Here is a 115,343-nt window from a genome sequence, read left to right on the forward strand (position 1 = left end):
TATCTTGTTGGTAAAAAGGAATAAAATATCCTGCCTCGCCTAGTTTTTGCTGTGCGACTGCTAACATTTCTTCCGAAAGATCGACACCGATTACATCGTAACCCTTTTGTACAAGCGGAAGCGTTACATTACCAGTACCGCATGCTACATCAAGAATCTTCGCCTCTTTCATATCCGCTTGCTGCAAGCTTTCCTCTGTGAATTCCACCCATTTATCATAAGGGACATCATTCATTAGTTCATCGTACAGCAACGCAAATTGCTCGTAGTTCATTGGCCTAACTCTTCTGTAATATCTTCACGTGGCACATCGCCCCATAGACGCTCTAAATTATAGTGATTACGCTCATCTTTATGGAATACATGAGCAACTACATCTCCAAGGTCAACTAATACCCAGCGAGCTTCGTCAAAACCTTCCATACGTTGTACGTCGATTTGGAACTCGTGTGCTTTCGCTTTAATTTCACGTGCAATTGCTTGCACTTGCTTATCTGAGTTACCGTGACAAATAATGAAATAATCTGCAATTGGTGAAATACCTTGCATATTTAGGACAACCATATCTTCTGCTCTCTTATCATCAGCTGCTTTTGCTGCTAATACTAATAAATCTTTATCTTTCATTTACTCATTTCCTCCTTGATAACTGCATTGTATGTTTGGAATGTTAATGGATAAATCGTTTGATCTTTTTCCATTAAAAATTGAATTGTTCTCTTTAGCGCAAATAATAAAGCTTGATCTATATCCGTATATGCGAGTTTACGAGCTTCCTCCACCCCTGGAAACTTTCGCCCAGGCTCAATATAATCAGCTACATAAATTACTTTATCTAACATCGTCATTTTCTCATGACCACTTGTATGATATGTAATAGCTTGCAGGATTTCAGGATCTGTAATACCTACTTCTTTTTCTACTAAGTATGCCCCAACAGGTGCATGCCATAACTCTTTGTTATAACAAAGTAAATCTTTCGGCAAACCTTCACTTTTAATGATCTCTTCCATCTCTGAAATCGCTCTACACTTCGCATAATCATGGAATATAGCTGCAACTTCAGCCTTTTTTTCATCCACACCGTATAATTTAGCGAGTTCAATTGCCGTCTCCATTACACCAATTGTGTGTATATAACGTTTTTCATGCATTTGTTGTTTCACAATATGAAGTGCTTCCTCACGATTCATACAACCCATTCCTCTCGATATATACCTGTACTTTTTCAGGAAGTAAATATTTGCATGTTTTCTTCTCTTTATATCTCTCACGTAATAAAGATGAAGAAACTGCAAACTCCGGAATTTCCACAGTGGTGATAGGATAAGGTGTATGCAATGTATAACCCGGTCTTGCAACCCCAACAAACGTTACAAGATCAAGTAACGCTTCAATGTTATACCACTTCGGTAAATACTCAACCATATCTCCACCAATAATAAAGTGAAACTGCACATCCGGATGCTTCTTCGTTAATTGTAGCATAGTGTCATACGTATAAGATGGGCCCTTCCTGCTTAGCTCTTCTAAACAAATAGAAAAATGTTCCTCTTCCTCAGTCGCAAGTTCTAACATTTGTAAGCGACTTTCTACACTTGTAATATTCCGCCCTTGTTTATGCGGCGGAATTTGGTTCGGTAAGAACCATACTTCTTCTAAATTCAAAGCATGATATACTTCATTTGCAATGAGCAAATGTCCATAATGTGGCGGATCAAATGTACCGCCAATGATGCCAATTTTCCTCAAAAGAAACGCCCCTTCCTTTTACGTACAGCAACTCTCTTCATTCCTAACAGAAGAGAGTTGCTATTAATAAAAGTTCAATTGGTTTCGTTCTCTACATCATTACGCATCAACGATAAAAATAGCGCATGCTAATCTTTTTATCGAGGAAGCTTAATTTGTTTATTTTCTCTTGACTCTTTGTATAAAACGATTGTGCTTCCAATTACTTGAACGATTTCCGCACGTGCACCTTTTGCAAGTTCTTCCGCAACTTCACGGCGATCGAATTCACAGTTTTGTAGCACACTTACTTTAAATAGCTCACGAGCTTCTAAAGTATCTGCGATTTGTTTAATCATATTTTCATTTACTCCGCCTTTTCCTACTTGAAAAATTGGTGTTAAATGGTGTGCCTGTGCACGTAAAAATCTTTTTTGTTTTCCTGTTAACATATATGTTAGCCTCCAAGCTTTCTTATAACTAATTGTTTCATTCGTTCGATATTTGGCGTGCGCCCTGTCCACATTTCAAATGCAAGCGCTCCTTGATAAACAAACATATCAATACCATTTTGAATCATTGCACCTTGCTCTTTCGCCTCACATAAAATTTTCGTTTCAAATGGATTATAAATTATATCTGATACAATCGTTCCCTTTTTCAACGAAGAAATTTGTAACGGCGTATGTTCGACACGTGGATGCATACCTATTGTTGTCGTCTGAATGATAATATCATAATTCTCTTGTTCTTCTGTTGCTTTCTCTAACGATAAAGCAACAGAATGAACAGTAGCCGTACATGCAGTAATAAGTTCTTTCGCCTTATCTACTGTACGATTCGCTACATCAATCTCTTTCACACCTACATCAGCAAGTGAAAAATAAATAGCTCGACTAGCACCACCTGCGCCAAGCAATAAAATACGTTTCTCTTGAAGTGGTTCACTACTAATGGACTGCAATGCTCGGACAAAACCAATTCCATCTGTATTGTAGCCAATCAATTTCCCATCCTTATGAACCACCGTATTTACTGCACCAATTTGTTTTGCTAGCGGGTCAATCTCATCCAAATAATCCATAATCGCAACTTTGTGCGGAGTTGTTACATTAAATCCTGAAATACCTAACGCTTTTAAACCTCTTACTGCTTCCCCTAGCACTTCCTCTTTAACAAGAAAGGCATGATAATGGGCATCCATATTCAAGTGTTCAAATGCATCGTTATGCATAACGGGTGATAATGAATGTCCAATTGGATTTCCGATTACACCATATAATTGTTTCATAAATCCCTCTCCATATTAAATTAAAGATTTACGCAATGAAACACTTACTCCTTTTGGTACGTGTGCAACAATTTTTGCTCCCGGTTCGTTCACAGTAACCCATCCTAATCCAGAGAATACAACATCCGTTTTTGGTTCACGAATATTAAACTCGTATTTCACTAGCTCTGGCATATTTTCTAATTCTTCTGGTGTTGGCGGGCTTAGTAAATCCCCTGCATGATTTTTATACAATTCATCTGCTTTCTCAAGCTTTGTACGATGGATTGTTAAACGATTTGAGAAGTGACAAGTAAATGCGCGACGACCGCCACTTACGTAATCAAAACGTGCCAATCCGCTAAAGAACAATGTTTGTTCTTCATTTAATTGGAATACCATTGGCTTAATTTCTTTTGTTGGTGTAATAAGCTTTAAGCTTTGTTTTCCAACATAATGAGCCATTTGATGGTGGTTAATAATACCTGGCGTATCACATAAAGAAGATTCTTCGTCTAACGGGATATCAATTAAATCAAGCGTTGTTCCTGGGAAATGAGATGTTGTAATTACATTTTCAGTCTCATCACTAAATTCTTTAATCATACGATTAATGAATGTTGATTTCCCTACATTTGTACATCCAACAACGTAAACATCTTTTCCGCCGCGGTAATACTCAATCGCATCTGCCAGCTCAGCAATCCCTTGTCCCTTCGCTGCACTAATTAAAAAGACATCTTCTGGCTTTAATCCTAGCTGCTTTGCACTATAGCGCATCCAATGCTTTACTTTATCATGTTTTACTGACTTAGGAATTAAATCAGCTTTATTCCCAACAAGTAATACTTTATTATTTCCCACGAAACGATGTAAGCCAGGTAACCAGCTACCATTAAAGTCGAAAATATCTACAATTTTAACTACTAACGCATCCGATTTTCCAATACCGTTTAGAATACGTAGGAAATCATCATCTGTTAATGAGACATCTTGAATTTCGTTATAATGTTTCAATCGGAAACAGCGTTGACAAATTACTTGTTCTTTTTCTAAAGATGAGGCAGGAGCATATCCCACTTCATTTTTATCTTCTGTTTGAATTTCTACACCGCAACCAATACATTTAATTGTTTCAGTCAAACTTTATTCCTCCCAGTTAATTAAACCTTTTTTCTTCATGTTTCTCATAATTCTTCGTTCAATTTTTCGATTAAAGCGCGTTACTAATCCGTCTGTTTGTGCTACTGGTACAACTAAAATTGTATGCAGTCCAACTCGGTTTCCACCTAGCACATCTGTCAGTAACTGATCCCCAATTACTACAACTTCATCTGGTTGCAACTGCATCTCTCGTATCGCACGCTTAAACGCACGAACAAATGGCTTACGCGCACTATGAATAAATGGAATGCCTAATGGATCAGCAAAATCTTTCACTCGTTGCTCATTATTATTTGAAACGACCGTTACTTGAATGCCTTGCTCTTTCATTTTCAAAAACCATTCTTCAAGTTGTGGCGTTGCATTTGGACGATCCCATTCAATTAAAGTGTTATCTAAATCAGTAATAACACCTTTAATTCCACGTTTCTTCAAATCTTCTGGTTGAACATGATATACATTTTTCACATATTCATTTGGTAAAAATAGTTTCAATTTCTTTCACCTCTTTGAGGAGTTTTCATAAAAATTTTTCGACAACATATTTCGATATATGGCCTGTGGATAAAATTGTACACATTTTCCACATTAATATTTCAGTTAATTTGGAATTTACTAACAATCTATACACATTTTATCCACCTAGGTATGTGGATAACCACTCGTTTGTGACTGTCATATTTTTTTGGTACATTAAATGCAACAACGAATCAATCCTTATATTATTAGGAGGTGACTCACCTTGAAAACAAAACATATGGAACAGTTATCTACTGAGTTACTCACTGAGTCTTATTATAAAGCAAAAGAACTAAAATTAAATCCCGACTTCATTTTACTTATAAAACAAGAAATTATTAGACGCTCATTAGAGGACAAGCTTGTTAAATCGTCTTGATTACATATAAAGTGGAATTTTAATTAACTAACTTGTAAAAAGAGCCATCCTGCGATGGCTCTCGAATAAACAAGTACTCCCATCTAGGGAATTTCATCATTACGCATCTTTGTCCATAAATCTTGCTTACAGTTATAAAATCTTTTTTACTTATGAGCCAATCGAGTAGCAATTTTTTCACCAAGGCGAAGCTCTTGCCCACTCTTCAATTCTTGCACTACTTCTATCATATCTTTTTCAAACAATAACACAACTGTTGAACCGAATGTAAAGTATGCCATTTCTTCACCTTTTTGAACAGTGTCTCTTTCATGCAGCAGCTCAATACTATTTACAAACATAGCTCCTACTTTTACAAGCGCCATATGTTCACCGTCACTATTCACTTCTGTAACGGAGCGATAGTTTTTTGACAATGGTTCTTTCCCGTATTCCATACCAGCTGCATTTACCGGATATGATTTTCTACCGAGTACAAATCTTTCAGTCACAGAACCAGAAAGCGGACTATGAATACGATGATAATGACTTGGGCTTAAATAAATAACCATATATGTACCACCTGCATATCGCTGTGCACGTTCTTCATTACCTAGCATATCCACAATCGAATAACGCTTGCCTTTAATATCAAATGTTTTTGTGTCCTCAATAGGACCGTGATCAGCAAAAACACCATCAACAGGACTAACGATACTCGATGCATCTGTATCAATACTACGCTTTCCTTCTTTTAGCTTACGTGTAAATAATTCATGCAATGTTCTATATTCCTTCAAACCCTTTTCCATCTCATCTTGATTAATTTGAAATACTTTCGCATACGATGGAATAATGATAGAGCTCAAACGAGATTGTGCAAATTTACGTAATATATAAGAAGTAAAACGACCATTTGTAAGTTCGATCATAAGTCGATATAATGTACGTCGCAAATTGCGGAACCTCCTAATCAGTCTATAACTTTAGCTTCCCCTTCTTTTCCTTCTATATCATATGTAAAATTAGTTCTTATTCCCACATATCATATAGAACCGCCATATTATACATGCAGAAAACTAAGTACGGTATCATTCTTAAATTGTTTAGCACCTTCTAATATTACAGATAGAATCCGTCATTTTCAACAGTGAACATGGATTTCTTCTGAACACAACTCTTTTTCTTTCCTTATTTCCAAAAAGAAAAGCAGCCCATTTTAAAATACGGCTGCTTGTAATGTACATTATTCTTTTGCTTTTTTCTCTTTCTCTGCTCTTACAAATTCATGGAACATTTTCATTAAAGCGCGCTTTTCAATTCTTGATACGTAGCTTCTGGAAATACCAAGTGCCTTCGCAATCTCTCGTTGCGTTTTCTCCTTATCAAGCCCCAGTCCAAAACGCTTCACGATTACTTCTTTCTCTCGTTCGTCTAAAATATCGATATACTCTTTAATCTTTTCTAACTCCATACTAAGCTGGATCATATCAATTACATCTTCAGACTCTGATTTTAATATATCAATAAGCGATATTTCATTCCCCTCTTTATCTTGCCCAATTGGATCATGAAGTGAAACGTCCTTTTTCGTTTTCTTTAATACACGTAAATGCATCAAAATTTCATTTTCAATACAGCGTGCTGCGTACGTCGCAAGTTTTGTACCTTTTCCTGCCGAATAGCTCTCGATTGCTTTAATGAGCCCGATTGTACCAATTGAAATTAAATCTTCTGCATCTTCCCCTGTATTTTCAAATTTTTTAACGATATGAGCTACAAGCCGTAAATTATGTTCAATTAACAGATTCCTCGCTTGAGCATCACCTTGCTCCATTAACTCTAAGTACTTTCTCTCATCGTCTGATGATAATGGCTGCGGAAACGCATTGTTCTTCACATAAGAAACAAAAACAAACACTTCTCGAACCATATATCCAATTGCGGCGAATAGACTCAAACCTTTCACCTCCGCCAAAATAGTGGTCTTTACTAAGTGTATGTGGGCATGAGGTTGTTTGTGTCTGTACAGTTTATTTATAAAACTCACCACTTCCAACATTTAAAATATTTTATTGTTATATTATAATTATATAAAATTGTTATTTATATATGAATATGCTATTAAAGGGGACACTATTCATGCTCACATTAGATCGATTATTAAATGTAACAATTTATTTAGGGGTATTTTTACTTTTCATTTCATTCATTACTTTTGTTATTAAGAGAGGGCCTGATTTATTATTTTTTCAATTTGGAATTTCCTTGTTTTTTGGAGCTCAAATTATAATTGGAATGAAATTTTTTCATAACTATGGTTTCTCCTTTCACTCAAAATTAGAACTACTTATCTTTATTTTCTATGTAATTGGATTTATTACATGTATACTATTGTTCTTTCACTTTCAAAATCCCTATCGAATTTTTTTATTAATTTGTAGTTTTTTATTTTTAACTGGATCCAATTATTACTTTAAAGAAACATTAAAGTTTAGTAAAAAAATTCCAAAACAATATAAAACTTTTTTAAATACACAAGAAGAAGACTCTTTCCCAAAAGAAGTCCGTAAATTTTCGGAGGATTACAACAACATAATAAGGAATGATTTTTATGAAATACCGATGATTCCTACTGAATTACAGATTACAAGCAAAAAAGATTCTTCCCATAGTACATCTTTCTTAGTTGAACTTCATAATATGGAGGATGAAATTACTGATGACTCTGTACAATTAACTCCATCAGACCGTTTTTATATACTGTTAAATACACAAAAAACAAAAATATCAAAAATAGTATATGAAGGGCGAGATTTTTTCACATTAACAGTCACACTAAAGGCTCTTAATTTACAGCAGGAACCAGAAATTCATAATATGTTTTTAGAAATAGATAAACGTAGAGCAATGAATCTTCTTGATTTCGAAATTAAAGCCCACTCTAAAGAATGGAAAGTAACATTTAAAAGTGATAGTTCTCCTTCCAACCTTCCTATCACATTTACATTTGAAAAACGAACAGGCAAATTATAAAAATAAAAAGAGTTATTTTCTTTGAAAAATAACTCTTTTTATTTTACTTGCTCCAAATTTTCTCACCAGTATGCGCATCAATATAACGAATTTCTCGACTACAGTCGAAGGATTCTTTATGATTTTCATCCGTTGTTTGTTTATACAATAGTTCGTAATTTGTTTCCTCTACCTCATTTTCTAAAAACCATTCTAAATGAACTCGCATAGCCCTTCTGTATATTTCTAACGCTTTTTCCTTTGTTACTTTTGGTGTTGTTTCGTATGTGAGCAATTCTTTTATAAAATTGCTAGACTCTCCAGAGTAGTGCATCACAGCACCGTTTTCCGCATTGATGTTAATCATAAATTGGTTATACTCTGCCGGAATATCATTTATATATATAGAAAAAATAAATCTTTCAATCCCATCTTCAGCTTCTTCACGTTCCTCCCAAAGACGCAGATATTGTGTGATATCTGGAATAACTTGTTCCAAAAATTGAAGTGCTTTTTGTAAACATTCCTCTCTAGATAGTATTTGCTTTACTTCTTTATCATCTGTCAATTTTATAAAACCAGTTAATTCATTGGTTAATTTATCAATTGTAACGCTAACTAAATTATTATATTTCAGCATCGGTAAATGCTTTTTAAAGAATTCATTCATTAAATATGGATTCTTTTCTTCTTTCTGTTTTTGTAATTCCTCCTTCAAAACAAATTTCATCCTTATTTCATTATCATTTTCCGTCTCATCTACTTTTGCAAAATTTTCTTTATCCCAGTCAAATAATTCGAATATGTCATCTTGCCGGCTACCTTTTTCTAATTTTTCAACAACTACTGTTGGCGGTAATTTATAATGTTCTGGCCCATATAAATCTTTACCTGTACTTGCATCAATACATGCATGACTAGGCTCTGGTTCATATACAAGATGGTACCCTTTTACTTCCTCCCCGTTTTCATACTCACATGAAGAGTATGTTAAATCTACAAATACAAGTCTCATATCTTGTCTAGCTTTCAAACTTTCTAAAACGACGTTCTCCTCAACAATGTCACTTGGCCATAATGGTTTTTTCTCTATCGCTTTTTGTCCATTGTAATGGAAATTCACAACATTTCCTGAAGGATGAACTCGCACAACACACCCTGTATTTGGCAATGGATAGCCATTCACTTCTTGCATATAATTTACTTCTTTCCAACCGCGCCTGTCACCCTTAACAATTACATATGTATAAAATTCAGAGCCTTCTTTTGTATATTTTTTTAAGAATGTATTTGCAATCTCTCTTGCTTGATTGTCCTCTATCGCTTCCTCACCGCTCGAAAAAGCTTTTTCATCCTCTATCCTAAAGTCAATTAAACTACCAGTATGTCTATTCAACGTAATCCGTATTGTTCTCTCCTCATCCGCTTTATGCTCCCACCATAATAGATGATATGGGTCATCCACACCTTCTTGATCATCTACAACAAGCCTATAATCATCTGGAATGCTAATAATATGAACCACCTGCTCTTTTCTTTCTTTATCTTTTTGATTCATCATACCGCTCCCTTTTATTACAATTTTAAGGTAATTATAACAAAAAAAGACTAGAGATATCTCTAGTCTTCTACTTCGTTTCACGATGTAACGTTACTCGCTTTAATCGTGGACAATATTTTTTTAGTTCGATGCGCTCTGGATTGTTTCGTTTATTTTTTTTAGAAATATAATTACGATCACCGCACTCTGTACAAGCTAGTGTAATATTTACACGCATATGTAATTCTCCTTTCTTTTAAAGATCGCAAACTAAATCGTAATGATTACGATTTATATATTATATAACTTCATTCTATTTGTCAATTGCAAAAAAAGACAAAAAGCTGAAACAATTAGTTCATACGAAATTCACACGAATCTATTACTATAGAAACTGTACATAGTGAACTTATTAACAATCACGTTTATTTATATAAAATTTTATTTGAAAGGAGTTGAAAATATGAAAACTAAATATCGTTTTATGATCTCATCATTTGCTGCTTGCGCCTACATGATTTGGTGTTTAGTATAATAACAACCTCACTTGTAAATAGGAAAAGGTGTGTATATAAATGGAATATAATCAATCAACAGTTAACTACTGGAAAGCTTTTGTACTACCATATACATTTGCTTTAGAAGAGTTAAAAACTAAATTTGAAATTATGAACCGGGAAGCCCAATTTTTAGAGGATTACAACCCGTTTGAACATATAAAAACAAGATTAAAACAACCTGAAAGTATTATTAAAAAACTTGAGCGTAAAAATTTATTACCGACAGTTGAAAATGCGCAAACGCATTTACAAGACATCATCGGCATTCGTATTACATGTTGCTTCGTAGAAGATATCTATCATTTAAAAAATGTCATTCAAAAGCGTGAAGATATGGAAATCATAGAAGTAAAAGATTATATCGCTAACCCAAAACAAAATGGCTATAAAAGTTTACACATGATTATCAAATACCCTTTATCACTAAATTCTGGTACAAAAGAAGTCTTTGCAGAAATTCAATTACGTACGCTTGCAATGGACTTTTGGGCAAGTTTAGAACATAAACTTTATTATAAATATGAGGGGAAAATACCTGAGTATTTAAAAGATGAACTACATGATGCAGCAATGAAAGCTGAAGATCTCGATAATAAAATGGCAACCATTCGCCAAGATATTGATGATATCGAAGCATGCTCAGATCAAATTATGTTACCACTATAAAAAAAGGTTCTCGCCAATGAGAACCTTTTTTGCGCTATTTACGGAAAGTTTCACTTTATTTCTTCTCTATCGTGCGAACCTCTTCAATTTTCCAGCCATCCTCTTCTTTTCCAAGTGCATACTGTACTTTCTTCTGAATAGTGACCTCTCCTTCTATTTCCTTTTCTTTTGTTTCAACAACAACATATCCTGCTTTACTAGCTTTTATGTCTATATGTTCCAATTCAATTTTTTTATTTCCCTTTTGAAAAGCTGCTTCTTTTTGCGTTTTTAAGTCTTCAGCACTAGGCATGTTCTTTGAAAATAACTCCATATGTTCAGTAAGATTTTTTTCATTTGTCGTCCGTACAAATTTCTCTATCACACCTTGAATCGTTTTCTCTTCTTCTTTCGTTATTTGTACCTTTCCTTCAGCTTTTGTAGTAGTAGCTTTTTGTTCTATCTGATTCTCTTTGGATTGACATCCAACTAGCAATAATACACCTATTAGAAAGGATAATATCCCTATGAAAAAAGCTCTCATCTTCCCATCTCCTAAAAAGAAAAGTGAGGCATTTCGCCTCACTTTCGTTTCTAATTAGCGTCTTCCTTTATTCGGGTCGCCACCGCCAACAATATCAAAGACACGTTTAGCGATATTTGTATTCTCTTGAACGCCAGAGAACAAGTATTTACCAGGGCCAAATGCATATACGTTTACATCTTCTCCTGTATGTCCACCTGTTGTCCATCCTGTAACCGAACGCTTATTGAAAATATCTTCAATCGCATTATCAATCTTTGTTACATCTTTTGAAGGAGCAATATCATTTACCGCTTTAATTTCTTCAGGTGTTAATTGTAAATCAATATATTTTTTCAATGTTTCTTCTACATTCGCACCGTTTGCAATCTCATTTGCCATAAAGTCTGGTGTGCGTTTTGCAGCTTTAATTGGATCTACTTTAAAGTTATACTCACCATTTGCACCTAAAGATAATCCACCAGTAGCGTGGTCTGCCGTTGCAACGACTAACGTATTTTTATCTTTTTTCGCAAACTCAATCGCTGCTTTAAATGCTTTTTCAAAGTCTTCCATTTCACTCATTGCGCCAACGATATCATTATCATGTCCTGCCCAGTCAATTTGACTTCCTTCAACCATTAAGAAGAAACCTTTTTTATTTTTGTTCAAACGCTCAATTGCTGCATTTGTCATTTCTTCTAATGAAGGTGTTTTATCAGTGCGATCAATCATTTTATCTAAACCGCCTGGTGCAAATAAACCAAGGATTTGATCATTTTTATCATTTAACAATTGATCTCGATCTGTTACGTAGCTATAACCAGATTTCTTAAACTCTTCTGTAAGATTGCGATCTTTTCTAACAAAGTTTTTTACGCCGCCGCCAAGCATAACATCTACTTTATGCTTCCCTTTAATTTTCTCATCAAAATAATCATTTGCAATTGCGTCCATATTTTTACGACTAATGTCATGCGCACCGAAAGCAGCTGGTGTTGCATGTGTAATTTCAGAAGTAGCAACTAATCCTGTCGATTTCCCTTTTTCCTTCGCTTGTTCAAGAACAGTTTTTACTTCTGCTTTATCGTTATCAACTGCAATTGCCGCATTATATGTTTTAATTCCTGCTGACATAGCTGTTGCTGCAGATGCAGAGTCTGTGATATTTTCATGTTCATCTTCCGGATATGTTTTTTGTGTTCCTACAAGATGTTTATCAAACTCTGTAGATTCCATCTCAAAAGTTTTTGGATTATCTTTCATATAACGGTGAGCCGTCATATATGAAGGGCCCATACCATCCCCAATTAATACAATGACATTTTTAATCTTTGCATTGCTTCCGCTCTCATCTGCACTCACTTCACTAGAACGTGTAAAATTCCATGTTGCTACCGAAGTAACTGCTAACGACGCCACAACTGCAAATGGCCATGCTTTTTTCACAAACTTTTTCACTGTCTTGTCCCCCTAATTAGGTTATTCATTTCCCACTATCAAATTTAATAGAAGACTGTTAAGAGAAAATTAGTTATATGTAAATTTTTTGTTAACTTATGTAAATATCAGTTATAATTTGTATAACTTTGTCTTTTCATATCAACCATCTTCTCCTTTACAATCAAAATATAAACAAGTTGGATTTCATTTAACGTAAATCTCTTATTTAACATTTTCAATCTACTTTTATGAAAATTAATAGAAACGTGGTGAACATGTATGAAAATAATAAAGCTAGATGAAACTTTTATTTTTGATTTACTCGACCTTTGCAAATCTATTGGATGGTTACAAAATAAAGCATTTATGAAAAAACAATTCGAAATGTACCTTTCTCTCGGTACACTTGTCGGTTATATGCATGAAAATAAACTGATTGCAGCTGGAGGCGCATTTCCTTTTAAAGATAGGTTTTCTACTATTGGTATGTTAATCGTCCATCCTCATTTTCAAGGCCGAGGCATCGGGCGTATTTTGCTTAATCACTGCTTAGAACACACTCTTACAAAACAACCAATTGCACTTATTGCAACAAAAGCTGGCGAGCCTCTTTATACATCATGCGGATTTCAAACAATAACGACGATTCATCGTTTTGAAAAACAAACTACTAAGACACATATCACTCATACAAAACAAATAGAAGAAAAAGATCTTATATCGCTTATTTCCCTCGATCAAATTACAACTGGTGCCGATCGTTCTTTACTTTATTCATTACTATTACCAAGAACGAGCCACTCTTTTAAAATTGAGAGACATAACTGTATAGAAGCTTTTTCCTTATGCATACAAAAAGATAGTATATTATGTATCAATCCACTTATCGCCAAAAGAGAAGAAGATGCTATTCAATTACTACAAAAGATATGTGAATGTTGGAATGGCACAGTAAGAATTGATGTCCCACATTCACAATTTTCATTTCGCAAATTTCTTCAAATAGAAGATTTCCAAGAAACGCTCCTTTCACCTCTTATGATAAAAAATGGTAGCGAACTTCCTGGAAATCGTAATATGCTATTTGCTATGATAGATACAGCGTTATGTTAGAAAGGGGACACCTAATTGAAGCGATTTAGCTATTTTATGGTAGGTTGTCTTACTCTTACACTATTAGTAGGATGTAGTGCAGCAGAAAAGCCAGTAGAACAAGTAAAACAAGTTAAAAATACACTTACAGCAAAACTAGCTACCGAGGAAAAAATGGTAGAAATAGATGGTCAAACCATTTACTTCAAAAAGATTGGTAATGAAAAACCACCTTTACTTATGATCCATGGATTTGGAGGATCGTCAGATGGTTTTCAAAAGATTTACTCAGACTTAGCAAAAGATCATACAATTATTTCTGTAGATGCTTTAGGATTCGGGCGCTCATCTAAGCCGATGGATTTTTATTATTCTTTCCCGACTCATGCAAATTTGTATTATAAATTAATGAAAAAACTAGGTTACGATTCGTTTGCAATATTGGGCCACTCAATGGGCGGAGAAATTTCTCTTAATTTAACATATTTATATCCAGAATCCGTTACACACCTTATTTTAACTGATGCTACGGGCGGTCCTCATACACTCGTTAATAAACAAGGATCACCAAGACCACAGTTGTCGACTGATTTAAATACCGTTTCTGCCATTGCAGATTATGATGAGAGCAAAGTGAGATTTAAACGTAATGATGAAGAGCATTACAATAAAATGAAATTATGGCCTAGACGTCTTCAAATTAATGCAAATGAAATAAAACAACCAACCTTAATTATATGGGGAAGAAATGATAGTAGCGTTTCTTGGAAAGAGGGCGAAACGTACCATCAATTTTTAAAAAATAGTACTTTCCATATTATCGAAAAAGGTTATCACGCACCATTTCGTCAGGAACCACAGGAGTTTGTAGGGTATGTAAAAGAATTCTTTGACAAAAACCCTATAATAAATGAAAAATAAGCGGGTATCTCATTTTGAGATACCCGCTTTCATATATTAAGCAGCTTGCTTTTGGCGTTTTTGAGTTTTTGAACCTAATACTTTCGGAATAACGAAACCATCTATTCCAAATTTACCAGCATTCATACCAGAAACTAGAACGAACATTGATAGAATAACCATTTCAGGATTCACACCAATTGACCCACTAAACATATAGGAAAAGTTCATTACAAGACCGAAAAAGACCGCTGTTTTTGTTAAACATCCTACAATTAAACCAATTCCGACTAAAATTTCTCCCCACGTTACAAGTGTATTAAATAGATCAACGTTTGGAATTGCGAAATCTTGTAAAAATGATGCCCACCAAGATTGAACAGCCGGTTGTGCTCCTTTAGATTTTTCAATTGCACCTTGTAAATAACCAGTTGCATCGAATCCTTTTCCTTGTAGTTTACCGATTCCAGCCATTAACCATGTGTAACCAAGATACACTCGAATTACCGCTAACACAAAAGAAACTGCTTTGTTTTCTCTTAAAAATTGAATAACCATATCTTCCTCCTAAAGTTGTAATTAAGTTAGTTACAGATAATATAATAACATTAGTTACTTATTTTTCAAACGTTAATTATGAATAATTCGTGACATGTGTATGAAACATTAAAAACTAACGTTTATATAGTAACTTTTATTACCTGTAAAAACTTGAACATATCATACCATAAGTGATAATGGTTTTCATTGAAGAAAATGTAAAAAAAATGTGAGTTAAATGTGAAACACATTTATTCGAATATAGAATAAACGTGTTTCACACTACTTATATAATTGAAATGTATGTGTCTCTTTATCAATTAACCGTGCTTCTTCAAAAGCCTCTCCTAACGTTTTTTCATGGTTAATAAGCCCGTAAAATAAGCGTATTGTAAACATAAGTGCTGCATTCCCATCTACATAATCTATTGATCCAATATAAGATTTTGCGCCACTACGTAAGAAAGATTCTGCTAACTTTCGCTCCCCTAACGTACAACCACTATTTACAATATTTACATTATGCAATTTTGCATATTTATAAATTTCTGCTGAACCAAAGTATCCCCGCGGTTCATCTTGTTCATATATATCTTCACCTAACTCTTCCATGACAAATTTTCCTTCCTCACCATGAAAGCAAAAGACAACATAATCGATATCATTATATAAACCCTTTCCAGAAAGAATATCGATGAACTCTTTCGGCCTACCAATCCAGTACGTTATAACTTTCGCCCCAAAATACTCAAGTGATGCTCGGATTGATTGCGCCTCTAAATCCGAATTAAAACCAACTACTAGTGCAACATTCAACATACACCCTCCATCCTATAATTAGATTTCACCAATTAGACTTTTAAAGGATACATCCATTTCATATATACCCGTTTCTTGCAAAAAATCAGCTCTAGTTAAAACGACCTTCTGTAAATATTGCCTATATGCTGTAATTGTCCCGTCGTGAGATACAATACAAACTCTTTCCGCACCTAGCTCATAACAAAAAAGAAGAAATTCATCTACTATTTGCTGAAAGCTATGTTCTGAAATAGTATTTATACCTTCCTTCCATAACTGCTGATTTGTGTTTTTCTCTATCGAAAAATGTGGAAATGAATTTGTTATTATTCCCTGATCTACTATGTGATCACATGGTAATGTTTTCGCTCCTTCTCGATAAGGAAAAATACGCGGGGATACATATGGATGGACAATTTTTTGACAAGCTACCTTCTCACTCCATATCGCCGCCGTTTGCAAAGTTCTAAGTGTAGGGCTAGCGATTAATATATCCGTTTCTTGCAAGGGTACATTGCATTGAAGTAATTTAGCTTGATTCCTTCCCTCATCTGTTAATGATGGATTCAACCTTTGTAAACTTGCTGGCAAATCTTTTGTATGTTCTCCTTCACCGTGCCGAACAAAGACGAGTTTCATGCCCATCCTCCTCTCACTATGAAATTCTCTCACATATTTCTTCCCTATTTGATCCTTTATTCCTGCTATAAGAAAAAGCAATATGTAAAAAAGATTTGACATAATAAATTAGGAAATATTACAATTGTATATGTAAAATACTTTTTACAAGAGAAAGGGGAATCATACATATGAAATGGATAACCATCTTAATTGGCATGATTATATGGGGATATATAAACGGATTTTTTAGCAGCGATAAAACTGCTAATCCTTGGATTACAGATGATGAACGGGAAACAAAAATTAAACAGAAAGCAATTATTGCAAGCTGGTCCGGTGTTTTTATGTTTTGTACCATTAACCTCTTAAACAAATGGTTAGGTGTAGAAACAAACAATACATCACCTTACTTACCATCTTCTATCGCAACTATTTTAAAAGAAAATGTAGAGTTACAAATTTTATTTATGCTATTTATTACGTATGGCATATTTTACATATACTACCGAAGAAAACTAAGCGCTTAACTTTTTATCTCATGATTGTCCTCCTAAATGGTTATAGTAATTAGGACGAAATGAAAGGAGCGATAGAAAAATGAGTAACTCGAATGATTTTTTAGATACGCTGCATGAAAAACAAGCAAAAGATGAACAAAATAGAAAACGTCAGGGAAACGGAAACCCAGCGAAAAAAAAGCCAAATAAAACGCATAAATAACCAATAAAAAAATGTGCCTAAAATTATCTTTTAGGCACATTTTTTATTCTTCTTTTACCGAGATGACATTTCCCCAATTCCATTTCTCATAATACCACTCTGGTACATCTATATTTTCAATCCACTTCACTTCATGCTTTCCATCTCTATGAGCAAGCCATACATCTGCTTTCTTACGGTCTGAACGTATCCATATTAATTGATTGCTCTTCTTCATAAAGATTGGATGATAATCACCCTGCTTATGAGGTGGCTTTGTGATTCGATGCTGTACATTGCTTGTACTATCAACCTCATATAAAGATGGTAGTGGCCTTTTTTCTGGCAATGTTTCAAATCCTCCCTCTTTTGCTCGAGAGACGATAATTATGTTATCGTTCTTCCATGTAAAATCCCAATCAACATATCCTTGCGGCGTAAATGTGTTCTGCTGAAGTGCTGGCAGTTCTTTTACTTTTAAATGTTTATTCTCTAACGCAACTCTCCCACTTCCTTCAATATAGGCCAATATATTGTTGGCTGGCGCCCATTTGAACCATTGTGTGTTTAATAACATTTGATCTACCTTTTCAAAACGACTACCATCTGCACGAACTAAACAAAGCGTATTGCTATCAGCTGACCATGAAGCTGTCGGTACTGCTAAAAATGAAATCCACTTTTGATCTGGTGACCACTTAAAGCCACTTGCAACTAGCGCTAGGAAATCATCATGTTCATTTGGCAATGCATACAAATGCTTCATTTTATGAGGGTTCATATGGGCATCTTTTTGCACTTCATATAGCTGTGCTCCTGTCCATCCAGTTGGAAGTAAGTGTGCTTCAGAAGATACAAGAAACTTCTTTCCATTCGGGTACCATGCATAATCACCTACACCAGCCGATACATTTTCAAAATCTGCATTCTTTTTTTCTACCTCGAAGGTATGTAATGTACCTGTAAATATAAATGCAATTATATTTTCTGTTGGTGACCATTGATAATTTGATACTTCTGAGTGAAACGGCGTAACTTTCTTTCCATCTTTTAGCCGATATAACTCAAGATTACTTTGTTTGTTTCTTTCCTTTTACATATGCCAGCCACTCTCCATCATGAGACCACTTTGGCCCTGTTATATACTCTCCTTTTGTAAGTTGTTTTTCTTTTCCATCAACTTTAATCCAGAGGTCATGATGACGAATAAAAGCAATTTTAAATTCATTATTTTCTGCGCTACTATTAATGGTTGAACATAAAAATACGACTAACATTGTACCAACGCTTACTATGAACCGTTTCATAACACCCCTCCATTTCCCTCATAGCATTCCTCAATCTCCACCTACAATATGTAAAAGATACCTATTCGACATAATCAGAAAAAATTCCCCAAGAAATTTCAAATTCATAGAGGATTGGTATGAATTATGTCGAAAATATAGTTTAGCTAACATCCGATTATGTAATTCGAGATCAATTTGTAAGATGTTTTTTCGGAATATTAGCACTTTTTATTAGGGGGGAGTTTCAATGAAAAAAACTACATCTACACTATTAAGTATGGCGCTCGTATTTTCCAGTTTTGGAGCTTTAAGCGCACATGCTGAATCGCTGCAAAAGGAGAAACAATTTAGTCCACAGTTAAAAGCGAACATTGAACAATGGGGAGAAAACAAAATTGCGCAAAATGTTGAAACAAAAACATCAAAAGAAATTTCTGTCATTGTAGAATTGCAACATGCTCCACTCGCTTCACAAAGTAACATTCAGCATGCTCCAGATTTACAAAATAATCTTGCACAGTCTTATCATACCGAGCTTAAAAAAGCACAAGAAGATACGACTAAGAAAATAAAAGAAAAAGCACCTGGTGCAAAAATTAAAGAAGTGTATAATACGTTATTTTCTGGATTCTCTATTTCAGTTCCTGGAGATCAAATTACCGCTCTTGCTTCTTTACCCGAAGTAAAAGCAGTCTACCCGAACTTAACATATAAATTACATGAAACATCAAAAAGCACTACTAATGAAGAGGCACCAAATATCGGCGGACCGACAATTGGTGCAACTGAAGCATGGAATTTAAAAGACCCATCTGGCAAACCGCTTGATGGAAAAGGTATGAAAGTAGCGATTATCGATTCTGGCGTAGACTATACACATCCTGACTTACAAGCAAATTATATTGGCGGCTACGATACAGTTGATGAAGATGATGATCCGATGGATGGAAATGTTCACGGTACCCATGTTGCAGGGATTATTGCTGGTAACGGAAAGATAAAAGGGATTGCTCCGAACGCTTCTATACTCGCTTACCGTGTTATGAATGATGGCGGAACTGGTACGACCGATGATATTATTCAAGGTATTGAGCGCGCTATTCAAGATGGTGCAGATGTTTTAAATCTATCTCTCGGTCAAGATTTGAATGTCCCTGATCAACCTGTAACAATGACGTTAGAACGTGCAGCAAAACTTGGTGTTACTACAGTCGTTTCAAATGGAAATGATGGACCAAAACCTTGGTCTGTTGATGCTCCTGGTAACGCAAGTAGCGTCATCTCTGTTGGTGCATCTACTGTTTCTATTCCATTCCCAACATTCCAAGTAGCTGGTTCTAATAAATCTTACCAAGGCTTACCATTATCAAAAGCAGATTTCCAAGTAGGAAACGATGCCCAACTTGTCTATGTTGGCTACGGTAATTCAAGCGATTACGCGAAACAAGATGTGAAAGGAAAGTTTGCCCTTGTTTTACAAGGAACTTCAAGCACATTAGTAAAAGCAGAACAAGCGAAACAAGCTGGCGCTATCGGCGTTCTACTAATTTCTAATGAAAAAGAAATTGATCTTATGCCAGAATATTTCGAACGTGCAGATATAGCTCTTCCAGTTATGCAACTATCAAATACAAATGGCGAAGAGTTGAAAAATGTAATTACAAAACGAAAGAAAAATATAAAAATTGGACAACCGAACCAAACCGAACTGATTGGTAACTTCAGCTCAAGAGGACCATCACAAGGAAGTTGGCTTATAAAGCCTGATGTTATTGCACCTGGAGTAAAGATTACAAGCACAGTACCACGAGGTGGCTATGAATCTCACAACGGAACAAGTATGGCTGCGCCACAAGTAGCAGGAGCCGTTGCCTTACTGCGCCAGATGCATCCTGATTGGACGACAGAACAATTGAAATCTGCTCTTGCCAACACTGCAAAAACATTAAAGGACGTCAATGAAAATACATATCCTGTCATGGCACAAGGATCTGGTTTAATTAACATTCCAAAAGCAGCTCAAACGGACGCGTTAGTGAAACCGAACAACGTAAGTTTCGGTCTTGTTAAACCAAATAGCGGCAAAGTGAAACTAACACAAAATATTACGTTACAAAATCTTTCTAACAAAAAGAAAAACTTTTCAACTCGTATTGAATTACTAGATACAAAAACAAAAATCCAGACTTCTTTCCCTTCTTCAATTAGTTTAAAAGCAAATAGTAACATCGAAAAACCTTTTACGATCACTGTAGATAGCTCCTTACCACAAGGCGTATATACAGGAAATCTGTATGTAAAAGACCAAGGAACAAAAGAAGAAATGCGTATTCCATTTACATTTAGCATCGATCCGAAAGAATACAAGCGTATTGATGGTCTTGAAATCGTTAATTCTACTTTCAGCCCAAATAATGACAAAATATTAGATGACAACTTAATCAATTACTATTTAGTTACACCAGTTGAAGACATAGCCTTTCATGCTAATTTAATTACGAAAGACCGCGTGACATATCAAGGCACGGTATATCAAGGTAAAAACGAAACACCTGGTTATAAATCTTTCAAATGGAATGGTACAAAAACTGATGGATCCCCGTTACCTGATGGCTTGTACCAAATCGAAGCTGTTGCTTCTAACTCTGGCGGAGAAACAAAGCAAACAGGAGCGGTGTTTATTGACCGAACAGCACCTAAGTTAACACACGAAATTGATCAAGAAAATCTTGTTATTAGAGGAAACGTTGATGATATTCTGCTAGATTGGATGAGTGAATCTGGCTGGATTGCACCTGGTATTCCAGTGAAAATGCAATATGAAATTAACGGAAATGGCGTATGGGAAAGTGCCTTCCTAAACACTTGGGAGAAAAACTATGAAATTTATTTCGATCGTAATCAATTACAACAAGGAAAAAACACAATTCATATTGTAGCAACAGATGCAGCTGGAAATACAACTAATTTAAATGTTGATTTAGAAGTAAAATAAGGTCATACGAAGATTCTTTCGCCCCTATCCAATGTTCCGATAGGGGCTTTTTCTATTTCTCACATAAACATTTGTTAAACAATTCCGAATGTTGTGATAGAATTTTTATAAGCGCTTTCAATTTAAAGAGAGGTGATACAAGCTATACAGAATCGATATACAGTTTTATAGAAAAAAGGAGGATGTCTAAATGACAAAGAAAACAGAAATTCCATCGCATTTAAAACCATTCGTATCCACACAGCATTATGATCAATACACACCGGTGAATCACGCTGTGTGGCGTTACATTATGAGACAAAATCATAGTTTCTTAAAAGACGTTGCTCATCCAGCCTATGTGAACGGATTACAATCATCTGGTATTAATATAGATGCAATTCCAAAGGTAGAAGAAATGAATGAGTGTTTAGCACCAAGCGGCTGGGGTGCTGTAACGATTGACGGGCTTATTCCTGGCGTAGCCTTCTTCGATTTTCAAGGACACGGATTATTACCAATCGCAACAGATATTCGCAAGGTAGAGAATATCGAGTATACACCAGCTCCAGATATTGTACACGAAGCAGCAGGACACGCACCTATTTTACTTGATCCTACATATGCAAAATATGTGAAACGATTTGGACAAATTGGTGCAAAAGCTTTCTCAACAAAAGAAGAACATGATGCATTCGAAGCTGTTCGTACATTAACAATTGTAAAAGAAAGCCCTACTTCTACTCCTGATGAAGTTACAGCTGCTGAGAATAATGTACTTGAAAAACAAAAGTTAGTTTCTGGCTTATCAGAAGCGGAACAAATTTCACGTCTTTTCTGGTGGACAGTAGAATATGGATTAATTGGAAATATAGATGCTCCAAAAATATATGGTGCTGGTCTCCTTTCTTCTGTTGGCGAAAGCAAATATTGCTTAACAGACGCTGTAGAAAAGGTTCCATTCTCTATAGAGGCATGTACAAGTACAACTTATGACGTAACAAAAATGCAACCACAACTATTTGTTTGTGAATCATTTGAAGAATTAACAGAAGCACTTGAGAAATTCTCTGAAACGATGGCCTTTAAAACAGGTGGTAAAGAAGGATTAGAAAAAGCAATTCGCTCTGAAAATCATGCAACTGCTGAATTAAATAGCGGCTTACAAATTACAGGTACATTTACCGAGACAATTGAAAACGATGCAGGTGAATTGATTTATATGCGAACGAGCTCGCCAACAGCATTAGCAATTCACAATAAACAGCTAGCGAATCATTCTACGTCTGTACACAGTGACGGGTTTGGAACACCAATTGGATTACTCACTGAAAATATTGCATTAGAAAATTGTACAGATGAACAATTACAATCATTAGGAATTACAATTGGAAATGTTGCTGAGTTTACTTTTGCAAGTGGTATTCATGTAAAAGGAACAGTAACAGATATTGTAAAAAACGATAAAAAAATTGCGCTTATTTCCTTTATCAATTGCACAGTTACTTATAACGACCGCGTTTTATTTGATGCTTCATGGGGCTCATTTGATATGGCTGTTGGTTCAACAATTACTTCGGTATTCCCAGGTGCCGCAGATGCTGCAGCATTTTTCCCAATGGATGAAGAAATCCAAGAAATACCTGCTCCACTTGTACTGAATGAACTTGAACATATGTATCAAACCGTTCGTGACATTCGAAATGAAGGTATTTTACACGACGCGCATATCGAGCAATTAATAGCAATTCAAGAAGTATTAAATAAATTGTATCCGAAAGAATGGTTACTTCTCCTTGAAATATTAGAATTGCTTTTAGAGCATAACAAAGGGCATGAAACATCAGCAGCATTATTACAACAACTTTCTACTTTCACAACGGATGAAGCTGTAACACGTCTTATTAACAATGGTCTTACGCTACTTCCAGTAAAGGATGTGAAAAATGATGCTACGATTAACTGAAAAAGAAGTTCAAGAGGAATTATTGAAGTTAGATAAATGGGTAGTAAAAGATGAAAAATGGATTGAAAGAAAATATATGTTTTCCGACTACTTAAAAGGAGTCGAATTTGTCTCTGAAGCCGCCAAACTATCAGAAGAACATAATCACCACCCATTTATCCTTATCCAGTATAAAGCAGTCATTATTACTTTGTCATCTTGGAATGCAAAAGGTTTAACGAAACTCGATTTTGAGCTTGCGAAGCAATTTGATGAACTATTTGTCCAAAATGAAAAAGCCATTATAAGAAAGTAAAAAGGAGAAGCCTTTATTAGGCTTCTCCTTTTATTTTGAAATGGATACAATGTCCAAATGGATCCTCTACTTGTAATATTCCATCTTTGTACGTAGCAATCTTGCCAATATTTTTTAAGCTTTCACATACTTGCTCTTTTTGTTTTTCATTTGCTAATACAATTGTGAAATATTTCAAGCCAACGGAATTTGGCATTTGCGGTAGTATTCCTTCACCTTGCCACGTATTTAAACCGATATGGTGATGGTAGCCACCTGCCGATACAAAGAGCGCCCCATTACGAGCTGGGATCGTTACTTCAAAACCAAGACCATCCACATAGAAACGTTTCGCTTCTTCCAAATCAGCTACATGGAAATGAATATGTCCCATCACAGTACCAACTGGAAACCCACTCCATGTACTTCCTTGTTGCAATAATTCTTCACCAGCTAACGGGTTACTAACAAATGGTAGCTCTCCATTCTCATCACGCCAAACTTCTTTTTGACGATCATGATAAATTTCAATCCCGTTTCCATCTGGATCAGCTAAATAAAGGGCCTCACTAAAGTAATGGTCAGCTCCGCCGTGCAGTGGATAAACCATTTCTACAAGATGACGAAGGATATTCGCTAAATCCTGTCTGCTCGGTAATAAAATTGCGTAATGATATAAACCCGTTCTCCCTCTTTGCTTTGGTAAGGCTTCCTTCTTTTCTTCAATGATCAGGAGTGGTTCGTTATTTTCATTCCCAAATGTAACGACCATTTCATCTTCTTTTAGTACTTTCATACTTAGTACTTCTGTATAAAACTCTAGTGATTTCTTTATATTTGATACATATAAATGAACAACATCAAGTGTTGTATCGGGATGAAGTTGAAAACTCATCTTGTTAGCCTCCCATGTAAATTAGTTCTTCTTTGACATTTTCTCTTTTAAGAAATTATCTACAAAACCATCCGCTTTCGCAACAAATAAGTACGCACCCATTGCTAACAATGCAAGCTCTAATTCGAAGCCAGGATTTTTTCCATCTCCTAATAAACCAGCTGACCATTTTACTTTTACAATTGCTCCAACCATAACTAGTGCAAATAATAATCCAATATATCTTACACCTAAACCTAGAATTAATAATAGACCGCCAACTAATTCAACTGTTGCTACACCGTATGCAAGTCCTCCTGGTAAACCAATGCTTGTGAACCATCCTGCAATATTGTCAATCCCCGATTGGAATTTTGTTAAACCGTGCATAAAGAATGTTACCCCTAACACGATACGAATAATTAAGTTACCAATATGTTGATTCATTTCTTTCTCTCCTTTATAGTTTTCTTATACAAAACTTTTATTTACATTACAAAACATACACTAATTTTTTTTATTCGTCAATTCATTTTCACTGGGAAAATATATATTTTTTTTGCTATGATACAAATAGTTGTTTATAAAAAGGAGCTTGATTTTATGAATATTGGTTCTGCAATACGTGAAATTCGTCAGCGTAGAGGCATAACAATCGCGCAAATTTGTGAGGGAACAGGTCTTTCTAAAGGGTTTATGAGTCAGGTTGAAAATAATAAAACATCACCATCTATCTCAACTTTAGAAACGATCTCCAATTTTTTAAACGTTCCTCTTCCCTATTTATTGTTAGAACAAAAAGATCGATTGAAAGTTGTCAAAAAGGTAGAGCGTAAATATAGTGTATACGGAAAAGATGAACAAAGAATCGAACATGTTGCAGAGCAAGGTGGCCTTCGCCTAAATCTCGTAGAAATTCCTGCTGGGTTTCCGAAAGAAAACACACCAAATGCCCATGAAGGAGAAGAATGTCACCTTGTATTACGCGGAAAACTAGAAGTTCAACATGGAGAAGATGTTGCAATTGTAGAAGAAGGAGATTCTTTCTCCTGGAATGCATGTGTTCCTCATATCGTTCGTAATATAGGAGAAGAAACTGCATTATTACTCATCTCTAGTCATGCAGAAAATCGAAAACGTGTTTATTAAAAAAAGAAGCCTGTAAATCAGGCTTCTTTTTATCCTCTTATAACTCCATAGCTTGTCCCAACTAGTACAGTCTTTTCATGTTGATTGCGATAAACTGACTCGATTGAAACCTTTTTGTATCCTTCCATCTGCTCAATATTTGTTAAAGTTAATTCACAAGTGATCGTATCTCCCGTAAAAACTGGTCTAATAAACTCACTCACTAATTCTCTTGCTATGTAATGTAATTCTTCTCCTACTTTCGTTCCAATACTAGCAGTCAATAAACCATGAACCATTAAACGTCCATTTTCATCATATTCCATATGATGCCTACCTTTATCCCCTGTAATATTTGCAAATTCAAAAACCTCTTCCTCAGTAAATCTTCTTTCATATTTAAATACATCCCCAACTTTTATACTCATTTTTATCCCCCTAATAATAAACAGAATTTTCTTTCATTTTATCATAAAATGAATCTTAGTTCAGTTTATATTATTAAAATAGTAAGCCTTTTTCTGTTCTACTTTTTCTCCTTATCGGTGCCCCTCTTTTTTGGCTATTTGATATCCATAGTACGCACATGTTCCATTTCTCGATAACTCTCTCACCTCAAAACCACAACTTCTATAAAAATCAAAATTACTCGCAGAAGTATGCGCAAACCAGTCACCATGTGGCAATTTTTGCAAACAAAGAGCAACAAGTTTCTTACCTAATCCCTTCCCTCTATATTCACATTTCACAACTAAATTTACTATGTTGGCGACCATGATTCCATCAGAAATGACTCTAACCATCGCAATCATCTCTTCCTCATCCCAAATTGTGAATGCCCATGTTGAATTTTCAAATGCTATCGTGAATTTTTCAATTTGCCAAGAAGGGATATTATCATTGCTCCAACCGGCATCTTCGAATAAAGTTTTAATTGCATATGCAGGTACACCATTCGTTCCCTCACGAATAATAAGTCCATTATGATAAATGTACATGTAATCCCCCCTTTATTTTTATATACCATTCTTCAAAAGATGCAATTAACCTTTTTTCATCCAATGCGTCTAATGGAATAAACGAGAACATCCATCCCATGAAATGAAGTTGTTTTCTCATAACTAAGCCCCGTTTTTCTAGCAACAAAGATTGAGGCGGGGTGATCCGGATTAATAAGAGAGATTAATTTATTCATTCGTAACGCTTGGAAGCCATAATCTCGAAATGCTGCCGCTGCTTCTTTCGCATACCCTTTTCCCCAATACTGAGGTAATAACCAATAACCAATTTCAATTTCCTCTTTTCCATCTATTTGCTGCTTTACTAATCCTGCATGACCAATTCGTATTCCCGTTCCCTTTTCAATCAATACAAATAAACCGAGACCGTTTTTATAGCTAGGAATCACCCACTCCTCCAAACTTTTTTTACACTGCATATATGTTTTTAACGTCCCATTTCCAATATAGCGCATTACCTTCTCATTTCCCCATAGTGAAGCGTAGAACTGTAAATCATCCATTGTATATTTGCGAATTTGTAAACGATCTGTATGAAACATTTCTGCACTCCTTCCCACGAATTTGTACTTAATTACACGCTCACGTCTTGTATCCATACTAAATGTTACTATCTATTATAAATGAACTAACATTAAAATACAGAATATTCATTCTCAAAAGAATTTAAAAAAGGCAGTAGACAAATATTGTCTACTGCATCCATATCATAACTAGCATAAAGAAAACTACAATTGAGGGGGGTGTAGGATTTTCAAATACACTAGATACTTATCCCGTTCTAACGGGCGGTAAACTTTCCAATTATATAAAAGTGAAAAGTTTACCGCACATAAGAACTTTGGCGGTCAGTAAGAAAGCACCGTTAAGTAGTCAAATACACGCTGTGCTTTTTCTCCACCCATTCGTGCATGTTGAAGAAGAGAAATACCATGTGGACCATATGCACGTAATGCTTCTGGTTGTGCTACTAAAATAGCTTGTACAACTTCTAATTCCCCCAGCATAGCGGCCGCGAAAATATCCATTCGAGCACCCTTTTCTAATAAGTAAAGAGCAATATCTTTACGCCCTACATGTGCCGCTGCTCCTAACGCACTTTCCCAATCTGATCCACCCCAATTGTAAGAGGCATGAAGTAAACTTGGCGATTCAGCCAACAGTTCTTGTACTTTTTCTAAATCTCCGTGAGCTGCCATAACAAATTCCCTTACTAACTCAGTGGTAACACATTCTTCTGTTCGCATCTTGCTCCTCCTTTTTTAGAAATTCGTTTCGGTGTAAAAAATGGCTTATCGCTTCCTTGAAAAATATCTACATCTATGCCAAATACATGTTGAAACATTTCATGACATAACACTTCTTCTGGTATACCGTCATACTGAAGCTTCCCTCGCTTTAATACGAGTAAACGATCACTATATTGAGCCGCTTGGTTAATATCATGTAAAACCATTATAATTGTCATGCCAAATTCCTCGTTTAATCGTTTCACAAGTTCCATTACTTCCAACTGATGAACGATATCTAAAAAAGTTGTTGGCTCATCCAATAATAAGACATTCGTACGTTGTGCTAGCGTCATTGCAATCCAAGCACGTTGTCTTTCTCCTCCTGATAAAGATTGTAAAAGACGATATTCATACCCTTCAAGATTTGTAACAGACAATGCCCAATCAACAATTTCTTCATCTTCTTTATTTAAACGACCTCTCCATAACTTATGAGGGCCTCTTCCAAATTCGATTAATTCTTTCACTGTTAAATCTAATTGATGATCATGCATTTGTGGTAACATCGCTAATTGCTTCGCTACATCGGCACTTTTCATCGTATGAATACTTTTTCCATCTAAAACGATATCCCCTTCGCTTTGTTTAAGTAGTCTTGCTATTAAACGAAGCAAAGTAGATTTCCCCGATCCATTCGGTCCAATCAAACTAACGACTTCTCCAGCTTTAATATGTACATTCATATTTTGCATTTGAAATCTTTCAGAATGTGCATAAAACACTTTATTAACGGAAATCACGCTGTTTTCCCCCTCTATGAATTAAATATAAGAAGAACGGACCGCCTAAGAAGGATAATAAAATACCGACAGGCAATTCAATTGGATCAAACCAACTTCGAGCTATCGCATCCGCGAAAACAAGTAATATCCCTCCGCCAAGGCATGATAATGGCAGTAAATATTTATAGTCATTTCCAACCAATAAACGTAACATATGTGGTACGACAAGGCCGACAAATCCAATAAGACCAGAAACACTAACTGCTATTCCAGCTAATAATGTGCTTACTACTATTAAATAAAAACGACTTCTCTCCACGTTATGACCTAATAATTTCGCCATTTCATCTCCAAGCATTAATACTCGAATATGCTTGATACCGAAGAAGGCCAATATAATAGCGAATATTGCATAATAAATAATCATATGTAAATGTGCCCAACTTACACCGCCAATACCACCCGCTAACCACGGTAACACGGATTGTACTTTGTCACTATGTAATAACATTAATGCTGACGTCGCTGCACCTATTAATGCATTAATTGACACACCTACTAAGACAATTCTTGAAGGTGGTGCCCCTTTTTGCCATGATAAAGCATAAATGATCATCGCCGTTATGAAAGCTCCTAAAAACGCACCGAGTGGTAAAAACGCCATATGCTGAGGGAATAAAATCATAATTACAATTGCGACAAGGCCTGCTCCAGATGACACCCCGATAATACCAGGGTCTGCAAGAGGATTTCTCATCACCCCTTGCAGCATTGCGCCAGATGCAGCTAAACATGTTCCTACTATAAATCCAACGAGCACTCTTGGTATACGAAGGTCCCATACAATTCGATGAACTGTCGAACCTTCATCTTGTATCCCTGTTACAATATCTCGTAAAGAAAAGGATAGGCTTCCTGCGAAAAGACCGTAAAAAAGACATAAAACCGTTAATATAACTAAACTAACTGCTATGATCCATCTTTTTTTCGCAAAAGGATGTTCCTTTTCCCTTACTACTTCACTACTTTCCATACTTATCATTTCCTTACATCTTGTATACTTTTATACATAAAATCCATCGCTTCTGTAACTTTTGTTCCAGGATTTGATCCAAATAAGTCTGGTGGCAAAATAACTACGCGATTTTGTTTTACTGCATCTAAATTTTTCCACGCTTCATTTTTCATCATTTCGCCTTCAAATGCTTTTTTAACGCTATTTGGATCTCCATGTGTAATTAAATAAATCACATCAGGATTCGCCTCAATAATGCGTTCTACACTTAGCTGTGCATATTGCGGATATTCCTTCATTTCTGGAAAATCAGCTGCAATATTTTTCCCACCTGTTTTTTCTAAAATATCACCTGATAAAGAGGTTGGTAATGCTGCTAAATAAGTACCAGGTGCTCCATACACTAGCAATGCTTTCACATCACTCTTTTTCTCATATGTCTTCATTTGATTCGTAATTTTTTGGTTAAGTTCTTTCGCTTTATCTTCTTTCTTCATTATCGTTCCGTATAGTTCAATATTCTTTTGAATATCTTGTACAGAATTCGCAGAAGAAATCATTACTTTCGTTCCTTGCCCTTCAACCGTTGGAACATTCTTTTGGAACCCATTATTAGCAATAAGTACATCGGGCTTTAAGCTAGCAATTTGCTCAAAATTCGGCTGATGTGCATTCCCGATTACTTGTACTTTCTTTATATCCTCTGGAAGAGTTATTTTTGCATCCGGACGACCCACTATTTTTCCGCCTAAAGCATGAATAATATTCATGTCTCCCATACTTAATGTTGCAAAACTCTCTGGCACTTTATCGAATGTTACCTTTCTTCCTGACAGGTCGGTAACTTCTATTTTCTCTTTTCCTTTTTCTGTTTTTGTTGCTGCTGTTTTTTCGTCTCCTTTTGCACTGCAACCTATTAATAAGAAAAAAACAGATAAAATCGCTGTAAATAGCGTAATAGATTTTTTCATTCTTCCACCTCTAATTGATAATGATAATCATTAACTACTATTCTACTTTAATTGATAAGGATTATCATTGTCAATATGAAACGCATACATTTTCTAGAAAAAAAACAAAAAGCGTTACAAAAAAGATTCCCTCTTTTTGTAACGCACTATTTACCAATATTATTCACATTCGTTTCCCTCTAACTCGTCTCGCATCACTTTCACACGCTGAAAGAAAAAGAAAGATAAACTTAAAAATATAACGATGCTTCCCATCATAACAAAAAATTGTATCGTTTCTTTTGCTCCAGTCGGGATCAATAAGCCAACCATTAACAATGTACTTACAGCGAGAAGAATTTGTCCGAACCGAGTATAATCTTCTATCTTTTCTTGTAATTCCTTCATTATATTCTCACTCCTCCATTTCACTGTATCATATTCTATTAAACTGAAAGGCAAGTAAATACAGCCATTCGGGGAGATGTTTTCCAAAAGAAAAAGAGCCGCTTTATTGCGACTCTTTTATAACCATTACTCACCTTTATATGCTTTCATATAAATTTCTTTCAGCTCTGAAATGAGAGGTAATTTGGGATTAGCTGTTGTACATTGATCTTCAAAAGCTCTTTCTGCTAATAATCCAACAACCTCTTCAAATTGGTCTTTAGCAACTCCTTGTCCTGCAATACTCATATTTATATTTAAACTTTTTCCGAGCTCAATAATTGCTTTGACAAGTGATTCCACACCTTCTGCAGTCGAACTTGCTGGAAGCCCGAGCATTCTCGCAATATGTGCATAGCGTTCATCGGCTACAAAGTGCTCATATTTTGGGAACAATGCGTGTTTTCTTGGCTTAATAGCATTATAGCGAACTACGTGCGGCATAAGAATTGCATTCGCACGCCCATGTGGAATATGAAATTCTGGTCCAATTTTATGTGCTAAGCTGTGATTAATACCTAGAAAAGCATTTGCAAATGCCATTCCTGCGATTGCAGAAGCATTGTGCATTTTTTCTCGTGCTTCTTCATCATTTCCATCTTTAAATGCTCTTGGTAGATATTTAAATACGAGATCAATGGCCTTTAATGCTAATCCATCTGTATAGTCATTTGCTAAAACAGACACATACGCCTCGATTGCATGCGTTAATACGTCCATGCCAGTGTCTGCTGTTACATGTGGTGGTACTGTCATTACAAATTGTGGATCAACAATTGCTACATCTGGCGTTAATTCATAATCCGCGAGTGGATACTTTATATTATTTTTCTTATCTGTAATAACCGCAAATGGTGTCACTTCTGATCCTGTTCCAGATGTTGTTGGAATGGCAACAAACTGCGCCTTACTTCCTAATTCCGGATATTTACATGTACGTTTTCTTATATCTAAAAACTTCTGTTTAATTCCATAGAATGTTGTTTCTGGGTGCTCATAGAAAAGCCACATCCCTTTTGCTGCATCCATCGCTGAACCACCACCAAGTGCGATAATTACATCCGGCTGAAAACTTCTCATCATTTCCGCACCTTTAAACACAGTTTCATCTGATGGATCTGGCTCAACCTCAAAGAAAACTTCAACTTTCACATCATTTGCATGTTTACGTAAATAATGCGAGACCGTATCTACATATCCGTGCTCAACCATTCCTGGATCTGTTACAATAAATGCACGTGAAATGTTAGGCATATTTGCTAAATATGCTGTCGCATGTTTTTCAAAATAAATTTTTGGTGGTAATTTGAACCACTGCATATTCTTTTTTCTATTTGCCAACCTTTTTATATTTAATAAATGCGTCGCTGTTACGTTTTGAGAAACCGAGTTTTTCCCGTAGGAACCGCAACCAAGCGTAAGTGATGGAATAAATCCATTATATATGTCACCGATTCCACCTTGTGATGAAGGGGCATTTACAATAAGGCGGCAAGCTTTCATACGTAATCCAAATTGCTTTTGCACTTCTTTATTTACAGAATGGATAACTGCTGAATGTCCTAAACCACCGAGGTTTAACATTTCTTCACAATATGTAAATCCTTCTTCTAATGAATTTGCTTTTACACAAGCTAATACTGGACTTAACTTCTCACGAGATAGTGGATATGCAGCTCCGATGCCTTGTATTTCAGCTACAAGCATTTTTGTATTTTTAGGTACAGTAATTCCAACTAATTCGGCAATATACTGTGCGGATTTCCCTACAATATCACTATTTACTGCACATGTATTTTCATTAATAACAAGCTTTTCTAATTTACTTCCCTCTTCCTCGGTTACAAAATAACAATCATTTGCAATCATTTCTGTTTTCACATCATCATAAATTTCCTTGTCTACAATAATTGCTTGTTCTGATGCACAAATCATACCATTATCAAATGTTTTAGATAAAATCAAATCATTAACCGCTCGTTTTATATGCGCTGATTTCTCTATATAACATGGTACATTACCAGGACCTACACCTAGCGCTGGTTTTCCAGTAGAATAAGCTGATTTCACCATACCTGCTCCTCCAGTTGCCAAAACAAGCGCAACACCTTCATGGTTCATTAATTGTTTCGTTGCTTCGACAGAAGGTCTTTCAATCCACTGAATACAATGTTTTGGTGCCCCCGCCTTCACCGCTGCATCGTATACTGCTTTCGCGGCTGCAATAGAACAGTTTTGTGCTGAAGGATGAAATGCGAAAATAATTGGATTTCTCGTTTTTATCGCGATTAATGCTTTAAACATTGTTGTCGATGTTGGATTCGTTACTGGCGTTACCCCAGCTACTACACCGACGGGCTCCGCAATTTCTATTATTTCTTCATGAGGGTCTTCGTGAATAATTCCTACTGTTTTATCTTTCTTTATGCTATGCCAAATATATTCAGTAGCAAAAATATTTTTAATACATTTATCTTCGTATACACCACGACCTGTTTCTTCAACAGCCAACTTCGCAAGTGGCATATGTTGATCAACACCTGCTAATGCCATTTCATGAACAATGTTGTCAATTTGCTCTTGTGTAAAACTTTCTAATGCTTGTAAAGCCTTCCGACCGTTATTCACTAACGTATCAATCATTTCTTTTACTTCCTGCATTTCATTTACAACTTTCTCTTTGACTACCATGTAAATTCCTCCTATTCTGCTATCTTGGACTAAATAAGACCCTACAGGTCATAATCAGTCCCGATTAGCGCAAAAAAATAGAATTGCTTTCCTACATGAACCTCATTGTTTGTGAAATATTTCACAAGTTTGTTCGTGAGTAACACTTCATGAACTTAATATACATGAATTTATTTTATTTGTGTTTGTCTAATTTGTGAAATATTTCACAAATTAATATAGTAAAAATGCACTGCCTATACTAGCAGTGCATTTTTACTATGCTAACGCTTGTGCTAAATCTTCAATTAAATCTTCTCCGTCTTCAATACCGACAGAAATTCGAATTAATGTATCTGTAATTCCTAATTCTTTACGACGATCTGCTGGAATTGATGCATGCGTCATTTGAGAGGGGATAGAAATTAAACTTTCTACTGCTCCTAAACTTTCAGCCAGCGTAAAGTATTGTAATCTCTCAAGTACTTTATTTAATGTTTCTTCGCTATCTACATCAAATGAGATAATAGCACCAAATCCATTTGCCTGTTCTGTTGCCAGTTCATGGTTTTGATGTGACTCAAGGCCTGGGTAATATACTTTATTTACTTTTGGGTGGTTATTTAAAAACTCAGCAATTGCGCGTGAATTCGTTTCATGCTCTTCCATTCGAATTCCTAATGTTTTTAAACCACGAAGTAGTAAGAAACTATCTTGCGGGCCAAGAATGCCACCTGTTGAGTTTTGTACAAAGTGAAGGTCTTCTGCTAATTGCGGGCTATTTACAACTACTAAACCTGCAACTACGTCACTATGACCTCCTAAATATTTCGTTGCACTATGAAGTACAATGTCTGCTCCTAAAGAAATTGGCGACTGCCAATATGGCGTCATGAATGTGTTATCAATAATTGTTAATAAATCTTTCTCTTTAGCAAGAGTAGATATTTTTTTAATATCAGTAATTTTTAGTAACGGATTCGTTGGTGTTTCTACATAAATCGCTTTCGTATTTGGACGAATCGCTTTTTCAACTTCCTCTAAGTTTGTTGTATCTACAAATGTATGCTCAATACCGAAGCGGTTTAACACTTTCGTAATCACGCGGTACGTTCCGCCATACACATCATCTGTTAAAATAACGTGGTCACCTTTTGAGAACAACATAATTGTAGCTGTAATAGCCGCCATTCCTGAACCAAATGCGAAACCAGCATAGCCGTTTTCTAATACCGCAATCATTTCTTCTAAAGCTGCACGTGTTGGGTTTCCTGTACGTGAATATTCATATCCTTGATGCTTACCAACTGCTTCTTGTTTGTACGTACTCGTTTGATAAATCGGTACATTTACAGATCCAGTTGAAGGTTCTCCTATGCGAATACCATGAATTAACTTTGTCTTTGCTCTCATTTTTTATTCCCATCCTTTGTATATGTCTTTACTTAAATAGCGCTCACTACTATCAGGAAAAATCGTTACAATATTTGTACCTGGCGCCGCTTTCTCTGCTTCAAGTAAACTTGCATGAAATGCTGCTCCTGAAGAGCTCCCAACAAGAAGTCCTTCTTTTTGCGCTAATTCTTTCACTCGTAAAAATGCATTTCGATCAGAAATCGTATGAATTTCATCAAAATAAGATGTCTTCAAAAATGGCGGGATAAATTCCAGTCCAATTCCTTCGGTCTCATGTGAACCAGCCTTACCACCATTTAAAATAGATCCTTCTGGTTCCACAATAACCGTTTTTATATCTACATTTTTTTCTTTCAAGTAAGATGCAGTCCCCATAAACGTACCGCCAGTTCCTGCTCCAGCAACAAATATGTTAATCTCTCCATTCAATGCGTCCCACAGTTCAGGTCCTAATGTTTTAAAATATGCACGAGGATTTGCCTCATTTGCGAACTGACTTGGAGAGTATGAATTCGGTATCTCATTTACTAACTCTTTTGCTTTTGCAATTGCACCGGTCATTCCTTGCTCAGTCGGCGTATGCACGACCGTTGCGCCTAGTGCTTTCATTAATTCTTGTTTTTCAATGCTAAATTTCTCTGGTACACAAACGATAACGTGTAAATCATATTGTAACGCTGCGAGTGCCAGTCCAATACCAGTATTTCCAGCTGTCGGTTCAATAATTGTTCCGCCCTCTGTAACAAGCCCTTTTTCTAGCGCATCTTCGATTAATTCTCTTCCTAATCGGTCCTTAACGCTTCCGCCTGGGTTATAAAATTCAAGCTTTGCAAATAAACGGACCCCTTCTGGAAGTGAAAAACGAGTAATTTCCACAATTGGTGTATGACCAATTAACTCATGAACTCCACGATATACATTCATCGTGTTCTCCCCCTTATTTGCCAATAAAGAAAAGGCAACTGTATGTATTTTCTTTATATGAGACAGTTGCCTTTTTGTTACATTACTTTAACTCTTCTAGTACTTTTACGATAAAGTTTGTAGAATGAAGAGCTGCTTGATCTAAAAATTGATCAAATGAAACATTTGATTCTTTACCAGCAATATCAGAAAGTGCACGAATGATAACAAACGGAACTTCATATTGGTGGCATACTTGTGCAACAGCTGCTGCTTCCATTTCTACTGCATAAAGGTTTTCAAATTTATCACGAATTGCTGCAACTCGGTTCGGATCACTCATAAATGAATCACCTGTTGCAATCATACCTTTTACAACTTGAATATTTTCTTCTGCCTGCATACATTTTTCAGCTAATGCAACTAATGCTTCATCAGCTTTAAATCCAGGCGGCATCCCTGGTACTTGCCCATACTCATAGTTAAATGCTGTTACATCTACGTCATGGTGACGAACTTCTGTTGAAATAACGACATCCCCAACATTTAGAGAATGATGGAAGCCACCAGCTGAACCAGTATTAATGACTTTTTCAGGCTTATATCTTTCTAATAAAATTGTCGTTGACATCGCTGCGTTTACTTTACCAATACCAGACTTTAACAAGATTACTTCATGTCCTGCTAATTGCCCTTTCGTAAATTCACAACCCGCAACCGTTTCTGTTTCTGCTTGTTCTAATTTATCACGTAAAATACGTACTTCTTCTTCCATTGCTCCAATTACAGCAATTCTCAATCTAATCCCTCTTTCTATTGCTTAGTTGCCTCCATTACCCACACGAAATGATTTAATCTCGTAAACGTTACATGGAAGCCATTGTTTTCAAAAATAGTCTGCATAACTGGAATACGTGTATAGTATTCCGTTTGCAAATCGTTTGCTAACTGATGAAAACCTCTTTGTTTTGCTGCTTCAACAGTTTTATCATATGCATCTTGATCTGCAAATATCGTATCAGCAAACACTATTTTACCACCTTTGTTTAGCAATTGACTATACTTCGCAATCGCTACATTTTTTTCATCATCTGTTAAATGATGAAATGCATAGGTGCTTACTATGGTATCAATGGAATTCGGGACTTCAAACGAAAGAAAATCACCTTCTGTAATGGAAAACTCTTTTGGCAATTTCTCTTTTGCAATCATGCGCATTTCACGTGACGGTTCTATACCGTAAACTGTGCGGCCAGCAAGTAATAATTTATTTGTTAAATTACCTGTACCGACACCAAATTCTAATACGTTACCAAATGACTTGTTAACTACATCCTCTAGAATGTCCTCATAATGGGCGAAAACTTCTTTATATTGTATATCTTCGCCTTGTACAAATGAGTCGTACGTATGAGCCCACTCATCAAATAAACCATTAAATTCTGTACCCATAAAAATTCCCCTTTTTCTTATCGGTTTTATCAGTATGATATTCCCTCTTTCTAAAAATGTCAATTGAAATGTACATGGTATTTCCTTCTTTTCTTTGTTACACTATAGTTGATTACATAGGAGAGGGGCCGTCTTCATGTCATTTACCTTTGAAATGTTAGAAGATAAAGTAGAATTTTTTGAAGCGGGAGACTTAGCTTCTTTAGAACGTAAAATCAGTGAACAAATCGATAATAATAAAGCACTTATGCTTGAAGTTCATCACATCTCGCATCAAATGGTTATGGATCCTGAAAGTAAAAGACCATATTATAGCGCGGTTGTTCATTTTAAATTAAAGAAATTACGCTAACTAAAAAAGAGAAGCTCCTTAGGAGCTTCTCTTTTTTAGTTTAGAGTTTGAACAAGTACTGGTTTCCAGCCTTCATTGTCTACCCAATCAATATTTACATAATATCTTTTACCTGTTTGTTTATCTTGTACGTTACCGTAAGCTTTATTCTTACCGTTATTTCCGATTCGATGAATAATTAATTGCTCTACTGGAACGTCAATTGCAGCTGAAATCGCTTGATTCATCTCATTCCAATCTGCTGTACCTTTTTTAAACGTCATCGCAGGTGTTGCACCTTGCTCTGTGCCTACTGGCTTCCAAGAAGGTTTCGTATAAGCGTCAGTTGCCTTTGGCTGTGTTTTTTCAGCTGGTACTTTCTCGTTAGCTTTCGCTTCTTCTTCAGCTTTTTTCTGTTCTTCTTCAGCCTTTAGCTTCTCTTCTTCTTCTTTCTTCTTAGCCTCTGTTTTCTCTTGTTCATTCTTCTTCGTCTCTTCTTTGCCTTTAGCTTTCTCAGACTTATTCTCTTTCGTTGTTTGCTGAGCTACCTTTTTATCGCTAGAAGACGCTTGCTCTTTCGTGTCAGGAACAAACAATTGATATGCTACAATAGCTACTGCTACTAGTACAATAGCGATTGCAATATTTAAAACACCGTTTTGACGACGTTTTTGTTGTTTCTGTTGGAATCTAGATCCTCCTGCCATTCTTCAAACCTCCATGCAGTTTTTCATACTTGCTATTGTAACATTAAATCTAGAAAGGTTGAACATTTACAATAATATTTTCATGAAATGAAAACATTTTACTATGAATTGCAAGATTACTTTTCATTCTCTAATCGATAGATTGATTCTACAATAGATTTGAAAATAGGTGTAACTTTATTTACATCGCTATTCGTTTCTATATCCACGACAACTAAAGCATACCTTGGATTTTCATATGGAAAATAACCTGCAAACCATCGATTCTCTTTCGTTCCTTTTCCTGTTTGTGCTGTCCCAGATTTTCCAGCGATACTTAGTGGTAACGACTTGAATGCTGATCCTGTGCCTTTTTCCGTTGTTACAACGCTCCTTAATAACTTTTGTAATGTTTTCACTGTTTCATATGAAAGCTGTTTTCCACCTAATGTATGGTCTTCAAATGTATAAAAATCCGTTCCATTTTTATACATTATTTTTTCAACAGCTTTCACTTCCATCTTTTCTCCCCCTCTAGCAATCGTCGCCATCATATTTGCAATCGCTAGAGGTGACATACGTACATCTTTCTGTCCAATTGCTGTTTGCGCTACCGCTTTTTTACTATTCTTATTTCCTTCACTCCCCCAAATCGTAACACTTTTCTCCTCTGGCATTTGCTCAAAATGAGTTGTGTGAAATACAGAACCTCTCCATCCAACCTTCTCAGCGCCTCCTAAAGCCTCTACATAAGTTTCTAACACCATCTTATCCTTTTGTATTAGCTCATTTCCTAACTCTGAAAATGTCCTGTTACAGCTTCTAGCAAAGCTCTCTTTAAAACTAAGTGTCCCCATCCTAACTTGTGGGTGATCTTCACCATATAAATCTTTATTACAATTAAATACGCGATTAAAAACATTTTCATTCTGATCAATCGCTGCCGCCGCAATTATTGTTTTAAAAACAGAACCGGGAAAGTGTGGTGTTAACATTTGATTTTCAAGTGTAGTTTTATATAAACTCTCATCTTTCACCTGTACAGCTGGTTTGCTAACCATTGCTAAAATTTCATTTTTCTTTACATCAAGTAGCACTACTCCTCCCTTCTTAATTTCACTTGCTTCAACTACTTCTTCTGCTTTTTTCTGTAACTCGTTATGTAAAGTAGTTTGAATCGTCACTGGATAAAACGGATTTCCAGGCGATGTATATTTCGCTTGTTTTCCAAAAATCGGTTCTCCTTGCCGATCCACTTGATACAATACTTTTGCCTCTCCATCGGTCAAAAGAAATTCATCAAATGATTGCTGCAATCCTGAAATGCCAATCGGTGTTTGTTTTGAAATTTTTCTAACTTCTCCGTATCGTTTTTGAAATTCTCGCTCATTCTCACCCACATCACCAATTAAATGATTCATCATGCTAGTTTGTCGCAAACGAACTTCAGCTGCTACAATGCCTAATACATTTAATTGATTCACCTTCTCCATCTGCTCTCGTTCCAAGCGAAGTGGTTCATTTCCTCTTTGCAGGATAAATGCACTTTTCTTATGTTTCATTTGACTTTCAATCTCTTGTCTCGACATACCAATGATATGCGCAATTTTCTCCAACATGTTATTTTTTAATTGTAGAAATGGAAAAACAATTAAAACAGGATACTTTTTCTCACCTATCTCCTTACCATTACGATCTATAAAATGGCCGCGTCCATCATCTACCGTAATGGATTGCGTCCGTTGTGTAACACTTTTTTCAATTAAGTTAATCTTACGATCCGTAAATGATTCCGTATCGATAATTTGTATTTGAATTAAACGACAAAGTAATATAAACATGACACATATAAAACAAATTAAAACAATTGTAATTCTCCGTTTTATTTTCATAAAAAACACCTCGTCTATTGTAGTTTAGACGAGGTACTATTTTATTTATACAAGCTCCGAAATAAAAATAGATATTATATAAGGCTATTATTGTTTCTTTGGTTTTTCTAAAAATTTCATAAGAAGCGATCTAAATTCAGTTTCATTCACTCCAGTGTTTTTAGCAACTTCAATTACAGTAGTTGTTACATTAGCAGCTACTTTTAAATATTCCTTACTGAAATTATCCATTTCATTTCTTTTTTCTTTTGCATTCTCAACTGTTACAGAATCAATACAAGTAATCATCTTATCTACAATATGTAAATAATTATTTTGTGCATCTATTATTTTTTGAATATCATCTTTATTACTTACTTTTGATTGTTTTAAATACGTATACGCTTGATTCACTTCATCTTTTAAAATCTTATCATTATTCTTCGCCTGTTCTTGTAACATATTCTTCATATCATCTATTGTTTTTTGATCCATAGAATCTCGCAATAAATAATCTGGATTCCCAATCGCATAATCGTACTTAATCGTTACATCTTGAAATATTTTCATCACAATAGCTAATTGATACGCTACATCAAAATCATTAAATTCCTTTTTACCTTGCGGAGTTTCTAAGGTTTTTGAACCCTCAGTTGCTTTAATATCCTTTTTTTCTTCTTGCTTGACCTTTTCTCCCTTTGATGATGTAGTTTCCTCATTCGTTCCGCATGCAGCAAGTCCTAATATGGATATACTACAAACTAATCCCGTAAAGATTTTATGTTTCATAATTAGCCCCTTTTCCCTTTTAAAACCTATAGTCTCTAATTATAATATCAAAGCTTAAAGTATTTTTTTGACTTTTTTTGTCGAATCACTCTAAAGGTTACATAAAATTCTACAGAAAAAAAAGATTCTCCCGATAGGAGAATCTTTTTTTATTTTACAGAGATAATCTCTACTTGCATTTCTCCACCTGGAGTTTGGATTGCTACCTTTTCGCCAATTTGCTTACCTAATAAGCTTTTTGCGATTGGAGAATCGTTAGAAATTCTTCCTTCAAATGGATCTGCTTCTGCGCTACCTACGATTGTGTAAGCTTCTTCATCTCCATCTGGTAGTTCTTTAAATGTTACTGTTTTACCTAATGTAACAACTGTAGATTCTTCACCGTTATCTGTGATGATAACTGCGTTACGAATCATGTTTTCTAATTGTGTAATACGTCCTTCTACGAACGCTTGCTCATCTTTCGCTGCATCATACTCAGAGTTCTCAGAAAGATCTCCGAAGCTACGTGCAATCTTAATGCGCTCTACAACTTCTTTACGTTTTACCGTTTTTAAATCCTCAAGTTCGTTCTCTAGCTTTTGCTTACCCTCTTGCGTCATAGGGTATGTTTTTTCTGTTGCCATATTTTCCACTCCTTTTATATACCAATCCCCCGAAAAAAAGAGGAGTTCCATATGAAAACTCCCCCGCTTATATGTAAAGCGGAGGTTTCTAGCACGCCTGTACTAGCGGAGTTGTCACATACAACCCCGTATTCCCAATTCTTCTTTATATAAAGAAGATATGTATGGAAAGTTGATATAAATATGCCCTCACCTATATATAGATGAGGTTGCATGTTTCATTGTATTCGATAGGAAGGGAAAAAATCCCTTCCTACCGTATATCTTTTACTATGCTATTACAAATTTACTTTTTGTTCAAGAATTGTTGCAATTTTTGTAACCATAATATCAATTGCAACGTGGTTTTGTCCACCTTCAGGGATAATAATATCCGCAAATTTCTTAGAAGGCTCAATAAATTGATTGTGCATTGGACGTACAACATTTACATATTGATCAATAACTGAATCCATCGTACGACCACGTTCTTTAATATCACGCTGCATGCGGCGTAAAATACGAAGGTCAGCATCTGTATCAACGAATAACTTAATGTCCATTAACTCACAAAGACGTGGGTCTTCTAAAATAAGAATTCCTTCTAAAATGATTACATCTTTCGGCTCAACTGGAATAATTTCATCTGAACGCGTATGCAATGTATAGTCATATACAGGTTTCTCTACTTGTTTATATGCAAGCAACTGCTGCAAATGTTCAATTAACAAATCATTATCAAACGCTAATGGATGATCATAATTTGTTTTTAAACGCTCTTCCATTGGTAAATGGCTTTGATCTTTGTAATAATAATCTTGCTCTAAGATTAAAATGGAATGACCTTTAAAATGGTCAAAAATCGCTTTCGTTACACTTGTCTTACCTGACCCTGAACCACCAGCAATTCCAATTACAACAGGCTTATTCGTCCCCATTCGACTATCACTCTTTCTTATTGAAGTATGCTTTTGCGCATCATATTATTCACATACACTGGTTGATCCACTTTGAATTTCACGATTTGCAACGGATGTCTCGCTGCATCTAATTCGTTTCCATCCTCATCCCAAATTTTCTCCACCGTTTGCGTAAAGTTTTCTATTTCTGGCCCAAAGAACTCCACTTCATGTCCTGGTTTGAAATGATTACGTTGCTCAATCGTTACGATGCCCGTTTCTTCATTATAATCTAACACTAAACCAGCGAAATCATACGTTGTTTTCTTACTATGATTTCCAAACATTTGCTCTTGATGTCCTGGAACCCCTTCAAAGAATGCAGGAGCTGTATCACGATTTGCACATTTATCAAGCTCATCTAACCATTCTTGTTTAAACTCAAAGTTATCAGGATCCGCACAATATGCATCAATTACTTTACGGTATACTGTCGCTACAGTAGCTACGTAATGGATTGATTTCATACGTCCTTCAACTTTTAAGCTATCAATTCCAATTTCAATCATTTTCGGAATTGATAAAATTAAATTTAAGTCTTTTGGACTCATTGCAAAGTGAGCATCTTCTTCTTGGAATAGAGGAAGCTCTTTTGCATCTTTATGTTGTGATACTGTTTGAACTAAATCATAATCCCAGCGACAAGATTGACAACAACCACCACGGTTAGAGTCACGCGCTGTCATATGGTTACTTAGCGTACATCTTCCTGAATATGCGATACACATTGCACCATGGACGAATGCTTCAATTTCAATATCCACTTTTTCTTTAATCTCTTTCATTTCTTCATAGCTTGCTTCACGAGCTAATACAAGACGATGTAAACCTTCTTCTTTCCAATACTGTGCTGCTTTCCAGTTGGATAGTGATTGCTGTGTGCTTAAATGCACCTCAACAGAAGGCGCTACACGTTTACAAGTCTCAATGATAAGCGGATCAGCAACGATAATTCCCGTTACGCCAGCTTTTTCAATCCCTTTTAAATATTCCTCTAGCCCGTCCATATTTTCATTATGTGCAAAGATATTTGTTGTTACATATATTTTTGCTCCATATTTCTTTGCAAATTCCACACCTTCTGCCATTTCTTCCAGTGTAAAGTTACCTGCATTCGAACGAAGACCAAATTCTTGTCCACCTAAATATACAGCATCTGCCCCGTAATGGATAGCTACTTTTAATTTTTCTAAGTTACCCGCAGGGATTAACAGTTCAGGTTTCTTCACAATAACGCGTTTGCCATCGATCACTCGTGAAATTTCTTGTACAGTCATTTCCTACACCCTCCTCGTTTAGTAAACCGTCTCTTTAAAGAAGAATCCTGTATCTAACGGACGATTCACCGGTTGCATTTCTTCGATCTCTTTATATAAGTCGTCTTTCACGTCGTAATACGCATCACGATCTTCTACACATAAATCAATTGCTTTACGATATTTCTTCGTTACCTCAATAATGTATGCAGAACTTTTTAGTACACCATCAACTTTTAAGCTATCAATTTCAGCATCAATTAGCTCTTCTAACTCATCGATGAAACAAATATCATTTGGACTCATAATGTGAGTACCATTTTCATCTTCATAAATTGGATATTTATTGTTACGCTCTGGGTCATATAAGAACATATTCTCTTCATATTTTTTCTTTTCGATGTCAAGATGACGTCCTTGATACTCAAAGTAGTTTCCTACTAACGAACGCTTCGACTGGAACATACAAGTCATACCGTGAATTTGCACTTCAAGTTCCACTTCAGCATTTTCTTTTAATTCAACAATTTCATCTAAGCTAAGCTCGCGAGCTAATACAGCACGTTTTGCTCCTCTTTGTCCCCAGTAGTTACAAGTAAACCAGTTTGTTGCTGTTGTTTCTGTATTCCAGTGCAATTGCATATTTGGCGCTACTTCGCGAACCGCCATTAATACTGCTGGATCTCCGAAAACAATTGCATCTACATGTACTTCGTTTAAAAATGCAACATAGTCTGTTAATTCTTCTACTTTATCGTTGTGGAACATAGCGTTCATTGCTACGTATACTTTTACACCATTTTCATGTGCAATCTTCACAGCTTGTTTCACATCTTCACGTGAAAATTCCCCTGCTAAACGTAAACCAAACTTTTGCTCACCGATCATTACCGCATCTGCTCCTGCTTTCGCAAGAGGTTCGATATCCGCCACTGCTTTTGGTGTTACTAACAATTCTGGTTTCTTCATACCTTGGTCACCCTTTCTTTTTACTAACAGCTACTCCATCACCAATTGGGAAAATCGTTGTATCATATCCTTCATGGTTCATAAGCCATTCATTGTACGTCTTAATACGACGGATTAAACCACGTGTACGTCTGTTTTCAATTTTCTCTTTCGTTGTTACAAGACCATGGTACATAACATTATCTGAAATAATTACGCCACCAGGATTTAATAACGGTTCATATAAGTCAAAAAAGCGACGATATTGTCCTTTTGCTGCGTCAATAAAAATAACGTCAAATGTTCCATGTTCTTCTACTTGCTCGCCTGTTTCTAACGCATCACCGTAAATAACGGAAATACGTTCTTTAACTGGTGAACGTTCTATATATTCAAGTGCTTTTTCATATCGATCGCGATTGCGCTCAACTGTCACAATGCGAGAATTTGGAATAGCTTGCATCATACGAATACTAGAATAGCCAATTGCTGTACCTAGCTCTAAAATGCTCTTCGGTCCAATTAAACGTAAAAATTGCAACATAAATTCCATTCCAAGTCGATCCATAATTGGCACATGATTTTCTTTCGCATAGTCTTCCATTTCAAGAATTAATTTATCTTTCGGATCAATAAATGATAATAGGTACTCGTTAACTGCATCCTCCATAATGGTCCTCCTTATTTACATGGAGAAGTGCCTCTATGACGTCTTTTCACACATAGAATGCAATAAAAATACAAGCCAGCTTTATCCTTAGCTTGTACGTCCCGTTTTGATATTAAAAACGATTCTTCTGCCAGTTTTTAACCCGATATATTTTACCACAAAAAAGAGGGATATGCGACCTTTTTCACTATCCCTCCCCATTTCACTGCTTTTTCGTAATATATTTTTGCTTTAATGCATTATGCTCTTCCAATGTTTTCGCATAATACACTTCACCAGTTGGTGCAGCTAAGAAATAATAATAATCTGTTTGCGCAGGTTCTAACGCCGCTTCCACTGAATGTTTGCCAGAGTTTGCAATCGGACCGACAGGTAATCCTTTCACAACATACGTATTGTACGGTGAGTTAACCTTTAAATCTTCGTATAACACACGTTGTTTATGCTTTCCAAGTGCATATAATACCGTTGGATCCGTTTGAAGCGGCATACCTTTTGCTAAACGATTATAAAAGACACTAGAGATCTTTTGACGATCTGTAAAGCCTGTTGCCTCTTCTTCAATAAGTGAAGACAATGTTAAAAGCTGATGAACATCCCAGTTTTTCGCTTTCATTTTTGCTTCGTTTTGAACAATGATTGCATTCGTTTTCTCAAGCATCGGAATGACAATTTCCTCCAAAGTTGTATCTTTTTTATAGAAAGAGTACGTCGCAGGATATAAATAACCTTCTAATGGATATTTAATATTGCTATCAAAGATTTTATCCGTTAACAGCTTGGGATACTTTTGCTGCATTTTTTGAATAAATACTTTATCGTTTAATTGACGTACAACATCATCTTTATTCCACTTTAATTCGTTTGCAACCGTTTCTGCAATTTCAGTTACTTGTGCCCCTTCTTTTACCGTCACTTTATAAAGAGCTGGACGATGTACATTACCAGATGACATTTGCTCAATAACATCTTTTGCACTCATTGAAGGATTTAATAAATATGTACCCGCTTGTAAATTTTTAGATTTAGCCTTTGTATAAAAACTAAAAACTGTACCGTTTTTCACAGCACCTTTTTCTTCTAAAATCTCACCAATTTTACTAGTAGATGATCCCTTTGGAATTTCTACTTCAATCTCTTTTTTATTCCCGCTATCAACCGGTCCTAATGCGGATGAAATATACGCATAGACTGAGCCACAAACTAAAAGCAGTGCAATTATCGAGAATAAAAAAATGCGTCTACGCTTCTTTTTCACTTGATTCTCTACCAAAACTCTTCCTCCTTATTCAATTGTAGGCCATATGTACATCTTTCTATACAACATGATAAAAAATCACAATACATTTACCTATCATTTTTGACAGATACTTTATTTTCTACAATCCGTCTCATTATACTACAAAGGATTACGCAGTTTCGACAAAAAATCTTTCATTTTACATATAAAAAAGGCGGACGATATACCGTCCACCTTTTCAGTACTTATTATTCAGCTTCTTGCTCATCAGCTAGAGTGTTGAACATTTCTTGTACCATTTCCCACTCTTCTTCAGATTCGATTGGAAGTAAAGTTCCGCCCTCTTCTTCATTTTGCTCATAAGCCATTGCATCATAAATTTGGTCTCCATCTTCGTCTACTTCACCGATTGGAGAGAAGACTACGTATGATTTTTTGCCAAATTTTTCAGCGTCAAAAGTGAAAATAATTTCACATAAATGTTCGTTACCTTTTTCGTCTACAATTGTAATTTGATTTTCTTCCATTTTGGTCACCTCTTATTTACTATCTAAAAATCCTTGTAAGATTACGACTGCAGCCATCTTATCAATTACTTGCTTTCGCTTCTTACGGCTTACATCGGCCGAAATGAGTAGACGTTCCGCTGCCATCGTTGACAAACGCTCGTCCCACATTACAACGTCTAATTGTAACAGCTCTCGTAGGTTTTCTGCAAATTGTTGGCATGCTTCACCACGCGGGCCAATTGTACCATTCATATTTTTAGGTAAACCTACTACTATCTTGTCCACATCATACTGTTTTACTAACTCAGAAATGCGGTCAAAACCAAATTGACCTCGTTCTTCGTTAATCTTGATTGTTTCAAGCCCTTGCGCTGTCCAGCCCATTTCGTCACTAATTGCAACCCCGACTGTTTTTGTACCTACATCTAAACCTAATATCCGCATAAATTACTCCTCACGATGATGTTTCAAGTAAGACTTCACAAGCTCTTCAATTAATTCATCACGTTCAAGCTTGCGAATGATGCTTCGCGCATCTTTATGGCGAGGTATGTATGCTGGGTCTCCACTTAATAAATAACCGACGATTTGGTTAATCGGATTATAGCCTTTTTCTTGAAGTGCATCATACACAGTTAAAAGTACATCATTTACATGGACACTCTGTTTTTCATCTTGAATGCTAAACTTCATTGTTTTATCAAAACCGTCCATTTCAAGCACCTCACTTATATAGTAAGTATAGGGAGAAGAACTTCTCCTCTCCCTACCATTGTACACTACTATCTCTTTATTTTGAAACAGATTTAACGTACTCTTGTACAAATGCTAAAGCTTCCTCAACTTGCGCTGGGTTTTTACCGCCCGCTTGTGCCATATCAGGACGGCCACCACCGCCACCACCACAACGAGAAGCTACTTCTTTCACAAGTTTACCAGCATGGTATCCTTGGCTAATTAAATCTTTCGTTACGCCAGCTAAGATGTTTACTTTATCATCATTTACAGACGCTAATACGACAACTGCAGATTGTAATTTATTTTTTAGGTCATCCATCATCGTACGTAAGTTGTTCATATCTGCAACATTTACTTTTGCCGCTAATACGTTCACGCCATCAACTGTCATTACTGAATCAGTTAAGTTTCCAGCTTCAATATTGCTTAATTTTGCTGCAAGAGATTCGTTTTCTTTTTGAAGTTGTTTTACTTCAGCAAATAAACCATCTACTCTTGTTAAAATGTCTTTTGGATTTGTTTTCATTTTTCCAGCTGCTTCTTTTAATAAACCTACTTGATCGTTCATTAATTCATAAGCAGACTTACCAGTTACTGCTTCAATACGACGAGTTCCTGCACCGATACCAGACTCAGCAACGATTTTGAAAATACCGATAGAAGCTGTGTTATCAACGTGACAACCACCGCAAAGCTCTAAGCTATAGTCGCCAACTTGTACAACGCGTACAACATCACCGTATTTTTCACCGAATAATGCCATTGCGCCCATTTCTTTCGCTTCTTCAATTGCTTTTTGAGAAATCTCAACATCAATACTTTCCCAAATTTTCTCGTTTACGATACGCTCAATTTTTTCTAATTCGTCAGCTTGTACTTGACCAAAGTGAGAGAAGTCAAAGCGTAAACGTTCAGAAGTTACAAGAGAACCTGCTTGGTTAACGTGTGTTCCAAGTACGTCTTTTAATGCTTGGTGTAGTAAGTGAGTTGCTGTATGGTTCTTCACAACGCTACTACGGTTTTTCGTATCGATAATAGCTTTTACAGCCGCATCTTTCGTTAATGTACCTTCTTCAACTACAACTTTGTGCAAGTTTTGGCCGTTTGGTGCTTTTTGTACGTCTTTTACAAGAACTTTCACGCCGTCAGCAAGAAGGTAACCACGGTCTGCAATTTGCCCGCCGCTCTCAGCATAGAATGGTGTTACATCAAGCATTAATTGTCCTTCTTCACCTGCTTGTAAGCTGTCTGCGTATTCACCGTTTTTCACAAGTGCAACAACGTTACTTTCTGTTGCAACCGTACCGTAACCAACGAACTCGCTCGCTACTTTCACTTCTCCAAGGACACCGCCTTGAACTTGCATAGAATCAACGTCTTGACGAGCAGCACGTGCGCGCTCACGTTGTTTTTCCATTTCATTTTCAAAGCCTTCATGATCAACTGTCATACCAGCTTCTTCTGCATATTCTTCTGTTAATTCAATTGGGAAACCGTATGTGTCATATAGACGGAACGCATCTACTCCAGAAATAACAGTTGTTTTTTCTTCTTTCGCTTTTGCAATAACTTCAGCTAAAATTGCTTCACCATCATGAAGTGTTTCGTGGAAACGCTCTTCTTCATTTTTCACAACTTTTGCGATGAAATCTTTCTTTTCCAGTACTTCTGGATAGAAGTCTTTCATTACTTCTCCAACAACCGGTACTAATTCAAACATGAACGGACGATTAATGTTTAATTTCTTAGAGTAACGAACAGCACGGCGTAATAAACGACGTAACACATAACCACGGCCTTCGTTAGATGGAAGAGCACCGTCACCAACAGCGAATGTTACTGTACGGATATGGTCAGCGATTACTTTAAACGCCATATCTTTTTCTAAGTCACCATTACGATACTTCTCACCAGAGATTGTTTCTGTTGCACCAATCATCGGCATGAATAAGTCCGTGTCAAAGTTCGTAGGTACATCTTGAACGATAGATGTCATACGCTCTAGACCCATTCCTGTATCGATGTTTTTCTTAGGAAGTGGTGTATATGAACCATCTGGATTATGGTTAAATTGAGAGAATACAAGGTTCCATACTTCTAAGTAACGCTCGTTTTCTCCTCCTGGATATAATTCTGGGTCACTAAAGTCATTACCGTAAGCTTCTCCGCGGTCATAGAAAATCTCTGTATTCGGTCCACTTGGTCCTTCACCGATGTCCCAGAAGTTTTCTTCTAAGCGGATGATACGCTCTTTTGGAACACCCATTTTCTCATTCCAAATTGTGAATGCTTCTTCATCTTCTGGATGGATTGTAACGGATAGTAATTCTTTATCGAATCCGATCCATTTGTCGCTCGTTAAGAATTCCCAAGCCCAAGTAATTGCCTCTTCTTTGAAGTAATCGCCGATTGAGAAGTTCCCTAACATTTCAAAGAATGTATGGTGACGAGCTGTTTTCCCTACGTTTTCAATATCGTTTGTACGAATTGATTTTTGAGCATTTGTAATACGTGGATTTTGCGGGATTACACGTCCATCAAAATATTTTTTTAATGTTGCTACACCACTGTTAATCCATAGAAGAGATGGATCTTCATGTGGAACTAGTGATGCACTAGGTTCTACTGCATGTCCTTTTTCTTGGAAAAAGTCTAAAAACATTTGACGAATTTGTGCGCCTGTTAGTTGTTTCATTGTATTTTCCTCCTTAAATATAAAAAACTCCCGCCCCTATAAAAGGGACGAGAGTTAACTCGCGATACCACCCTAATTATGAATTGATTACTATAACAATCAATTCATCACCTCATGGTGCCGTAACGTGGCAAGACGGCAGTGATTAGCTGCTCTCAGGATTAGCTTTCTGTTACCCTTCATTTAAAGCTTCTTTCAGCCATATGGAAGCTTCTCTCTATAAATGGACTGTAACGTACTTGTTCCGTCATTGATTTAATGTATTATATGACTAAATATAATAGAATTCTCTTAAGTTTGTCAATGTAGATAATCATTTATATTATATCAATTACTTATTAATCATAGCTATTCTACTATTCATTCTTAACAGCCTTTTCATATATTATGCATGTATTAACAAATTGTACTACTCCCACGCGCTTTTCTGAATATTTAATTTTTGTTATAATTAAATTATTAATAATAAAGGAGCGATTATAATGACAACCTTATTGAACAAAGCTAAAAATATGTTAACGACTGATGAAACAATATTGTTTTACGTAGCCTGTTCACTAGACATATTTATTTATCGTTCCGTCGCAAGGCCAGGATTGCTAATTTTAACAGACAAACGGCTCTTCTTTTATGGACCAGATGTAAGTAAAAACCCTTTATTTGAAGAGTACGCTTTCGCGAAAATTTCAAATTTAAAAGAGCAAAAGCGGCTTTTCAGCAATCAAATTGTATTTATGTACGATAATGAATGGAAAAAAATAAAACATATTCAAACAAATGATGTAAGCTCTCTCATTCAAAAAATAAACGAGCAACTCTCTAAATAATGATAGCCCTCTACTTTTATAAGTAGAGGGCCTTCCTATTACACATCTTCTTTTTTCCAAAGGGGCCTTACATGAACGATCACTGTACGAATGACCGCTAAAATAGGAACTGATATTAATAACCCTACAATTCCTGCCACTTCTCCCCCAACTAATAATGCAAGCATAATAATAACAGGATGCATGCGAAGCGACTTACCAACGATATAAGGGGATAAAATGTTACTTTCTACGAATTGCAAAATAGCGATCGTAATCCCCGCTTTAATGAGTAAACTTGTTGATACCGTTGCTGCAATCATCAATGCTGGAATCGCTCCTAAAATAGGGCCAAAGTATGGGATTATATCTGTTATCCCGATGATGATGCCAAGTAATAATGGATATTTCATACCGATAAACCAAAAAGAAAGAACCGATACTCCTCCTAATACTAAACAAACGAATAACTGTCCGCGAATATAACTTCCAAGTGACTTATCAATTTCTTTCGCCAACATTTGCCCCGTACTACGCCACTTATTCGGGACTAGTTTCCAAAAGATATGATAAAACTCGCCGTAATCTTTTAATATGTAAAATACAATGAACGGAATTAAGAAAATAATGAGTAACGAATCTAGTACACCACGAGCTGTGCTCATCACTTTATTTAAAAGTGCTTGTATCTTCGTCTCTACTCCGACAAAAATTTGTTTCACCTTTTCATGAATAAATGACGGAAAATTCGCTGTTTGTTCTGTAACACCATCCATCCACGAATCATACATCTTTGTAAACTGCGGGAATTGTTCATTGATTTCTTGTAATTGCTTAATCACAACCGGCGTTCCTTTATAAATTCCATAACCAATCCCGCCAAAGAAAAGGATGTAAATAAGCAAAATAGCGAGTGTACGCGGCATCCCTTCCTTATGAATTTTTTCAATTAAAGGATGCAATAAATACGCAATGAAACATGCAATAAGAAACGGTGTAATGGCCACTTTACATACAAAAATAATCGGTGCCCATAGCGGCTTAATTTTTAAAAAAACGAGCAAACAAAGAAAAACAAGTAACAATAACCCTAAACGATATATCCAAATGATTTTAAGATTCTTCACACGAAAAACCTCCTCCACCTTTATTTTGAAAATAAATAGGGTAGGTTATGTGCAAAAGTTTTAAAATCTTTTCGTGCAGACCATACTGTTTTGTAAAGATGTACATATACATAACATAACAAGGACAACCACCCCTAAGAATGCAGCATGAAACATTATAATCAGGAGGGCTCATAATGGTTTTATTTATGCTCATATTATCTGCACTTTTTATGATTCTTGAATGGATTTGTATCGGGTTTGGTATTTGGAAAGGCTTCTTTATTCGTTCCTCACGAAAAGAAAAAGCGAAGCAATTATTTCATTACGGAATGCTTGGCGTTGGATGTTACGGCCTATCTTATCTCTTCTCTGAAATTGGACTTTTATATTTGCATACAAGTGCATAAAAAAACTCCCTTATCATGAAGGGAGTTTTTTACGCTTATAAATAAGATTTAATCATCTTACGTGCTTTTTTCATATTACGTTTTGAAAATACATCTTGTTTGCGAGCATATTGATATGCTGCCGCTCCAACACCTAATGCGATTAATGAATTGCGTAGATTCAAAGTAAATCCCCCTTTTCGTTATCCGATCGTTCTTTCATTCTCATCAAATAAATCATCAAGAGAGCTTAGTGAACCATCTTCTTCTACTTGATGCGTATGGATTTTCCCCTTTGAAACCGATAATTCGATATAACAATTCCAGCAATAAAATTGGTTGACACCTATTTTTCCAATGTCTTTCCCTTTGCAATTTGGACAAATAAACATATGGCGTTCATCTCCTTACAGTCTCCCGGATTCTATTCGCCATTATGTCCAAACTGCATTCATTTATACATTGCTGGAGCCTTTCAACGTTATACGTTTGAAAGTTTCACTATATAATTTCACCTTGTTACATGAAATCATACGGTGAAATGTTTTCCACGTCCATTTCTTCGCCGTTAACCGTTACCATCTGTACTTCTCCTTGTGATTCTTGCAATCGACTAGCTAAAGTCGTTTGACGCATTGCATCATCAAGGCGATTTACACCAGACTGGAAAGCAGCTTCCTCCCCGCAAATAATAAGGAACTTCTTACTTCTTGTAATACCAGTATAAATTAAATTACGACGTAACATACGATTATAACTTTTTACTATCGGCATAATCACAATCGGAAATTCACTACCTTGTGATTTATGAATCGAACAGCAATAGGCATGTGTAATTTGATTTAAATCTGGTTTTGTATATGTTACCTCAATTCCATCAAATGAAACGATAATCATATCTTGTTGCTCAACGTTCTCTTTCGCATAAAACACCGAAACAATTTCGCCGATATCACCATTAAATACTTGGCTCTCCGGCTGATTAACGAGTTGCAAAACTTTATCGCCTCTTCGGTATACAACATCACCGTAAGCAATTTCTTTACTCTTTTCTCTTTTCGGATTAAACACTTCTTGCAACGCTTCGTTTAGTACATTAATACCAGCCGGTCCACGATACATCGGGGCCAATACTTGTACATCTCTTGCGCTAAACCCTTTTGTCTTAGCGTTTTCGCAAACCTTCTTAACAACTTCAACAATTTGAGCTCCTGTGCAGCCGATAAATGAACGATCTTTTTGGTTTTGCGCTAAATCTGGTGGGAGCATTCCATTTTTTATCGCATGGGCAAGTTGAATCACTGATGAACCTTCTGCTTGACGATAAATTTCAGTAAGCTTTACAGTTGGAACTGCACCTGCATTCAATAAATCTTTCAATACTTGTCCAGGCCCTACAGATGGTAATTGATCTTCATCACCTACAACGATAACTTGAATGTTCGTCGGCAATGACTTAAACAGCTGATTTGCAAGCCAAATATCAACCATTGAAAATTCATCAATAATAAGCAACTTCCCTTGTACCGGATCTGTTTCATTACGCTGGAAAGACCCTTCTGGCGTCCATCCAAGTAAACGGTGAATTGTACAAGCTGGAAGCCCTGTTGATTCACTCATTCGCTTCGCTGCTCTTCCTGTTGGAGCCGTTAATAATATCGGAAATGGATTATCATCACTATATTCATTCGGATTTAACGATAGCCCGTGAAGTGACGCATACATTTCAACAATTCCTTTAATAACTGTTGTTTTTCCCGTTCCTGGTCCACCTGTCAATAACATCATCGGTTTATGAAGTGCCGTTTGAATTGCTTCTTGCTGAAGTGGTGCATACTGTACGCTCAGTTGTTCTTCAATTTCACCTAACGTCTTTAACACTTCTGCTTCAGGAAATGAAGGTGTTTCTTCTTGATTCATAAGCCTGCGAATGGACTTTACAACACCTTTTTCAGAGTAGAATAACGTTGCTAAATACACTCGCTCTTCTTCTATGATGACTTTCCCTTCACTTTGCATCGTTTCAATACAGCCTACAATATCTTCCTCAGTCACTCTTCCTTCTTGATTGTTTAAAAGTGACATCGTTTCTCTTACAAGTTGGTCTTTCCTCATATAAACGTGACCAAGTTGTAATGAGACATTCTCTAACGTGTAAAAACATCCTGCGCGTACACGGTCGTCGTGATTACCCGATATCCCTAACGCACGCCCTATATCATCCGCTCTTCCAAAACCAATCCCGTCCACTTCTTCGATAAGTTGGTACGGGTTATTACGAATCACTTCTAATGTCATCTCTTTATATTGTTGGTAAATCTTAATAGAAAGCTTCGTTCCAAAACCGTAGCCATTTAAAAAGCTCATTACTTTCTCTAATCCTTGATGTTCAACAATTGTCTCATAAATTTCTTGTGCTTTTTGCTTGTTGACAACACCATTTAAAGCCTCAGGATCATCCATAATTTTAGAAATAGCATGTTCCCCCAGATGGTCCACAATTTTTTCAGCTGTACGCTTTCCTATCCCTTTAAATAAATCACTCGCTAAATATTGCACCATACCAGCTTTCGTTTGCGGCAATTCTTTCTTAAACGTTTCGACCATATATTGTTTTCCATACTTCGGATGGTCTTTAAAATGACCTGTCAACGTAAACACTTCATCTTCATGCATGCGAGGAAAATGACCGTTTATCATTACTTTCTTTTCGTCGTACGTTTCATTCGTTTCAATGACTTTCATACTGACAACGGAATAGAGGTTTTCTTCGTTGTGGAAAATGGTATGAAGAACTTGCGCTTTTATAAACTTTTTTTCTTCCTCAAACAAATCCATTGCATGTTGATTTCCCATCTTTCCTCTCCTTTCCGGTTTCATTTCACTTTAATGAGCAGTACATCCCCCACCTATTTAGATGAGGGATAACTACTCATTAACTATATTTTCATCTTATTCAGCTTCTTGCTCTAATAAACGAACACCATTACCAGCTAAAAAGTGATCTGGCTGAATTTCAGTTGCTTTCTTAAATAAAGCGAGAGCTTTCTCGTTATTATCTTCAAATACGTATGCAACACCTAAATTATAATACGCATCTGCATGCTCTTCATCCATTTCTAATACTTTTTCAAAGTAAGGCTTCGCCTCTTGAATATGTTCCAGTCGCGCAAAGCAAAGTCCACACTGGAACACAGCTTCTACATCGTTTTCATCTAATTCTGTTGCTCTTTGTAAAAACGGCAGTGCAAGACGGTCATTTCCAAGTTGCACATGTGTAATACCTAGCATAAATGTTACATCAGCTGATTGTAATCCAGCTTGCATCGCTTGTTCAAATACAGCTTTAGCCTCTGCAAATTGCTCTTGACCGTAATATACATTTCCTAATCCATAATACGCAGCCGCTGATTTATCATCTAACTCCAATGCACGTTTATAAAATAAAATTGCTCTCTCACTGTCACCTAGTACATCTAATAAGTTCGCAAAATTAATATATCCAAGCGCATCTTTCGGATTTTCTTCGATTGCTTCTGTGAAATTTTTAGCAGCTTCTTCCCAGTTTCCTTCTTGCATATATTGAATACCTGTTTCAAGTTTGTTTGACATGTCCTTCACCTCTACAACAAATTATAACAAAGAATGTATTTTCCAAGCGAACGAAAATTCGCCTTATATAAAAGAAACCTCTAACCGCGAATCGGCAGAGGCTTCTCTTTTATCCTAAATAATCCAATTTCTTACCGCTACGGTACACTTCATCAATTGTAGCACCGCCTAAACACTCATCTCCATCATAGAAAACAACTGCTTGTCCTGGTGTAATTGCACGAATTGGCTCGTCACAAAGAATACGAACTGTATTTTCATCAACGATTTGAACCGTTACTTTATTGTCTTCTTGACGATAACGGAATTTCGCTGTGCACTTAAATTCTTTTTCTTTCGCTTCATTACTTACCCAGCCAACATTCGTAGCAATAACTTCATCGCCATATAGAAGTTCGTTATGGAATCCTTGATCAACATATAAAATGTTTTCTTTCAAGTTTTTCCCAACAGCAAACCACGGATCACCGTTACCACCAATACCAAGGCCATGACGTTGTCCAATTGTATAGTACATTAAACCGTCATGCTTCCCTTTCACTTCGCCAGATAACGTTTGCATCACACCTGGTTGTGCTGGTAAATAGTTACTTAAGAAATCTTTAAAGTTACGCTCACCAATGAAGCAAATACCAGTACTATCTTTCTTCGCCGCTGTCGCTAAACCAGCTTCTTTCGCCATTTCACGAATTTGTGGTTTCTTCAGTTCACCAAGCGGGAACATTGTTTTTGATAATTGCTCTTGGCTTAATTGATTTAAGAAATACGTTTGGTCTTTATTGTCATCAACGCCGCGAAGCATTTTATATTCGCCGTCCATATAAGCAACGCGTGCATAATGACCTGTTGCTACATAATCAGCACCGAGCGCAATGGCATGCTCTAAAAATGCTTTAAATTTAATTTCTTTATTACACATTACATCTGGGTTTGGTGTACGACCAGCTCGGTATTCATCTAAGAAGTACGTAAATACTTTATCCCAGTATTGTTTTTCAAAGTTTACTGCATAATACGGAATACCAATTTGGTTACACACTTCGATTACATCATTGTAATCTTCTGTTGCTGTGCAGACACCATTCTCATCTGTATCATCCCAGTTTTTCATAAAAATTCCGATTACATCATAACCTTGCTCTTTTAATAAAAGAGCCGCTACAGATGAATCGACGCCACCGGACATCCCGATGACAACGCGTGTTTCGTGAGGTAGTTTGTTCATCATGTCACCTCCCATGCTAATTTTGTGTTAATCGCTTCACGATTTTCACTGTTTCGTACGCCGCTTTCTCAACTTGCTCTTTCGTATTTCCAAGTCCGAAACTAAAGCGTACGGATGAACGTATTTGATCGGAGTCTTTTCCGAACATCGCCACTAATACATGTGATGGATCAATTGAACCAGCTGTACAAGCCGAGCCACTTGATACTGCAATGCCAGCTAAGTCTAAGTTCACAAGAAACGGTTCAATGTTCATTCCTCTAAAACTAATATTAAGCACATGTGGTAAGCGATATTCTAAGTTTCCGTTTACCTCGAAAGTAATGTCTTCATTTTTGAAGACAGATACCATTATATCTTTAAACTCTTCATATTGGGCATTTTTTTGCTCACGAGTTTTTTCAGCTAGCAAAATTGCATGTTGCAACCCAACGATGCTCGGCACATTTTCAGTACCAGCACGGCGTTTTCTTTCTTGCTCCCCGCCTATTAATAACGGTTCAAATTTCACATTTGCACCAGCGTATAAGAACCCGACACCTTTTGGCCCGTTAATTTTATGAGCCGAAATTGATAATAAATCAATACCAAACTCTTTCACATCAATTTCTACTAAACCGTAAGCTTGTACCGCATCTGTATGGAAATAAGCTTGATGCTCTTTTAGCAGCTTACCTATTTCCGCAATTGGTTGCATCGTCCCAACTTCATTATTCCCAAACATAATAGATACAAGAATTGTCTCTTCTGTTAATACCTTTTGTATGTCAGAAACTTGAACGCGTCCTGTTTCATCAACAGGTAAATATGTCACTTCAAATCCTTCACACTCTAACAATTCACACGTATGCAAAATTGCATGATGTTCAATTTGTGTCGTTATAATATGGTTACCTTTATGACGGTTCGCACGCGCTACACCGATAAGCGCTAAATTATCAGCTTCCGTACCACCGCTCGTAAATATAATTTCATTCGGATTCGCATGAATGCTACGTGCACATGCGCGTCTCGCCTCATCTACTGCATGGCGCGTTTGACGTCCATAAAAGTGAATACTAGACGGATTTCCGAATGTTTCTGTCATATATGGAATCATCTTTTCGACCACTTCCGGGTGAGTGGGAGATGTCGCAGCATGATCTAAATAAATGCGTTCCATTAAATCTCCTTCTTTCCAAATCGTTTCACAAGGAATTAAATGTAAAACATATAGCCCCCGTGATTCTCTTCCTCATAACGTACTAAATCTTCTAACGTTGTACTATCTAACACTTCTTGCACCGCATCACGAACACGCATCCATAATTGGCGTTGTGCTGGTTCTTCTTCTTCTATCATTTCTACAACACTAATCGGCCCCTCTAATACACGGATTACATCCCCAGCTGTAATATTAGCTGGCTGATCTGATAATACATACCCGCCATATGCTCCGCGTGTACTCTTTACTAGACGCGCGTTACGAAGTGGTGAAATTAATTGCTCTAAGTAATGTTCCGATAAATCATGTGCCTGCGCAATTGATTTTAAGGAAATTGGACCTTCACCAAACTTTTTTGCAAGATCGATCATAATTGTTAAGCCGTAACGGCCTTTCGTTGAAATCTTCATCTATTTTGCACCTCTTTTCAAATTTTCACTTCTATTGGTTATATCTTATTTATAAAAGAACACAATTTAAAATCCTATGAAATTATAGCATAATATAGTATTATAAGAAATTTCAACTTGTGTATCAAAATGATAACATAAAATCACATTGAAAAACTCGGAAATTATTACAATTGAAAGAAAAATGAAAATATTCATATTCATTTTTCCCACAAAACAGCATCCTATTTCAAATTCCACTAAAAAAAATGATACGATAGAAAGAGATTATACATTAAGGGAGACGGTAAAAATGAAACAACCACTCGCACATCGAATGCGCCCTACAAATATTCAAGAAATTATCGGACAACAACATTTAGTTGGTGAAGGAAAAATTTTATGGCGAATGGTCCAAGCAAATCATTTTCAATCTATGATTTTATATGGCCCTCCAGGCACTGGAAAAACATCCATCGCGAGCGCAATTGCAGGAAGTACCGGAACCCCTTTTCGCCTATTAAACGCTGTTACTCATAATAAAAAAGATATGGAAGTTGTCGTACAAGAGGCAAAAATGCATCGACACCTCGTTTTAATTTTAGATGAAGTACACCGTCTAGATAAAGCAAAACAGGATTTTCTATTACCTCATTTAGAAAGTGGACTCCTTACCTTAATTGGTGCGACGACGAGTAATCCGTTCCATGCTATTAATTCTGCTATTCGAAGTCGGTGTCAAATCTTCGAATTACACGCATTAACAGAAGATGATCTTTTAATTGGCTTAAAACGAGCACTTGAAGATAAAGAAAAAGGTCTTGGGGAATATGATGTAACTGTTACGCCTGAAGCATTACATCACTTCGCAAATGCATCAGGCGGAGATATGCGTTCCGCTTATAATGCACTGGAACTAGCTGTTTTATCTAGCTTTACAACTGATGACAAAGCTGCGGAAATTACGCTGGAAATCGCCGAAGAATGCTTACAAAAAAAGAGCTTCGTTCATGACAAAGGCGGAGATGCTCATTATGACGTATTATCGGCATTTCAAAAATCGGTGCGCGGAAGTGATGTAAATGCAGCACTTCACTATTTAGCACGTCTTATTGAAGCTGGTGACCTGCAAAGCATCGGTAGACGTCTTCTTATTATGGCATATGAAGATATTGGACTTGCTAGCCCGCAAGCTGGACCGCGTACACTAGCCGCGATAGAATCAGCTGAACGCGTTGGATTCCCAGAGGCACGCATACCACTTGCAAATGCCGTTATTGAGCTTTGCCTATCACCAAAATCAAACTCAGCTTATAAAGCACTTGACGCTGCCTTACACGATTTACGGAACGGGCAAACAGGCGACATCCCAAGTCATTTAAAAGATAGTCATTACAAAGGCGCAGAGGCACTTGGAAGAGGCATTGGATACTTATATCCACACGACCATCCAAATGGTTGGGTACAGCAACAATACTTACCTGATAAAATAAAAAACAAACAATATTATAAACCGAAAACGACAGGGAAATTTGAACAAGCACTTTCTACTGTATATGAAAGATTACAAAGTTCGAATAAAACGAAAAATAAAGGGTAACATAAGCGAAAACGTCACCATTATGGAGGCTTCGCTTATGAAAACACGTCAAGATGCATGGACAAAAGAAGACGATCTCCTTTTAGCAGAAACTGTTTTACGACATATTCGCAGCGGCAGTACACAAATAAAAGCATTCGATGAAGTCGGCGATGCTTTAAACCGCACTTCCGCAGCTTGCGGTTTTAGATGGAATGCTGAAGTAAGGCCGAATTATGAAGATGCGGTGCAGCTTGCGAAAAAACAACGTAAAGAATTAAAGCGTTCTGAAGCTAAAATAGAAAAAGATCAGTTCACAAAAACGAAACAACTCGTAATCGACGCTGAGTTTTCAGAAGATATTGTACCAAGTAAACAAGAACTTACAATGCAAAATGTCATCTCGTTTTTGCAAAACTTGGAGCACAATAATCCTTCACTCGCAAAGTTACAAACTGAAAATGAAGTATTACAAACTCAGCTCACTTCCTTGCAAAAAACGAATGATGAGCTCGAAACTAAATTAGCTGTACTCACAAAAAAACAACAAGCAATCGAAGAAGATTATGCAATGCTCGTTAGAATTATGGATCGTGCTCGAAAACTCGTTTCAGTTGAAGAACAAGAAGAGCAGATCGCTCCCATTTTCAAGACAGATCAAAATGGAAATTTAGATATTATTTATTCTGCAGAGAATTAAAAAAGATGTCACCTAGCCCAATTTTCCGGCTAAGTGACATCCTTTTTTTGTCTCTTCGGTGGATAGCATATTGGTAAATGAAATTATATCGATGATTTTTCGAATATATCTATCGTAACTTACAATATATCAACGATTTTTTAATTATATCGACTATTCGACAAGGAATAACGATTTACCGACAAATATTTACAAAATAAGTAAACCTGCTATACAAAGAACTCCCTGAATTAACTGGATATTTTTTACTTAAATGTTACTATAAACATATACGATTGAAAGGAGCTGATTGCCATTTCATTAGTAGCCTTCAAAATAACACTCGGTATTCTCGTTCTAACGTTAGGTCTTTTTACCATTCACAGTTTAAAAAAGACCTCAGGTTATAAATCAGACAAATATGATTATTACTTACTGGCCTTGCTTACATTTGAACTAGTAGCAATGCAAATACCCCTATTTCTTTAGCACATATAAAAAAGCATATATCCGAAATGGATATATGCTTTCATTTTATTCTTGCCCTACACGTTTCACTTCTACATTTTTAATGCGTTCACGTACAACGTGACTTGCCATAATTAAGCCTGCCACAGATGGTACGAATGCATTTGATGAAGGTGGTAATTTCGCTTTACGAATTTTTGCATTTTCGTCTGGTACGATTTCTTTACGTACTTCTTCACGAATTACGATTGGGTTTTCGTCAGAGAAGACAACTTTTACACCTTTTTTAATGCCCTCTTTACGAAGCTTCGTACGAATGACTTTCGCAATTGGATCTGTATGTGTTTTAGAGATGTCCGCAATACGGAAACGAGTTGGGTCCATTTTATTTGCTGCACCCATACTTGAGATAATTTTAATTTTACGACGTAAACATTGTTTAATTAAATGAATTTTGAACGTAATCGTATCAGATGCATCCACTACAAAGTCTAAACCGTACTTAAAGAACTCTTCATATGTTTCATCTGTGTAAAACATTTCTAGTCCAATTACTTCACACTCTGGGTTAATGTCTGCAATACGCTCTTTCATTAATTCTACTTTTGAACGTCCTACAGTAGATACTAAAGCGTGAATTTGACGGTTTACGTTTGTAATATCTACAACATCTTTATCTACTAATACGAGACGCCCAACTCCAGAACGTGCTAACGCTTCAGCTGCAAAAGAACCTACGCCGCCAATTCCTAAAATACCGACTGTACTATTTTTTAATATTTCAAGTCCTTCTTTACCGAAGGCTAATTCATTACGTGAAAATTGATGTAACATTCAGCTCTACACTCCTATTACAAAAATGGTCTACCATGTATTCTAGCGTTTTTCCGACTATTTGTATAGAAAAAGTTATAGAATTCCTAAAAATACATATTTCGAAAATAAAAACATAGTGTAAACCGGGATTTTGTTTCTTCCTAAATACACGTTTAAAAAGGAGGATTTAGAGAACCGAGCAGATCGAGGCACTGAAGCCAGGAGGAGCGCAGTGTAGCGTTACTACTCGAGTACCGGACTAGCATACGTAACGACGAGATGCGATCCTTATCTGAACCGGACTTTTTAAACTTCCTTCCAATACACGTTTAAAAAGGAGGATTCAGAGGGCCGAGCAGATCGAGGCACGTATGCTAGGAGGAGCGCAGTGTAGCGTTACTACTCGAGCACCGGACTAGCATACGTAACGACGAGATGCGATCCTTATCTGAACCGGACTTTTTAAACAACCTCTCAAAAAAAGCCTAGATGGTATTAGTATAACCATCTAGACCCTATTCTTACTTCTCTTCTTTTAAGCTTAATTTTAAGTTTAACTCTTCAAGCTGTGCTTCTGCAACTGGGCTTGGAGCTTCTGTTAATAAGCAGCTTGCGCTTGCTGTTTTCGGGAATGCAATTGTATCACGAAGGTTCGTACGACCTGCGAGTAACATAACAAGACGGTCTAAACCTAATGCAATACCACCGTGTGGTGGAGTACCGTATTCGAATGCTTCTAATAAGAATCCGAATTGCTCTTGCGCTTCTTCTTGTGAGAATCCAAGTGCTTTGAACATTTTTTCTTGTACGTCACGCTCGTAAATACGAAGTGATCCACCACCAAGCTCATAACCGTTTAATACAAGGTCATATGCTTGCGCACGTGCTTTTTCTGGTGCTGTTTCTAATAGCTCAACATCTTCACGGAATGGCATTGTGAATGGGTGGTGAGCTGCGAAGTAACGATCTGCATCTTCATCGTACTCAAGAAGTGGCCAATCCGTTACCCATAGGAAGTTAAATTTACTTTCATCAATTAACTCAAGCTCTTTACCTAGACGTAAACGAAGTGCACCTAAGCTGTCTGCAACAACGCTCTTCTTATCTGCTACGAATAGTAATAAGTCGCCAGCAGTAGCTTCTAGTGTAGTCATTAACACATTTGCATCTTCTTCACCGAAGAATTTCGCGATTGGTCCTTTTAAACCGTCTTCTTCCACTTTAAGCCAAGCTAAACCTTTTGCACCGTATACTTTTACGAATTCAGTTAATGCATCAATGTCTTTACGAGAGTATTTGCTCGCAGCACCTTTTGCATTAATTGCTTTTACTTGTCCGCCGCTTTCTACAGCACTTGTAAATACTTTAAAGCCACAGCCTGCTGCAAATTCAGATAAGTCTGTTAGTTCCATTTCAAAACGTGTATCTGGTTTATCAGAACCGTAACGAGCCATTGCATCAGCATATTTCATACGAGGGAATGGTGCGCTAACTTCTACACCTTTTGCATCCTTCATAACTTTCGTCATCATGCGCTCCATCATATCTAAAATTTCATCTTGTGTTAAGAATGAAGCCTCGATATCGATTTGCGTGAATTCTGGTTGACGATCCGCACGTAAATCTTCGTCACGGAAACAACGTGCTACTTGATAGTAACGCTCAAATCCACCGACCATAAGAAGCTGTTTAAATAGCTGTGGAGATTGTGGTAATGCATAAAATTCACCGTCATGCACACGGCTTGGTACTAAATAATCACGAGCACCTTCTGGCGTGCTCTTCGTTAAAATTGGTGTTTCCACTTCTAGGAACTCTTCTGTATCTAAGAAGTTACGAATTGTTTTTGTTACGTCATGACGCATTTTGAATGTGTTGAACATTACAGGACGACGTAAGTCTAAGTAACGATATTTTAAACGCACATCTTCTGATGCATCTGTATCATCAGCGATAATGATTGGCGTTGTTTTCGCTGCGTTTAATACGTTTACCTTTGTTGCTTGTACTTCAATACGACCAGTTGCCATATTGTCATTAATTGCGCCTTCACCACGCTCAACAACTGTACCTTCTACGTGTAATACGTATTCGCTACGAATTGTTTCTGCTACTTCTAGCGCCTCTTTTGATGTTTCTGGGTTAAATACTACTTGTACGATACCTGTACGGTCACGTAAGTCGATAAAGATTAATCCACCTAAATCACGGCGTTTTTGTACCCAACCTTTTAATTGAACTGTTTGTCCAACTGCTTCTACTGTTACTTTTCCACATGCATGTGTTCTTTCAGCCACTGTAAGTTCCCCCTATATTAATTTCTCTGCTACGTATGAAGCAAAGACATCTAATGCTACTTCTTCTTGTTCGCCTGTTGCCATATCTTTTAAGTTGATGATACCTTTATCTAACTCATCTTCCCCTAATACAGCTACAAATTTCGCTTTTAGACGATCTGCTGATTTAAATTGTGCCTTCATTTTGCGATCTAAATAATCTTTTTCAACTGATAATCCAGCTTTACGAAGATCAAACGCAACTTTCGCAGCATGGTCTTTTGCTTTTTCACCAAGCGCTACAACGTAACAATCAATGCTATGTTCGATTGGCAATTCAATGTTTTCAGCTTTTAGTGCCATAATTAAACGTTCAATACTCATCGCAAAACCGATACCTGGCATTTCTGGTCCACCGATTTCTTGTACAAGTCCGTTGTAACGTCCACCACCGCTTAATGTAGTAATAGCACCGAAACCTTCTGCCTCACTCATAATTTCAAATACAGTGTGTTGGTAGTAGTCTAAACCACGTACTAAGTTCGGATCTTTTTCAAATGGAACATCCATCATCGTTAATAGTTCTTGAACTTTTTCGTAGTATACTGCTGAATCTTCGTTTAAGTATTCTGTAATAGATGGTGCCGTTCCCATTAATTCATGGTTACGGTCCTTCTTACAATCTAAAATACGAAGAGGGTTCTTTTCTAAACGAGATTGACAGTCAGAACAGAACTCACCGATACGTGGCTCGAAGTGTGCAATTAACGCATCACGGTGTGCTTGACGGCTTACTGCATCACCTAAGCTGTTTAATACAACTTTAATATTTTTTAAGCCCATGCCGCGGTAAAACTCTACAGCAAGTGCAATTACTTCTGCATCAATTGCAGGATCGTTACTGCCGATTGCTTCAATACCAAATTGTACGAATTGACGATAGCGACCTGCTTGTGGTCTTTCGTAACGGAACATTTGGCCGATATAGTATAATTTCGTCGGTTGTGTTGCGTCACCGAACATTTTATTTTCAACGTAAGAACGTACAACAGGTGCAGTACCTTCTGGACGTAATGTTAAACTACGCTCTCCACGATCTTGGAATGAGTACATTTCTTTTTGTACGATATCTGTCGTATCACCGACACCACGTAAAAATAGCTCAGTGTGTTCAAAAATTGGTGTACGAATTTCTTTATAATTGTAACGACGGCAAATTTCGCGTGCTTGCCCTTCGATATACTGCCATAACTCAACAGTACCTGGAAGAATATCTTGTGTTCCGCGTGGGATTTGAATAGACATATTCAGTTCCTCCTCAAATTGTTTTAATCTTAATAAAAATAAAAAAACTCCCGCCTCTACTGTTTGAACAGTAGGGACGAGAGTATTATACCCGTGGTGCCACCCTAATTGAAGCACGTATGCTTCCACTTTTTTAATAACGCTTAAATGTGCGTTCATCCCTACTAAGCGTATACGCCGTTCAAGTTGAAACCTCTAGAGTGTCATTCAATCAGTCATCATGTAGAAATGTTTTCAGCCTAAGACATTTCTTCTCTTTCCATGTGTGTCTCATTTACTCTTCTCTATCAAAGGTTATATTCATATGTAAATATAAAATTACTATACGTTTGTTCAGTAGGATTGTCAAGTGCTCTAAGAGCGTTCAATCTGCTTCTTTAGACGCTTTACATCTTGAAGAGAAATCCCAAACTCAGAAGCAAGCTCCATCGAAGTATTGTTTTGCTCTTTTGAAATAAAATCATGAAAATTTACGTTAAACAGTTGATTTGCACCATTTGTAACAGAATGCCCTTTTTCATTCATACGCATACGTATATCCCTCACATTCAATATGGATGTTTTACTTTTTATTGTTCCATATTGATTAAAGAGTTATACATAACTGAAACAGCTATTAATTCTAAAAATAAGAATCCAAATAGCGGGATAAATGAACAAAACATACAACAATGTATAAAAAAAGAGAGGATGATATCATCCTCTCTTTTTAAGTAACACTATTTACTTTCTACAATTAAGGTCACCGGACCATCATTGATTAAAGAAACATCCATCATTGCCCCGAACTTCCCTGTTTCTACATGCAATCCTTGCTTACGTACTTCTTCATTAAAGAAATCATATAAACGCTCTGCATAGTCAGGTTTGGCAGCATCCATAAAGTTTGGACGTCTTCCCTTGCGGCAATCTCCGTATAATGTGAATTGCGAAATGGATAGAACTTGTCCTTCTACATCGAGTACAGAATGGTTCATCTTTCCGCTCTCATCTTCAAAAATACGTAAGTTCGCAATTTTTTCTGCGATGTAAGTTGCATCTTTTTCTGTATCTTCATGCGTAATGCCAACTAGTAATGTTAAACCGAACGGAATTTGTCCTACGATCTCACCGTCTACTGTGACAGACGCTTCCTTTGATCGTTGTAAAACAACTCTCATCTTTTCTACACTCCCTATTAATGCATCATGCGTCGTACTGCATAAATTTCTGGAACACGTTTAATGCGTTCTACTACTTTTTTCAAGTGCTGTAAGTTACGAATAGAGATTGACATATTAATTGTCGCCATCTTATTACGGTCACTTCTACCAGAAACTGCCGAAATGTACGTTTTCGTCTCTGTAACAGCTTGTAATACTTCGTTTAATAAACCACGACGATCGTAACCTGAAATTTCAATATCAACGTTATACTCAATTTCTTTTTCAGGGCTACCTTCCCACTCTACTTCTAATAAACGTTCTATAGCTTCTTCTGTATGAACATTTACACAGTCACGGCGGTGAATCGATACGCCTCGGCCTTTCGTAATATACCCAACGATATCATCACCAGGTACTGGGTTACAGCATTTTGATAAACGAATTAATAAATTATCTGCACCACTTACTTTAACGCCAGAATCCCATTTTCGAATTTTCATCGGTTTACGAACTTCTTTAACTTCAACAATCTCTTCTTCTTCACGTTGCTTACGGAACTTGTCCGTTAGTCGCGTAACAATTTGCGATGCAGTGATACCATTATATCCAACTGCCGCAAACATATCTTCTTCATTTGCAAAGTTGAATTTTTCAGCAACTCGTTTTAAATTGTCAGGAGCTAATACTTCTTTCATCTCATACTCTAGGCTACGCACTTCTTTCTCAACAAGTTCACGGCCTTTTTCAATATTTTCATCTCTACGTTGCTTCTTAAAGAATTGACGTATTTTGTTTTTTGCATGAGATGTTTGAGCAAGTTTCACCCAATCTTGACTTGGTCCATACGAATGTTTCGATGTTAAAATCTCAATGATGTCACCTGTTTTTAATTTATAATCAAGCGTCACCATTTTCCCGTTTACTTTTGCACCAATTGTTTTATTTCCAATTTCTGAATGCACACGATATGCAAAGTCAATTGGAACAGATCCAAGTGGTAATTCCATTACATCGCCTTTCGGTGTAAAGACGAATACCATGTCAGAGAATAAATCAATTTTTAATGACTCCATAAACTCTTCTGCATTAGAAGCTTCATTTTGCCATTCTAATATTTGACGGAACCATGTAAGTTTCTTCTCTAATGTACCTGCTGTTTCTGCTGTTTTTCCTTCTTTATACGCCCAGTGTGCCGCGATCCCGAATTCTGCGATCTCATGCATTTCTTTCGTACGAATTTGCACTTCAAGCGGATCACCTTTCGGCCCAATTACAGTCGTATGAAGAGATTGATATAGGTTTGCTTTCGGCATTGCAATATAATCTTTAAAACGACCTGGCATCGGCTTCCAGCACGTATGAATAATTCCAAGTACTGCATAACAATCTTTAATACTATTTACAACGACACGTACAGCTAATAAATCGTAAATTTCATTGAACTGTTTATTTTGCAGTGCCATTTTACGATAAATGCTGTAAATATGTTTTGGTCTTCCAGAAATTTCAGGTTGAATTGCAACTTCATCTAATTTCTCACGAATACCAGTCATTACTTCCTCTAAATACTCTTCACGTTCTGCACGTTTACGCTTCATTAAATTTACAATACGATAATATTGCTGTGGATTTAAGTAGCGAAGTGAAGTATCCTCTAGCTCCCATTTAATAGTACTAATTCCGAGTCTATGTGCTAAAGGTGCAAAGATTTCTAACGTTTCATTCGCAATGCGACGCTGCTTCTCTTGAGGCAAATGTTTCAATGTACGCATGTTATGAAGACGATCGGCTAGTTTAATTAAAATAACTCGAATATCTTGAGCCATTGCAATAAACATTTTGCGATGGTTTTCTGCTTGTTGTTGCTCATGAGATTTATATTTAATCTTTCCAAGCTTTGTCACACCATCAACAAGCATAGCAATTTCTTTATTAAATTCCCGTTCAATATCTTCTAATGTAATCTCTGTATCTTCTACTACATCATGTAAGAAACCTGCTGATACTGTAGCTGGATCCATGTGTAAATCAACTAAAATACCTGCAACTTGAATTGGATGAATAATGTATGGTTCACCCGATTTTCTGTATTGTTCGCTATGCGCATCGCGTGCATATTCATAGGCACGTGCTACTAGCTCAATATCTTCATCCACTAAATATTGACTTGCTTTCTCGAGTACCTGTTCAGCTGTTAGTACCTGCTCATTTGCCATCGAATCACCTTTTATTGAAAATTGACTTTATCTTTATTAAATAGAATAAATTATATTCTATCATTATAACCCAATGATTGTGAATTGTGAAAAGGAAAAGATTTTACTGACATTTCACTATAATTTTTTGTTCAATTATACAAAAGTACCCGCTCCTCTCCAAGAGATTCACGGGTACTTTTTATCACCGTAGTTTTACCTATATAGTGATTAGTATTTTTCTAATACTAATACATCGTAACCATCTAACATTTTACGACCATCTAAGTAAGTAAGTTCTACTAAGAATGCAATTCCTGCTACAACTCCGCCTAGCTCTTCAACTAACTTAATTGTCGCTTCAATTGTTCCACCTGTAGCTAATAAGTCATCTGTAATTAATACGCGTTGACCTGGTTTAATTGCATCTTTATGGATTGTTAAAACATCTTTACCATATTCTTTACCGTAGTCAACTGTAATTACTTCACGTGGTAATTTTCCTAATTTACGAACTGGCGCAAATCCTACTTCTAATGCATAAGAAACTGGGCAACCGATAATGAAACCACGCGCTTCTGGTCCTACTACAAGATCAATGTTTCTTTCTTTTGCATACTCAACGATTGCATCTGTTGCTGCTTTGTATGCTTTACCGTCGTTCATTAACGGTGTAATGTCTTTAAACACGATACCTTCTTTCGGATAATCCGGTACAATTGCGATATGTTGCTTGAAATCCATATTTCTGAATCCTCCTCAGATCTAAAAGGTTTGTAAATACAAATCCTTTACCCTAACTGTTCTACTTCTTTATGATTACGAATCGTTTCAAACCATGTATATAGTTGCTGATATGTGCTATAAACCAATTCTTTTTCTAATTGTAAGTGGTTCATTTTCTCACGATATGTGTTCGATTCAATTAAATCACGCTTTTGTTTTTTGTCTGCCATAAAAATGACGCCATCTTTTATTGTAACAAATTCTAACTCAAAAAACACCTGTGTCATGAAATTTACTGTATCTTTTGACCAACCTTTATGTTGACATAGTTGTTCTCCATATTGTCTTAAAGAAAATGGTGATTTTTGGCTCAAGAATGAATAGTACCATTTAAAGTGATCCCTCGTTGGAACAGTGCTAAATAAATGATTATTCTCTTGATAAAATAGCGTATAGATTCGCGATGGGAACCCAACTTTAAATAGATCTCGTAATTCATCTGTTCCTTTTGGTAAATCAAGTAATACGATGTATTGCTCATCTAACTCGGTTACTTCTGATGCATGCATCATATGCTCTTTATAGTCTTCTAAAGAAAATTTATTCAATACCTCTTTAGAAAAATACAACATCGTGATTTTTTCTTTCGGAAGTTCTGCTAAATTTGCTTCTACGTTACGCATACTACGCCAATCAAATAATTGCCATGCCTCTACAGCAATATCTTGCACCATTAATTGCGGCTTCTTAAAATTATTCCATTCATTAATAGACGCTTCCCCAATTACAGAGACTTTTGCAACTGGAGAAATTTCTTTCGCGTACGCACCAAAACCGAATCCAATTGTATCCAATGTTGCTTGTCCATCACGAAGAGACATCTTTAAATGAGAACCATCTGATCCGATTGCACGAATACTTTCTAACTCCGCATCTTTCACTGCAATACGTGGCTTTGGATTTCCAACACCAAATGGCGCTAACTTTTGCATATCTTCAATTGCTGCAAGTGTTACGTCCTCCACTTTGCAAAAAGCATCGACAGCTGTAATTGGAATAAAATCTTCTTCTGTTAAAATTGTATCTGCTTGTTCATTTAAACGGCGGCGTAATTCATCTACATCATTCATATGTAGCGTCATTCCCGCTGCCATCGGATGTCCTCCGAAGTGCGGCAATAACTCTCTACAATCTGACAAGTTTGCAAACAAATCAAATCCTGCAATACTACGCGCTGAACCTTTTGCAGTTTCTTTTACAGGATCAATGCATAATACAATCGTTGGACGATAAAAACGTTCAACTAATTTAGAAGCGACAATTCCAATTACACCTGGATTCCATCCTTCTTTTGCAAGCACTAATACTTTATTGTCTTCAGGAGGGAAATTCGTTTCCACTTCAGCGATAGCTTCTTCTGTAATTTGCTTTACAATATCTTTTCGCAGTTTGTTCAGCTCATCAATTTCTTCAGCCAGCTCTTTCGCTTCTTCGGGATCCTCTGATAATAAAAGATGTACAGCCGGCGTAGCATCTTCTAAACGTCCAACTGCATTAATACGAGGTGCGATTGAGAAGCCAATGCTCTCTTCTGTAATTTCACTTTGCGAAACGTTAGCAACTTTAAATAGCGCCTTTAGTCCGATATTTTTCGTCATGCGCATATGTTTTAAACCGCGCTTCACTAGCAATCTATTCTCACCGTGAAGTGATACTAAATCGGCTACCGTACCAATTACTGCAATTTCTAATAAATGTTCTGGTACACGGCCCAGTAGTGCATGTGCAACTTTAAACGCAACACCAACGCCCGCTAAATAGTGAAACGGATACACACCGCCATCTAATTTCGGGTGAATAATCGCAAGTGCTTCTGGCAATTGTGGTGGTGGCTCATGGTGATCTGTAATAATTAGATCTATCCCAAGTTCCTTCGCTACCTTCGCTTCATGTACAGCTGCGATACCAGTATCGACAGTAATAATGAGTGAAAATCCTGCGCTATGCGCCCAACGAAATGCTTCTTCATTCGGTCCATAACCTTCTGTAAAACGGTTTGGGATATAAAATTCTACGTCTGCACCTAATTCTTGTAAGGCAATATATAAAACAGTTGTACTACTTACTCCGTCCGCATCGTAGTCACCAAATATTAATATTTGCTCTCCATTTTGAATCGCCTTATTTACACGTTCTACCGTTCTATCCATTCCTTCTAATAAAAATGGATCATGAAATTCTTGATTTTCTGTATTTAAAAAATCTAAAATCTTATCTTCTGTATCTAGTCCTCTACCGAGGAATAACGAAACGACAAGTGGTGATAATTGTAATTTACTTGCTAATTCACTCACTCGCTCGCTATTATATTCTTTTTCTTTCCAACGCGTCTTCGGTTGTAACACGAAATCACCCCTTAACCTGTTCATTATACAAGACAGATTAAGGGGTGACAATATAATGCAAACTACGATGTAATATCTGTATACTAAAATGTTACTAATGTTTAATTTGGAGAATACGGATTTATATGTACAAATACATTTTGTACGTTATCTTGCAGCATAAGCGTTTCTTTCACATGCTTTCCAATGCGATGCCCTTCTTCTACAGTAATATATGGATCTACAGAAACTTTAATATCTACAATAACGTAATGACCATGCTCCCTCGCATATAACGAACCGATTTTTTTCACACCATCTATTTGAAGTACTGCTTCTCTAAGCGGAACAACATCTTCCTCATGAAGAACATGATCAAGCGTTGCATGAATTGCTTCTGCCCCAATACTCCATGCCATTTTTGCAACAAGAAGTGAAACAAATAATCCTGCAATTGGATCGGCATATACAAGCCAATCTAACCCGAACTTACCACCAATAATCGCTGCACAAATACCGATTAAAGCTGCAATTGAAGAAAACACATCTGAACGGTGCTCATATGCATTTGCAATAATTGCATCACTATTTACCCTTTTCCCTAATCGGAATTTATATTGAAACATTCCCTCTTTCACGATAATTGAAAGAACGACAGCAAAAATTGTAATCCCTTTCGGTGGTTCTAGTTCCTGCGAAAAAGCTTTTATGGACGAAATCGCTATCTCGATTCCCACAATAAATAATAATACTGCAACAATAATCGCTGAAATCGATTCCGCTTTACCATGACCATACGGATGATCTTCATCGGGCGGCTGCTTTGCTGCTCGTAACCCAAACAGTACAGCTAGCGAACCAATTACATCTGATGCAGAATGCACCGCATCTGCTAATAGCGCTTTACTGTTCCCAATATAACCAATTACCGCCTTTATAATCGCTAATATAATATTACCAACGATCCCGACAATAGCACCAAACTCGGCCTGTTTAAAACGTTCATCTTTTTCCATCATTAAAATCCCTTCTTTTCTTAACCTATCTTTTTATCCCACTTTAATGGGCAGTAAGACCCCTACCTCAAAATTCAGTGAAAGCAAAAAATTTAGGTGGGGGATCAACTGCCCATAAAAGTCCGATTGGTGAAGGCTAATAATCAGTGGGGGGATGAAGAAAACCCCCACTGATTAAAGTTTCACTTTATTGTAACAAAAACAGCGATAACATCACCACTTTCTTCCATTTCATCATTTCAAAGTAACTATCTTATTGTATCCACAAACGAAAAAAGAGATGCCTCATAAAGAGACATCATCTTTTCTATACTTGCGGTTCAGATTCTACTTTCTCAACCTTTTTCTTGTTTTTGCCCTTTTTCAAACGACGGTTTTCAAGCATTAACCAAATTTGAGAAGCAACGAAAACAGAAGAATACGTACCTACAACTAATCCAACTAGTAACGCAAACGAGAAGTTACGTAGTGACTCACTACCGAAGATAAGCAGTGCAATTACTGGGAATAACACTGTTAATACGGTGTTAATCGAACGACCAAGCGTTTGGCGAATACTTGCATTTACGATTTCTTCTAAGTCTTTTATATCGCGAACTCGTTTTTTCTGTTTGTATAATTCACGGTTTCTATCAAATGTAACGATTGAATCATTAATAGAATAACCGATGATTGTTAACACTGCAGCGATAAACGTTAAGTCTACCTCTAATTGGAAAATACTAAATATAACAATCATAACGAACGCATCATGTAATAATGCAAGTACTGCAGATAATGCGTACGTAAATCGGAATCGAATACTTACGTATAAAATGATAACCGCAGAAGCGATTAATACTGCGATAAATGCATTTCGTGCAATTTCTTTCCCGATTGTTGGTGAAACTGTACTTACGTTTGGATCTGTACCATATTTATCGTGGAAGAATGTTTTTGTTTTTGCAATTTCATCTTTTGATAGAACACCTAATGTACGAACTGCGAATCCTTTATTGTCATCTCCAGTCGGTACAATATTTTCTTCCTTCACATCAATGTTCAACTCTTTAAAATCTTTATGAACATCAGACACAGTAACTGCTTGTTTTGATTGCAAGTCGATACGTGTACCACTCGCAAAGTCAATACCAAGATTCAATTTGAAAATTGGCAAGATAATTGCACCTGCAATTACAACTACAATCGAGAAGATAAGGAATTTATGACCGACATTTACGAAATTAATACGATCAAATTTCGTTGGTGGATGTACTACACCTTTTGTTAATGGAATAATATCCTTTTGCTTCACACCAAAGTATCCTGGTTTTTTATCGAAGTAACGGCTCTTTACTAGTAAACTTAGTAAGAAACGAGTACCGAATACGTTCGTAATAAAACCGACTAAAATACTTACGATTAAACTTGTTGCGAACCCTTTTACAGAGCTATTACCATAAACGAATAATACACCAGCTGCTGCAAGTGTTGTAATGTTCGCATCTAAAATGGTTGCTAATGAACGATGGTTACCAGCACGGAATGCCGACATCATTGACTTACCAATTTTCAGCTCTTCTTTCAGTCTCTCGTACGTAATAATATTCGCATCAACCGCGATACCTACCCCGAGCACTAACGCCGCAATACCTGGCAACGTAAGAACTGCATGCATCCAGTTAAAGACAAGTAATGTAACGAAAATGTATAAACCTAACATAATAACCGCTACAAGTCCTGGTAAACGGTAGAATACAAGCATAAATAAGAAAATAAGAGCGATACCAATCGCACTAGCGAAAATTGTTTGCTCTAACGCTTGTTGACCAAACTTCGCTCCAACAGATGTTGAATACATTTCTTTTAAATCAACAGGAAGTGCACCTGCATTTAATAAAGATGAAAGTTGTTTCGCGCTTTCAACTGTAAAGTTTCCACCTACGATAGATACTTCAGCTTGGTTAAACACTTGGTTTACTGTTGCTGCTGATAAGAACTTCGGATTCGGTTTTGCAGATTCTGCTTTGTACGAATCTTTTCCTTCTTCAAAATCAAGCCAAATTACCATTAAATTCGTTGGTGGTGGCATTTTTGAAATTTTCTCAGTTACTTCACGGAATTTTTCAGCGCTTTTTAGTGTAAGACCTACACTCGCACGGCCTTGCTCATCAAATGTTTGCTTCGCTCCGCCACCTTTTAAATCCGTTCCATCCATAAGAAGATTGTCATCTACATCACGGAATGTTAATTTCGCTTGTGTTGATAACATTTCACGTGCTTTTTGCTGATCTTGTACACCAGCAAGCTGTACACGAATTCGATCTTGCCCTTCGATTTGAATGTTCGGCTCACTTACACCGAGAACATTGACACGATTCTCAAGAGCACCTACTGTACTTACAAGTACGTCTCGATCGATTTTGTCACCTTTTTTGGCTGGTTTTACTTCATACAGAATTTCAAAACCACCGCGAAGGTCTAGTCCTAGACTAATTCCTTTTGCTATGTCTTTTCCTGCCGCACCAATTACTCCACCGATTAATAAAACGATGAGGAAAAAGGCGGCAATTCTCGTACCACGCTTTGCCATATGTACCCTCTTTCCGCTACTAACACTTCAAATAAATCTTTTACGATTCACCTTCACACGTGTGCATACGTCTAGTTAGTAGACTTCCTTTCTATAATTTTGCTAGTTCCTCACCAGCTGTGTCAGTAAGTTTTTCACATTACCTACACTTTCATTATTTGTTTTCTCTCTTCACTACCTCCTTTATATATGATCTTAGACATAATTATTTTCTCATTATCAATACCTATCATTATACTGCAAAAGGAAGAACAAACCAATTGCAGTCGGTTATTTATTTTCATATTCATCAAATGACCAAAGCGGGGCTTGATATGCTTCAACAGTTAAATACGTCATATATTCATTAGCTGTTACTGTTAATACGTCATTAACTAATTCATACAATCTAACGTCACCGTCTATCTTCTTCCACTTTTTCACTTTAAGAAACTTCCAAATGTCATCATCTGTTACTCGGTCGTAGCCGAACATTTGGAACTCTTCTACTTTACTTTCTAAAACGACTTGTAACTGTCCGCGGTATGATTCTACCAAAGCCTCTCTATCTAACATATATAACATCTCCTTCTTATTTCAGCACGAAAAGTCGCTTTTAATCCCGCTCTAATGGACAGCAATAACTACTTTCAAGAGTACTCTCTTAAATGCTTGTCATTCTTGTCTCGTACGTGCATATAAATTATTGTAAATCATTCCACTGATTTTGAGAAGGTAGGAGAAGACCATGACGAGACAAAGCTTTTTAAAAGGCGCATTTATTTTAATGATAGCCGGCTTTATTACCAAAATTCTAGGATTTATTAATCGTATTGTAATGGCACGTATTTTAGGAGAAGAAGGCGTTGGCCTTTATATGATGGCCGTCCCTACATTTATTCTAGCAATTACATTAACACAAATCGGTCTTCCTGTCGCAATCGCAAAATTTGTAGCAGAAGCAGAAGCTGTGAATGATAAACAAAAAGTTAAAAAAATATTAACAGTATCATTAGCTGTTACATCTGTTATTAGTATCATTTTAACAATTGGAATTATGCTCCTCACACCTATTTTAGCAAAAACATTATTAACTGATGAACGAACGTACTATCCATTAATGGCCATTTTGCCTGTCGTTCCTGTTATTGCTGTTTCTTCTGTTTTACGTGGCTATTTCCAAGGGAAACAAAATATGAAACCTAGCGCTTACGCCCAAGTGATAGAACAAATTGTCCGCATTACAATTATCGCTATATGTATTCAATTATTTTTACCTTACGGCGTAGAATATGCTGCAGCTGGTGCTATGTTATCAGCCGTTCTCGGTGAAGTGGCATCGTTATTATTTTTACTCACTTTATTCCAGCGTGAAAAACATTTATCTATACGCTCTGGATTTTTCACTACCGTAAAGGAAAGCAAGGGGACATTTTATTCTCTTATGGATATTGCACTTCCAACTACAGGAAGTCGTTTAATCGGTTCCGTTTCCTATTTTTTTGAACCTATCGTCGTTATGCAAAGCTTAGCGATTGCCGGCGTTGCTGCCTCTGTCGCAACTCAGCAATACGGTATATTAAACGGGTATGCATTCCCGCTTCTTTCACTACCAGCCTTTATTACATACGCTCTTTCGACAGCACTCGTTCCATCTATTAGCGAGGCAATGGCAAAAAGACAACATAAATTAGTAGAACACCGCTTACAACAAGCTCTTCGAATCTCACTCATTACTGGCGGGTGGTCAGTCGTTATATTATACGTATTTGCTTCTCCTGTTTTAAATCTTATGTATGGATCGGATAGTGCAACAGCGTTCATCCAGCTTCTTGCACCTTGCTTTTTATTTCATTATTTTCAAAGTCCACTTACCTCTGTCTTACAAGCTTTAAACTTAGCACGTGCGGCCATGATGAATACGTTTATTGGTGCAATCGTGAAATTAATTGTTATTTTCGTGCTAGCCTCAAGGCCAGAGTTTCAAATGATGGGGGTTGCCCTTGCAATTGCAGCAAATATCGTAACAGTAACATTTCTTCATTATGCTACTGTTTTAAAGAAAATTACATTTACCATTTACGCAAAAGACTATATTTTTGGCGGACTTGCCATCGGTATCGCAGGCTCCTTCGGTTTTTACCTTCATAAGTATATAGTTTTCTCTCATTCACTTGGCGTACAAACATTATGGGAAATCACTTTAACAACACTCGTTTATATTGTGCTCCTCTTCATTTTCAAGCTCATTCGAAAAGAAGAGTTAAGTCGTCTCCCTATCATTCGAAAACTTTCATTTTTGAAGTAAATAGGCTTACTATTCCATATAGTAAGCCTCTAGTTTTCTTTCAAATCAACAAAAAATTTCCCATTTTGAAAACTACAGTATAAAATTTGTGTTACATCGTTATAGCCTAAGTTTTTTAATTTTTCAACAAGCCACTCGTCTGTATGTTCAATCATTTGTAAATGATTCGATTGAATTTCGCCATCGATAATAAGAGGGAGAGTAAACTGCAATGCATCCTGCCCGCCTTTTTGTTTTTGAAAGACAGATAACTTCCCAGATGGTTCTAAAATAGCGTATTCTACATCCCGGATGTCTCCAACTCCTTGTTCCCTTAATTGCATCATTAAATCATCTATATTATAACGTTGCTTTCTCATCTTCTTTTCATCAATCTTTCCTGCATTTACAAGAATGGCTGGCTCACCTTCTATTAAATGCCGAAAGCGTTGATACTTTAACGAAATAACTGACAAAATAATTTGTATACACATAAGAAAAGTCATCGGAACTAATTGGTGCCAAAGTGATTTATCGGTATTTTCAATTGCGACTACTGCCATTTCACCAAGCATAATGAATACGACTAAATCTAATACACTTAGCTCTCCAATTTCACGTTTACCCATAAGACGAAAAATAATTAAGATGATGATATACAAAAGCATCGTCCGGCCAATGATTGATACCCATTCCATTTTTACATCTCCTTTTTACGTATAGACTCCCCTATAAAAAAGAAAATAGTCTAACTTAGGCAAAAGGAAAATATGCTTGTATTAAAAAGGGGGAATGTATAAATGGATGGAACGAAAAAATTATCAACTGCAATCGGCTTCGGTATCGTTATCCTATTAATTCTCGCAACAGTTACTAGCATGATTATGGCTCTTTTATTAAAATTTACAGATATGAATGAAGGAACATTAGCTGTTACTATTTTTATACTAGCACTTTTATCTATGCTTATATCCGGGTTTACTGCCGGCAAAAAAGCACAAGGGAAAGGTTGGCTAGTAGGCTTCACAACAGGACTTACATTCACTATACTTGTTTTTCTAGTTAACTATTTAGGCTTCTCTCAAACTTTATCGAACTCGCAGTTACTTTACCAATTAGCATTAATGGGCGCGAGTACACTTGGTGGCATTTTCGGTGTAAATATGTCCAAACAAAATAACTAAAAAAAAAAGCCCTGCACATTTCATGCAGGGCCTTCCTCATTAGTTTTTCACAACTTCACGAATCGCATTACGATCGAAAGTTAAGTGTGAACCACCAGATTTAATAACGATTTTTGTCTCATCTACTGATTCAATTGTACCGTGTAAGCCACCGATTGTTACGATAGCATCACCTTTTTTTAACTCACTTTGCATTTGAGCAACTGCTTTTTGACGTTTTTGTTGCGGGCGAATTAATAAGAAATAGAAAATCGCAAACATCGCAACGATCATAACGATATTCATCATACCTGGATTCATCTTTTGTTCCTCCTTTTAAATTATGTATTAGAAGTTTTTAGCATTCGGTTTATTAAAGCCATACTGTTCAAAGAATTCTTCGCGGAAATCGCCAAGACGGTCTTCACGAATAGCTTGTCTCACCTGCTCCATTAAGTTTAACAGAAAATGAAGGTTGTGATAAGACGTTAAACGAATTCCGAACGTTTCATCACATTTCATTAAGTGACGAATGTACGCACGAGAGTAATTTTTACATGTATAGCAATCACAGTTTGGATCAAGCGGACCGAAATCTCTTGCGAATTTCGCATTTTTGACAACTAGACGGCCTTCACTTGTCATACATGTACCATTTCGAGCGATACGAGTTGGAAGTACGCAGTCAAACATATCAATACCACGAATTGCACCATCGATTAACGAGTCAGGAGAACCTACTCCCATTAAGTAACGTGGCTTATTATCTGGAAGAAGTGGTGTTGTAAACTCAAGTACACGGTTCATAATATCTTTCGGCTCACCTACAGATAAACCACCTACCGCGTAACCAGGGAAGTCCATTGAAACAAGGTCTTTTGCACTTTGGCGACGAAGCTCTTCGAACTCCCCACCCTGTACAATACCGAATAAACCTTGATCTTGTGGACGTTCATGTGCTTTTAAGCAACGCTCTGCCCAGCGGCTTGTACGCTCTACAGATTTCTTCATATATTCAAAAGTAGCTGGGAATGGTGGACACTCATCAAATGCCATCATAATATCTGAACCTAATGCATTTTGAATTTCCATCGCTTTTTCTGGTGATAAGAATAATTTATCTCCATTTAAGTGGTTACGGAAATGAACGCCTTCCTCTTCAATGCGACGGAAGTCACTTAAACTGAATACTTGGAAACCACCAGAGTCCGTTAAGATTGCACGATCCCAGTTCATAAATTTATGCAAACCGCCTGCTTCACGAATGATTTCGTGACCTGGACGTAGCCATAAATGATACGTATTACTTAAAATAATGCCAGAATCCATTGCTTTTAATTCTTCTGGTGACATTGTCTTAACTGTTGCAAGCGTACCAACTGGCATAAATGTTGGTGTATCAAATGAACCGTGTGGCGTATGTACACGTCCTAAACGGGCACCTGTTTGTTTACAAGTTTTAATAAATTCATAACGAATTGCTGTCATAATTTACTCCTTTTATTTGTTTCCCATTTTAGCGTGAGAGGCAACGAACATTGCATCACCAAAGCTAAAGAAACGATATTTTTCTTTTACTGCTTCATTATAAGCATGAAGTACATTATCTCTGTTTGCAAATGCACTTACAAGCATAATTAATGTTGATTTCGGTAAATGGAAGTTTGTAATTAAACCATCAATTGCTTTAAATTCGTAACCTGGGTACATAAAAATGTCTGTCCAGCCAGAAGCAGCACAAAGCTTGCCGTCATGATCTGTCGCAATTGTTTCTAACGTACGAGTTGAAGTCGTACCTACCGTAATAATACGTCCACCATTCTCTCTTACACGGTTTAATAATGCCGCCGTCTCTTCAGACATATGGTAATATTCTGCGTGCATATGGTGCTCTTCAATCGTATCAGCAGAAACTGGTCTAAATGTTCCAAGCCCTACGTGAAGTGTAATAAATGCTAACTCAACGCCTTTTTGTTTTAACTTTTCCAGTAACTCTTCTGTAAAATGAAGTCCTGCAGTCGGCGCTGCTGCTGAACCGATTTCTTTCGCATATACTGTTTGATAGCGATCGCGATCTTCTAGCGTCTCTTTAATATATGGAGGAAGTGGCATTTCTCCAAGTTCATCTAAAATTTCATAGAAGATGCCGTCATATGAAAATTCAAGCTGACGTCCACCTTGATCTGCAGTTCCTGTGCAAGTTGCTTTTAATTTTCCTTCGCCAAAAGAGATAACAGTTCCTTCTTTTACACGTTTCGCTGGCTTAACAAGCGTCTCCCACTTATCGCCTTCTTCTTGTTTTAAAAGAAGTACTTCAATGTGTGCGCCTGTATCTTCTTTCACACCATGCAGACGAGCAGGCATTACTTTCGTTTCATTTAAAACTAAGCAATCCCCCTCATGTAAGTAAGAAAGAATGTCTGTAAAATGTTTATGCTCAATATCGCCTGTTTCACGGTCTAACACCATTAATCTTGATGTTTCACGCTCTTCTAATGGGACTTGTGCAATAAGTTCTTCTGGTAAATGAAAATCAAACAGATTAATATCCATAACTATATCCACCTATTTCTTATTTGAATCGATTTATTATATACATAATAAAAGATAATACAATACTTAACACAATACATGTAATGATAGGAAAATAAAAGGTAACGTTTCCCTTTTTCACAAAAATATCGCCTGGAAGTCTTCCAATGAACTTCCAAGCTAAGCCAACAACGATAAGTAAGATCCCTGCTGTAATAAGCAATTTTGGCATCTCCGTCATACTTTTGGCATCTCCATTCCGAAATGCTCATATGCAAGTGGCGTTACAATTCGACCCCTTGGCGTTCGTTGTAAAAAGCCAATTTGTAATAAATACGGCTCATACACATCTTCAATCGTATGAGATTCTTCTCCAATCGTTGCCGAAACCGTTTCTAATCCAACTGGACCACCACGGAACTTCTCAATAATACCAAGCAATAATTTATGGTCAATATGATCTAGACCTAATTTATCTACTTGCAGTAGTTCTAACGCCATTTGTGTAATTTCCATCATAACCGTTCCGTTACCACGAACTTGTGCGAAATCTCGTACACGTCGTAATAAACGATTCGCAATACGAGGTGTACCACGAGCACGTCTTGCAATTTCTAGTGCGGCTAACGAGTCAATTTCAACTTCGAATACTTCTGCTGTACGTTCAACAATCGCAGAAAGCTGATCTACTGTATAATACTCTAATCTTGAAAGCACACCGAAACGGTCACGAAGCGGCGCTGATAACGCTCCCGCACGCGTCGTTGCTCCAACTAATGTAAATGGCGGTAAATCTAAACGTACAGACCTTGCTGACGGTCCTTTTCCAATGACAATATCAAGGCAAAAATCTTCCATCGCAGGATATAGTACTTCTTCAATTGATCTATGCAAACGATGAATTTCATCAATAAATAATACATCCCCTGGTTGAAGCGATGTTAATACAGCTGCTAAATCTCCTGGCCTTTCGATTGCTGGACCTGAAGTTGTTCTAACATTTACGCCCATTTCATTGGCAATAATATTTGCAAGCGTCGTTTTACCAAGTCCTGGTGGTCCATATAAAAGCACGTGATCTAACGTTTCTTCACGCATTTTCGCCGCTTCAATAAACACTTCTAAATTATGTTTCGCTTTATCTTGGCCAATATACTGACGGAGCGTCTGTGGCCGTAATGAATATTCTAAATCCGCATCTTCATATGCAGATTCCCCTGAAAGGAGACGTTCGTCCATTATACTCACCTCTTACCATTTAGTAAAAGACTAAGTGCCTTTTTAATATACTGATCCGTCGTTAATGATTCTTTTAATAACTCTGGTACAACGCGAGAAACTTCTCGTTCCGCGTATCCAAGTGCGCGCAGAGCTTCCAGCGCCTCATCAAGCTCAGCTGACGAACCTTTCTTCTCATCAAAACGTTCTTCGTCTGAGAATAAATCAACAAATGCATCTGGTACAACGTCTGCTAGTTTTCCTTTTAAATCTAAAATCATTTGGCGCGCTGTTTTCTTTCCTACGCCCGGGAACTTCACTAAAAACTTCTCGTCCTCATGTTCAATCGCTTGAACGACCTGTCCTGTTTGACCAGAAGCTAATATTGCAAGAGCGCCTTTTGGTCCAATACCAGACACACCTAACAACTTTGTAAATAATAAACGCTCTTCACGTGTTTTAAACCCGTAAAGCGCCATAATATCTTCTCTCACATAATGATATGTATAGACACGGATTTCTTGCTTACTTCTTTGAAATACATACGGATTCGGTGTGAAAATTTGATAACCAATTCCATTATGATCAATTACGACATATTCCGGTCCTACATACTCCACGTAACCTGTAACATATTCAAACAAAATACAATCTCTCCCTCTTAAATCATGTATTCCATTTTAACATATTTAATGATAGAAAAGCGAGACTGCCCCAACAAATGTTCTCTATTTGAAACTTCTGTTATTTTCATTGACAGAAAGGTTAAAGCACATTAATATACAGAAGTCGATAATGATTATCAATACTAATTAAAGGGGTTACATCAGGATGAAACAGAAGCTATTTATTTTATTTACTATTATGCTAGTTGTTCTTTCTATCGTTGGCTGTTCTTCTCAAAAAGAAGAATCAAAAGCAAAAGAACAACCGAAAACAAAAGTTGTAAAACACGCTAAAGGGGAAGCTACAATTCCAGTAAATCCAAAGAGAATTGTTGATTTATCTGGTTCAACAGAAGAATTATTACTTCTTGGACACAAACCTGTTGGTACAGCAAATACATATAAAGATAAAATCCAAAAGCATTTGACAGAAAAGCTAGACGGAGTAAAAGCAGTAGGTTGGTATTGGGCACCTAAAGTTGATTTAGAAGCTGTTACTGCTTTAAAACCAGACTTAATTATTTTGAACAATCGTCAATTAAAAATTTATGATCAACTAGAAAAAGTAGCACCGACAATTGTTCTAGAAACAAACTTAGAAGACTGGCGCGGTAAGTTTAAAGAAGTAGGTAAACTATTTGACGAAGAAAAGAAAGCCGACAAATGGATTGCAGACTACGATAAAAAAGCCGACTCTTTATCTAAAAAGATTAAGGAGAAAACAAAAGATGAGAGCTTTATGTTCATCGCAGTTACACCACAAAACTTCCGTGTATACGGTAGCTTCGGGTACGGTGACATCATCTTTAACGACTTAAAACTCCCAGCAACAAAAGGTACAGATTTAAAACAAACGATGGCGCAAGTATCGCTAGAAGGTCTTGTTGCATTCCAACCTGACCAAATGTTCGTTGTAAACTTTGGCGGCGAAGCTGATAAAGTTTACGAAGACTACAAAAACAGTGCCGTTTGGAAAGACAATAAAGCTGTGAAAAACAATCATGTATATGAAGTATCAAACGAAATCTTCAATACAAAAGCTTTCAATCCAATCGGAAAAGATATGCTAATCGATGAAATCGCAAAACAAATTTTAGATAAAAATAAATAAGAAAAAAAGCAGCTCACCATGAGCTGCTTTTTTTCTTATTTTGCACTGCATATTGTTTCATTTTTTCAATCGTCTTCACAAAACCTTCTTTTGATTTAATACGAATACCACGTTTCAATTTCGCACGCTCATAACTCTCAAGCTTTTTCATATCAATTTGAAAGAAGGAATGAATCGCATTATCGTTTTTCGGTACACCTTTGAAAATTTGTAATATCCCTTCCTCTGACACTCCAAAATAACCGCTCGTTTTTAATAACGGAGAAATATCGTCAACTTTCTTTTGTAATACGATTTGTACATCATCACGATCAACGAGCTGCCATTCTTTATACTGCTGTAAAAACTTTTCTAAGTCTGCTACTTTTTCTGTAAAGATTTCCTCACTTACTTCTCCATCAACATACATTCGCTCTAATAAAATTGTAACTTGAGGGTCTTTCTCTGTTACTTCTGGTACTGGCCCTTCCGCCTTCGCATTCGTTCCATAAACGAAACAAAACATCATAACGAAAGCTTGCATCGCAATCAGTATCCATTTCATTTCCGTTCACCTCTTTTAGGCAAGATCATACTTTCATTAGTAGTTTTTCCGGAAATGGGGGTTTTATCCATATAAATGACCGTATTACATTTCTCTCCAAAATAAAAAAATGCAGATAAAGTTTTCTCCTTATCTGCATTAGCATTTGTTTTATATAAAATGAAAGACGCCTGCAAAGCAGGCGTCTTGATGCGTTTACGGCGAGAGACCAGGCGACCACATTCGCGTGTTTAGCACTTAAGCATATCTCTCGTCTTACGTAAATTAGCTCATCGCTTTGCTAATATAACATTAATAAAACTAAAAAACAAGCTAATTTAAATTATCTTTTTTTTGCATTTATTCTATATATATTTTCTATTCATTTTCAATGGGTTTATATGGAACTAGGACCCATTAAATGTAATAATTGATTAATCAAATTTTAAAATAGAAATGGAGAAAGTTATTATGAACAAACTGCTAACATTAACCTCACTTATTGTATCTCTGTTCATCTTATCAAGTTGCTCAAATGATTCAATAGAAGATGATATTTATGAAACCGATTCATATCTTAATACCGATTCTATTAATGATGAAGAAAACGAGGATGATGATTCCGCTAATAACACCTATTCTGAATATGATACCGATACTTCCAGCGAAAATAATAATTCAGAACACAATACTAATAGCTCTAAATCTTCCTCAAGTAACGGTTGCCCAGAATTTTTAAATAGCGATGAATGTAAAGAGTATAACCAATGGGATTCCTATTATAAAAGCAATCCCGATAAAATAAAAGAAGATGGTGAAAAAATGCTTGAAGAAGCACTCTATAGATAAATCATATAGAGCTCAAATCCATACATTAAGCAATAAAGAGGAAGGGCAACCCCTTCCTCTTTTATTTTACTATCGCATAGTACCTGTTAAACCGTAACGAATGTCTCGGAACATATTTACTATGTCACGATTAAAATCGTTTGTAACTGTACCGTTACGCAAGCGTGTACTCATTGCATCGACACGAGTAAACATGTCATTTCTTACAGAAACATATACGTTTCTGTTTCCAACTTCATTTGCAACAGCTTGACGAATTTCGTTCGCCATCGCCGTTTCATTTGTCACCGTGTTACGTGGTTTTACTGCAATCGCTACATCGTTTCCATATACAACTGTAGACACGCGGTCTACGTTATTCATACGTTTCACACGATTCGTAATTCTTTCTGCAGTTTTACCATCATTGTTAATGTATGAATTGTTCATTGTAATATTACGTGTTGGATGCGGATTAGCAATTTGACCGTTGTAATTTACATCACGGTAATAGTTGTATCCTGTATCGTTACGACCATTTCTATATGTCACATAGTCTGTATAACGATCGTTACGCGCCACATTATCACGATACTGGTGTGTATCATTATAAGATGTACGCTCGTAATTGTAGTTACGTCCATCCATTGCATTGTTATCTTTTGGTGTACCACATGCAGCTAATGCACTAGTAACTAACAAAGAAGCAGCAATCACTTTTACTTTCGTATTCAATACAAAAACCCCCTCTGTTAGAATGAGCTTCTCTTCTGAAAAGCTCCCTCTTATGATGAGTAACAGAGAAGGTTTTTACACTGTTAATATTTCACTGGGGATTTTCTAACATTTGGTGTAAATCTTTCGTTTCCGGAATGAATCTACATACAAAAAAGGTGGGAATAATCCCACCTTTTTTAAACTTCTTCATCCTCTTCTTCTGAAACTGGCTCCCCAAATACATTTGGCGGATCTGGTTGATAATACATCGTTCCTGGCTGTGGTGCATATGCTGATTGAGTTGGTTGATAATATAAAGGATTCGCGTATTGTGGCCCTCCAGGTTGCGGACTATATAGCCTACTCTCTCCTCCGCATCCACAATCTTCCTCTCCTTGCACGAGCGGCGGCATATTATTATCTATCGGCATCATATTTGGATTTGGCATAGACGTATATTGCGGTCCAAACGGTGCTCCTTGCTGATATGGCATTTGATATGGATTTTGTTGTTGATAATACGGATTCGGCGGCATCATAGGCTGTTGGTACGGCATTTGATATGGCATCATATTCGGCGGTTGATTGTTATCCATGATTGGCATCATATTTGGCATTTGATTGTTATCGATAATTGGCATCATGTTTGGTAGCTGATTATTATCCATAATTGGCATCATGTTTGGCGGCTGATTGTTATCCATGATTGGCATCATGTTTGGTGGCTGATTATTATCCATAATTGGCATCATGTTTGGTGGCTGATTATTATCCATAATTGGCATCATGTTTGGTGGCTGATTGTTATCCATGATTGGCATGATGTTTGGTGGCTGATTATTATCCATGATTGGCATGATGTTTGGTGGCTGATTATTATCCATAATTGGCATGATGTTTGGTGGCTGATTATTATCCATGATTGGCATGATGTTTGGCACTTGAATATTTGGTGGTTTTACTTGCGGAATAACTACATTTTCTTTCGATACATTTGGTGACACTATATTTCCTACATTTTCTTTCTTTACTTGTGGTGATACTATGTTTCCTACATTTTCTTTCTTCACTTGCGGCGACACTATGTTCCCTACATTTTCTTTCTTTACTTGCGGTGACACTATGTTTCCTACATTTTCTTTCTTTACTTGCGGTGACACTATGTTTCCTACATTTTCTTTCTTTACTTGCGGTGACACTATGTTTCCTACATTTTCTTTCTTTACTTGCGGTGATATTATATTATCTTTTTTCGTTTGCGGAGAAATAATGTTATTAGGTTTCATTTTAGTAATTTGAGGAGCAATTAACTCGCTTCCTTTTTTAATTACATCTGAAATTTTATATTCTTTTTTCGTTTTTATTGGTGGTTGCGGCGGCTGTGGTAACACATTTACCGAAAACTTCGTATTTTCTTTTTCCGCTGGTTTTTGTTTTTCTATAACAGGTGGTTTTTGAATCACTGACGGTTTTTCAACTGGTTTTTCTTTTTGAATTGGCTGTTCTTTTTGCACCTCTTTTTGCGGTTTCACCTGTACTTCCTTTTGTGGCTTCACTTGTATTTCCTTCTGTGGTTTTACCTGTACTTCTTTTTGTGATTTCACTTGCATTTCCTTCTGTGGTTTTACTTGCACTTCTTTTTGTGTTTGTTGCATGGCAGGCTCTTGTGTAATTGGTGCTGATTGATACGTAACTTCTTCCTCGTCTTCTATTCCAAGCGGCGTTGGCGTTGCTGCAAATTCTTTTTGTTGCACTTCTTTTACATATTGTTTTGGAGGTGCTGAACCTGCTCCAGCATGCTGTTTTACGTGTACACTGTTTGATGGTACTTTAATTTTCATACCTGGCATAATTAAATCTGGATTGCTAAGTTGTGTATTTGTTTTTTTCAACGTATCAAAATCCACTCCGTACTTTTTCGCAATTTTCCAAAGGGTATCCCCTTTTTGCACGATATGAATTTTCAAATTTTCCCCCTCCTGTATAACTTATCTATAAGTAACAAATCTCATGAAGTAACCCTTTCTAAATAACGTTAACCTCTTTTCACTTGTATCACTTCTTCGATTTTCGATATCATTAGAAGCGGAATAAGTATAAGATAATCGCAATGATTTCTTCAAAACAATGTATGCCCATTTTGTTCTCGTTATGATTATATGTACGAAAAAAAGCAACGGGAATCCGCTGCTTTACACACGCTCTAACATACGATTTAATGCAAGAACTGCCTCTTCAGTCACTTGTTTATCTACGCTAATAACGTTAATTTCTTCTCCTTTTTCTATCGTTTCAAGTGCCCATAATAAGTGCGGCAGATCAATTCGGTTCATTGTTAAACATGGACACATAAAGGGGTTAAGTGAAACAATTTCTTTATCTGGATGTTGTTGAATAATTCGGTTCACTAAATTCATTTCTGTACCAATCGCCCATTTACTTCCGGATGGAGCCGCTTCAATCATATCAATAATGTATTTCGTTGAACCTGCATAATCCGAAGCAGCTACAACTTCGTAGCAACATTCCGGATGTACAATAATATTCATATCCGGATGATTTCTCCGTACATTCTCTATATTTTTCACTGTAAAGTTTTGATGAACTGAACAATGCCCTTTCCATAAAATCACTTGAATTTCTTCTATATCTCCATCGTACTCTAATGAATCAGTATGTGGATCCCATACTGCCATTTTATCTAACGGGATACCTAAATCGTACGCTGTATTTCTTCCTAAATGTTGATCCGGTAAAAAAACGAGACGCTCTTTTTGCGTAAAAGCCCATGATACCATTTGTTTTGCATTAGAAGAAGTTACTGTTGCTCCGCCATTACGACCACAAAACGCTTTAATTGCAGCCGTAGAGTTCACATACGTTAACGGAATCATCGTATCCCCAAATAATTTTGTGAGCTCTTTCCACGCTCTTTCTGTTTGTTCTATATCTGCCATATCTGCCATCGAACACCCTGCACGCATATCTGGCAAAATAACAATTTGATCATCTGTCGTTAACATATCTGCTGTTTCTGCCATAAAGTGTACACCACAAAATACAATATATTTTGCGTCTTTATTGCTCGCTGCAACTTGCGCAAGCTGAAGTGAATCTCCTGCCGCATCAGAAAATTGTACCACTTCATCTTTTTGGTAATGATGTCCTGGAATAAATAGCGTTTCCCCCATTTTTTCTTTAATTTCACGAACCCGCTTTTCCATGTTTTCTGTTGACATCGTGTAATAACGCTCTGGTAACATCGTTTCAATCGGTTGTACTTTTTCTAAAATACTCATATTTCTTTCTCCCCCTCTAAGCCACTTTCCTTACGCCTCAATATTGAAACTAATATCAAGTGCTTTCACTGAATGTGTTAACGCTCCAAGTGAAATATAATCTACCCCTGTTTTTCCGTATTTCGATAAATCTTCAATTGTAATGCCCCCTGAAGCTTCCGTCACGATAGCGCTTGGCACAATCTTTGAAAACTCCCGAATCTCATCTGGCGTACGGTTATCAAACATAATAATATCTGCACCAGCAGCTACAGCCTCTCTCACTTGCTCCTCTGTTTCCGTTTCAACTTCTACTTTCACCATATGTCCTAACTTTTCTTTCACTGATGTAACAGCTTTCGTAATAGAACCAGCAAAAGCAATATGATTATCTTTGATCATGACACCGTCATATAAGCCGAAACGGTGATTAAATCCGCCTCCGCACACGACTGCATACTTATCAAACATACGTAGCCCTGGCATCGTTTTTCGCGTATCACAAATACGTGTATGGCTGCTATCTAAGGCACGAACAGCCTCGTATGTCATTGTCGCTATCCCACTCATACGCTGGATAACGTTTAATATAACGCGCTCTGCCGTTAATAACGATGCGATTGGTCCTTGGACAGTTGCAATTATTTCGCCTTTTTCTACAAGATCTCCATCTTTTTTATGAAGCTCCACTTTAATTCTCTCATCAATTAATTTAAACCCTTCTTCAATGACTAAACGTCCCGCAAAGACTCCTGTATCCTTTGCAAGAAACGTTCCTTTTGAAAGTAAATTATCTGGAAAAATAAGCTGAGATGTTACATCTCTTTCTCCTATATCTTCTAGAAAAAATCGATTTAATGCTTCTTTAACCTTTATCGTATTCATAAAGCCCCTCTTCCCCTCATTACACAAGTTGTAGTTTTCTTTTCACTCGAACGATTTCTTTTTTTACGCTACTTCTATGTGGATAATCACTTCGATAATGGCCACCAATGCTTTCTTCTCTTTGCAAAGCTGATACGACGATAAGCTCACAAACTGTTAACATATTAATAAGCGTTATCTCTTCATTTGTAAGAACATCATGTTGTAATATCATATTTCGAACACCGTACTTACTAAGCCATCTCTTTGCATAAGATAAACTTTGCTCTGTTCGCACAATCCCAACATATTTCATCATGCATTCTTGTATTTCCTCTTTGGTCGGCAAATGATTCAGAACGATAAACTTCTTTTCCTTCTCAGCAAAGTTGTTCAATCTGTCTTTTGTCGCTTTCGTTAAAAGATGCTGTCCTATTCTTTTTCCAAACACAAGACCTTCTAATAATGAATTACTCGCTAATCTATTTGCTCCATGAACACCGTTACAAGCTACTTCACCAACCGCATATAAATGTGGAATGGACGTCTCTCCATCACAGTTTGTTTTCACGCCGCCCATATGGAAATGAGCACCCGGTACGACTGGAATGCGTTTTTTAGTAATATCAACACCATTCTTTTTACACAATGCTGATACAGTTGGAAAACGTTCTTCGAAATTTTGAATAGACTCGATATTCAAATACACTTTTTCACCCGCCAAAAGCTGTTCATGAATCGCTCTTGCCACTACATCACGCGGTGCGAGATCATGATCTGGATGTATATCCATCATAAAACGCTGCCCTTTTCCATTTATAAGGACAGCTCCTTCACCACGGACAGCTTCAGAAACGAGGCCACAGCATCGTCCGCCCGCGTATAACATCGTTGGATGGAATTGTACAAATTCTAAATCTGCAAGCTCCCCACCCGCGCGGTACACCATCGCAAGTCCATCACCCGTAATTGTTTTGTCATTAGAAGTAAAGGCATATAAACCACCAATCCCGCCTGAGGCTAACACCGTATAATCTGCATCATAACGCTTCAACTTCCCTTCACTATCTCGCGTTAAAACTCCAGCACATTTTTCGTTTTCTATAATAAAATCAAGCACCATTTCCTGTTCCACTACCGTAACGTACGGAACTACTTCTTGAATGAAATGCTCCAATAAATTCTTTCCTGTTGCATCGCCACCTGCATGTAAAATACGCCGCTTCCGATGTGCACCTTCTTTTCCAAGGTGAGGGCCCGTTTCATCTCCATCAAATTTCATTCCATTTTCAATGAGATGATTCATTTCTTTCGGCCCTTCTTCAACTAAATAACGAACCGCATCTTCATTGTTATAATGACATCCTGCTACTAACGTATCTTCAAAATGATCATTTGGATTGTCATATGTAGCTACGGCTGCGGCAATTCCACCTTGCGCTAAATATGTATTATTATTACGATTCGTTTCCTTTGTGATAATAATCACATTCTTTTCGTGACAAATCTCTTTTGCAACACGAAGTGCCGCAACGCCACTTCCAATAATTAAGACATCTGCACTTGGCATAATTGTTGCCTCCTACTTTACACTTTTCAACTGTCTTGACACCTATATTTACATAGTTTTAAAATAATGACAAGAGTTTTTTTATAATTCTTATTTTCACTACCATTTAAAAAAATAAAAGAAATGTAACTCTTACTAGAGAGAGGAACTTACATGATGATATATCTTGATTATGCAGCTACTACACCTATGAGCGCGGAAGCATTACAAACATATACGAAAGCAGCATCGCAATACTTCGGAAATGAACAAAGTTTACACGATATTGGAGGAACGGCCTCTTCTTTATTACAAGTTTGTAGAAAAACATTTGCCGAAATGATTGGCGGAAAGGAACAAGGGATATTCTTCACGAGCGGTGGGTCAGAATCGAACTATCTTGCGATTCAGTCCCTTCTCAATGCCCAAAATAAGAAGCATATTATTACGACACCTATGGAACATGCATCCATTCGAAGTTATTTTCAAACCTTACAATCAAAAGGGTATACAATTACTGAAATTCCTGTTGATAAAAATGGACTCATTCGTTTAATAGATTTAGAAGCAGCTATTACAGAAGATACTGTGCTAGCAAGTATACAGCACGGAAACTCTGAAATCGGAACCGTTCAAAATATCGCAGAGATTGGGGCACTTTTGAAAAAATATAACGTTTTATTTCATTCAGATTGTGTACAAACCTTTGGTAAACTTCCTATCCATGTTTTTGAGATGGGGATTGATAGTCTTTCTGTTTCAGCACATAAAATATACGGACCGAAGGGTGTTGGCGCTTGCTATATCAATCCGCAAGTTCGCTGGACACAAATATTCCCGGGAACCTCTCACGAAAAAGGGTTTCGCCCTGGCACAGTGAACGTTCCTGGCATCGCATCTTTTTTAACAGCTGCTGAGAATATATTAAAAAATCAACAGGAAGAAAGTTTACGTTTTAAAGAGTTACGATCCTACTTTTTAGAGCAAATACGAACACTTCCGCTAGAAATTGAAGTAGAAGGTCATTCTACTTCTTGTTTACCACATATTATTGGGGTTACAATAAAAGGAATAGAAGGTCAGTATACAATGCTAGAATGTAATCGCCATGGTATTGCCATTTCCACCGGAAGTGCTTGCCAAGTTGGTAAACAAGAACCTTCGAAAACAATGCTTGCAATTGGAAAAACGTATGAAGAGGCAAAACAATATGTCCGCTTCTCTTTCGGACAACAAACAACGAAAGATCAAATTGATACTACTATTCATGCACTACACACAATTGGAAATCAATTTTATAGAGGTGTTAAATCATAATGAAACAAAATGAACAAAAAAAGATTTTAGGTGAAGAAAGACGACAGCTTATCCTTCAGTGGCTTCTCGCTGCAAATGAACCGTTATCCGGAAATGAGCTATCGAAAAAGACAAACGTAAGTAGACAAGTTATCGTGCAAGATATTTCCTTGCTTAAAGCACGAAACGAACCGATCATTGCGACTGCTCAAGGCTATTTATATTTAAAACCACAAGAAAAACAACAAGCTTTCGAACGCGTAATTGTATGCCAACATAAGCCAGCAGAAGTACGTCAAGAACTTACAATGCTTGTTGACCACGGCGTTACAATTAAAGATGTAAAAGTTGAGCATCCTGTATACGGTGACTTAACAGCATCTATCATGGTAAGCAATCGCTTTGATGTAGAGCAATATTTACAAAAAATCGAAAACACAAATGCTTCCTATCTATCGCAATTAACAGACGGTATTCACTTACATACTATTGAGGCAGATTCAAAAGAAAAATTAGATGCTGCTTGCGAGGCTTTAGATAAAGCAGGATTTCTCGTTTATTAATGTAAAGCACAGAGTTTTTATAATTCTCTGTGCTTTTTTAATGCTATAATATTGTAATCAATTGTAAAGGAGATCAAATATGAGAATTGAACTCGTTCACTTTAGCATTGGCAAACCGAAACAAATGAAATATAGCGAAGATAAAGAAATGATAACAGGTATATGTAAAGATTCTACAGAAGAAGCTTTTCTCTCAAAAGATGGCTTCCTTGGTGATGATGTAGCTGATTTAAAACACCATGGTGGACCTGATCGCGCCGTTTGCGTGTATCCACACGAGCATTACGCACTATGGGAAGAAGAATTCCAAACAACACTCCCCGCTTCTGCATTTGGCGAAAACATTACCGTAACAAATATGTTAGAGCGTGATGTATGCATCGGAGATACATACAAATTAGGTGAAGCAATCATTCAGGTGACACAAGCAAGAGTACCTTGTAGTACGATTTCAAAACGCCTCGGTATTCCTGGCATACTGCCGCGCATTGTAGCAACTGGATTTACTGGCTATCTATGCCGCGTTCTTCAAGAAGGTACTGTACGTAAAGATTCAAAAATCACATTACTAAAACGTCAACCGAGCAATGTTTCCGTCTTGTTCTCTAACGAAATTTATTTTCATAATAGAAAAGATAGAGATGGCATCGAAAAGATTCTTGCTGTTCCAGAACTAGCTGACGTTTGGCGCGGTCAATTAGAAGAGCGTCTTGCGAAGTTAAAATAAAGAATCCCACCATTTATAGGTGGGATTTTATTGATCTATCACACGGTATAACCTAACTCCCCTTATAACCAATAAGAAGAATAACTCCCCAGCACCGTAACAGAAAAACCAAGTGCTTCAAGTTCCATCGTTACGCCTGGCAATAATACGTCATCGTATGCTTTATCGACATCGATTAAGAAAAAGTAATTTCCAAGTCCTGTTTTCATCGGGCGCGATTCGATTTTGGATAAGTTTAATTTTCTCCATGCGAAAGCTGATAACACTTGATATAGTGCCCCTGCATAATCAGCAGGTAACGTTATCATAAGCGTCGTTTTCTCTCCGCGGTTTTCTCCATTATTTGAGAGTATTGCTTTCTTTTTCTTATGGAGTACTAGGAAACGTGTATGATTATTTTTATGTGTATGAATGCTTCGTCTTACAATCGTTAATCCGTATTTCTCTGCAGCTGCTTCATTTGCAATGGCAGCAATTTTTTCTTCAGGATGTTCTTTCACATATTGCGCAGCTGCACTTGTTGATGTCATATCTCGGGCAGTTACCCCTTTTAATTCTTCATTTAAAAACTTATGACATTGCGCAATAGCGTGTGGATGAGAATGCACTGCATATACTTCTTCCCACACTTCTGCATACTGCGGATGTACAAGTAAATGTTGCTGAATAGGTACTGTAATTTCTCCTACAATAGAGAGTGGTTGCTCATGCACAAGATAATCAACTGTTATATTCACGGAACCTTCTATTGCATTTTCTAACGGTACAACTGCGAAGTCTACATTTTCATTTGCAGCTGCATCTATACAATCTGGAATCGTTCGATACGGTACATGCTCTGCTTCCGGAAAAAAACGACTCACCGCCATATTTGTAAATGTTGCTTCTGGTCCTAAATATCCTACTCGAATCATCGTCTTTTCCCCTCTTTTTCGTTTTCTTACTGTTATACCATACTTTTTTATATTCTTCTATGTAAATTTCGAATATTTAAAAAAGACTAGCGTTTGCTAGTCTAAATGTTTCTTATATTCTCTTTGCGCGAAAAAGAAATACATGATACATGCGGCGATATAAAATAGAATAAACAAAGCTACTTTTCTTAATGAACCATCCATAAAGATCGTTTTATGAAACGTATATAACGCAACTGCACTATGCATACTCCCTACTATAATTGGTACAAAAAATAGCATACACAATTGCCAACGAGAAACCTTCCATACTTCTTCCTTCGTCATTCCAAGTTTAGAGAGTGCACCATACTGCTTTCGGTCCGATGCAATATTATGGAACCATTTAAAATACACAATACTACATGAAGTAAGAAAGAATAATATACTAATAAATGAGCCTACAAATAGAGTAATATCGCCGCCTTCTTTCATATTTACATACAACTCCATATTGCTTCGAAATGCATTATTATTATCTTGTTTCATATGTTTCCGTAAATCTTCATTTAATTTTTTCGTATTTTCGATATTTGGTAATGTGTAGCCCCTATATATCATTTTTTCAGAATCAGGAACCTGATTTGCTATACTATCAAAATCTTCATCATTCATAACGAAGAACAGACCATTAATGTACGAAGGATGATGGTTAAATTGAACCCCTTCTTTCTGGCCGTTAAATACGAATTGATATGGTTGATTCATTACTTGCAATTGAATCTCTTTTTGATTATATACATTCGAATTATTATATTTATTATAATAAACGAGTGTCACTGTACCTTTTTTAGGATGATACGTTTTCTGTTTTTGTTTTCTCGCCTCTTGATTGTATTCACTTTGTTTAATGAGTGGCGCTACTTCTGTTTCTCCCTTATTGGTCTGAAAAGATGCATACACTCCAACAAAACTCATAGATTGAAAATCATCATACCCATATTGGTGCAATAATTGTTCAACCGTGCCCTCCGTAAAGACTTCATGAGAAGAAGCACCTTTTTCTATGTAAGAAAATGAATGCACGCCCCCGCCACGCCACATATCTTGCATACCAGAAAAATATAAGAACACCGTACCTGTTGCTGTAACTACAAACGTCGTTGCCATAGACATCAGAAAGAAAAAGCGACCATTTTCCTTCATTCGATGTGACAATTGATTCACTATAAATAAATACGGATATGTATACATAATCTTTTTATTTCGTTTTATTATTTCTAATATTTGAGCAGTGCCGTGTGTAAAAGAAAAATACGTTCCGAAAGAGACAAGTATAGACACAGGGAAAAAATAGACCGCTATCGTTAGTATGGTCGCTTGTAACGCTAACGCATATCCTATACCTAAACAAATAAATCCGAATATACAAAGCCACATTGATGTTTTCTTCTCTTTTTTATCTGCTCGAAATTCTTTCAATAACCGAATGATTTTTATATTCCATATACGTAAAGCACTTATAAATGATAAGACAACAAATACGACCATATACGCAATAAATGTTCCCCCAATTGCTCTCAAGTCAAATATGACAGGGAGTTCTTTCGGAAGCCCCAGTAACATACTAAACACCATAAAGAAGAGCTTTAAAAAAATCATGCCAAGCCCAATACCAAAAATATTAGCAAATACCCCGATCAACATTTGCTCGGTCATAATTACGCCAATTACGTTAGATTTCGTTGCTCCCATTAACATATATAATCCTAATTCTTTTTTACGTGCCTCTATGAAAATAGAAGTAGAATACAAAATAAATATGACGAAAAAAGAAATGATAATAACATTACATATGATCAGTCCCCAGCGTACGTTTTGATACCACATCGTCTCTTGCATATACGGATGTACAATGACGGACATGTATGCAAAAGACGCAAATATCGCAAAACAACTACTTAAGAAAAACACTTTATAATTACGCCAATTTCCTTTTATATTTTGCAGCGCTAGTTGCCGAATGTTCATCTATCGTCCTCCTGTAACTTACTACATAGGCAAAAAGCTAGAGGTTCCCCTAGCTTTTTACGTGTTTTAAATATCCTCTTTGCGCGATCATAAAGTAAATCGCAGAAGCTAAAATGTATGCTCCAATTACAAGCGCACCTGATTTCCATAAATCGAGATAAAGCATTTTTCCTAACGTATGAAGAGCAAATCCACTATGAATAGCGCCGATGACAATTGGGATAAAGAAGATAACGCCCATTTGTCGAATTGCAATTTTACGAATTTCTTTATCTGTCATACCGATTCTCTTTAACGATTTAAATTGAATACGATCTTGTTCTTTATCGTTAAACCATTTAAAGTATGTCATACTACAAGCGAAGAAGAAGAATAGTACTGCTACGAAGAAACCGATAAACATTGTAATTGCCCCTGATTCCCTTATATTTTTATAAGCGAGCACCGAGTTGTTTAGTTCCCCTTGTTTATCTGGTACAATTTCCTTTTTCAAATCTAACACAAGATCTTCTGTACTTTTCCAGTCTTCTATATAATAACCGTAATATTTCTTCTTTTCTTCATCCGGTACGAGCTTTGCATATTTCTCAAAATCTTGATCATTTACAATGAGATATTCACTATCATTAAAAACAGAAAAAGGAGTTGGCTTATTTAATTGAACAGACTGCGTTTGTCCGTTAATTTTAATTTCATGCGGTTTCGTACGATCTATCTTCATCATATCGTTCGCCATATCCGTTATGACCATCGTTGCACTACCTGGTGCATTATGAACTTCTCTAACTTGCTCTCTTTTTTGTTTACGTACTTCAGCGTTATATTCTTTTTCTGAAACAATCGCCATTGGCATTTCATGTTCACTGTTAAACATCGTGATTTTTTGAGTTCCAGGAAGTTTTACGTACGTTACTTCTCGCGCTTCTTCAAATCCGTGTTTTTTTATTAATTGTTTTGCTTTTCCTTCTTTGATGACATTATGCGTATGTATTCCCTTTTCCTCATACGAAATAGCATGCGGGGTACTAGTTACTGCCTTATAACTCATATCCTCAAAAAATACGTACAGCGTACCAACTGCTGAAGATACTACCGCCGTAATGATAGAAATTACAAATAAAAAACGAGCATTATCTTTCATTTTATAAATAAGATTGCTAAGTACAAACATATTTGGATATGTATAAAAAGATTTTTTTCGTTTTTGTAACGCCTTTAATACAACTGTACTACCTTGTGTAAACAGCAAATAAGTTCCGCCTATCGTCAGCCCTACAATCGGTAAAAACAGAATGATAAAATTCATAAATGTTACTTGGAAGCTAAGTACATATGCAACAATAATACATCCTATACCAACTACGCATAACCATGTAAATGCAAAAGGCTCTACTTTTTGTTTTCTTGCTTCTCTTAATAAATCGATAATTTGCAAGCGTCCTACTGTCCAAACGCTAAACAATGATAAGATTAAAAATAGAATAAAGTATACACCTGCTGTAATCAAAACCGCTTTACTATTCCATACGAGTGGAAGTGTTTTATCTATTTTCAATATTACGCTTAATGCTTGGAAGAATAATTTTGAACAAAGCATACCAAGTCCAATACCTACTACAATTGCAATACTACCTAACATAAGCTGCTCTAATATAATCATTCGGCCGAGCTGCGATTTTGTTCCACCTATTAATGTTAATAGACCAAACTCTTTTTTCCTTGCTCGTAAAAACGTTGAATTTGCATATAAAATAAAGAGTGCTGAGAAGATGACTACAATATAATTCATTGATTCTAGCCCTTTTGAAATCATCTCCCTCATACTAATATTACCGCCTACAACATCTGGATGATAAATGAAGGAAGCATACATGAAAAATACGACTATCGATAAACAACTACTTATAAGAAACGCTTTATAATTACGCCAATTTCCTTTTACATTATTAAGCGCGAGCTGGCGAAAATTCATGATATTCCCCTCCTAGCATCGCAAGTACGTCCAGAATTTCTTGGAAAAAGGCTTGTTTCGTTCTTCCCTTATGTATTTCTGAGAAAATCTCTCCATCACGTATGAAAAGAATACGTTCGCAATAACTCGCCGCTACTGGATCATGCGTTACCATTGCAATTGTTACTTTCTTTTGTTCATGCAAATCTTGCAACGCGCTCATTAATGATTTTGCCGACTTAGAATCTAAGTTTCCAGTTGGCTCATCTGCTAAAATTAGCGTCGGTTCATGAATGATCGCTCTCGCAGCTGCTGCACGTTGTTGTTGGCCACCTGATACTTCATATACCTTTTTATTTAAAATGCCCTCGATATTTAAAAACTTTGCAATCTCAAGCACTTTTGCATCGATTTCATTTACAGATTTCTTCGCCATTACAAGTGGTAAAATGATATTTTCTTTAATCGATAACGTATCAAGTAAGTTAAAATCTTGGAAAATGAATCCTAAATGTGTACGGCGAAACTCCGCTAATTTTGCAGCACGCATTTGATTAATTTCTTCACCATTTACAAGCACATGACCTGAAGTTTGCTTATCAATTGTTGCTAATAAATTTAAAAGCGTTGTTTTTCCGCTCCCTGAAGGACCCATAATCCCTACAAATTCGCCTTCTTCTATTTTAAAATTTATATCATTTAAAGCAGTCGTTGCTACTGAACCTTTCGATTGGTACACCTTCGTTAATCCTTTTACTTCAAGAACACTCATTTCTAATCCCCCTATGTGTTTTCTTCTTACATTTACTATAAGAAAAATAAGAAAAAGAAACGAGTGATTTCCCTTACAAAACGTTTTGTTATCTTACAGTTTTGTCATTTTTCTCATTAATGTATGATATTCTTCATCTTTTGCAAATTGGAACGTGAATGTTGTCCCTTCCCCTTCAGCCGATTGCACATACATACCGTGATGTAAATTATCACAAATTTCCTTCGTAATATATAAACCCATTCCAGTCGCTTCTCTCGTTTTCCGACCATTTACCCCTGTAAAGAATGGATCAAATATACGCTTTACATCTTGCTCTGGAATACCGATTCCATTGTCCTTAATATGTAATAACACCTTTTGATCTTTCTCTTCAATTTGAAATTGAATTTCCTTTTTCTCTGCTTCCGAAATTTTTGTATACTTAATTGCATTTACAACAATTTGTCCTATAGCAATACTGAGCCATTTTCTATCAGAGGCAACCATACAAGTATCTTCCTCAAACATCACTTTCGGAAATACAGACGATTGAATGAAGGACTTTCTATTTTCATTAATAATACCTCTAATAATATCTATCACATTTACTACTTCTACTTTATAATCTTTCGCAAACTGCTCTAACCTTGCCATATGTAACGCTAAATCTAAACCATTTAGTATGCGATTATTTTCTTCACGAATACTTTCAACTGTTGCCCTTGCTTCACGATGCTCTTTACCAAACTTCTGTAATAGTAACTCAATAACAGATACCGGTGTTTTCATTTGATGAATCCATTGGTTCATAAATATCATTTGCTGTTGTTCTTTTGCATGTTGTTTATGAACTTCATTCATATATTGCTGTCTTAATAGCGTAAACGATTCAACGACCATCTCTTGCTCTGCCGTATAAGAAGTATCAATAAGTAAGGAATCATGTAATGTATTTCCGCCAGTAACATACTTTTCAATCCTCTTTAAAAACACACTCCGTTTTCGGTAATCGTAAATGAGATATACAGTAAAAACAACTGTCCCTAATAAAAGTCCGTATAACCACGTATTCCAATCAATAGATCGCTTTTCTAAAAGACTTTGCAACTGCAAAACGAGCCCAAATAAACAGAGGCTAACAATGTAAGAAAGAATTAAAGAAAAGCGGTCCATGAGGTAATCTTTAACCTTCATGTCCTTCTCCCCACTCTGTAAGAAGCGCATAACCGTATCCACGTTTCGTTACAATTGCATTTTTAATGCCTAGCTCCTCTAGTTTCTTTCTTACACGTTTTACATTTACGGTTAATGTATTATCATCAACAAAAGCTACCTCATCCCAGAGGGCTTCTAACAATTCTTCGCGCGTTACATATTGATTTGCTTGTTTCATTAAACACTCTAATAAGTAAAATTCATTTTTTGTCAGTTCTGTTTGTTGCCCTTGCCACTCAACAACGTGCTGAGATGGGAATAACAACAGTCCATTTACACCTAAACAATCGCTTTCTGCCGCAGAAGCATACTCACCATACCCACGACGAAGTGCACTTTTCACCTTAGCCATTACAATGTCTAAATGGAATGGCTTCGTAATGTAATCATCTCCGCCATTTTCAATTGCCATTACTTGATCCATTTCCCCCGTTCTTGCAGAAACAAAAATAATTGGTGCATTCGATACAGTGCGGATTTGACGACACCAATAGAAACCATCAAAATACGGTAAATTAATATCAAGTAACACGAGATGTGGATTTACTTTTACAAACTCATCTTTTATATGTCGTAAATCACTTGCTCGAAATGACTGATAGCCATACCTTTCTAAATGCTCCTCTAATATCCCCGCGATTTTCTCGTCATCTTCTACAATTAATATTTTATACATGTTCGTTTTCTCCCCATAAAAATTCTTATAAAACTACTCCTTTTCTATTATAAATTGAAAATTTAATTAGTGGGCATTTTTTCCTGTATAAATCAGACTTTTGCGATATAAAAAAAGACTGCCATATTTCGGCAGTCTTAGTCGATAAATTCAAATTCATATTCAAGAATTTTTACAATATCTCCGTCTTTTGCACCACGTGCACGAAGCGCTTCATCAATACCCATTCCGCGCATTTGGCGAGCGAAACGACGTACAGATTCATCACGTGAGAAGTCTGTCATCTTGAATGTTTTCTCGATATCGTAACCAGAGATAACAAACGTGCCATCACTTTCACGTGTAATGTCAAATTTAACACCTTCAGTCTCAAGTTTGTACATTACACTTGTATCAGACTCATCCGCAACTTCATGTATTGGGAATTCAGGTGTTGTTTCTAATAAGTTCGCTACTTCAAATAGTAAATCACGAACACCTTGTTTCGTTACAGCTGAGATTGGGAAGATTTTTACTTCGTCTCCCACTTTCTCTTTAAATGCTTGTAAGTTTTCTTCTGCATCTGGCATATCCATTTTGTTTGCAACAACAACTTGTGGACGCTCCGTTAAGCGAAGATTGTATTCTTTTAATTCATTATTAATCGTTACGTAATCTTCATATGGATCACGGCCTTCTAAACCAGACATATCAATAACATGCACGATTACACGTGTACGCTCAATATGACGTAGGAATTGATGACCAAGTCCAACGCCGGCATGTGCCCCTTCAATTAATCCAGGAAGGTCAGCCATAACGAAGCTGCGGTTATCACCTGTTTCAACAACACCAAGGTTTGGAACGATTGTTGTAAAGTGATACTCTGCAATTTTCGGACGTGCTGATGATACGACAGATAATAATGTAGATTTACCTACACTTGGGAATCCAACAAGTCCAACGTCTGCTAGTACTTTAAGTTCTAGAATGACATCACGTTCTTGACCTGGTTCCCCATTCTCAGCAATTTCTGGCGCTGGGTTCGTAGCTGTTGCGAAACGTGAGTTACCACGGCCACCGCGGCCACCTTTTGCAATTACAGCTGTTTGTCCATGCGTTACTAAATCGGCAAGAATTTGACCAGTTTTTTCATCTTTTACTACTGTTCCTGGCGGAACTTTAACGATTAAATCTTCAGATTTACGGCCGTGCTGACCTTTACTCATTCCGTGCTGACCGCGATCAGCTTTGAAATGACGTTGGTAGCGGAAGTCCATTAATGTACGTAAGCCTTCTTCAACAACGAAAACAACATCTGCACCTTTACCACCGTCGCCACCTGCTGGACCACCTTTTGGAACATACTTCTCACGACGATACGCAACCATTCCGTTACCACCGTCGCCGCCTTTTACATATATCTTGACCTGATCTACAAACATTATTTCACCACACTTTTTTCAATTGGTTGTAATATAACTGAGACTTCTTCGTCTCTTACTGTATAAGAAATGGAATACCATTTATTGTTTTGGTTCGCAAGCCAATTCTGTAGTTCTTCTACACTCGTTAGCTTACCACGAAAATCAAAAAAGAAACGAGCATTCTCCGCGTCACATTCAATTGTGATACAAACATAATTTTCAACATATACGTCTAAACTATGCTGAAGCATTGAGAAAAATTGATTCGTCCATGTACATACAGTCTCATCTAAGTGAGATAAGTTATGTAAATTCCCTAATACTTCGTACTCCAATAAGCACGGCTGCTGTTTCCAATTATATGTTAAAATCCACTCTGAAAATAAAGGCATTGATAGCCCCATCAGATTGGATTCTTGTCTCGCTTCTTGGACAAAACGATCGATGAGACTATGAATTTCTTCCACTTTTCCAAGGGAAAGGTTTCCTTTCACCATCTGCATACGATTGAGCCAATCATGTCTTGAATGGCGCAATGCATCTATAATTGTCCATTTTTTATTCATTTAGATACTCCTTAATATAGAAAAACTCTAACCTGCACTCAGGTTAGAGTTTTCCGTGAGTTCTTATGCTTCTTGAGCAACAGGATATACGCTCACTTGTTTGCGGTCACGGCCAAGACGCTCGAAGCGTACTACGCCGTCAACTTTCGCGTATAAAGTGTCATCGCCACCACGACCAACGTTAACACCTGGATAAATTTTTGTACCGCGTTGACGGTAAAGAATTGAACCACCTGTAACCGTTTGACCATCTGCGCGTTTAGCACCAAGACGTTTTGACTGAGAGTCACGACCGTTCTTTGTACTACCTACACCTTTCTTAGATGCGAAAAACTGAAGATCTAATCTTAACATACGTTACACCTCCTGCACTTTTTCTATTAAACGGATATACTTTCCGTAATCAAGTTCGATCGTCTTAAGCGAAACAACCAATCCTTCTAAAAGTATCTGTGCTTTTTCTGCTGTATGAACGTCTAAATCATTAGGCAATTCATACGTTAAGAATCCACCATCACTTCCGAGTTCAATAGTTGCCTGCACATTACAAAGTTCTTCCACAGCATTTATGGAACCAAACACAACCGCTGTAGTTCCAGCACAGACAAGATCTTGTCCATGTGGCGCATAATCGGCATGTCCAGTCATTTTAAATGATTGGATACTTCCTAATTTCGTGCGACTTATCGTAATTTTAATCATGTTAACCAGAATTAAGCGTTGATAGCTTCAACAACTAGCTTAGTGTAAGGTTGACGATGACCTTGTTTCTTACGATTGTTCTTTTTCGCTTTGTATTTGAAAACGATGATTTTCTTAGCGCGACCGTGTTTTTCAACTTTCGCAGTAACTGTTGCACCTTCTACAACTGGGCTACCAACTTTCACGTTTTCGCCACCAACGAAAAGAACTTTGTCAAAAGTAACAGTTTCACCAGCTTCAACATCTAATTTTTCAATGTAGATTTCTTGACCAGCTTCAACTTTGATTTGTTTTCCACCTGTTTCGATAATTGCGTACATACTTGCACCTCCTCTTAATTACTAAGACTCGCCAAAAACGAGGTAGACATAAATGCCTTTAAGGAACCTGTCTTGTGCGGTTGTAGCATATAGCCGTTTAGGTGCTATAAACTATAACATAAAGATGTTATCATGAATCATAGACTATTGTCAATGAAAGTTCTAATAACTATTTTTTCCGTTCTATAATTTCTTTTTTACTTCCAAAACGGATAATAGCGTACTTTTCGATCATATCATCTTTGAAATAAATTTCAAATGGAATATTTTTTTGTAATTCTTTTTGCAAAAATTGTTTTTGTAATTCTTTAGGTGCAGAGATTAATACTGCCTCATCTTCTATATTGCCATATGAAATTAGCTCTCTCTCTAGCTCATACGCAATCGTTTCATATGACATGACATAACCCGTCGCTTTGCACGGTGCACACTCTTCAAGTAATACGTCACGTAAAGAATGTTTTTTACGTTTACGTGTCATCTCTAAAATCCCTAACTCTGTGAACCCGAGCACTCTTGTATATGTGCGATCATTTTGCATAGCAGCGATGAGACATTCTCTTATCTTTTCTTTATCTTCTCTTCTTTTCATATTAATAAAGTCAATTAATATCATACCACCAATATCACGGAGTCTTAATTGACGCGCTATCTCTTCAGCTGCTACTTCATTTGTACGAAGGACTGTATCTTGTAAATTCTGTTTTCCAGTAAACTTACCCGTATTCACATCAATTACAGTCATCGTCTCCATTTGTTCCACAATTAAATAAGCACCATTTGGGAGCCAAACAATTTTTTGAAGTGCTTTCTCAATCTCACGCTCTATGCCAAAATGGTTAAATATTGAAGACTTTTCATTATAAAAAGATATTTTTTCTTTGCCGACTTTTTCTTCTAATTCTTTTACTATACTTCTTGTATCTACAACTACTTTTTCAATCGTTTCAATTGGATTCTCTTGAAATACACGATCTAAAAAGGTTGCTGGCCGATGAAGTAGTAACGGTGCCTTTCCTTGGCCCTCTTTTCTTTTTAACTCTTCATATAACTGCTGTAACCTTTGCATTTCAGCTTGTATTTCTTCAATTTCTCCTTTTTCAGAAGCTGAGCGGAAAATATAACCTCCTTTCCCTTCTACTTCAATTTGGAGTAATTGTTGCCTTCTTTTATTGTTTTTTATTTTCCGAGAAACCGCACGCATTTCATCATATGGCATATAAACGACATATTTCCCGGTAAATTCTATATTTGCTGTCAATTTTGGCCCTTTCGTATCAATTGCCTCTTTTACAACTTGTACGAGTACCGCTTTTCCTTCATGTATATGATAAGAAGATGGTACATCATCGTACGAAAGATACGCATGTTTTTCTAAACCTATATTTACAAAAGCTGCATTCATTCCAGCAATCGTTCTTACGATACGTCCAACATAAATATGCCCAACAATCTCTTGTTCTTCATTTCGTTTCCATAAAAACTCAACAATTTTCTTCTTCTCTTCAATTGCAACGCGTTTTTCCGATCCAGCATAGTTAATATATAACGTTTTCAAAATACTTTCCTCACTTTATAATCTTCTTTGCTTTTACAATAATAAAAGGTTAGTGCTAACGTCAACACTAACCGATTAATTCTTCAACAGATGAAGTTGTTCGTTTTTCAGTAAAATACGCATAAAGCAATTCATTTTCATCCAATGTGTAATGTTCTTTATATTTTCCGCGGACGATAATAGAGTGCTTATATCCTCTACGAAATTTTGTGAAGATTGTATATAAACGATCTTCTGTTTTTACTTCAATTGGTGCAATCTTTTCAATTCCTCTTTTGTTCCCATAATAACGTTCTAATAAAAAACGCATAAAGGCATATCGTCTTTGTTTCCATTCTTGATATAACGACACCGCTAAAAATATAAGCAGTACCCACATCATAATATTATTACTATTCCAAAGTAACTGCCACACTAGTATGACACTAAAAAAAACACATGATAATTTCATCATCTTTTCATGTGCTTGTAAATAAGGAAAACGATATGATAAGACGTTAAACAATACTTTTCCACCATCAAGCGGCCAAATAGGTAGTAAATTAAATGCTAAAATAATTATATTATTCCACATAAAGAAATAATATAATTCCGCATGAAGCCAACCAGCTTCAAACAACATATAGCCTATCGCCATCATCCAAATATGTTGAATAGGTCCTGCAATTACGACAACAAGCTCCTCTTTCAATGACTTATTCCCATGCTCCTCAAGCTCAGCTACACCACCAAACGGTAAAAGTTGAATTTTTTTGATGCGCCAATTATAGTGTGCTGCTGCAAAAGCATGCCCGAGTTCATGGACAAGAACGATACAAAATAACAATAGTAACTCTTTAAAACGTGCCGTAAAAATACCAATGACAATAATAACCCAAAACAACGGATGCACTGAAATTTTCGTTAAAACCTCTCTATATTTAATCAAATGAAATCACCTGAATCGGGTCAATAAATTTTTCATCCTTTTTTATTGCGAAATAGAACTTACCATTTTTATCGTTTGTATCATTACTCACCGTTCCAATTTTTTGTTTCTTTGAAACGTAATCATATAATTTCACTGACATATCATTTAAATTTGCATACCATGACTCCGTGCCATCTGCATGCTGAATTTGAACTGTATTACCAAGTTCCTCTTTCTTTCCTGCAAAAACTACTAGCCCTTCATTCACTGACTCAACAGTTGCATTTGTAGCTGTTTGAACAAATACACCTTGGCCATTTTTTTGAAACCCTTGCATCACCTTTCCCGAAGCAGGAATGGCATAATCTTTTTGCTGAATGGTCCCTTCTTTTTTCTCATTAGGCGAATAGAACACGAGAGGTTTTCCAAACTGTTTTTCGTACCATTTCGCTACAGTAGCAAATTGAAATTCTTCTTTCATCACTTTTTCTGTAACAGCTTTCGCACCGTCAAAAGAAGAAGGTGCATTCTTATATAAAATAGCGACAGAAAGAACTAATATTGCTGATAACAATACTTTGAAGAAAAATACTTCTTTTCGAAATAAAGGATGAATTTCCTTTTCTCCATCTTCAATAAATACTGTTTCACTATCAAAATTCTCTCCAGCAAAATACTGCTCTTCCTCCATCCTTTCTTGCTCTGCCTTCCTCTTCGCAATCCGTTTTTTAATTTCTTCTACACGTCTATTCTTCATACTGTCTCCTTTCTTTCGTTAAGCTAATGTACATAGAAACAGTTATATACAGTTTGTACATATGTATGAGCTAGGTATGGAAGATATTCGTGTGAAGAAAAAAGAAAGCACTCCGCAAATATGCGAAGTGCTTTTAACGGATTCCAAAGAAGTTTTTCACCTTTGTAAATACCGATACCTTTTCTTGTTCAAATGCTTGTAATGGGACATTCTCACCCAACAAACGTCTTGCAATATTACGATAAGCTAACGCTGCTTTTCCGCTCGGTTGCAACGCTACAGGCTCACCTGTATTTGTAGCACGAATAACTTCATCATCATCTTCGACAACACCAAGAAGCTCGATTGACAATGTACGTACGATTTCATCAACATCTAACATATCCTGTTCATGAAGCATATGACTACGCACACGATTAATAACAAGTTTCGGTGGTTCAATATCCTCTTTTTCTAAAAGCCCGATAATACGATCCGCATCGCGCATTGAGGATACTTCTGGCGTCGTAACAACAATTGCTTTATCCGCACCAGCTACCGCGTTTTTAAATCCCTGCTCAATCCCCGCAGGACAATCAATTAATATGTAATCATAATCTTGACGTAATACTTGTATTAATTCATCCATTTGTTCAGGTGTTACCGCTGATTTATCACTCGTTTGTGCTGCAGGTAATAAATAAAGATCATCAAAACGTTTATCTTTAATAAGAGCCTGAGGTAAACGGCAACGCCCTTCAACGACATCAACAAGATCAAATACAATACGATTTTCCAGCCCCATTACTACGTCTAAGTTTCGAAGACCGATATCTGTGTCAATTAAGCACACTTTCTTTCCAGATAACGCTAGGGCTGTCCCAATGTTCGCAGACGTTGTAGTTTTACCTACACCGCCTTTTCCAGATGTAATTACTATTGCCTCTCCCACAGCTATACAATTCCCCTTTCTAACTTTGTTAAATTAGGTCTAAGATGAGTGAGAAGTTGCAGTCGATCGACAACAATGTGATTGTTCTCATTAATATACGCACATTCTGCCGCCTCCGCTCCGTCTTCTTTCTCTTCCGGAGCCCGCATTGCCACATCACTAATTCGAAGTTGCATCGGGTTCATAACAGATGCAGCGATTACAGCATCTGAATCCCCATAATACCCCGCATGTGCAATTCCTCTTAATGATCCTACGACAAAAATATTCCCCCCAGCGATAACCGTTCCGCCTGGATTAACATCACCAATTAACAATAAATTTCCTTTTACATGTAAAACTTGTCCAGAGCGAACAATTTTGGAAATAGGGACGATTTCTGTTTCTTCTTTCCAAGCTATTGCTTCCTCTTTCGTTATAACATCACTTTCAATCGAATCCACAACGAGATTCTTTTTATTACGAATTAACGTACGAATCTCTTCTTGTTGGACTTCTGTTAAATAACGGTTTCCTACTTTCACATGCACTTCAATTAAAGAGCGTCCATCACCATCATAGTAATGTGTAGAAAGCTTTTCATCTAATTCCTTCAATAATTCAGAGAATGAACAACAATCATCTAAATGAAGGGTTATTCCGTCTTTTGTCCCTTTTATTGTTACATTTTGTTGCTTTTTTTCTTCCACTAAAGTTCACCCCACCGATTCAATTCGACATAAAATTAGAAAATCCTTTTTTCTTTTTCTTCCATCGCTTTTGAAAGACGCACTAAATATCGTCTCAGTGGGAAACAAACTATCAATAAGAAAATTGCATTTAGCAATAAAGTAGACAGGAGACGATCTGTGAAAAAGACATACGCCGACATATGAGTACGTCCTAACAAAGTTAAAAATCCATACACATAATACTCTAATGCTACTATGCTAGCTAGTACGATAGAAGTAACAATAAATAAATTCAATTGTAGTACCTTCATCACACTATAAACTAAATAAACTAAAATCGGATACGCAAAAATATATATACCAACAAGTTCCGTGTATACGGTATCAAATAAGAAACCAAATAATAGTCCGTAATAAATCCCTTGGACCGGACTATAGTACACAGTAATAAAACATAACACAATGATAAAGAAATGAGGTGATGCTATACTGTCTTTCCAAAAAACCTCTGTTGGAACAATAGTAGCAAACATATTTTCAAATAAAAAAGCAAAAAGGAGCAAAAGAGGAAGAGCTGCTCTTTTTAAAATCTTCATCATCTCTTCTCCTCCTCCTATTCTAATGGCGCTGAAGGCGTTTCACGTTTCGCAACTACAACATGCTCTACGTCATTTAAATCAGCGGCTGGCTTTACATAAGCTGTTTTTGTTAAACCGTATGGATCCTGCTGAACATCAACGATTGTCCCAATTACAAGACCTTTCGGGAAAATATCACCAAGTCCAGATGTTACAACTAGTTGATCTTTATCTACCTGAGCATCAGAGCCAATCTTTGTGAAAAGGAGTAAGTGCTTTTCTTTATCGTAACCTTCAATCAATCCAAAGATTTTCTCATTCCCTTGTACGATAGCAGAAACACGATTTGTTCGGCTCATAGAGCTTAATAACTCTACTGATGATGTAAACTGAGATACACTTTTCACTCGTCCCACTAAACCTTGGGGAGTTAATACAGCCATATCTTTTTTTATTCCTTGCTGTGCCCCTTTATCAAGTCCAACTAAATCGTACCATTTATCTGGATTACGAGAAACAACAGTCGCTGGAATTTCAGTATAACCGCTATTTAACTTATCTTTACCCGTTAACTCTTGTAACTTCTTGTTATCATCTTCTAATTGTTTTACTTTCCCTGATAGACCTGCATAATTGTCTAATTTTGCTTTTAATTCTTTATTCTCTTCATACGTGCGCTTTACATCCTCTACATTTTCGAAGAATCCAGCTACGTATTTCGCTGGCTTTTGGAATACACGTTCTACAACACCGACAGTGTCTTTAACAAACTGCTCTGGCCATGTTAAACTGTTCCGTTCTTTCAATGAGATTCCAATCAATGCCACGAGAAGAATAATACTAACTAACAAAACAATTAATCTTTTGTTTAAGAAAAACTGTGGCACGTTCACACCCTCTTAATTTCATTGATTTTTATTTTGCAATATTATCGAGCAGCAGTTTTGAAAAGATCGATATTGTCTAATGCTTTACCTGTTCCAATTGCTACGCAATCTAATGGGTCTTCTGCAACAAGAACTGGCATATTTGTTTCTTCACTAATTACTTTATCTAAGTTACGTAGTAATGCTCCGCCACCTGTTAATACGATACCACGGTCCATAATGTCTGCCGCTAATTCAGGTGGAGTTTTCTCTAACGTATTTTTAACAGATTCTACAATTGCATCTACTGTATCTTTTAATGCATCTGCAATTTCTTCTGGCTGAATTAGTACTGTTTTTGGTAAACCACTTACTAAATCACGACCGCGAATTTCCATAGGCTCGATACCTTCTGGCTCGCCTGCAGAACCGATTTCTAATTTTAATGCTTCAGCTGTTCTTTCACCAATCATTAAGTTGTAGCTTTTCTTAATGTACTGAATGATTGAATCATCCATATCATCACCAGCAACACGAACTGATTGACTTGTTACAATACCACCTAAAGAAATGATTGCAACTTCTGTTGTACCGCCACCGATATCAACAACCATGCTACCAGTTGGTTCCCAAACAGGTAAGTTTGCACCAATTGCTGCTGCAAATGGTTCTTCGATAGGATAAGCATCACGAGCACCAGCTTGACGAGTCGCATCGATTACTGCACGTCTTTCTACAGCTGTAATACCAGATGGTACACATACCATTACATAAGGCTTACGTGAGAAGAATCCATTTGATTTTTGAGCTTGTTGAATGTAATATTTCATCATTGTTGCTGTTGTTTCGTAATCAGCAATTACACCGTCTTTCATCGGGCGAAGTGCCACAACGTTTCCTGGTGTACGACCAATCATTTGTTTTGCATCGCTACCTACAGCAACGATTTGTTTCGTATCAGTTTGTAACGCTACTACTGAAGGTTCACGTAAAACTACACCTTTTCCCTTTACATATACAAGCGTGTTCGCAGTTCCTAAGTCTATTCCAAGATCGCGAGTAAAGCCACCAAATCCAAACATATTATTTATCTTCCTTTCTTGTTTTCACGGACTCATTTTTTCTTACTTTATATTATAAAAACAGTACGTTTTTTATATCTTTATCCTTTTTGTAGATAATTTTCTACAAAAAACTCATAAATCACATTATAAAACAAAATAAGTAAAAAGCATAGTCTTAAATATGACCTTTTTCCTTTAAACTCACGAATTTATGGTCACCTATTATAATATGATCGAGCACTTCAATTCCGATAATCCGGCCGCATTCTACTAAGCGTTTTGTTACTTCAATATCTTCTCGGCTCGGCGCTGGGTCTCCTGAGGGATGGTTATGAAGACATATGATAGAGGCTGCTGCACGGCGAAACGCTTCTTTAAAAACTTCCCTTGGATGTACAATTGATGAGTTTAAACTTCCAATGAAAATCGTTTGCCTATGTATAACTTGATTCTTTGTGTTCAAATATAGACATACAAAATGCTCCTGCTGCAGGAAGCGCATTTCTTCCATCATATATGTGGCGCAATCTTCCGGGCTTCGAATGCTGTATCTATTTTGATATTCTAAACGCACCATTCTTCTACCGAGTTCAAAAGCAGCGATGAGCTGTGATGCCTTCGCAACTCCAACACCATGTATACTCACTAACTCTTCTAGCGTTGCGTCTTTCAACATACGTAAACCATCAAAATGATGCAAAATTTTATCCGATAACTTTAAAACTGTTTCTTCTTTAGAACCTGTTCTGAGTAACACTGCAAGAAGCTCCCGATTGGATAAACTTCCAGCCCCTTCTAACAATAAACGCTCCCGTGGCTGTTCTTCTTTGACAACATCACGAATACCGTTCATTTCTCCACCCCTTTATTTGTTCTCTCAAAGAAAATCCCATGCAGTTTTACGCATGGGTTACATCAATATTAAATTGTTTTAATTCCCGAACAAGACGTGAAATTGGTAACCCAACTACACTATAGTAGTCCCCTTGAATATGTTGAACAAAAATAGATCCTTTACCTTGAATCCCATAACTTCCTGCTTTATCCAAAGGCTCTTTTGATGCAATGTATGTGTCAATTTCCTCTTCTGTTAATTCCCAAAACGTAACTTCTGTACGCTCGTAAAAAGTGACTGTTTTGTCCTTTGCTATAATTGCAACACCTGTATACACCTCATGTGTTTTCCCTGATAA

The 115,343-nt window shown here is 36.6% G+C and carries 120 protein-coding genes, 2 pseudogenes and 3 other annotated features (2 of these 125 only partly in view); of the genes and pseudogenes, 23 read left to right on the top strand and 99 right to left on the bottom strand.

The genetic code is table 11. From position 1 onward, the window contains the following. The 8 genes from BGI23_RS20910 to BGI23_RS20945 all read right to left on the bottom strand — a co-directional run. On the bottom strand, positions 1–274 hold the 5' portion of the coding sequence (locus BGI23_RS20910; protein ID WP_070806851.1) for a class I SAM-dependent DNA methyltransferase. It extends 476 nt beyond the left edge of the window; 274 of the gene's 750 nt are visible here — the first part of the coding sequence; it begins with the start codon at positions 272–274; its stop codon lies off the left edge, out of view. Next, complete coding sequence (rsfS, locus tag BGI23_RS20915; RefSeq protein ID WP_000653200.1) at positions 271–627, bottom strand: ribosome silencing factor; 357 nt, start codon at positions 625–627, stop codon at positions 271–273. The genes BGI23_RS20910 and rsfS overlap by 4 nt, the downstream gene beginning before the upstream one ends. Next, positions 624–1,193 (bottom strand): bis(5'-nucleosyl)-tetraphosphatase (symmetrical) YqeK, encoded by a 570-nt coding sequence (gene yqeK / locus BGI23_RS20920; RefSeq protein ID WP_001078246.1) that lies wholly within the window; start codon positions 1,191–1,193, stop codon positions 624–626. The genes rsfS and yqeK overlap by 4 nt, the downstream gene beginning before the upstream one ends. Further along, positions 1,183–1,752 carry a nicotinate-nucleotide adenylyltransferase gene (gene nadD / locus BGI23_RS20925; RefSeq protein ID WP_001226058.1) on the bottom strand — a complete coding sequence of 190 codons (570 nt, stop codon included), beginning with the start codon at positions 1,750–1,752 and terminating at the stop codon, positions 1,183–1,185. The genes yqeK and nadD overlap by 11 nt, the downstream gene beginning before the upstream one ends. A gap of 137 nt (positions 1,753–1,889) precedes the next feature. Then, positions 1,890–2,183 carry a ribosome assembly RNA-binding protein YhbY gene (gene yhbY / locus BGI23_RS20930; RefSeq protein WP_000955224.1) on the bottom strand — a complete coding sequence of 98 codons (294 nt, stop codon included), beginning with the start codon at positions 2,181–2,183 and terminating at the stop codon, positions 1,890–1,892. A gap of 5 nt (positions 2,184–2,188) precedes the next feature. Next, positions 2,189–3,022: a shikimate dehydrogenase gene (gene aroE / locus BGI23_RS20935; RefSeq protein WP_044793776.1), complete on the bottom strand. Its 834-nt coding sequence runs from the start codon at positions 3,020–3,022 to the stop codon at positions 2,189–2,191. A 15-nt stretch (positions 3,023–3,037) separates the two neighbouring features. Further along, positions 3,038–4,144, bottom strand: a complete 1,107-nt coding sequence (gene yqeH, locus BGI23_RS20940; protein ID WP_070806852.1) for a ribosome biogenesis GTPase YqeH — start codon at positions 4,142–4,144, stop codon at positions 3,038–3,040. Between the two features lie 3 nt (positions 4,145–4,147). Beyond that, the gene (locus BGI23_RS20945; RefSeq protein WP_000765311.1) at positions 4,148–4,660 is read right to left on the bottom strand and encodes a YqeG family HAD IIIA-type phosphatase; all 513 of its coding nucleotides are present in this window, start codon (positions 4,658–4,660) and stop codon (positions 4,148–4,150) included. Positions 4,661–4,907: 247 nt separating this feature from the next. Here BGI23_RS20945 and sda point away from each other — a divergent pair, with 247 nt between their 5' ends. After that, a complete protein-coding gene (sda, locus tag BGI23_RS20950) occupies positions 4,908–5,063 on the top strand; it encodes a sporulation histidine kinase inhibitor Sda (RefSeq protein WP_000850094.1) in 156 nt (51 codons plus the stop codon). A gap of 146 nt (positions 5,064–5,209) precedes the next feature. Here sda and BGI23_RS20955 read toward each other — a convergent pair whose 3' ends face one another. Together BGI23_RS20955 and sigK are read right to left on the bottom strand one after the other, a co-directional pair. Continuing rightward, complete coding sequence (locus tag BGI23_RS20955; protein ID WP_001254997.1) at positions 5,210–5,998, bottom strand: phosphatidylserine decarboxylase; 789 nt, start codon at positions 5,996–5,998, stop codon at positions 5,210–5,212. 290 nt (positions 5,999–6,288) lie between these two features. Further along, a complete protein-coding gene (sigK, locus tag BGI23_RS20960) occupies positions 6,289–7,002 on the bottom strand; it encodes an RNA polymerase sporulation sigma factor SigK (protein ID WP_000051382.1) in 714 nt (237 codons plus the stop codon). A gap of 182 nt (positions 7,003–7,184) precedes the next feature. Between sigK and BGI23_RS20965 the strand changes: the two genes are divergently transcribed. Next, the gene (locus BGI23_RS20965; protein ID WP_044793773.1) at positions 7,185–8,078 is read left to right on the top strand and encodes a hypothetical protein; all 894 of its coding nucleotides are present in this window, start codon (positions 7,185–7,187) and stop codon (positions 8,076–8,078) included. A 43-nt stretch (positions 8,079–8,121) separates the two neighbouring features. Here the strand turns inward: BGI23_RS20965 and BGI23_RS20970 are convergent, their stop codons facing one another. Continuing rightward, on the bottom strand, positions 8,122–9,615 hold the full coding sequence (locus BGI23_RS20970; protein WP_070806853.1) for a YcdB/YcdC domain-containing protein: 1,494 nt from the start codon (positions 9,613–9,615) through the stop codon (positions 8,122–8,124). Positions 9,616–9,685: 70 nt separating this feature from the next. Then, positions 9,686–9,835, bottom strand: a complete 150-nt coding sequence (rpmG, locus tag BGI23_RS20975; RefSeq protein ID WP_001265617.1) for a 50S ribosomal protein L33 — start codon at positions 9,833–9,835, stop codon at positions 9,686–9,688. A 337-nt stretch (positions 9,836–10,172) separates the two neighbouring features. Here rpmG and BGI23_RS20980 point away from each other — a divergent pair, with 337 nt between their 5' ends. Continuing rightward, positions 10,173–10,823, top strand: a complete 651-nt coding sequence (locus tag BGI23_RS20980) for a GTP pyrophosphokinase (protein WP_000456224.1) — start codon at positions 10,173–10,175, stop codon at positions 10,821–10,823. A 55-nt stretch (positions 10,824–10,878) separates the two neighbouring features. Here BGI23_RS20980 and BGI23_RS20985 read toward each other — a convergent pair whose 3' ends face one another. Then, entirely contained in the window at positions 10,879–11,346 is a 468-nt protein-coding gene (locus BGI23_RS20985) for a hypothetical protein (protein ID WP_001201006.1), read from the bottom strand. A 54-nt stretch (positions 11,347–11,400) separates the two neighbouring features. Beyond that, positions 11,401–12,786 carry an alkaline phosphatase gene (locus tag BGI23_RS20990; protein ID WP_000714935.1) on the bottom strand — a complete coding sequence of 462 codons (1,386 nt, stop codon included), beginning with the start codon at positions 12,784–12,786 and terminating at the stop codon, positions 11,401–11,403. A gap of 261 nt (positions 12,787–13,047) precedes the next feature. Here BGI23_RS20990 and BGI23_RS20995 point away from each other — a divergent pair, with 261 nt between their 5' ends. Both BGI23_RS20995 and BGI23_RS21000 read left to right on the top strand, forming a co-directional pair. Then, positions 13,048–13,881: a GNAT family N-acetyltransferase gene (locus BGI23_RS20995; protein WP_000691515.1), complete on the top strand. Its 834-nt coding sequence runs from the start codon at positions 13,048–13,050 to the stop codon at positions 13,879–13,881. A 15-nt stretch (positions 13,882–13,896) separates the two neighbouring features. Next, the gene (locus tag BGI23_RS21000; RefSeq protein WP_070806854.1) at positions 13,897–14,781 is read left to right on the top strand and encodes an alpha/beta fold hydrolase; all 885 of its coding nucleotides are present in this window, start codon (positions 13,897–13,899) and stop codon (positions 14,779–14,781) included. Positions 14,782–14,817: 36 nt separating this feature from the next. Here the strand turns inward: BGI23_RS21000 and BGI23_RS21005 are convergent, their stop codons facing one another. The 3 genes from BGI23_RS21005 to BGI23_RS21015 form a co-directional block, all read right to left on the bottom strand. Beyond that, entirely contained in the window at positions 14,818–15,318 is a 501-nt protein-coding gene (locus BGI23_RS21005) for a DoxX family protein (RefSeq protein ID WP_000236600.1), read from the bottom strand. A gap of 264 nt (positions 15,319–15,582) precedes the next feature. Beyond that, positions 15,583–16,119: a delta-aminolevulinic acid dehydratase gene (locus tag BGI23_RS21010; RefSeq protein ID WP_044793769.1), complete on the bottom strand. Its 537-nt coding sequence runs from the start codon at positions 16,117–16,119 to the stop codon at positions 15,583–15,585. Between the two features lie 18 nt (positions 16,120–16,137). Further along, the gene (locus BGI23_RS21015; RefSeq protein WP_138321079.1) at positions 16,138–16,842 is read right to left on the bottom strand and encodes a histidine phosphatase family protein; all 705 of its coding nucleotides are present in this window, start codon (positions 16,840–16,842) and stop codon (positions 16,138–16,140) included. 68 nt (positions 16,843–16,910) lie between these two features. Between BGI23_RS21015 and BGI23_RS21020 the strand changes: the two genes are divergently transcribed. Both BGI23_RS21020 and BGI23_RS21025 read left to right on the top strand, forming a co-directional pair. After that, complete coding sequence (locus BGI23_RS21020; RefSeq protein ID WP_000871279.1) at positions 16,911–17,249, top strand: hypothetical protein; 339 nt, start codon at positions 16,911–16,913, stop codon at positions 17,247–17,249. Positions 17,250–17,319: 70 nt separating this feature from the next. Next, positions 17,320–17,442, top strand: a complete 123-nt coding sequence (locus BGI23_RS21025) for a DUF4023 domain-containing protein (RefSeq protein WP_000071861.1) — start codon at positions 17,320–17,322, stop codon at positions 17,440–17,442. 43 nt (positions 17,443–17,485) lie between these two features. Here the strand turns inward: BGI23_RS21025 and BGI23_RS21030 are convergent. Further along, a pseudogene (locus BGI23_RS21030) lies at positions 17,486–18,728 on the bottom strand (TolB family protein). Between the two features lie 229 nt (positions 18,729–18,957). Here BGI23_RS21030 and BGI23_RS21035 point away from each other — a divergent pair. The 3 genes from BGI23_RS21035 (at position 18,958) to BGI23_RS21045 (ending at position 23,945) form a co-directional block, all read left to right on the top strand. Beyond that, positions 18,958–21,705, top strand: a complete 2,748-nt coding sequence (locus tag BGI23_RS21035) for a S8 family serine peptidase (RefSeq protein WP_070806855.1) — start codon at positions 18,958–18,960, stop codon at positions 21,703–21,705. Between the two features lie 190 nt (positions 21,706–21,895). Beyond that, positions 21,896–23,650, top strand: coding sequence for an aromatic amino acid hydroxylase (locus tag BGI23_RS21040; RefSeq protein WP_070806856.1), 1,755 nt, complete (start codon positions 21,896–21,898; stop codon positions 23,648–23,650). Next, positions 23,631–23,945 (top strand): 4a-hydroxytetrahydrobiopterin dehydratase, encoded by a 315-nt coding sequence (locus BGI23_RS21045; protein WP_044793763.1) that lies wholly within the window; start codon positions 23,631–23,633, stop codon positions 23,943–23,945. The genes BGI23_RS21040 and BGI23_RS21045 overlap by 20 nt, the downstream gene beginning before the upstream one ends. 16 nt (positions 23,946–23,961) lie before the next feature. On the opposite strand, the gene BGI23_RS21050 is transcribed toward BGI23_RS21045, so the two are convergent. Together BGI23_RS21050 and BGI23_RS21055 are read right to left on the bottom strand one after the other, a co-directional pair. Then, positions 23,962–24,819 carry a VOC family protein gene (locus BGI23_RS21050; protein WP_070806857.1) on the bottom strand — a complete coding sequence of 286 codons (858 nt, stop codon included), beginning with the start codon at positions 24,817–24,819 and terminating at the stop codon, positions 23,962–23,964. A 21-nt stretch (positions 24,820–24,840) separates the two neighbouring features. Then, positions 24,841–25,245, bottom strand: coding sequence for a DoxX family protein (locus BGI23_RS21055; RefSeq protein WP_001071557.1), 405 nt, complete (start codon positions 25,243–25,245; stop codon positions 24,841–24,843). 156 nt (positions 25,246–25,401) lie between these two features. On the opposite strand from BGI23_RS21055, the gene BGI23_RS21060 reads away from it, so the two are divergent. Continuing rightward, positions 25,402–25,947 carry a helix-turn-helix domain-containing protein gene (locus BGI23_RS21060; protein ID WP_001020702.1) on the top strand — a complete coding sequence of 182 codons (546 nt, stop codon included), beginning with the start codon at positions 25,402–25,404 and terminating at the stop codon, positions 25,945–25,947. A gap of 29 nt (positions 25,948–25,976) precedes the next feature. Here BGI23_RS21060 and BGI23_RS21065 read toward each other — a convergent pair whose 3' ends face one another. From BGI23_RS21065 to BGI23_RS21125, 13 genes are all read right to left on the bottom strand, one after another. Further along, the gene (locus BGI23_RS21065; RefSeq protein WP_000025009.1) at positions 25,977–26,354 is read right to left on the bottom strand and encodes a hotdog family protein; all 378 of its coding nucleotides are present in this window, start codon (positions 26,352–26,354) and stop codon (positions 25,977–25,979) included. 111 nt (positions 26,355–26,465) lie between these two features. Further along, a complete protein-coding gene (locus tag BGI23_RS21070) occupies positions 26,466–26,924 on the bottom strand; it encodes a GNAT family N-acetyltransferase (protein ID WP_000276116.1) in 459 nt (152 codons plus the stop codon). 56 nt (positions 26,925–26,980) lie between these two features. Continuing rightward, positions 26,981–27,544 carry a GNAT family N-acetyltransferase gene (locus tag BGI23_RS21075; RefSeq protein WP_138321077.1) on the bottom strand — a complete coding sequence of 188 codons (564 nt, stop codon included), beginning with the start codon at positions 27,542–27,544 and terminating at the stop codon, positions 26,981–26,983. Positions 27,545–27,793: 249 nt separating this feature from the next. Then, positions 27,794–28,192, bottom strand: coding sequence for an ankyrin repeat domain-containing protein (locus BGI23_RS21080; protein WP_044793760.1), 399 nt, complete (start codon positions 28,190–28,192; stop codon positions 27,794–27,796). After that, positions 28,159–28,977, bottom strand: coding sequence for an ABC transporter ATP-binding protein (locus BGI23_RS21085; protein WP_070806858.1), 819 nt, complete (start codon positions 28,975–28,977; stop codon positions 28,159–28,161). Before BGI23_RS21085 ends, BGI23_RS21080 begins: the two co-directional genes overlap by 34 nt. After that, on the bottom strand, positions 28,964–29,992 hold the full coding sequence (locus BGI23_RS21090; protein ID WP_000445955.1) for a FecCD family ABC transporter permease: 1,029 nt from the start codon (positions 29,990–29,992) through the stop codon (positions 28,964–28,966). The genes BGI23_RS21085 and BGI23_RS21090 overlap by 14 nt, the downstream gene beginning before the upstream one ends. Before the next feature lie 5 nt (positions 29,993–29,997). Beyond that, on the bottom strand, positions 29,998–30,945 hold the full coding sequence (locus tag BGI23_RS21095; RefSeq protein ID WP_070806859.1) for a helical backbone metal receptor: 948 nt from the start codon (positions 30,943–30,945) through the stop codon (positions 29,998–30,000). 159 nt (positions 30,946–31,104) lie between these two features. Then, positions 31,105–31,332 (bottom strand): YrhC family protein, encoded by a 228-nt coding sequence (locus tag BGI23_RS21100; protein ID WP_000661449.1) that lies wholly within the window; start codon positions 31,330–31,332, stop codon positions 31,105–31,107. Between the two features lie 126 nt (positions 31,333–31,458). After that, positions 31,459–34,062, bottom strand: coding sequence for a bifunctional acetaldehyde-CoA/alcohol dehydrogenase (adhE, locus tag BGI23_RS21105; protein WP_070806860.1), 2,604 nt, complete (start codon positions 34,060–34,062; stop codon positions 31,459–31,461). Between the two features lie 258 nt (positions 34,063–34,320). Beyond that, positions 34,321–35,454 (bottom strand): bifunctional cystathionine gamma-lyase/homocysteine desulfhydrase, encoded by a 1,134-nt coding sequence (locus BGI23_RS21110; protein WP_070806861.1) that lies wholly within the window; start codon positions 35,452–35,454, stop codon positions 34,321–34,323. Positions 35,455–35,457: 3 nt separating this feature from the next. Further along, entirely contained in the window at positions 35,458–36,381 is a 924-nt protein-coding gene (locus BGI23_RS21115; RefSeq protein ID WP_070806862.1) for an O-acetylserine dependent cystathionine beta-synthase, read from the bottom strand. An 82-nt stretch (positions 36,382–36,463) separates the two neighbouring features. Then, positions 36,464–37,159, bottom strand: a complete 696-nt coding sequence (gene mtnN, locus BGI23_RS21120) for a 5'-methylthioadenosine/S-adenosylhomocysteine nucleosidase (RefSeq protein WP_001217039.1) — start codon at positions 37,157–37,159, stop codon at positions 36,464–36,466. A gap of 14 nt (positions 37,160–37,173) precedes the next feature. Continuing rightward, positions 37,174–37,812, bottom strand: coding sequence for a class I SAM-dependent methyltransferase (locus tag BGI23_RS21125; protein WP_000536319.1), 639 nt, complete (start codon positions 37,810–37,812; stop codon positions 37,174–37,176). Between the two features lie 136 nt (positions 37,813–37,948). Between BGI23_RS21125 and BGI23_RS21130 the strand changes: the two genes are divergently transcribed. Continuing rightward, entirely contained in the window at positions 37,949–38,164 is a 216-nt protein-coding gene (locus BGI23_RS21130; RefSeq protein ID WP_000010984.1) for a YrzA family protein, read from the top strand. Positions 38,165–38,199: 35 nt separating this feature from the next. Here BGI23_RS21130 and BGI23_RS21135 read toward each other — a convergent pair whose 3' ends face one another. From BGI23_RS21135 to alaS, 13 genes are all read right to left on the bottom strand, one after another. After that, complete coding sequence (locus tag BGI23_RS21135) at positions 38,200–38,850, bottom strand: YrrS family protein (protein WP_000897107.1); 651 nt, start codon at positions 38,848–38,850, stop codon at positions 38,200–38,202. 116 nt (positions 38,851–38,966) lie between these two features. Continuing rightward, a complete protein-coding gene (locus BGI23_RS21140) occupies positions 38,967–40,721 on the bottom strand; it encodes a peptidoglycan D,D-transpeptidase FtsI family protein (RefSeq protein WP_070806863.1) in 1,755 nt (584 codons plus the stop codon). 87 nt (positions 40,722–40,808) lie between these two features. Continuing rightward, the gene (locus BGI23_RS21145; protein WP_000680874.1) at positions 40,809–41,489 is read right to left on the bottom strand and encodes a hypothetical protein; all 681 of its coding nucleotides are present in this window, start codon (positions 41,487–41,489) and stop codon (positions 40,809–40,811) included. Between the two features lie 149 nt (positions 41,490–41,638). Next, a complete protein-coding gene (greA, locus tag BGI23_RS21150) occupies positions 41,639–42,115 on the bottom strand; it encodes a transcription elongation factor GreA (RefSeq protein ID WP_000179963.1) in 477 nt (158 codons plus the stop codon). A gap of 278 nt (positions 42,116–42,393) precedes the next feature. After that, positions 42,394–43,032 (bottom strand): uridine kinase, encoded by a 639-nt coding sequence (udk, locus tag BGI23_RS21155; protein WP_000537087.1) that lies wholly within the window; start codon positions 43,030–43,032, stop codon positions 42,394–42,396. Between the two features lie 17 nt (positions 43,033–43,049). Next, positions 43,050–44,330, bottom strand: coding sequence for a peptidase U32 family protein (locus tag BGI23_RS21160; RefSeq protein WP_000217969.1), 1,281 nt, complete (start codon positions 44,328–44,330; stop codon positions 43,050–43,052). Positions 44,331–44,348: 18 nt separating this feature from the next. Beyond that, a complete protein-coding gene (locus BGI23_RS21165; protein ID WP_000742781.1) occupies positions 44,349–45,278 on the bottom strand; it encodes a peptidase U32 family protein in 930 nt (309 codons plus the stop codon). 7 nt (positions 45,279–45,285) lie between these two features. After that, on the bottom strand, positions 45,286–45,927 hold the full coding sequence (locus BGI23_RS21170; RefSeq protein ID WP_000389089.1) for an O-methyltransferase: 642 nt from the start codon (positions 45,925–45,927) through the stop codon (positions 45,286–45,288). A 202-nt stretch (positions 45,928–46,129) separates the two neighbouring features. Beyond that, entirely contained in the window at positions 46,130–47,200 is a 1,071-nt protein-coding gene (gene mltG / locus BGI23_RS21175) for an endolytic transglycosylase MltG (protein WP_070806864.1), read from the bottom strand. Between the two features lie 215 nt (positions 47,201–47,415). Further along, positions 47,416–47,694, bottom strand: coding sequence for a DUF1292 domain-containing protein (locus BGI23_RS21180; protein WP_000392247.1), 279 nt, complete (start codon positions 47,692–47,694; stop codon positions 47,416–47,418). Between the two features lie 12 nt (positions 47,695–47,706). Further along, positions 47,707–48,120, bottom strand: a complete 414-nt coding sequence (gene ruvX / locus BGI23_RS21185) for a Holliday junction resolvase RuvX (RefSeq protein ID WP_001221197.1) — start codon at positions 48,118–48,120, stop codon at positions 47,707–47,709. A gap of 3 nt (positions 48,121–48,123) precedes the next feature. After that, positions 48,124–48,390 (bottom strand): IreB family regulatory phosphoprotein, encoded by a 267-nt coding sequence (locus tag BGI23_RS21190; RefSeq protein WP_000348590.1) that lies wholly within the window; start codon positions 48,388–48,390, stop codon positions 48,124–48,126. 76 nt (positions 48,391–48,466) lie between these two features. Continuing rightward, a complete protein-coding gene (gene alaS / locus BGI23_RS21195) occupies positions 48,467–51,109 on the bottom strand; it encodes an alanine--tRNA ligase (RefSeq protein ID WP_000811832.1) in 2,643 nt (880 codons plus the stop codon). Positions 51,110–51,149: 40 nt separating this feature from the next. Further along, positions 51,150–51,369, bottom strand: a binding site (T-box leader). A gap of 222 nt (positions 51,370–51,591) precedes the next feature. Between alaS and BGI23_RS21200 the strand changes: the two genes are divergently transcribed. Further along, entirely contained in the window at positions 51,592–51,936 is a 345-nt protein-coding gene (locus BGI23_RS21200) for a PH domain-containing protein (protein WP_070806865.1), read from the top strand. Positions 51,937–51,974: 38 nt separating this feature from the next. On the opposite strand, the gene BGI23_RS21205 is transcribed toward BGI23_RS21200, so the two are convergent. Continuing rightward, positions 51,975–53,042, bottom strand: a complete 1,068-nt coding sequence (locus BGI23_RS21205) for an AI-2E family transporter (RefSeq protein WP_070806866.1) — start codon at positions 53,040–53,042, stop codon at positions 51,975–51,977. Positions 53,043–53,218: 176 nt separating this feature from the next. On the opposite strand from BGI23_RS21205, the gene BGI23_RS21210 reads away from it, so the two are divergent. Next, positions 53,219–53,431, top strand: coding sequence for a hypothetical protein (locus BGI23_RS21210; RefSeq protein ID WP_000242543.1), 213 nt, complete (start codon positions 53,219–53,221; stop codon positions 53,429–53,431). A gap of 35 nt (positions 53,432–53,466) precedes the next feature. Here the strand turns inward: BGI23_RS21210 and BGI23_RS21215 are convergent, their stop codons facing one another. From BGI23_RS21215 to cymR, 7 genes are all read right to left on the bottom strand, one after another. Continuing rightward, positions 53,467–53,595 (bottom strand): YrzQ family protein, encoded by a 129-nt coding sequence (locus BGI23_RS21215; RefSeq protein WP_001053553.1) that lies wholly within the window; start codon positions 53,593–53,595, stop codon positions 53,467–53,469. An 18-nt stretch (positions 53,596–53,613) separates the two neighbouring features. Further along, entirely contained in the window at positions 53,614–53,802 is a 189-nt protein-coding gene (locus tag BGI23_RS21220) for a hypothetical protein (RefSeq protein WP_000469281.1), read from the bottom strand. A 127-nt stretch (positions 53,803–53,929) separates the two neighbouring features. Beyond that, positions 53,930–56,266 carry an SF1B family DNA helicase RecD2 gene (gene recD2 / locus BGI23_RS21225; RefSeq protein WP_070806867.1) on the bottom strand — a complete coding sequence of 779 codons (2,337 nt, stop codon included), beginning with the start codon at positions 56,264–56,266 and terminating at the stop codon, positions 53,930–53,932. A 96-nt stretch (positions 56,267–56,362) separates the two neighbouring features. After that, positions 56,363–57,022, bottom strand: coding sequence for a tetratricopeptide repeat protein (locus BGI23_RS21230; protein WP_000066393.1), 660 nt, complete (start codon positions 57,020–57,022; stop codon positions 56,363–56,365). Between the two features lie 109 nt (positions 57,023–57,131). Next, entirely contained in the window at positions 57,132–58,247 is a 1,116-nt protein-coding gene (mnmA, locus tag BGI23_RS21235) for a tRNA 2-thiouridine(34) synthase MnmA (protein ID WP_001038006.1), read from the bottom strand. Between the two features lie 16 nt (positions 58,248–58,263). Continuing rightward, entirely contained in the window at positions 58,264–59,409 is a 1,146-nt protein-coding gene (locus tag BGI23_RS21240; RefSeq protein ID WP_070806868.1) for a cysteine desulfurase family protein, read from the bottom strand. A 35-nt stretch (positions 59,410–59,444) separates the two neighbouring features. Further along, a complete protein-coding gene (gene cymR / locus BGI23_RS21245; protein WP_000704116.1) occupies positions 59,445–59,861 on the bottom strand; it encodes a cysteine metabolism transcriptional regulator CymR in 417 nt (138 codons plus the stop codon). 292 nt (positions 59,862–60,153) lie between these two features. On the opposite strand from cymR, the gene BGI23_RS21250 reads away from it, so the two are divergent. Next, the gene (locus tag BGI23_RS21250; protein ID WP_000812933.1) at positions 60,154–61,440 is read left to right on the top strand and encodes a replication-associated recombination protein A; all 1,287 of its coding nucleotides are present in this window, start codon (positions 60,154–60,156) and stop codon (positions 61,438–61,440) included. Between the two features lie 37 nt (positions 61,441–61,477). Beyond that, positions 61,478–62,119, top strand: coding sequence for an RsfA family transcriptional regulator (locus tag BGI23_RS21255; protein ID WP_000857700.1), 642 nt, complete (start codon positions 61,478–61,480; stop codon positions 62,117–62,119). Positions 62,120–62,632: 513 nt separating this feature from the next. Here BGI23_RS21255 and BGI23_RS21265 read toward each other — a convergent pair. From BGI23_RS21265 to BGI23_RS21315, 11 genes are all read right to left on the bottom strand, one after another. Beyond that, complete coding sequence (locus tag BGI23_RS21265; RefSeq protein WP_000903179.1) at positions 62,633–63,400, bottom strand: tRNA threonylcarbamoyladenosine dehydratase; 768 nt, start codon at positions 63,398–63,400, stop codon at positions 62,633–62,635. 503 nt (positions 63,401–63,903) lie between these two features. Further along, positions 63,904–65,679, bottom strand: coding sequence for an aspartate--tRNA ligase (aspS, locus tag BGI23_RS21270; protein ID WP_000840901.1), 1,776 nt, complete (start codon positions 65,677–65,679; stop codon positions 63,904–63,906). A gap of 12 nt (positions 65,680–65,691) precedes the next feature. After that, positions 65,692–66,963, bottom strand: a complete 1,272-nt coding sequence (hisS, locus tag BGI23_RS21275; protein ID WP_070807322.1) for a histidine--tRNA ligase — start codon at positions 66,961–66,963, stop codon at positions 65,692–65,694. Between the two features lie 69 nt (positions 66,964–67,032). Continuing rightward, positions 67,033–67,263 (bottom strand) — a binding site (T-box leader). A gap of 54 nt (positions 67,264–67,317) precedes the next feature. Then, positions 67,318–67,494: a hypothetical protein gene (locus BGI23_RS28470; RefSeq protein ID WP_001242605.1), complete on the bottom strand. Its 177-nt coding sequence runs from the start codon at positions 67,492–67,494 to the stop codon at positions 67,318–67,320. A 188-nt stretch (positions 67,495–67,682) separates the two neighbouring features. Then, entirely contained in the window at positions 67,683–68,123 is a 441-nt protein-coding gene (locus BGI23_RS21285) for a D-tyrosyl-tRNA(Tyr) deacylase (protein ID WP_001266956.1), read from the bottom strand. Positions 68,124–68,140: 17 nt separating this feature from the next. After that, entirely contained in the window at positions 68,141–70,324 is a 2,184-nt protein-coding gene (gene relA, locus BGI23_RS21290) for a GTP diphosphokinase (protein WP_001262814.1), read from the bottom strand. A 210-nt stretch (positions 70,325–70,534) separates the two neighbouring features. Next, complete coding sequence (locus BGI23_RS21295) at positions 70,535–71,047, bottom strand: adenine phosphoribosyltransferase (protein WP_000346219.1); 513 nt, start codon at positions 71,045–71,047, stop codon at positions 70,535–70,537. A 47-nt stretch (positions 71,048–71,094) separates the two neighbouring features. Further along, positions 71,095–73,434, bottom strand: coding sequence for a single-stranded-DNA-specific exonuclease RecJ (recJ, locus tag BGI23_RS21300; protein WP_070806869.1), 2,340 nt, complete (start codon positions 73,432–73,434; stop codon positions 71,095–71,097). Between the two features lie 101 nt (positions 73,435–73,535). After that, positions 73,536–74,429 carry a cation diffusion facilitator family transporter gene (locus BGI23_RS21305; protein ID WP_014481757.1) on the bottom strand — a complete coding sequence of 298 codons (894 nt, stop codon included), beginning with the start codon at positions 74,427–74,429 and terminating at the stop codon, positions 73,536–73,538. A gap of 307 nt (positions 74,430–74,736) precedes the next feature. Then, entirely contained in the window at positions 74,737–77,001 is a 2,265-nt protein-coding gene (gene secDF, locus BGI23_RS21310) for a protein translocase subunit SecDF (RefSeq protein WP_001119060.1), read from the bottom strand. Between the two features lie 270 nt (positions 77,002–77,271). After that, complete coding sequence (locus tag BGI23_RS21315; RefSeq protein ID WP_000886977.1) at positions 77,272–77,556, bottom strand: post-transcriptional regulator; 285 nt, start codon at positions 77,554–77,556, stop codon at positions 77,272–77,274. A gap of 172 nt (positions 77,557–77,728) precedes the next feature. On the opposite strand from BGI23_RS21315, the gene spoVB reads away from it, so the two are divergent. Then, complete coding sequence (spoVB, locus tag BGI23_RS21320) at positions 77,729–79,288, top strand: stage V sporulation protein B (protein ID WP_070806870.1); 1,560 nt, start codon at positions 77,729–77,731, stop codon at positions 79,286–79,288. A gap of 29 nt (positions 79,289–79,317) precedes the next feature. Here the strand turns inward: spoVB and BGI23_RS21325 are convergent, their stop codons facing one another. Further along, complete coding sequence (locus BGI23_RS21325; RefSeq protein WP_000455382.1) at positions 79,318–79,965, bottom strand: DUF421 domain-containing protein; 648 nt, start codon at positions 79,963–79,965, stop codon at positions 79,318–79,320. A 102-nt stretch (positions 79,966–80,067) separates the two neighbouring features. On the opposite strand from BGI23_RS21325, the gene BGI23_RS21330 reads away from it, so the two are divergent. Further along, positions 80,068–80,451 (top strand): TIGR04086 family membrane protein, encoded by a 384-nt coding sequence (locus BGI23_RS21330; RefSeq protein ID WP_014893502.1) that lies wholly within the window; start codon positions 80,068–80,070, stop codon positions 80,449–80,451. Between the two features lie 39 nt (positions 80,452–80,490). On the opposite strand, the gene yajC is transcribed toward BGI23_RS21330, so the two are convergent. Genes yajC through ruvA form a run of 6 tightly spaced genes read right to left on the bottom strand, consistent with a single transcriptional unit; the run spans position 80,491 to position 84,824 of the window. Further along, positions 80,491–80,751: a preprotein translocase subunit YajC gene (gene yajC, locus BGI23_RS21335; protein WP_001068066.1), complete on the bottom strand. Its 261-nt coding sequence runs from the start codon at positions 80,749–80,751 to the stop codon at positions 80,491–80,493. Between the two features lie 27 nt (positions 80,752–80,778). After that, complete coding sequence (gene tgt, locus BGI23_RS21340; RefSeq protein WP_000125362.1) at positions 80,779–81,918, bottom strand: tRNA guanosine(34) transglycosylase Tgt; 1,140 nt, start codon at positions 81,916–81,918, stop codon at positions 80,779–80,781. Between the two features lie 12 nt (positions 81,919–81,930). Further along, positions 81,931–82,983: a tRNA preQ1(34) S-adenosylmethionine ribosyltransferase-isomerase QueA gene (gene queA / locus BGI23_RS21345; protein ID WP_000354031.1), complete on the bottom strand. Its 1,053-nt coding sequence runs from the start codon at positions 82,981–82,983 to the stop codon at positions 81,931–81,933. Positions 82,984–83,002: 19 nt separating this feature from the next. Then, positions 83,003–83,203 (bottom strand): DUF2905 domain-containing protein, encoded by a 201-nt coding sequence (locus BGI23_RS21350; RefSeq protein ID WP_000138162.1) that lies wholly within the window; start codon positions 83,201–83,203, stop codon positions 83,003–83,005. Continuing rightward, a complete protein-coding gene (gene ruvB / locus BGI23_RS21355; RefSeq protein ID WP_070806871.1) occupies positions 83,200–84,201 on the bottom strand; it encodes a Holliday junction branch migration DNA helicase RuvB in 1,002 nt (333 codons plus the stop codon). The genes BGI23_RS21350 and ruvB overlap by 4 nt, the downstream gene beginning before the upstream one ends. Positions 84,202–84,206: 5 nt before the next feature. Further along, positions 84,207–84,824 (bottom strand): Holliday junction DNA helicase RuvA, encoded by a 618-nt coding sequence (gene ruvA, locus BGI23_RS21360; RefSeq protein WP_000464508.1) that lies wholly within the window; start codon positions 84,822–84,824, stop codon positions 84,207–84,209. A gap of 187 nt (positions 84,825–85,011) precedes the next feature. On the opposite strand from ruvA, the gene BGI23_RS21365 reads away from it, so the two are divergent. Then, complete coding sequence (locus BGI23_RS21365) at positions 85,012–85,956, top strand: iron-hydroxamate ABC transporter substrate-binding protein (protein ID WP_070806872.1); 945 nt, start codon at positions 85,012–85,014, stop codon at positions 85,954–85,956. 13 nt (positions 85,957–85,969) lie between these two features. On the opposite strand, the gene BGI23_RS21370 is transcribed toward BGI23_RS21365, so the two are convergent. Continuing rightward, positions 85,970–86,500: a BofC C-terminal domain-containing protein gene (locus BGI23_RS21370; RefSeq protein WP_070806873.1), complete on the bottom strand. Its 531-nt coding sequence runs from the start codon at positions 86,498–86,500 to the stop codon at positions 85,970–85,972. Between the two features lie 450 nt (positions 86,501–86,950). Between BGI23_RS21370 and BGI23_RS21380 the strand changes: the two genes are divergently transcribed. After that, positions 86,951–87,328, top strand: coding sequence for a hypothetical protein (locus BGI23_RS21380; protein ID WP_044793741.1), 378 nt, complete (start codon positions 86,951–86,953; stop codon positions 87,326–87,328). Positions 87,329–87,397: 69 nt separating this feature from the next. On the opposite strand, the gene BGI23_RS21385 is transcribed toward BGI23_RS21380, so the two are convergent. The 5 genes and pseudogenes from BGI23_RS21385 to nadB form a co-directional block, all read right to left on the bottom strand. Continuing rightward, entirely contained in the window at positions 87,398–88,042 is a 645-nt protein-coding gene (locus BGI23_RS21385; protein ID WP_044793739.1) for a YhcN/YlaJ family sporulation lipoprotein, read from the bottom strand. Positions 88,043–89,834: 1,792 nt separating this feature from the next. Continuing rightward, positions 89,835–89,991 (bottom strand): annotated as a pseudogene (gene safA / locus BGI23_RS28995) (SafA/ExsA family spore coat assembly protein); the annotation flags it as partial. Positions 89,992–90,216: 225 nt separating this feature from the next. Continuing rightward, the gene (gene nadA, locus BGI23_RS21395; protein ID WP_000025313.1) at positions 90,217–91,323 is read right to left on the bottom strand and encodes a quinolinate synthase NadA; all 1,107 of its coding nucleotides are present in this window, start codon (positions 91,321–91,323) and stop codon (positions 90,217–90,219) included. A 30-nt stretch (positions 91,324–91,353) separates the two neighbouring features. Further along, positions 91,354–92,187 carry a carboxylating nicotinate-nucleotide diphosphorylase gene (gene nadC, locus BGI23_RS21400; RefSeq protein WP_001092219.1) on the bottom strand — a complete coding sequence of 278 codons (834 nt, stop codon included), beginning with the start codon at positions 92,185–92,187 and terminating at the stop codon, positions 91,354–91,356. Between the two features lie 19 nt (positions 92,188–92,206). Beyond that, positions 92,207–93,736 (bottom strand): L-aspartate oxidase, encoded by a 1,530-nt coding sequence (gene nadB, locus BGI23_RS21405; RefSeq protein ID WP_070806875.1) that lies wholly within the window; start codon positions 93,734–93,736, stop codon positions 92,207–92,209. 153 nt (positions 93,737–93,889) lie between these two features. On the opposite strand from nadB, the gene BGI23_RS21410 reads away from it, so the two are divergent. From BGI23_RS21410 to BGI23_RS21420, 3 genes are all read left to right on the top strand, one after another. Next, positions 93,890–95,032 carry an IscS subfamily cysteine desulfurase gene (locus tag BGI23_RS21410; protein ID WP_070806876.1) on the top strand — a complete coding sequence of 381 codons (1,143 nt, stop codon included), beginning with the start codon at positions 93,890–93,892 and terminating at the stop codon, positions 95,030–95,032. Further along, positions 95,032–95,574: a transcription repressor NadR gene (locus BGI23_RS21415; RefSeq protein ID WP_000812272.1), complete on the top strand. Its 543-nt coding sequence runs from the start codon at positions 95,032–95,034 to the stop codon at positions 95,572–95,574. Before BGI23_RS21410 ends, BGI23_RS21415 begins: the two co-directional genes overlap by 1 nt. Before the next feature lie 79 nt (positions 95,575–95,653). Further along, positions 95,654–96,301: an MOSC domain-containing protein gene (locus tag BGI23_RS21420; protein ID WP_070806877.1), complete on the top strand. Its 648-nt coding sequence runs from the start codon at positions 95,654–95,656 to the stop codon at positions 96,299–96,301. 62 nt (positions 96,302–96,363) lie between these two features. Here the strand turns inward: BGI23_RS21420 and pheA are convergent, their stop codons facing one another. The 21 genes from pheA to BGI23_RS21525 form a co-directional block, all read right to left on the bottom strand. Further along, positions 96,364–97,215: a prephenate dehydratase gene (gene pheA, locus BGI23_RS21425; protein ID WP_070806878.1), complete on the bottom strand. Its 852-nt coding sequence runs from the start codon at positions 97,213–97,215 to the stop codon at positions 96,364–96,366. Between the two features lie 96 nt (positions 97,216–97,311). Next, positions 97,312–99,225, bottom strand: coding sequence for an ABC transporter permease (locus BGI23_RS21430; RefSeq protein ID WP_046198094.1), 1,914 nt, complete (start codon positions 99,223–99,225; stop codon positions 97,312–97,314). Between the two features lie 49 nt (positions 99,226–99,274). Further along, on the bottom strand, positions 99,275–101,197 hold the full coding sequence (locus tag BGI23_RS21435) for an ABC transporter permease (RefSeq protein WP_070806879.1): 1,923 nt from the start codon (positions 101,195–101,197) through the stop codon (positions 99,275–99,277). Continuing rightward, on the bottom strand, positions 101,172–101,948 hold the full coding sequence (locus BGI23_RS21440) for an ABC transporter ATP-binding protein (protein ID WP_070806880.1): 777 nt from the start codon (positions 101,946–101,948) through the stop codon (positions 101,172–101,174). Before BGI23_RS21440 ends, BGI23_RS21435 begins: the two co-directional genes overlap by 26 nt. Positions 101,949–102,041: 93 nt before the next feature. Beyond that, positions 102,042–103,124, bottom strand: coding sequence for a HAMP domain-containing histidine kinase (locus tag BGI23_RS21445; protein WP_000864967.1), 1,083 nt, complete (start codon positions 103,122–103,124; stop codon positions 102,042–102,044). Further along, positions 103,114–103,821 (bottom strand): response regulator transcription factor, encoded by a 708-nt coding sequence (locus BGI23_RS21450; RefSeq protein WP_000276717.1) that lies wholly within the window; start codon positions 103,819–103,821, stop codon positions 103,114–103,116. Before BGI23_RS21450 ends, BGI23_RS21445 begins: the two co-directional genes overlap by 11 nt. A 137-nt stretch (positions 103,822–103,958) precedes the next feature. Continuing rightward, complete coding sequence (gene obgE, locus BGI23_RS21455; RefSeq protein ID WP_000497125.1) at positions 103,959–105,245, bottom strand: GTPase ObgE; 1,287 nt, start codon at positions 105,243–105,245, stop codon at positions 103,959–103,961. Further along, entirely contained in the window at positions 105,245–105,793 is a 549-nt protein-coding gene (locus BGI23_RS21460; RefSeq protein WP_001037006.1) for a sporulation initiation phosphotransferase B, read from the bottom strand. Before BGI23_RS21460 ends, obgE begins: the two co-directional genes overlap by 1 nt. 63 nt (positions 105,794–105,856) lie before the next feature. Further along, entirely contained in the window at positions 105,857–106,147 is a 291-nt protein-coding gene (gene rpmA, locus BGI23_RS28520; protein WP_000944958.1) for a 50S ribosomal protein L27, read from the bottom strand. 3 nt (positions 106,148–106,150) lie between these two features. Continuing rightward, positions 106,151–106,495, bottom strand: coding sequence for a ribosomal-processing cysteine protease Prp (locus BGI23_RS28525; protein ID WP_001993153.1), 345 nt, complete (start codon positions 106,493–106,495; stop codon positions 106,151–106,153). Positions 106,496–106,506: 11 nt separating this feature from the next. Beyond that, complete coding sequence (gene rplU, locus BGI23_RS21475) at positions 106,507–106,815, bottom strand: 50S ribosomal protein L21 (RefSeq protein WP_000270908.1); 309 nt, start codon at positions 106,813–106,815, stop codon at positions 106,507–106,509. A gap of 14 nt (positions 106,816–106,829) precedes the next feature. Next, positions 106,830–106,907: a sequence feature (ribosomal protein L21 leader region), on the bottom strand. Positions 106,908–106,984: 77 nt separating this feature from the next. Further along, positions 106,985–108,373 (bottom strand): Rne/Rng family ribonuclease, encoded by a 1,389-nt coding sequence (locus BGI23_RS21480; RefSeq protein ID WP_070806881.1) that lies wholly within the window; start codon positions 108,371–108,373, stop codon positions 106,985–106,987. 67 nt (positions 108,374–108,440) lie between these two features. Beyond that, on the bottom strand, positions 108,441–109,301 hold the full coding sequence (gene spoIVFB, locus BGI23_RS21485; RefSeq protein ID WP_070806882.1) for a stage IV sporulation intramembrane metalloprotease SpoIVFB: 861 nt from the start codon (positions 109,299–109,301) through the stop codon (positions 108,441–108,443). Beyond that, positions 109,294–110,040: a stage IV sporulation protein SpoIVFA gene (spoIVFA, locus tag BGI23_RS21490; RefSeq protein ID WP_000797462.1), complete on the bottom strand. Its 747-nt coding sequence runs from the start codon at positions 110,038–110,040 to the stop codon at positions 109,294–109,296. The genes spoIVFB and spoIVFA overlap by 8 nt, the downstream gene beginning before the upstream one ends. 133 nt (positions 110,041–110,173) lie before the next feature. Next, on the bottom strand, positions 110,174–110,971 hold the full coding sequence (gene minD / locus BGI23_RS21495; RefSeq protein ID WP_000503311.1) for a septum site-determining protein MinD: 798 nt from the start codon (positions 110,969–110,971) through the stop codon (positions 110,174–110,176). A gap of 2 nt (positions 110,972–110,973) precedes the next feature. Next, complete coding sequence (minC, locus tag BGI23_RS21500) at positions 110,974–111,660, bottom strand: septum site-determining protein MinC (protein ID WP_000391517.1); 687 nt, start codon at positions 111,658–111,660, stop codon at positions 110,974–110,976. 35 nt (positions 111,661–111,695) lie between these two features. After that, entirely contained in the window at positions 111,696–112,241 is a 546-nt protein-coding gene (gene mreD / locus BGI23_RS21505; protein WP_000975746.1) for a rod shape-determining protein MreD, read from the bottom strand. A 14-nt stretch (positions 112,242–112,255) separates the two neighbouring features. After that, complete coding sequence (gene mreC, locus BGI23_RS21510; RefSeq protein WP_070806883.1) at positions 112,256–113,107, bottom strand: rod shape-determining protein MreC; 852 nt, start codon at positions 113,105–113,107, stop codon at positions 112,256–112,258. A gap of 41 nt (positions 113,108–113,148) precedes the next feature. Then, a complete protein-coding gene (gene mreB, locus BGI23_RS21515) occupies positions 113,149–114,168 on the bottom strand; it encodes a cell shape-determining protein MreB (protein WP_000466737.1) in 1,020 nt (339 codons plus the stop codon). Between the two features lie 157 nt (positions 114,169–114,325). Beyond that, positions 114,326–115,003 carry a DNA repair protein RadC gene (radC, locus tag BGI23_RS21520; RefSeq protein WP_001013383.1) on the bottom strand — a complete coding sequence of 226 codons (678 nt, stop codon included), beginning with the start codon at positions 115,001–115,003 and terminating at the stop codon, positions 114,326–114,328. Between the two features lie 46 nt (positions 115,004–115,049). After that, a protein-coding gene (locus BGI23_RS21525; RefSeq protein WP_070806884.1) for a Maf family protein crosses the window boundary here: on the bottom strand, positions 115,050–115,343 show its 3' portion. It continues 282 nt past the right edge of the window; only the last 294 of its 576 coding nucleotides appear in the window; its start codon lies off the right edge, out of view — the gene reads right to left on this strand; it ends in the stop codon at positions 115,050–115,052.

It is taken from the genome of Bacillus sp. ABP14, assembly GCF_001831375.1.
Taxonomy (GTDB): Bacteria; Bacillota; Bacilli; order Bacillales; family Bacillaceae_G; genus Bacillus_A; species Bacillus_A paranthracis.

Excerpts from the sequence above, each read along its gene's own strand:
- rsfS (WP_000653200.1), bottom strand. The coding sequence starts at position 627 with ATGAAAGATAAAGATTTATTAGTATTAGCAGCAAAAGCAGCTGATGAT.
- yqeK (WP_001078246.1), bottom strand. The coding sequence starts at position 1,193 with ATGAATCGTGAGGAAGCACTTCATATTGTGAAACAACAAATGCATGAA.
- yhbY (WP_000955224.1), bottom strand. The coding sequence starts at position 2,183 with ATGTTAACAGGAAAACAAAAAAGATTTTTACGTGCACAGGCACACCAT.
- aroE (WP_044793776.1), bottom strand. The coding sequence starts at position 3,022 with ATGAAACAATTATATGGTGTAATCGGAAATCCAATTGGACATTCATTA.
- BGI23_RS20965 (WP_044793773.1), top strand. The coding sequence starts at position 7,185 with ATGCTCACATTAGATCGATTATTAAATGTAACAATTTATTTAGGGGTA.
- BGI23_RS20970 (WP_070806853.1), bottom strand. The coding sequence starts at position 9,615 with ATGAATCAAAAAGATAAAGAAAGAAAAGAGCAGGTGGTTCATATTATT.
- rpmG (WP_001265617.1), bottom strand. The coding sequence starts at position 9,835 with ATGCGTGTAAATATTACACTAGCTTGTACAGAGTGCGGTGATCGTAAT.
- BGI23_RS20980 (WP_000456224.1), top strand. The coding sequence starts at position 10,173 with ATGGAATATAATCAATCAACAGTTAACTACTGGAAAGCTTTTGTACTA.
- BGI23_RS20985 (WP_001201006.1), bottom strand. The coding sequence starts at position 11,346 with ATGAGAGCTTTTTTCATAGGGATATTATCCTTTCTAATAGGTGTATTA.
- BGI23_RS20995 (WP_000691515.1), top strand. The coding sequence starts at position 13,048 with ATGAAAATAATAAAGCTAGATGAAACTTTTATTTTTGATTTACTCGAC.
- BGI23_RS21005 (WP_000236600.1), bottom strand. The coding sequence starts at position 15,318 with ATGGTTATTCAATTTTTAAGAGAAAACAAAGCAGTTTCTTTTGTGTTA.
- BGI23_RS21010 (WP_044793769.1), bottom strand. The coding sequence starts at position 16,119 with ATGTTGAATGTTGCACTAGTAGTTGGTTTTAATTCGGATTTAGAGGCG.
- BGI23_RS21015 (WP_138321079.1), bottom strand. The coding sequence starts at position 16,842 with ATGTCAAATCTTTTTTACATATTGCTTTTTCTTATAGCAGGAATAAAG.
- BGI23_RS21020 (WP_000871279.1), top strand. The coding sequence starts at position 16,911 with ATGAAATGGATAACCATCTTAATTGGCATGATTATATGGGGATATATA.
- BGI23_RS21025 (WP_000071861.1), top strand. The coding sequence starts at position 17,320 with ATGAGTAACTCGAATGATTTTTTAGATACGCTGCATGAAAAACAAGCA.
- BGI23_RS21035 (WP_070806855.1), top strand. The coding sequence starts at position 18,958 with ATGAAAAAAACTACATCTACACTATTAAGTATGGCGCTCGTATTTTCC.
- BGI23_RS21040 (WP_070806856.1), top strand. The coding sequence starts at position 21,896 with ATGACAAAGAAAACAGAAATTCCATCGCATTTAAAACCATTCGTATCC.
- BGI23_RS21045 (WP_044793763.1), top strand. The coding sequence starts at position 23,631 with ATGATGCTACGATTAACTGAAAAAGAAGTTCAAGAGGAATTATTGAAG.
- BGI23_RS21050 (WP_070806857.1), bottom strand. The coding sequence starts at position 24,819 with ATGAGTTTTCAACTTCATCCCGATACAACACTTGATGTTGTTCATTTA.
- BGI23_RS21055 (WP_001071557.1), bottom strand. The coding sequence starts at position 25,245 with ATGAATCAACATATTGGTAACTTAATTATTCGTATCGTGTTAGGGGTA.
- BGI23_RS21060 (WP_001020702.1), top strand. The coding sequence starts at position 25,402 with ATGAATATTGGTTCTGCAATACGTGAAATTCGTCAGCGTAGAGGCATA.
- BGI23_RS21065 (WP_000025009.1), bottom strand. The coding sequence starts at position 26,354 with ATGAGTATAAAAGTTGGGGATGTATTTAAATATGAAAGAAGATTTACT.
- BGI23_RS21070 (WP_000276116.1), bottom strand. The coding sequence starts at position 26,924 with ATGTACATTTATCATAATGGACTTATTATTCGTGAGGGAACGAATGGT.
- BGI23_RS21075 (WP_138321077.1), bottom strand. The coding sequence starts at position 27,544 with ATGGATACAAGACGTGAGCGTGTAATTAAGTACAAATTCGTGGGAAGG.
- BGI23_RS21080 (WP_044793760.1), bottom strand. The coding sequence starts at position 28,192 with ATGCGAACAGAAGAATGTGTTACCACTGAGTTAGTAAGGGAATTTGTT.
- BGI23_RS21090 (WP_000445955.1), bottom strand. The coding sequence starts at position 29,992 with ATGGAAAGTAGTGAAGTAGTAAGGGAAAAGGAACATCCTTTTGCGAAA.
- BGI23_RS21095 (WP_070806859.1), bottom strand. The coding sequence starts at position 30,945 with ATGAAAAAATCTATTACGCTATTTACAGCGATTTTATCTGTTTTTTTC.
- BGI23_RS21100 (WP_000661449.1), bottom strand. The coding sequence starts at position 31,332 with ATGAAGGAATTACAAGAAAAGATAGAAGATTATACTCGGTTCGGACAA.
- adhE (WP_070806860.1), bottom strand. The coding sequence starts at position 34,062 with ATGGTAGTCAAAGAGAAAGTTGTAAATGAAATGCAGGAAGTAAAAGAA.
- BGI23_RS21110 (WP_070806861.1), bottom strand. The coding sequence starts at position 35,454 with ATGAGAGCAAAGACAAAGTTAATTCATGGTATTCGCATAGGAGAACCT.
- BGI23_RS21115 (WP_070806862.1), bottom strand. The coding sequence starts at position 36,381 with ATGAATGTATATCGTGGAGTTCATGAGTTAATTGGTCATACACCAATT.
- BGI23_RS21125 (WP_000536319.1), bottom strand. The coding sequence starts at position 37,812 with ATGGGTACAGAATTTAATGGTTTATTTGATGAGTGGGCTCATACGTAC.
- BGI23_RS21130 (WP_000010984.1), top strand. The coding sequence starts at position 37,949 with ATGTCATTTACCTTTGAAATGTTAGAAGATAAAGTAGAATTTTTTGAA.
- BGI23_RS21135 (WP_000897107.1), bottom strand. The coding sequence starts at position 38,850 with ATGGCAGGAGGATCTAGATTCCAACAGAAACAACAAAAACGTCGTCAA.
- BGI23_RS21140 (WP_070806863.1), bottom strand. The coding sequence starts at position 40,721 with ATGAAAATAAAACGGAGAATTACAATTGTTTTAATTTGTTTTATATGT.
- BGI23_RS21145 (WP_000680874.1), bottom strand. The coding sequence starts at position 41,489 with ATGAAACATAAAATCTTTACGGGATTAGTTTGTAGTATATCCATATTA.
- greA (WP_000179963.1), bottom strand. The coding sequence starts at position 42,115 with ATGGCAACAGAAAAAACATACCCTATGACGCAAGAGGGTAAGCAAAAG.
- udk (WP_000537087.1), bottom strand. The coding sequence starts at position 43,032 with ATGGGGACGAATAAGCCTGTTGTAATTGGAATTGCTGGTGGTTCAGGG.
- BGI23_RS21160 (WP_000217969.1), bottom strand. The coding sequence starts at position 44,330 with ATGACTGTACAAGAAATTTCACGAGTGATCGATGGCAAACGCGTTATT.
- BGI23_RS21165 (WP_000742781.1), bottom strand. The coding sequence starts at position 45,278 with ATGAAGAAACCAGAATTGTTAGTAACACCAAAAGCAGTGGCGGATATC.
- BGI23_RS21170 (WP_000389089.1), bottom strand. The coding sequence starts at position 45,927 with ATGGAGGATGCAGTTAACGAGTACCTATTATCATTTATTGATCCGAAA.
- BGI23_RS21180 (WP_000392247.1), bottom strand. The coding sequence starts at position 47,694 with ATGGAAGAAAATCAAATTACAATTGTAGACGAAAAAGGTAACGAACAT.
- ruvX (WP_001221197.1), bottom strand. The coding sequence starts at position 48,120 with ATGCGGATATTAGGTTTAGATGTAGGTACAAAAACAGTCGGGGTTGCA.
- BGI23_RS21190 (WP_000348590.1), bottom strand. The coding sequence starts at position 48,390 with ATGGACGGTTTTGATAAAACAATGAAGTTTAGCATTCAAGATGAAAAA.
- alaS (WP_000811832.1), bottom strand. The coding sequence starts at position 51,109 with ATGAAACAACTAACAGGCGCACAAATTCGTCAAATGTTTTTAGACTTT.
- BGI23_RS21200 (WP_070806865.1), top strand. The coding sequence starts at position 51,592 with ATGACAACCTTATTGAACAAAGCTAAAAATATGTTAACGACTGATGAA.
- BGI23_RS21210 (WP_000242543.1), top strand. The coding sequence starts at position 53,219 with ATGGTTTTATTTATGCTCATATTATCTGCACTTTTTATGATTCTTGAA.
- BGI23_RS21220 (WP_000469281.1), bottom strand. The coding sequence starts at position 53,802 with ATGTTTATTTGTCCAAATTGCAAAGGGAAAGACATTGGAAAAATAGGT.
- recD2 (WP_070806867.1), bottom strand. The coding sequence starts at position 56,266 with ATGGGAAATCAACATGCAATGGATTTGTTTGAGGAAGAAAAAAAGTTT.
- BGI23_RS21230 (WP_000066393.1), bottom strand. The coding sequence starts at position 57,022 with ATGTCAAACAAACTTGAAACAGGTATTCAATATATGCAAGAAGGAAAC.
- mnmA (WP_001038006.1), bottom strand. The coding sequence starts at position 58,247 with ATGAACAAACTACCTCACGAAACACGCGTTGTCATCGGGATGTCCGGT.
- BGI23_RS21240 (WP_070806868.1), bottom strand. The coding sequence starts at position 59,409 with ATGGAACGCATTTATTTAGATCATGCTGCGACATCTCCCACTCACCCG.
- cymR (WP_000704116.1), bottom strand. The coding sequence starts at position 59,861 with ATGAAGATTTCAACGAAAGGCCGTTACGGCTTAACAATTATGATCGAT.
- BGI23_RS21250 (WP_000812933.1), top strand. The coding sequence starts at position 60,154 with ATGAAACAACCACTCGCACATCGAATGCGCCCTACAAATATTCAAGAA.
- BGI23_RS21255 (WP_000857700.1), top strand. The coding sequence starts at position 61,478 with ATGAAAACACGTCAAGATGCATGGACAAAAGAAGACGATCTCCTTTTA.
- BGI23_RS21265 (WP_000903179.1), bottom strand. The coding sequence starts at position 63,400 with ATGTTACATCAATTTTCACGTAATGAATTAGCCTTCGGTAAAGAAGGA.
- hisS (WP_070807322.1), bottom strand. The coding sequence starts at position 66,963 with ATGTCTATTCAAATCCCACGCGGAACACAAGATATTCTTCCAGGTACT.
- BGI23_RS28470 (WP_001242605.1), bottom strand. The coding sequence starts at position 67,494 with ATGCGTATGAATGAAAAAGGGCATTCTGTTACAAATGGTGCAAATCAA.
- BGI23_RS21285 (WP_001266956.1), bottom strand. The coding sequence starts at position 68,123 with ATGAGAGTTGTTTTACAACGATCAAAGGAAGCGTCTGTCACAGTAGAC.
- relA (WP_001262814.1), bottom strand. The coding sequence starts at position 70,324 with ATGGCAAATGAGCAGGTACTAACAGCTGAACAGGTACTCGAGAAAGCA.
- BGI23_RS21295 (WP_000346219.1), bottom strand. The coding sequence starts at position 71,047 with ATGGATTTCAAGCAACATATCGCAATTGTACCGGATTATCCGAAAGAA.
- BGI23_RS21305 (WP_014481757.1), bottom strand. The coding sequence starts at position 74,429 with ATGGAAAAAGATGAACGTTTTAAACAGGCCGAGTTTGGTGCTATTGTC.
- secDF (WP_001119060.1), bottom strand. The coding sequence starts at position 77,001 with ATGGCAAAGCGTGGTACGAGAATTGCCGCCTTTTTCCTCATCGTTTTA.
- BGI23_RS21315 (WP_000886977.1), bottom strand. The coding sequence starts at position 77,556 with ATGTTAGATAGAGAGGCTTTGGTAGAATCATACCGCGGACAGTTACAA.
- spoVB (WP_070806870.1), top strand. The coding sequence starts at position 77,729 with ATGACGAGACAAAGCTTTTTAAAAGGCGCATTTATTTTAATGATAGCC.
- BGI23_RS21325 (WP_000455382.1), bottom strand. The coding sequence starts at position 79,965 with ATGGAATGGGTATCAATCATTGGCCGGACGATGCTTTTGTATATCATC.
- BGI23_RS21330 (WP_014893502.1), top strand. The coding sequence starts at position 80,068 with ATGGATGGAACGAAAAAATTATCAACTGCAATCGGCTTCGGTATCGTT.
- yajC (WP_001068066.1), bottom strand. The coding sequence starts at position 80,751 with ATGAATCCAGGTATGATGAATATCGTTATGATCGTTGCGATGTTTGCG.
- tgt (WP_000125362.1), bottom strand. The coding sequence starts at position 81,918 with ATGACAGCAATTCGTTATGAATTTATTAAAACTTGTAAACAAACAGGT.
- queA (WP_000354031.1), bottom strand. The coding sequence starts at position 82,983 with ATGGATATTAATCTGTTTGATTTTCATTTACCAGAAGAACTTATTGCA.
- BGI23_RS21350 (WP_000138162.1), bottom strand. The coding sequence starts at position 83,203 with ATGACGGAGATGCCAAAATTGCTTATTACAGCAGGGATCTTACTTATC.
- ruvB (WP_070806871.1), bottom strand. The coding sequence starts at position 84,201 with ATGGACGAACGTCTCCTTTCAGGGGAATCTGCATATGAAGATGCGGAT.
- BGI23_RS21365 (WP_070806872.1), top strand. The coding sequence starts at position 85,012 with ATGAAACAGAAGCTATTTATTTTATTTACTATTATGCTAGTTGTTCTT.
- BGI23_RS21370 (WP_070806873.1), bottom strand. The coding sequence starts at position 86,500 with ATGAAATGGATACTGATTGCGATGCAAGCTTTCGTTATGATGTTTTGT.
- BGI23_RS21380 (WP_044793741.1), top strand. The coding sequence starts at position 86,951 with ATGAACAAACTGCTAACATTAACCTCACTTATTGTATCTCTGTTCATC.
- nadA (WP_000025313.1), bottom strand. The coding sequence starts at position 91,323 with ATGAGTATTTTAGAAAAAGTACAACCGATTGAAACGATGTTACCAGAG.
- nadC (WP_001092219.1), bottom strand. The coding sequence starts at position 92,187 with ATGAATACGATAAAGGTTAAAGAAGCATTAAATCGATTTTTTCTAGAA.
- nadB (WP_070806875.1), bottom strand. The coding sequence starts at position 93,736 with ATGCCAAGTGCAGATGTCTTAATTATTGGAAGTGGCGTTGCGGCACTT.
- BGI23_RS21410 (WP_070806876.1), top strand. The coding sequence starts at position 93,890 with ATGATGATATATCTTGATTATGCAGCTACTACACCTATGAGCGCGGAA.
- BGI23_RS21415 (WP_000812272.1), top strand. The coding sequence starts at position 95,032 with ATGAAACAAAATGAACAAAAAAAGATTTTAGGTGAAGAAAGACGACAG.
- BGI23_RS21420 (WP_070806877.1), top strand. The coding sequence starts at position 95,654 with ATGAGAATTGAACTCGTTCACTTTAGCATTGGCAAACCGAAACAAATG.
- pheA (WP_070806878.1), bottom strand. The coding sequence starts at position 97,215 with ATGATTCGAGTAGGATATTTAGGACCAGAAGCAACATTTACAAATATG.
- BGI23_RS21430 (WP_046198094.1), bottom strand. The coding sequence starts at position 99,225 with ATGAACATTCGGCAACTAGCGCTGCAAAATATAAAAGGAAATTGGCGT.
- BGI23_RS21435 (WP_070806879.1), bottom strand. The coding sequence starts at position 101,197 with ATGAATTTTCGCCAGCTCGCGCTTAATAATGTAAAAGGAAATTGGCGT.
- BGI23_RS21440 (WP_070806880.1), bottom strand. The coding sequence starts at position 101,948 with ATGAGTGTTCTTGAAGTAAAAGGATTAACGAAGGTGTACCAATCGAAA.
- BGI23_RS21445 (WP_000864967.1), bottom strand. The coding sequence starts at position 103,124 with ATGAAGGTTAAAGATTACCTCATGGACCGCTTTTCTTTAATTCTTTCT.
- BGI23_RS21450 (WP_000276717.1), bottom strand. The coding sequence starts at position 103,821 with ATGTATAAAATATTAATTGTAGAAGATGACGAGAAAATCGCGGGGATA.
- obgE (WP_000497125.1), bottom strand. The coding sequence starts at position 105,245 with ATGTTTGTAGATCAGGTCAAGATATATGTAAAAGGCGGCGACGGTGGT.
- BGI23_RS21460 (WP_001037006.1), bottom strand. The coding sequence starts at position 105,793 with ATGAATAAAAAATGGACAATTATAGATGCATTGCGCCATTCAAGACAT.
- rpmA (WP_000944958.1), bottom strand. The coding sequence starts at position 106,147 with ATGTTAAGATTAGATCTTCAGTTTTTCGCATCTAAGAAAGGTGTAGGT.
- BGI23_RS28525 (WP_001993153.1), bottom strand. The coding sequence starts at position 106,495 with ATGATTAAAATTACGATAAGTCGCACGAAATTAGGAAGTATCCAATCA.
- rplU (WP_000270908.1), bottom strand. The coding sequence starts at position 106,815 with ATGTACGCAATTATCGAAACAGGTGGAAAACAAATCAAAGTTGAAGCT.
- spoIVFA (WP_000797462.1), bottom strand. The coding sequence starts at position 110,040 with ATGAAGAATAGACGTGTAGAAGAAATTAAAAAACGGATTGCGAAGAGG.
- mreD (WP_000975746.1), bottom strand. The coding sequence starts at position 112,241 with ATGATGAAGATTTTAAAAAGAGCAGCTCTTCCTCTTTTGCTCCTTTTT.
- mreB (WP_000466737.1), bottom strand. The coding sequence starts at position 114,168 with ATGTTTGGATTTGGTGGCTTTACTCGCGATCTTGGAATAGACTTAGGA.
- radC (WP_001013383.1), bottom strand. The coding sequence starts at position 115,003 with ATGAACGGTATTCGTGATGTTGTCAAAGAAGAACAGCCACGGGAGCGT.